101 protein-coding genes, 4 tRNA genes and 4 pseudogenes (2 of these 109 running past the window's edge) are annotated in these 112,338 nt (G+C 73.9%); 36 read left to right on the top strand and 73 right to left on the bottom strand.

The genetic code is table 11. The features are described from left to right. The 9 genes and pseudogenes from ACH01S_RS08985 to ACH01S_RS43295 all read right to left on the bottom strand — a co-directional run. Window positions 1–108 carry the beginning of an FAD-binding and (Fe-S)-binding domain-containing protein gene (locus ACH01S_RS08985; protein WP_067887699.1) on the bottom strand. 2,841 nt of this gene lie to the left of the window's left edge, so 108 of the gene's 2,949 nt are visible here — the first part of the coding sequence; it begins with the start codon at window positions 106–108; its stop codon lies off the left edge, out of view. Between the two features lie 28 nt (window positions 109–136). Then, window positions 137–388, bottom strand: a complete 252-nt coding sequence (locus tag ACH01S_RS08980; protein ID WP_083980473.1) for a hypothetical protein — start codon at window positions 386–388, stop codon at window positions 137–139. Beyond that, window positions 378–1,676 (bottom strand): hypothetical protein, encoded by a 1,299-nt coding sequence (locus ACH01S_RS45145; protein WP_067887696.1) that lies wholly within the window; start codon window positions 1,674–1,676, stop codon window positions 378–380. The genes ACH01S_RS08980 and ACH01S_RS45145 overlap by 11 nt, the downstream gene beginning before the upstream one ends. 8 nt (window positions 1,677–1,684) lie before the next feature. Further along, on the bottom strand, window positions 1,685–2,680 hold the full coding sequence (locus tag ACH01S_RS45140) for an SRPBCC family protein (protein ID WP_067887821.1): 996 nt from the start codon (window positions 2,678–2,680) through the stop codon (window positions 1,685–1,687). A gap of 179 nt (window positions 2,681–2,859) precedes the next feature. Beyond that, complete coding sequence (locus ACH01S_RS08965) at window positions 2,860–5,541, bottom strand: type 1 periplasmic-binding domain-containing protein (protein WP_067887694.1); 2,682 nt, start codon at window positions 5,539–5,541, stop codon at window positions 2,860–2,862. Between the two features lie 377 nt (window positions 5,542–5,918). Beyond that, window positions 5,919–6,125 (bottom strand): hypothetical protein, encoded by a 207-nt coding sequence (locus ACH01S_RS45770; RefSeq protein WP_246237091.1) that lies wholly within the window; start codon window positions 6,123–6,125, stop codon window positions 5,919–5,921. Between the two features lie 100 nt (window positions 6,126–6,225). Continuing rightward, window positions 6,226–6,288, bottom strand: a pseudogene (locus ACH01S_RS45765) (hypothetical protein); the annotation flags it as partial. A gap of 119 nt (window positions 6,289–6,407) precedes the next feature. After that, a pseudogene (locus ACH01S_RS45760) lies at window positions 6,408–6,998 on the bottom strand (ABC transporter permease); the annotation flags it as partial. Beyond that, complete coding sequence (locus ACH01S_RS43295) at window positions 6,908–7,561, bottom strand: hypothetical protein (RefSeq protein WP_067887692.1); 654 nt, start codon at window positions 7,559–7,561, stop codon at window positions 6,908–6,910. The gene ACH01S_RS43295 and the pseudogene ACH01S_RS45760, both read right to left, overlap by 91 nt. Window positions 7,562–8,213: 652 nt before the next feature. Between ACH01S_RS43295 and ACH01S_RS08950 the strand changes: the two genes are divergently transcribed. Further along, on the top strand, window positions 8,214–10,649 hold the full coding sequence (locus ACH01S_RS08950; RefSeq protein WP_218010189.1) for a M28 family peptidase: 2,436 nt from the start codon (window positions 8,214–8,216) through the stop codon (window positions 10,647–10,649). Window positions 10,650–10,724: 75 nt separating this feature from the next. On the opposite strand, the gene ACH01S_RS08945 is transcribed toward ACH01S_RS08950, so the two are convergent. Then, complete coding sequence (locus tag ACH01S_RS08945) at window positions 10,725–11,573, bottom strand: hypothetical protein (RefSeq protein ID WP_067887689.1); 849 nt, start codon at window positions 11,571–11,573, stop codon at window positions 10,725–10,727. Window positions 11,574–11,670: 97 nt separating this feature from the next. Then, window positions 11,671–12,447, bottom strand: coding sequence for a crotonase/enoyl-CoA hydratase family protein (locus tag ACH01S_RS08940; protein ID WP_067887687.1), 777 nt, complete (start codon window positions 12,445–12,447; stop codon window positions 11,671–11,673). A gap of 75 nt (window positions 12,448–12,522) precedes the next feature. Between ACH01S_RS08940 and ACH01S_RS08935 the strand changes: the two genes are divergently transcribed. From ACH01S_RS08935 to ACH01S_RS08905, 7 genes are all read left to right on the top strand, one after another. Continuing rightward, entirely contained in the window at window positions 12,523–13,755 is a 1,233-nt protein-coding gene (locus tag ACH01S_RS08935; RefSeq protein ID WP_067887685.1) for an acyl-CoA dehydrogenase family protein, read from the top strand. A gap of 104 nt (window positions 13,756–13,859) precedes the next feature. Next, window positions 13,860–14,639 (top strand): IclR family transcriptional regulator, encoded by a 780-nt coding sequence (locus ACH01S_RS08930; RefSeq protein WP_067887683.1) that lies wholly within the window; start codon window positions 13,860–13,862, stop codon window positions 14,637–14,639. 8 nt (window positions 14,640–14,647) lie between these two features. Continuing rightward, window positions 14,648–15,826, top strand: a complete 1,179-nt coding sequence (locus ACH01S_RS08925) for a CaiB/BaiF CoA transferase family protein (RefSeq protein ID WP_246237072.1) — start codon at window positions 14,648–14,650, stop codon at window positions 15,824–15,826. A gap of 64 nt (window positions 15,827–15,890) precedes the next feature. Beyond that, window positions 15,891–16,721, top strand: coding sequence for an enoyl-CoA hydratase/isomerase family protein (locus ACH01S_RS08920; protein WP_083980470.1), 831 nt, complete (start codon window positions 15,891–15,893; stop codon window positions 16,719–16,721). Next, window positions 16,711–17,826 (top strand): acyl-CoA dehydrogenase family protein, encoded by a 1,116-nt coding sequence (locus tag ACH01S_RS08915; protein WP_067887681.1) that lies wholly within the window; start codon window positions 16,711–16,713, stop codon window positions 17,824–17,826. The genes ACH01S_RS08920 and ACH01S_RS08915 overlap by 11 nt, the downstream gene beginning before the upstream one ends. Further along, window positions 17,823–19,280 (top strand): class I adenylate-forming enzyme family protein, encoded by a 1,458-nt coding sequence (locus ACH01S_RS08910; protein WP_067887678.1) that lies wholly within the window; start codon window positions 17,823–17,825, stop codon window positions 19,278–19,280. Before ACH01S_RS08915 ends, ACH01S_RS08910 begins: the two co-directional genes overlap by 4 nt. Beyond that, window positions 19,270–20,208, top strand: a complete 939-nt coding sequence (locus ACH01S_RS08905) for an acyl-CoA dehydrogenase family protein (protein ID WP_067887677.1) — start codon at window positions 19,270–19,272, stop codon at window positions 20,206–20,208. Before ACH01S_RS08910 ends, ACH01S_RS08905 begins: the two co-directional genes overlap by 11 nt. Window positions 20,209–20,299: 91 nt before the next feature. Here the strand turns inward: ACH01S_RS08905 and ACH01S_RS08900 are convergent, their stop codons facing one another. Both ACH01S_RS08900 and ACH01S_RS08895 read right to left on the bottom strand, forming a co-directional pair. Continuing rightward, entirely contained in the window at window positions 20,300–21,052 is a 753-nt protein-coding gene (locus ACH01S_RS08900; protein WP_067887675.1) for an SDR family oxidoreductase, read from the bottom strand. Window positions 21,053–21,107: 55 nt separating this feature from the next. Next, on the bottom strand, window positions 21,108–22,256 hold the full coding sequence (locus ACH01S_RS08895) for a thiolase family protein (protein ID WP_067887672.1): 1,149 nt from the start codon (window positions 22,254–22,256) through the stop codon (window positions 21,108–21,110). A gap of 76 nt (window positions 22,257–22,332) precedes the next feature. Here ACH01S_RS08895 and ACH01S_RS08890 point away from each other — a divergent pair, with 76 nt between their 5' ends. The 14 genes from ACH01S_RS08890 (at window position 22,333) to ACH01S_RS08825 (ending at window position 35,358) form a co-directional block, all read left to right on the top strand. Beyond that, window positions 22,333–23,484, top strand: a complete 1,152-nt coding sequence (locus ACH01S_RS08890) for an acyl-CoA dehydrogenase family protein (protein WP_067887669.1) — start codon at window positions 22,333–22,335, stop codon at window positions 23,482–23,484. Between the two features lie 252 nt (window positions 23,485–23,736). Next, window positions 23,737–24,936 carry an ABC transporter substrate-binding protein gene (locus tag ACH01S_RS08885; RefSeq protein ID WP_067887667.1) on the top strand — a complete coding sequence of 400 codons (1,200 nt, stop codon included), beginning with the start codon at window positions 23,737–23,739 and terminating at the stop codon, window positions 24,934–24,936. Continuing rightward, on the top strand, window positions 24,936–25,679 hold the full coding sequence (locus tag ACH01S_RS08880; RefSeq protein WP_067887665.1) for an SDR family NAD(P)-dependent oxidoreductase: 744 nt from the start codon (window positions 24,936–24,938) through the stop codon (window positions 25,677–25,679). Before ACH01S_RS08885 ends, ACH01S_RS08880 begins: the two co-directional genes overlap by 1 nt. An 80-nt stretch (window positions 25,680–25,759) precedes the next feature. Next, window positions 25,760–26,179: a VOC family protein gene (locus tag ACH01S_RS08875; RefSeq protein WP_067887663.1), complete on the top strand. Its 420-nt coding sequence runs from the start codon at window positions 25,760–25,762 to the stop codon at window positions 26,177–26,179. Between the two features lie 36 nt (window positions 26,180–26,215). Continuing rightward, window positions 26,216–27,088 (top strand): branched-chain amino acid ABC transporter permease, encoded by an 873-nt coding sequence (locus tag ACH01S_RS08870; RefSeq protein ID WP_067887662.1) that lies wholly within the window; start codon window positions 26,216–26,218, stop codon window positions 27,086–27,088. Next, window positions 27,085–28,083, top strand: coding sequence for a branched-chain amino acid ABC transporter permease (locus tag ACH01S_RS08865; protein ID WP_067887659.1), 999 nt, complete (start codon window positions 27,085–27,087; stop codon window positions 28,081–28,083). Before ACH01S_RS08870 ends, ACH01S_RS08865 begins: the two co-directional genes overlap by 4 nt. Beyond that, window positions 28,064–28,831, top strand: coding sequence for an ABC transporter ATP-binding protein (locus ACH01S_RS08860; protein ID WP_067887658.1), 768 nt, complete (start codon window positions 28,064–28,066; stop codon window positions 28,829–28,831). The genes ACH01S_RS08865 and ACH01S_RS08860 overlap by 20 nt, the downstream gene beginning before the upstream one ends. Beyond that, a complete protein-coding gene (locus ACH01S_RS08855; RefSeq protein ID WP_148344661.1) occupies window positions 28,818–29,594 on the top strand; it encodes an ATP-binding cassette domain-containing protein in 777 nt (258 codons plus the stop codon). Before ACH01S_RS08860 ends, ACH01S_RS08855 begins: the two co-directional genes overlap by 14 nt. A 9-nt stretch (window positions 29,595–29,603) precedes the next feature. Then, window positions 29,604–30,452, top strand: a complete 849-nt coding sequence (locus tag ACH01S_RS08850) for an NAD(P)-dependent oxidoreductase (protein ID WP_067887655.1) — start codon at window positions 29,604–29,606, stop codon at window positions 30,450–30,452. Between the two features lie 100 nt (window positions 30,453–30,552). Beyond that, window positions 30,553–30,918, top strand: a complete 366-nt coding sequence (locus ACH01S_RS08845; RefSeq protein WP_067887652.1) for a Rieske (2Fe-2S) protein — start codon at window positions 30,553–30,555, stop codon at window positions 30,916–30,918. Further along, complete coding sequence (locus ACH01S_RS08840) at window positions 30,905–31,246, top strand: hypothetical protein (protein WP_067887640.1); 342 nt, start codon at window positions 30,905–30,907, stop codon at window positions 31,244–31,246. Before ACH01S_RS08845 ends, ACH01S_RS08840 begins: the two co-directional genes overlap by 14 nt. Beyond that, entirely contained in the window at window positions 31,243–32,466 is a 1,224-nt protein-coding gene (locus ACH01S_RS08835) for an amidohydrolase family protein (protein WP_067887637.1), read from the top strand. The genes ACH01S_RS08840 and ACH01S_RS08835 overlap by 4 nt, the downstream gene beginning before the upstream one ends. Further along, a complete protein-coding gene (locus ACH01S_RS08830; RefSeq protein WP_083980469.1) occupies window positions 32,466–34,169 on the top strand; it encodes a thiamine pyrophosphate-requiring protein in 1,704 nt (567 codons plus the stop codon). The genes ACH01S_RS08835 and ACH01S_RS08830 overlap by 1 nt, the downstream gene beginning before the upstream one ends. Before the next feature lie 4 nt (window positions 34,170–34,173). After that, the gene (locus tag ACH01S_RS08825) at window positions 34,174–35,358 is read left to right on the top strand and encodes an alpha-hydroxy acid oxidase (protein ID WP_067887634.1); all 1,185 of its coding nucleotides are present in this window, start codon (window positions 34,174–34,176) and stop codon (window positions 35,356–35,358) included. On the opposite strand, the gene ACH01S_RS08820 is transcribed toward ACH01S_RS08825, so the two are convergent. The 9 genes from ACH01S_RS08820 to ACH01S_RS08780 all read right to left on the bottom strand — a co-directional run bounded on the left by ACH01S_RS08820 (window position 35,345) and on the right by ACH01S_RS08780 (window position 49,837). Then, entirely contained in the window at window positions 35,345–36,805 is a 1,461-nt protein-coding gene (locus tag ACH01S_RS08820) for an aldehyde dehydrogenase family protein (protein WP_067887632.1), read from the bottom strand. The two genes, ACH01S_RS08825 and ACH01S_RS08820, sit on opposite strands and share 14 nt — an antisense overlap. Next, window positions 36,802–38,241 (bottom strand): MmgE/PrpD family protein, encoded by a 1,440-nt coding sequence (locus ACH01S_RS08815; RefSeq protein ID WP_083980468.1) that lies wholly within the window; start codon window positions 38,239–38,241, stop codon window positions 36,802–36,804. The genes ACH01S_RS08820 and ACH01S_RS08815 overlap by 4 nt, the downstream gene beginning before the upstream one ends. Next, window positions 38,241–39,995, bottom strand: coding sequence for a thiamine pyrophosphate-binding protein (locus tag ACH01S_RS08810; RefSeq protein ID WP_246237087.1), 1,755 nt, complete (start codon window positions 39,993–39,995; stop codon window positions 38,241–38,243). Before ACH01S_RS08810 ends, ACH01S_RS08815 begins: the two co-directional genes overlap by 1 nt. 76 nt (window positions 39,996–40,071) lie before the next feature. Beyond that, window positions 40,072–41,487, bottom strand: a complete 1,416-nt coding sequence (locus ACH01S_RS08805) for an MmgE/PrpD family protein (protein ID WP_067887626.1) — start codon at window positions 41,485–41,487, stop codon at window positions 40,072–40,074. Further along, window positions 41,484–43,139 carry a hydantoinase B/oxoprolinase family protein gene (locus ACH01S_RS08800; protein ID WP_083980467.1) on the bottom strand — a complete coding sequence of 552 codons (1,656 nt, stop codon included), beginning with the start codon at window positions 43,137–43,139 and terminating at the stop codon, window positions 41,484–41,486. The genes ACH01S_RS08805 and ACH01S_RS08800 overlap by 4 nt, the downstream gene beginning before the upstream one ends. Further along, a complete protein-coding gene (locus ACH01S_RS08795; RefSeq protein ID WP_067887624.1) occupies window positions 43,136–45,271 on the bottom strand; it encodes a hydantoinase/oxoprolinase family protein in 2,136 nt (711 codons plus the stop codon). Before ACH01S_RS08795 ends, ACH01S_RS08800 begins: the two co-directional genes overlap by 4 nt. Further along, on the bottom strand, window positions 45,268–46,623 hold the full coding sequence (locus tag ACH01S_RS08790) for an MmgE/PrpD family protein (RefSeq protein WP_067887621.1): 1,356 nt from the start codon (window positions 46,621–46,623) through the stop codon (window positions 45,268–45,270). The genes ACH01S_RS08795 and ACH01S_RS08790 overlap by 4 nt, the downstream gene beginning before the upstream one ends. Continuing rightward, complete coding sequence (locus ACH01S_RS08785) at window positions 46,620–47,780, bottom strand: acyl-CoA dehydrogenase family protein (protein ID WP_067887618.1); 1,161 nt, start codon at window positions 47,778–47,780, stop codon at window positions 46,620–46,622. Before ACH01S_RS08785 ends, ACH01S_RS08790 begins: the two co-directional genes overlap by 4 nt. Further along, window positions 47,765–49,837, bottom strand: coding sequence for an acetate--CoA ligase family protein (locus ACH01S_RS08780; RefSeq protein ID WP_067887616.1), 2,073 nt, complete (start codon window positions 49,835–49,837; stop codon window positions 47,765–47,767). The genes ACH01S_RS08785 and ACH01S_RS08780 overlap by 16 nt, the downstream gene beginning before the upstream one ends. A 292-nt stretch (window positions 49,838–50,129) precedes the next feature. Between ACH01S_RS08780 and ACH01S_RS08775 the strand changes: the two genes are divergently transcribed. Continuing rightward, window positions 50,130–50,798 carry a GntR family transcriptional regulator gene (locus ACH01S_RS08775; protein ID WP_067887614.1) on the top strand — a complete coding sequence of 223 codons (669 nt, stop codon included), beginning with the start codon at window positions 50,130–50,132 and terminating at the stop codon, window positions 50,796–50,798. A gap of 99 nt (window positions 50,799–50,897) precedes the next feature. On the opposite strand, the gene ACH01S_RS08770 is transcribed toward ACH01S_RS08775, so the two are convergent. The 17 genes and pseudogenes from ACH01S_RS08770 to ACH01S_RS08700 all read right to left on the bottom strand — a co-directional run bounded on the left by ACH01S_RS08770 (window position 50,898) and on the right by ACH01S_RS08700 (window position 67,561). Beyond that, entirely contained in the window at window positions 50,898–51,986 is a 1,089-nt protein-coding gene (locus ACH01S_RS08770; RefSeq protein WP_067887612.1) for an ABC transporter substrate-binding protein, read from the bottom strand. Then, complete coding sequence (locus ACH01S_RS44345) at window positions 51,983–53,146, bottom strand: ABC transporter ATP-binding protein (RefSeq protein WP_067887609.1); 1,164 nt, start codon at window positions 53,144–53,146, stop codon at window positions 51,983–51,985. Before ACH01S_RS44345 ends, ACH01S_RS08770 begins: the two co-directional genes overlap by 4 nt. Before the next feature lie 28 nt (window positions 53,147–53,174). Then, the gene (locus ACH01S_RS08760) at window positions 53,175–54,971 is read right to left on the bottom strand and encodes an ABC transporter permease (RefSeq protein WP_067887606.1); all 1,797 of its coding nucleotides are present in this window, start codon (window positions 54,969–54,971) and stop codon (window positions 53,175–53,177) included. Then, window positions 54,968–55,942 (bottom strand): catechol 2,3-dioxygenase, encoded by a 975-nt coding sequence (locus ACH01S_RS08755; protein WP_067887604.1) that lies wholly within the window; start codon window positions 55,940–55,942, stop codon window positions 54,968–54,970. The genes ACH01S_RS08760 and ACH01S_RS08755 overlap by 4 nt, the downstream gene beginning before the upstream one ends. A 9-nt stretch (window positions 55,943–55,951) precedes the next feature. Beyond that, window positions 55,952–57,082: a 4-oxalomesaconate tautomerase gene (locus ACH01S_RS08750; protein ID WP_246237075.1), complete on the bottom strand. Its 1,131-nt coding sequence runs from the start codon at window positions 57,080–57,082 to the stop codon at window positions 55,952–55,954. Next, a complete protein-coding gene (locus ACH01S_RS08745; RefSeq protein WP_067887601.1) occupies window positions 57,079–57,345 on the bottom strand; it encodes a hypothetical protein in 267 nt (88 codons plus the stop codon). The genes ACH01S_RS08750 and ACH01S_RS08745 overlap by 4 nt, the downstream gene beginning before the upstream one ends. A 31-nt stretch (window positions 57,346–57,376) precedes the next feature. Continuing rightward, window positions 57,377–58,696: a Rieske 2Fe-2S domain-containing protein gene (locus ACH01S_RS08740; protein ID WP_067887598.1), complete on the bottom strand. Its 1,320-nt coding sequence runs from the start codon at window positions 58,694–58,696 to the stop codon at window positions 57,377–57,379. A gap of 201 nt (window positions 58,697–58,897) precedes the next feature. After that, window positions 58,898–59,542: an RraA family protein gene (locus tag ACH01S_RS08735; RefSeq protein ID WP_218010188.1), complete on the bottom strand. Its 645-nt coding sequence runs from the start codon at window positions 59,540–59,542 to the stop codon at window positions 58,898–58,900. After that, complete coding sequence (locus ACH01S_RS08730) at window positions 59,539–60,255, bottom strand: PIG-L deacetylase family protein (protein WP_067887595.1); 717 nt, start codon at window positions 60,253–60,255, stop codon at window positions 59,539–59,541. Before ACH01S_RS08730 ends, ACH01S_RS08735 begins: the two co-directional genes overlap by 4 nt. Beyond that, a complete protein-coding gene (locus tag ACH01S_RS43285) occupies window positions 60,252–60,419 on the bottom strand; it encodes a hypothetical protein (RefSeq protein WP_157406272.1) in 168 nt (55 codons plus the stop codon). The genes ACH01S_RS08730 and ACH01S_RS43285 overlap by 4 nt, the downstream gene beginning before the upstream one ends. Then, the gene (locus ACH01S_RS08725; protein WP_067887800.1) at window positions 60,416–61,228 is read right to left on the bottom strand and encodes an NAD(P)-dependent oxidoreductase; all 813 of its coding nucleotides are present in this window, start codon (window positions 61,226–61,228) and stop codon (window positions 60,416–60,418) included. Before ACH01S_RS08725 ends, ACH01S_RS43285 begins: the two co-directional genes overlap by 4 nt. Window positions 61,229–61,278: 50 nt before the next feature. After that, window positions 61,279–61,848 carry a molybdopterin cofactor-binding domain-containing protein gene (locus ACH01S_RS46630; protein ID WP_306303237.1) on the bottom strand — a complete coding sequence of 190 codons (570 nt, stop codon included), beginning with the start codon at window positions 61,846–61,848 and terminating at the stop codon, window positions 61,279–61,281. After that, window positions 61,831–63,229: pseudogene (locus tag ACH01S_RS08720) on the bottom strand (xanthine dehydrogenase family protein molybdopterin-binding subunit); the annotation flags it as partial. The pseudogene ACH01S_RS08720 and the gene ACH01S_RS46630, both read right to left, overlap by 18 nt. Before the next feature lie 140 nt (window positions 63,230–63,369). Next, entirely contained in the window at window positions 63,370–64,356 is a 987-nt protein-coding gene (locus ACH01S_RS08715) for an FAD binding domain-containing protein (RefSeq protein WP_067887592.1), read from the bottom strand. Beyond that, window positions 64,353–64,856 (bottom strand): 2Fe-2S iron-sulfur cluster-binding protein, encoded by a 504-nt coding sequence (locus ACH01S_RS08710; RefSeq protein ID WP_067887589.1) that lies wholly within the window; start codon window positions 64,854–64,856, stop codon window positions 64,353–64,355. Before ACH01S_RS08710 ends, ACH01S_RS08715 begins: the two co-directional genes overlap by 4 nt. Window positions 64,857–64,910: 54 nt before the next feature. After that, a complete protein-coding gene (gene selB, locus ACH01S_RS08705) occupies window positions 64,911–66,668 on the bottom strand; it encodes a selenocysteine-specific translation elongation factor (RefSeq protein WP_067887585.1) in 1,758 nt (585 codons plus the stop codon). A gap of 32 nt (window positions 66,669–66,700) precedes the next feature. Further along, window positions 66,701–67,561, bottom strand: a complete 861-nt coding sequence (locus tag ACH01S_RS08700; protein WP_083980465.1) for an IclR family transcriptional regulator domain-containing protein — start codon at window positions 67,559–67,561, stop codon at window positions 66,701–66,703. A gap of 190 nt (window positions 67,562–67,751) precedes the next feature. On the opposite strand from ACH01S_RS08700, the gene ACH01S_RS08695 reads away from it, so the two are divergent. The 3 genes from ACH01S_RS08695 (at window position 67,752) to ACH01S_RS08685 (ending at window position 70,778) form a co-directional block, all read left to right on the top strand. Continuing rightward, window positions 67,752–68,042 (top strand): UGSC family (seleno)protein, encoded by a 291-nt coding sequence (locus tag ACH01S_RS08695; RefSeq protein ID WP_067887583.1) that lies wholly within the window; start codon window positions 67,752–67,754, stop codon window positions 68,040–68,042. A gap of 162 nt (window positions 68,043–68,204) precedes the next feature. Further along, window positions 68,205–69,422, top strand: a complete 1,218-nt coding sequence (locus ACH01S_RS08690) for a hypothetical protein (RefSeq protein ID WP_067887580.1) — start codon at window positions 68,205–68,207, stop codon at window positions 69,420–69,422. Window positions 69,423–69,476: 54 nt separating this feature from the next. Beyond that, complete coding sequence (locus ACH01S_RS08685; RefSeq protein WP_067887575.1) at window positions 69,477–70,778, top strand: ABC transporter substrate-binding protein; 1,302 nt, start codon at window positions 69,477–69,479, stop codon at window positions 70,776–70,778. A gap of 67 nt (window positions 70,779–70,845) precedes the next feature. Here the strand turns inward: ACH01S_RS08685 and ACH01S_RS08680 are convergent. The 10 genes and pseudogenes from ACH01S_RS08680 to ACH01S_RS08635 form a co-directional block, all read right to left on the bottom strand. Next, window positions 70,846–72,168, bottom strand: a pseudogene (locus ACH01S_RS08680) (UGSC family (seleno)protein); the annotation flags it as partial. An 18-nt stretch (window positions 72,169–72,186) separates the two neighbouring features. Next, entirely contained in the window at window positions 72,187–72,471 is a 285-nt protein-coding gene (locus tag ACH01S_RS08675; RefSeq protein ID WP_067887569.1) for a UGSC family (seleno)protein, read from the bottom strand. A 13-nt stretch (window positions 72,472–72,484) separates the two neighbouring features. Beyond that, complete coding sequence (locus ACH01S_RS08670; protein WP_067887566.1) at window positions 72,485–73,438, bottom strand: NAD(P)/FAD-dependent oxidoreductase; 954 nt, start codon at window positions 73,436–73,438, stop codon at window positions 72,485–72,487. Next, the gene (locus ACH01S_RS08665) at window positions 73,435–74,577 is read right to left on the bottom strand and encodes an ABC transporter ATP-binding protein (RefSeq protein WP_067887563.1); all 1,143 of its coding nucleotides are present in this window, start codon (window positions 74,575–74,577) and stop codon (window positions 73,435–73,437) included. The genes ACH01S_RS08670 and ACH01S_RS08665 overlap by 4 nt, the downstream gene beginning before the upstream one ends. Window positions 74,578–74,579: 2 nt before the next feature. Further along, window positions 74,580–75,425 carry a carbohydrate ABC transporter permease gene (locus tag ACH01S_RS08660; protein WP_067887560.1) on the bottom strand — a complete coding sequence of 282 codons (846 nt, stop codon included), beginning with the start codon at window positions 75,423–75,425 and terminating at the stop codon, window positions 74,580–74,582. Then, window positions 75,426–76,421, bottom strand: a complete 996-nt coding sequence (locus ACH01S_RS08655) for a carbohydrate ABC transporter permease (RefSeq protein WP_067887557.1) — start codon at window positions 76,419–76,421, stop codon at window positions 75,426–75,428. It lies immediately after the preceding gene. Continuing rightward, window positions 76,418–77,695 carry an ABC transporter substrate-binding protein gene (locus tag ACH01S_RS08650; RefSeq protein WP_169809229.1) on the bottom strand — a complete coding sequence of 426 codons (1,278 nt, stop codon included), beginning with the start codon at window positions 77,693–77,695 and terminating at the stop codon, window positions 76,418–76,420. The genes ACH01S_RS08655 and ACH01S_RS08650 overlap by 4 nt, the downstream gene beginning before the upstream one ends. Before the next feature lie 41 nt (window positions 77,696–77,736). Next, a complete protein-coding gene (locus ACH01S_RS08645; RefSeq protein ID WP_067887551.1) occupies window positions 77,737–78,951 on the bottom strand; it encodes a hypothetical protein in 1,215 nt (404 codons plus the stop codon). A gap of 162 nt (window positions 78,952–79,113) precedes the next feature. Next, complete coding sequence (locus tag ACH01S_RS08640) at window positions 79,114–79,404, bottom strand: UGSC family (seleno)protein (RefSeq protein WP_067887548.1); 291 nt, start codon at window positions 79,402–79,404, stop codon at window positions 79,114–79,116. A 32-nt stretch (window positions 79,405–79,436) separates the two neighbouring features. Then, window positions 79,437–79,532: transfer RNA gene (locus tag ACH01S_RS08635), tRNA-Sec, on the bottom strand. 217 nt (window positions 79,533–79,749) lie between these two features. Here ACH01S_RS08635 and ACH01S_RS08630 point away from each other — a divergent pair. Then, the gene (locus tag ACH01S_RS08630) at window positions 79,750–81,222 is read left to right on the top strand and encodes a DHA2 family efflux MFS transporter permease subunit (protein ID WP_067887545.1); all 1,473 of its coding nucleotides are present in this window, start codon (window positions 79,750–79,752) and stop codon (window positions 81,220–81,222) included. Here the strand turns inward: ACH01S_RS08630 and ACH01S_RS08625 are convergent. The 12 genes from ACH01S_RS08625 to ACH01S_RS08570 form a co-directional block, all read right to left on the bottom strand. After that, window positions 81,219–82,256 carry a permease gene (locus ACH01S_RS08625; protein ID WP_083980463.1) on the bottom strand — a complete coding sequence of 346 codons (1,038 nt, stop codon included), beginning with the start codon at window positions 82,254–82,256 and terminating at the stop codon, window positions 81,219–81,221. The genes ACH01S_RS08630 and ACH01S_RS08625 overlap by 4 nt on opposite strands. Window positions 82,257–82,349: 93 nt before the next feature. Next, window positions 82,350–83,324: a selenide, water dikinase SelD gene (selD, locus tag ACH01S_RS08620; RefSeq protein WP_067887540.1), complete on the bottom strand. Its 975-nt coding sequence runs from the start codon at window positions 83,322–83,324 to the stop codon at window positions 82,350–82,352. A gap of 54 nt (window positions 83,325–83,378) precedes the next feature. Further along, window positions 83,379–84,905: a class I adenylate-forming enzyme family protein gene (locus ACH01S_RS08615; RefSeq protein WP_067887537.1), complete on the bottom strand. Its 1,527-nt coding sequence runs from the start codon at window positions 84,903–84,905 to the stop codon at window positions 83,379–83,381. Between the two features lie 14 nt (window positions 84,906–84,919). Then, a complete protein-coding gene (locus ACH01S_RS08610) occupies window positions 84,920–87,226 on the bottom strand; it encodes an arylsulfatase (RefSeq protein WP_067887534.1) in 2,307 nt (768 codons plus the stop codon). Further along, on the bottom strand, window positions 87,223–87,999 hold the full coding sequence (locus tag ACH01S_RS08605) for an ABC transporter ATP-binding protein (RefSeq protein ID WP_067887519.1): 777 nt from the start codon (window positions 87,997–87,999) through the stop codon (window positions 87,223–87,225). The genes ACH01S_RS08610 and ACH01S_RS08605 overlap by 4 nt, the downstream gene beginning before the upstream one ends. Before the next feature lie 31 nt (window positions 88,000–88,030). Next, a complete protein-coding gene (locus tag ACH01S_RS08600; protein ID WP_067887516.1) occupies window positions 88,031–88,804 on the bottom strand; it encodes an ABC transporter permease in 774 nt (257 codons plus the stop codon). Next, window positions 88,801–89,634, bottom strand: a complete 834-nt coding sequence (locus tag ACH01S_RS08595) for an ABC transporter permease (RefSeq protein WP_067887513.1) — start codon at window positions 89,632–89,634, stop codon at window positions 88,801–88,803. The genes ACH01S_RS08600 and ACH01S_RS08595 overlap by 4 nt, the downstream gene beginning before the upstream one ends. 4 nt (window positions 89,635–89,638) lie before the next feature. Continuing rightward, the gene (locus ACH01S_RS08590; protein ID WP_067887510.1) at window positions 89,639–90,616 is read right to left on the bottom strand and encodes an ABC transporter substrate-binding protein; all 978 of its coding nucleotides are present in this window, start codon (window positions 90,614–90,616) and stop codon (window positions 89,639–89,641) included. Beyond that, a complete protein-coding gene (locus ACH01S_RS08585; protein WP_067887507.1) occupies window positions 90,600–92,216 on the bottom strand; it encodes a bifunctional 3-(3-hydroxy-phenyl)propionate/3-hydroxycinnamic acid hydroxylase in 1,617 nt (538 codons plus the stop codon). The genes ACH01S_RS08590 and ACH01S_RS08585 overlap by 17 nt, the downstream gene beginning before the upstream one ends. Then, entirely contained in the window at window positions 92,213–93,448 is a 1,236-nt protein-coding gene (locus ACH01S_RS08580; RefSeq protein ID WP_067887504.1) for a VOC family protein, read from the bottom strand. Before ACH01S_RS08580 ends, ACH01S_RS08585 begins: the two co-directional genes overlap by 4 nt. After that, entirely contained in the window at window positions 93,441–94,316 is an 876-nt protein-coding gene (locus ACH01S_RS08575; RefSeq protein ID WP_067887501.1) for a fumarylacetoacetate hydrolase family protein, read from the bottom strand. The genes ACH01S_RS08580 and ACH01S_RS08575 overlap by 8 nt, the downstream gene beginning before the upstream one ends. Next, window positions 94,313–94,849 (bottom strand): carboxymuconolactone decarboxylase family protein, encoded by a 537-nt coding sequence (locus ACH01S_RS08570; protein ID WP_067887499.1) that lies wholly within the window; start codon window positions 94,847–94,849, stop codon window positions 94,313–94,315. Before ACH01S_RS08570 ends, ACH01S_RS08575 begins: the two co-directional genes overlap by 4 nt. 99 nt (window positions 94,850–94,948) lie before the next feature. Between ACH01S_RS08570 and ACH01S_RS08565 the strand changes: the two genes are divergently transcribed. Next, entirely contained in the window at window positions 94,949–96,409 is a 1,461-nt protein-coding gene (locus ACH01S_RS08565; protein WP_067887496.1) for a class I adenylate-forming enzyme family protein, read from the top strand. Here ACH01S_RS08565 and ACH01S_RS08560 read toward each other — a convergent pair. Continuing rightward, the gene (locus ACH01S_RS08560; RefSeq protein ID WP_067887494.1) at window positions 96,390–97,085 is read right to left on the bottom strand and encodes a GntR family transcriptional regulator; all 696 of its coding nucleotides are present in this window, start codon (window positions 97,083–97,085) and stop codon (window positions 96,390–96,392) included. The two genes, ACH01S_RS08565 and ACH01S_RS08560, sit on opposite strands and share 20 nt — an antisense overlap. A 45-nt stretch (window positions 97,086–97,130) precedes the next feature. Continuing rightward, on the bottom strand, window positions 97,131–98,480 hold the full coding sequence (locus ACH01S_RS08555; protein ID WP_067887490.1) for a cytochrome P450: 1,350 nt from the start codon (window positions 98,478–98,480) through the stop codon (window positions 97,131–97,133). Window positions 98,481–98,592: 112 nt separating this feature from the next. On the opposite strand from ACH01S_RS08555, the gene ACH01S_RS08550 reads away from it, so the two are divergent. Then, complete coding sequence (locus ACH01S_RS08550) at window positions 98,593–98,781, top strand: hypothetical protein (RefSeq protein ID WP_067887488.1); 189 nt, start codon at window positions 98,593–98,595, stop codon at window positions 98,779–98,781. 3 nt (window positions 98,782–98,784) lie between these two features. On the opposite strand, the gene ACH01S_RS08545 is transcribed toward ACH01S_RS08550, so the two are convergent. Then, on the bottom strand, window positions 98,785–98,976 hold the full coding sequence (locus ACH01S_RS08545) for a hypothetical protein (protein WP_067887485.1): 192 nt from the start codon (window positions 98,974–98,976) through the stop codon (window positions 98,785–98,787). Between the two features lie 273 nt (window positions 98,977–99,249). On the opposite strand from ACH01S_RS08545, the gene ACH01S_RS08540 reads away from it, so the two are divergent. Next, on the top strand, window positions 99,250–100,047 hold the full coding sequence (locus ACH01S_RS08540) for an SDR family oxidoreductase (protein WP_067887794.1): 798 nt from the start codon (window positions 99,250–99,252) through the stop codon (window positions 100,045–100,047). A gap of 90 nt (window positions 100,048–100,137) precedes the next feature. Here ACH01S_RS08540 and ACH01S_RS08535 read toward each other — a convergent pair whose 3' ends face one another. The 6 genes from ACH01S_RS08535 to sfnG all read right to left on the bottom strand — a co-directional run bounded on the left by ACH01S_RS08535 (window position 100,138) and on the right by sfnG (window position 106,074). Next, window positions 100,138–100,512 carry an SH3 domain-containing protein gene (locus ACH01S_RS08535; protein WP_083980461.1) on the bottom strand — a complete coding sequence of 125 codons (375 nt, stop codon included), beginning with the start codon at window positions 100,510–100,512 and terminating at the stop codon, window positions 100,138–100,140. 155 nt (window positions 100,513–100,667) lie between these two features. Next, on the bottom strand, window positions 100,668–101,822 hold the full coding sequence (locus ACH01S_RS08530) for an LLM class flavin-dependent oxidoreductase (protein WP_067887479.1): 1,155 nt from the start codon (window positions 101,820–101,822) through the stop codon (window positions 100,668–100,670). 24 nt (window positions 101,823–101,846) lie between these two features. Then, on the bottom strand, window positions 101,847–103,040 hold the full coding sequence (locus tag ACH01S_RS08525) for an SfnB family sulfur acquisition oxidoreductase (RefSeq protein WP_067887476.1): 1,194 nt from the start codon (window positions 103,038–103,040) through the stop codon (window positions 101,847–101,849). Beyond that, window positions 103,025–103,561 carry a flavin reductase family protein gene (locus tag ACH01S_RS08520; protein WP_067887791.1) on the bottom strand — a complete coding sequence of 179 codons (537 nt, stop codon included), beginning with the start codon at window positions 103,559–103,561 and terminating at the stop codon, window positions 103,025–103,027. The genes ACH01S_RS08525 and ACH01S_RS08520 overlap by 16 nt, the downstream gene beginning before the upstream one ends. Before the next feature lie 97 nt (window positions 103,562–103,658). Then, complete coding sequence (locus ACH01S_RS08515) at window positions 103,659–104,897, bottom strand: acyl-CoA dehydrogenase family protein (protein ID WP_067887472.1); 1,239 nt, start codon at window positions 104,895–104,897, stop codon at window positions 103,659–103,661. Between the two features lie 43 nt (window positions 104,898–104,940). Further along, window positions 104,941–106,074, bottom strand: coding sequence for a dimethylsulfone monooxygenase SfnG (gene sfnG / locus ACH01S_RS08510; protein WP_067887467.1), 1,134 nt, complete (start codon window positions 106,072–106,074; stop codon window positions 104,941–104,943). A gap of 69 nt (window positions 106,075–106,143) precedes the next feature. Here sfnG and ACH01S_RS08505 point away from each other — a divergent pair, with 69 nt between their 5' ends. Continuing rightward, on the top strand, window positions 106,144–107,079 hold the full coding sequence (locus tag ACH01S_RS08505; RefSeq protein ID WP_218010187.1) for a LysR family transcriptional regulator: 936 nt from the start codon (window positions 106,144–106,146) through the stop codon (window positions 107,077–107,079). Window positions 107,080–107,195: 116 nt separating this feature from the next. Here ACH01S_RS08505 and ACH01S_RS08500 read toward each other — a convergent pair. The 3 genes from ACH01S_RS08500 to ACH01S_RS08490 all read right to left on the bottom strand — a co-directional run bounded on the left by ACH01S_RS08500 (window position 107,196) and on the right by ACH01S_RS08490 (window position 107,491). Next, window positions 107,196–107,270: transfer RNA gene (locus ACH01S_RS08500), tRNA-Val, on the bottom strand. A gap of 36 nt (window positions 107,271–107,306) precedes the next feature. Next, window positions 107,307–107,377: transfer RNA gene (locus tag ACH01S_RS08495), tRNA-Cys, on the bottom strand. A 42-nt stretch (window positions 107,378–107,419) separates the two neighbouring features. Beyond that, window positions 107,420–107,491: transfer RNA gene (locus ACH01S_RS08490), tRNA-Gly, on the bottom strand. Window positions 107,492–107,607: 116 nt separating this feature from the next. Here ACH01S_RS08490 and ACH01S_RS08485 point away from each other — a divergent pair. The 5 genes from ACH01S_RS08485 to ACH01S_RS08465 all read left to right on the top strand — a co-directional run. Continuing rightward, a complete protein-coding gene (locus ACH01S_RS08485; protein WP_067887462.1) occupies window positions 107,608–108,312 on the top strand; it encodes a helix-turn-helix domain-containing protein in 705 nt (234 codons plus the stop codon). Then, on the top strand, window positions 108,309–109,307 hold the full coding sequence (locus ACH01S_RS08480; RefSeq protein WP_246237077.1) for a chorismate-binding protein: 999 nt from the start codon (window positions 108,309–108,311) through the stop codon (window positions 109,305–109,307). The genes ACH01S_RS08485 and ACH01S_RS08480 overlap by 4 nt, the downstream gene beginning before the upstream one ends. Then, the gene (locus ACH01S_RS08475) at window positions 109,279–110,115 is read left to right on the top strand and encodes an aminotransferase class IV (RefSeq protein WP_067887456.1); all 837 of its coding nucleotides are present in this window, start codon (window positions 109,279–109,281) and stop codon (window positions 110,113–110,115) included. The genes ACH01S_RS08480 and ACH01S_RS08475 overlap by 29 nt, the downstream gene beginning before the upstream one ends. A 106-nt stretch (window positions 110,116–110,221) precedes the next feature. Continuing rightward, complete coding sequence (locus ACH01S_RS08470; RefSeq protein WP_067887453.1) at window positions 110,222–111,421, top strand: CehA/McbA family metallohydrolase; 1,200 nt, start codon at window positions 110,222–110,224, stop codon at window positions 111,419–111,421. Beyond that, window positions 111,418–112,338, top strand: partial view of a glycoside hydrolase family 38 N-terminal domain-containing protein gene (locus ACH01S_RS08465; protein WP_067887788.1) — the beginning only. 1,779 nt of this gene lie beyond the right edge of the window; only the first 921 of its 2,700 coding nucleotides appear in the window; its start codon is at window positions 111,418–111,420; its stop codon lies off the right edge, out of view. The genes ACH01S_RS08470 and ACH01S_RS08465 overlap by 4 nt, the downstream gene beginning before the upstream one ends.

Raw genomic sequence — 112,338 nt, 5'->3', positions numbered from 1 at the left:
CTGCCGGTAGTTGGAGGCGTCGTGGGCGTAGGCGGCCCGCGAACCGGCGTCGAACCGCACCTCGCCGTCGACCCGGGCCGCGAGATCACGTTGCAGCGTGGCGGACATACGCGACCAACTACCCGAACGTCCGGTTCTAATCCCGCGCGAGTTTCGCCGCGATGGCGTAATCGATCCGGACGTCGCGGTAGGTGGTGTTCTCCTTCACCTCGTCCGGGAGATTGACGCGGTCGCTCCCGGACGTGGAATCGTCGTCGGCGTCGGCGGTGAACGTCACCGAGCTTTCGGGCGCCACGTCGAAGCGGATCTCGTCGGCCCGCACCGTGGCGGTGAAGAGGATGTCCGCCTGGTCGCGTCGTCCGGCGTCGGGATAGTCGTCACGAGCCACTGCCGCTCTTCTCCTTCTCCTCGTTGTGGGAAGGGGTGTACTGGGAGAGCACCCGGAGAAGGGAACGGCCGAGGTCGCGGACCGATTCCCCGGTCTCGTGAAGCGCGGTGTGAAGAGCCGTGATCTCCTCGCCGTCGTCGCCCTCCTCGGTTTCCTCGCCGTTCTGCGATCCATTATCTGATTTCGTCTTCTCGCCGTCTTCGCTGTCTTCGGTGTTTTCGTTGTCGCCTTCCTCGCCGTTCTCGTCCTTTTCGTCGCCGGTGGCTCCGGTGGCGCTTTCGGCGGTCTTCCCGGCCGCCTCTCCGGCCTTCCCGGCCGCCTCGCCCGCGCCTTCTCCAGCGCCCTTGGCCGCGTCGCCCGCGCCTTCGCCGACGTTTTCGACGGCCTCGCCCGTTCCCTTGCCGACGTCGCGGACGCCTTCGCCTGCGCCTTCGCCGACGTTCTCGACTGCGTCGCCGGTGCCCTTGCCGACGTCGCGGACGCCTTCGCCTGCGCCTTCGCCGACGTTCTCGACTGCGTCGCCGGTGCCCTTGCCGACGTCTCGGACGGCTCCGCCTGCGCCTTCGCCGACGTTCTCGACGGCTCCGCCGGTGCCTCTGCCTACGTCTCGGACGGCTCCGCCTGCGCCTTCGCCGACCTTGTCGACGGCTCCGCCCGCGCCTCTGCCTACGTCTCGGACGGCTCCGCCCGCGCCCTCGCCGACGTTCTCGACGGCCCCGCCCGCGCCCTTGCCGACGCTTTGGACGGCGCCGCCCGCGCCCCGGCCGACGTCCTCGACGGCGCCCTTCGCGCCCTTGCCGACCTCGCCCACGGCGGTGCCCGCGCCGGAGCCGAGGTCGCGCGTCGCCGCCTCGACGCCCCGTCCGATGTGCTGGAGGATCTCCGGGTTGCGGTCGAGCGTGGTCAGGACGCGGTCGACGATGACGGCCACGTTGTCGAGCCGGACCTCCAGGCGCGCCTGCGCCCCGACCCCTTTGATGTCCAGCTTGACCCTGCCGAGGCGGACGTCCGCCCCGACGTTCAGCTTGAGCAGGTCGAGGACCTGGGCCACGAGCGAGACGTGCGCCTCCAGGTCCTCCAGCTCGAAGGAGATCTCCTCCACCTTCAGCTCCGGGACATCGAGGAACACGTCCGGGCTCTCGCTGGTCCGCGGACGCTTGTCCGGGGTCAGGGTCCTGCCGGTGAGGCCCTGCGACGCGTCCGACTCATCGCGCCCAGGGCGTTCGTCCCGCTCGCCCCGCTGGTCGCGCTCGTCCCGCTCGTCTCGCTCTCGGCGCTCGTCGGCCATCGTCTCCCCTACTCGGACTCGGCTTTCTCCTGGTCCTGCTGCTCTGGCTGCTCCTGCTGGTCTTGCTGGTCCTTCTCGTCCTTCTCGTCCGGCTGGTCCTTCTCGCTCTTCTCTTCCGTCTCTTCCTTCTCTCCCTCTTCCTCCTTGAGCGCGTCCTCGTGCGACTTGACGACCTCGCCGTCGCGGATCTCGCCGCGCCAGCCCTCGACCTCGTCCTGCTGCAGGAGGGTCTGCGTCATCATGTGGCGCTTGATGTGCTTGAAGTCCGCGCGGAGGCGGCGGCCCTGGGCGCGCCAGAGGTTCGCGGTCTTCTCGAAGAAGCCGTCCGGGTGGTACTCGGCCACCAGCAGGATCCGCGTCAGGGTCGGCGCCAGTTCGTGGAAGGTCACCGAGCCGTCGACGTAGCCGTGCGGGGCCTTGGACTTCCAGGCGATCCGCTCGTCCGGGACCTGCTCGATGATCGTCGATTCCCAGGTGCGGTGGGACAGGAAGATCTGCGCCCGCCAGTTGAGCTTCTCGTCCGACTCCTGCTCGACGCTCTCCACCTTCTTCGTGAAGCTCGGGTAGTCGGTGAACCGCGTCCACTGGTCGTAGGCGACCCGCCTCGGCAGCCCGACGTCGAACTGCTCGATGATGGTGGTGACCTTCGTCTTGTCACCGCCATCGCCGTCGCCGCCTCCGGCTCCGACGACCTGCTTCGCCTTCTCCTTCACTCCGGCCATGCCCGCTCCGACCCCCGCCTTGAGCGGGGACTTGCCCTCGGCGAGCGCCTCCGCCCCGGCGGCCGCGGCCTTCGTCCCGGCGCCCGCGCCGTCCGCGGCGTCGTTCAGACGGTGGGCCAGGCCCTCGATCCGGCCGGTGGCCTTCTCCAGCGTCTGCACCATCAGCGCCTTGACGACCTCCCGGCCCGCGTCCTTCAGCTGCTGGACCGGAACGTCCAGGGCGCTCTGGGCGGTCTTCGCGGCCTGGTCGCTCGCGCGGTCCTTGGTGCCTGTCTCTGCCATGGTGACCACTTCGCTTCGTCGACGTCCCTCTTGGACGGCATAGCCGACGAGGCAGGGACGAAACGATAAAAACGCCGCTGAGCAGGACGAACAAAAGATCTACCGGCCCGTGAGACGCGGATTGGCCGCGTGCCCGCCGTCCACGGAGCCTCGCGACCCGACCGGACTGGCGCGCCGCCTCAGCGGGAGCAGGGCGGGCCCTCCTCGCGGCTCGACGCGCCCTTCCTGTACGCGCCGCATACGACGACGGCCTCCGGATGGTCCGCGAACTGGCGGAGCAGGACGAGGGTCTTGTCCGTGGGCGGGGCGTTCGTGCCCTGCCCGTACGACACCCAGCCGGTCGCGCCGTCGAACGTGACGCCCCCGCGGAGCGCGACGACGGGAGCCTGGGGGAGGACCTCTCCGTTGGGCTGCCTGGCCTGGTTGACGGCCTGCGACAGGGCGTGGAAGGCGTCGTAGGACACGGCGGAGTGACCGTCCTGGACCCAGGGGTCGGCGCCCTTCGTGGTGCGCTTCACGAACGCGGTGTAGGCGTCGACGAACTCGCGGGTCTTGTCGCTCGCCCGCGGGTCCGTCGCGGGCAGCCGGTGCGCGGAGTAGTACAGCCGGAGCCAGCCCTTGTCGTTGAAGGCGCCGGTGAGGGCGACGTTGGTGAGCTCGTTCCCGCCGAGGACGGTGATGTCGTCGGCGGTGCAGGTGCCCTGGGTGTCCATGGCGTCGATGAAGGCCGTGAAGTCGCGGGCCCGCGCCGACCAGTACACGACGGTCGCGGGCTCGGCCTTCAGCGCCCCGCACAATGCGCGTGCCAGGTCGTCCGCGCTGGACATGCTCGTCGCGTTGGTCGTCGGCCCGGGCTCGAAACGGCCCTCCTGGTTGAAGTCGAACACCTGGGTGCCGCCGGGGAACGCGGCGCGGAACTTGTCGGCGAGGCTGCGGCTGTAGAGGTCCGCCGAGCTCTCGATGATGAGGGCCCGGCGGGCGGGGGAGCAGCGGTCGCCCGAGCCGGGCGCGGCGACGATGTTGCGCCCGCTCGCGAAGTCGGCCTCGATCCGCGCCTCGGTCGAGTTGGACGGGGTGAACGGCCAGTAGCTGAGGCTCGCGTTGCCGGCGGACATCTCGTCGGCGGTCGCGGTGGTGCCGATCGTGGGGATGCCCGCCGCGCCGAGCACCTCCAGCGCGTCCCGGGTCTCGCGGCGGCTCTGCGCGTAGCCGAGGACGCCGACGATCCGGGCGTACGCGGGGATGGTCCTGTCGGCCGCCTGCCGCCGCACCTCGGTGACGAGCCGCCGCGCCTCCGGGACGGCGTTCGCGAACATCTGGCCGGTGGGCCTGACGTCGACCCGGAGCCCCACGACCCGGTCGTTGGACACCGTGGTGTCGAGCAGCTTCTTCTGCCACAGCGCGATGCCGCGCAGCTCCGGGATCGTCCCGTCGAAGCGCGTCTCGTTCTCGTCCTTCGGGACGCTGGACTCGAACGCCACCACGGTCCGGACGGTCTTGCCGTCGGCGGCGGCCTTCTCGGCGCGCCTGTTCTGCTCGCCGATCTCGCGCACCGCCGCGTCGTACCAGCCCTTGGGGTCGGTCGGCGTCGGAGCGGTCCGGGTGGACAGGGACGCGGTGCCGCCGACGCAGCTCCGGTCGCCGAGCACCTGCCGCGCGATCAGCCCCGCGGCGGTGCCTGCGACCAGGAGGGACGCGCAGGTCATGATCGCCGCGGGGACCGCCCAGCCGAACCTGAACGTCCGCGGCGCCACCTTGCGCAGGTCGAGCCCGCGCCTGCCGAGCGCCTCCGGGGAGAAGGACACGAGCACCGGCGGGCCGTCCTTCTCGGCGAGCCGGGCGGCGGCCTGGGCGAAGTTGGCCTCGGCCGGGTCGCCGAGGTCGGCGAGCAGCGCCGAGGACGGCAGCCCCACGGCCACGACCAGCGGACCGGGCGGACGGGCCGTGGCGGCCGCGGCGTGGGCCGAGCGCAGGAACCGCTCGGCCGCCCGGGAGCCGTCCCGGCCGGGCGGGGGCAGTTCCACGAGGATGACCGGGCGGGAGGTCCGGCGCCGCCGCCGGGGCAGGATCCCGCCGACGGCGGGGGTGCGCAGGTCCTCCAGCAGGGCGCGGAAGAGGAGCTGGTCGAGCTGCTGGAGCGCCTCTTCGTGCTCGGGGTCGTTGCGTAACTGCGAGCTCCACACGTCGCCCGCGGTGTCCATCACCCGGTACAGGTTCTTGCCGCCTCCGGCGATCCGCTCCGCGCCCAGCCACCGGCGCATCACCCGGCGGGACGTCCAGCGGGCCCAGACCCATTTCGGCAGCCGCTGCACGAACGAGAGCCAGCTGATCCTCATCAGGAAGCCCATGAGCCCGTCCGGGTTCGGGCCCTCCATCCTGGTGAAGGCCAGCGGGCCGCCGCGCTGGGCCCGCCGCTCGCTGGCGTGCCGCCGCAGGTTCCGCGCCTGCGGGCCGCTCCGCCACGCGTCCCGGTTCTCCCGGACGAAGTCGACGAGGTCCCGCATCACCAGGAAGTTCGGGTACCGGTCGGGCGTCATGTGCTCGGGCGCGCCCATCATCAGCCGGAACCCGGCGGTGTCGGACAGCAGCTCGGAGTCGTCCTCGGTCGACAGGTGGGCCAGCGGCACGAGCTTCCCGTTGTCGGTGAGCGCCGCGCGCAGCGCCCGGACGACGCGGTCCACGCCGTCCGGGTGCGCGGACTCGGGGACCCGCAGGACGAACAGCGGCGGGCTCGTCGCCAGGGCCGAGCGGTTCCGGTACTCCGGCGCCACCGCCGTCGGGAAGTCGAGGACGAAATCACCGGCCCGGTCGTCGGGGAAGCCCTTCGAAGACTCGCCGGTCCGGTCGTCGGGAGAACCCATCGAAGACTCCTCTGCGGAAACTCGGCCGGAGGGAGAACCGCCCGCCTCCGTGACGATCATCCGCGCGTCCATGTCCCCAATGGACACTCCGGGTCGCGGGAGATGATGCCACAGCCGAGTTCCCGCCGCGGATCGGCGGCGGGAGCCGCCGGGACCGATTCCGTTGATCATTTCTCGGAATGGTTCCGGATCGACGAATCACCCCGCCGGTGGTCGCTCGGATCGTCGATTTACCGCGTCCGGACGCCGGAAACGCCCGGCGGTCGTCCTCCGGGCCGACCGTGCGGGCGCGGCGGCCGGACCCGGCCAGGCCGGGGCCCACCGCGCCACGGGGCCCCATCTGGAAGCGGGACCGCCGCCCCCGCGCCCTTCGGCGGTCACCGCAGAATGACGTCCAGAATGGCGCGCTTGTACCCGGTGAATTCCGGCTCCGTGACCATTTCCGTGGTGCGCGGACGCGGCAGGTCGACCTCGATGACCTCCCGCACGCGGCCCGGCATGACCACAATGGTCTCGGCGAGCAGGATGGCCTCTTCGACGTCGTGGGTGAAGAAGACGATCGTCCGGTTGTGCCGCTGCCACACGTCGGTGAGGAAACGCTGGGGTGAGGGCGTCGAGGGCGCCGAAGGGCTCGTCCATCAGCAGGACGTCGGGCTCGTTGGCGAGCGCCCGCGCGATGGCCGCGCGCTGCGCCATTCCGCCGGACAGTTCGCGCGGATAGGAGGAGGCGAACTCGGCCAGGCCCATCTCGTCCAGCAGACCGGCGGAGACCTCGTGGCGGACCGCCTTCGGGACGCCGCGCGGCGCGGGCCGCGGTCGGGTCCCGGCCCCTCGACGGGCCGGTCGTTAACGAGGACGCTCCCGCTGGTCGGGCTGAGCAGCCCGGCGATGATGTTCAGCAGGGTCGACTTCCCGCAGCCGGACGCGCCGACGAGGCACGTGAACGTGCCGTCCGCGATCGCGAGGTCGATCCCTTCCAGGGCTCGCGCCGAACGGCGGCCGTGGATGAAGTCCTTCGTCACGTTCCGCACGGTGATCGCGCTCATCGCTGGGCGACCCCCGCCGATGGTCAGGACCCCGGCCATGATCTGGTCGGTCGACTGGTAGCGGCTGGCGGACAGGATCACGTACCCGACGCCCTTGCTCGCCGCGACGAGCTCGGCGCCGATCACGTACGTCCACGCCCAGCCGAACGACACGCGCATCAGGTCGACGACGCCCGGCAGCGAGGCGCGCAGGAACACCCGGACGAACGCCTGCGAGCGGGTCGCACCGAGCGTGTAGGCGATGTCGCGGAACTGCCGCGGCGTGCCCGCCGCCACGTCCGCGACGAGCAGCGCGAGCGGGCAGAACACCCCAATGACGATCACGGAGACCTTCTCGGTCTCGCCGATCCCGAACCAGATGATGAGCAGCGGGATGAACGCGGACGCGGGCATGTAGCGGACGGCGCCGATGATCGGCTCCAGCAGGGCCTGGACCCGCGGCGACGCCCCGATCGCGATGCCGACCGGACGGCCGCGCCGCACGCCAGCGCGAACCCGGCGGCGATGCGCAGGAAGCTCGCCGCGATGTCGCCGAGGAACCCCTGCTCGGTGACCATGTCGGCGAACGCGGCGGCGACCGCGCTCGGGCTGGACAGGAAGAACGGGTCGACCAGGCCGGTGTAGGTGACGAGCGCCCACAGCGCCAGCGCCGAGGCCACCGACAAGGCGCCCGCCTCGGCGAACACCTTGTACAGGTCGCCCGGCGCGGACGCGGTGCCGAAGTAGCGCTTGTTGGCGGCGAGGTCGCACAGGGTCGCGTACTCCAGCAGCCCCGCGATCTCCTTGACCGGGCGCTTGGCCGCGTCCGCCATGGCCTGGACGAACCCCTGGACGGCCGCGCGGTCGCCCTTCACCACGTCCGGGCGGAACCCGATGGTGTCGGCGAGGATCGTCGGGTACTCGCGGGTGCTGGCGAGCACGAGGCCGTCCTCGTTCTTCTTGACCGCGTTGGTGAGCCACGGCTCCCAGGTCACCGCCGCCTCGACGCGCTTGGCGGCTAACGCCGCGCCCGCCTGGTCGGCGTCATGTTGACCCGGGTGACGTCCTTCAGCGACATGCCGTTCCGCGACAGCAGGTAGGCGAGGAAGGACCCGGCCCGCATGGGTGCGCTGGTCGCCGAGCACGCCGCCGCGCTGAGCGTCCGACTGGGCCCCTCCGTCTCCGCCGACTGGGCCGTACGGACCGCCTGGCTCGGACGTCGCGGGCGACGTCACCGGGGTCGATTACGTGATCGACGGCGGCGCCGTCAAATCCAGCTGAGTCATCGGACGCACGCAGACATGGCACGCGGGCGGGGCGCCGCAATGGCGTCCCCGCCGTCGCGGAACAGGGGACGCGCAGACTCGTGAAAGCAATTTCCGATGCTCCAGATGATCACGTGGAGGTGCAGTTCACGGCTGCATAGCGCGAATTTATGACCAGATGTAATGGTCCGCGACCGTTCCAGAGATGCCAATCTCCTCCATAAGACGCGACGGCCGTTCACGCGCCGTACGGCTCCCGAGCCCGTGCGCGCGGCCACGCCCGGTCCCGCCGCCGCGTCGGCCGCCGCCCCGACCCCGCGGGGCGGCCTCACCCCCGCCCCTATGGAGGCATGCGGCTGTGAAACGCAGAAACCATCTCCTGGTGACCGTCACGGTCACCGCGCTCGCGGTCACGGGCATGGCGGCCCCCGCCATGACGTCCACCACGAGCGGTCAGAAGCCCGGCGCGGATCCGAAGGCGGCCGCGATCACGTCGGCGGACCGGCTGATCGCCGCGAACGCCGCCGACCTGCACACCGGAAAGGACGAGCAGTACATCCGGACCCAGGTGGTCGGCACGCCCTGGGACCAGTACTACGTGGCCTACGAGCGCACCTACCGCGGGCTCCCCGTGGTCGGCGGCGACTTCGTGGTCGCCACCGACGGGCAGGGCCGCGTGCGCACCCTGTCCGTGGCGCAGCGGCAGCGGATCACCGTCGCCACCACCCCGAAGATCAGCGAGACCGCGGCCGCCGGACGCGCCCGCGCCGCGCTGACCAGCCCGGACGCCGCCGCGCCCAAGCCGCGCCTGGTCGTCTACGCGCTGGGCGAGCCCAGGCTGGCGTGGGAGACGGTCGTCTCCGGACGCGACGGCAAGCAGCCCAGCCGCAAGAAGGTCTACGTCGACGCCCGGACCGGCAAGCGGTTCGGCGAGCAGGAGACCATCCACGCGGGCACCGGCACCGGCATCTGGGAAGGGTCGAACCTGACGATCGGGACGACCCAGTCCGGCGGCCAGTACTCGATGCGCGACCCGAACCGGGCCGGCATGTCGTGCGCCGACTACAGCGGCAACCGGGTCTTCACCGGCCCGGACGACGTCTGGGGCAGCACGTCCAAGACCGACAAGGAGTCGGGCTGCGTCGACGTCATGTACGCCGCCGCCGGCTTCTGGGACCTGCTGAAGACCTTCGGCCGCACCGGCCTGCGGAACAACCAGTGGGCCCCGGCGCGCGTCGGCCTCAACGCGGTCAACGCGTACTGGAACGGCACCGACGCCCAGTTCGGCCACAACAACCGCAACCAGTGGATCACCTCGACCGACGTCGTGGACCACGAGTTCGGCCACGGCCTGGACAACTTCACCCCCGGCGGCATGTCCGGCGGCGGGACCCAGGAGTTCGTCGGGGACGTGTGGGGCGCCGCCGTCGAGGCGTTCCTGAACAACCCGGCCGACACCCCCGACTACACCGTCGGCGAGCTCATCAACCTCACCGGCAGCGGCCCGATCCGCAACATGTACAACCCGTCGCAGGTCAACAACGACCCGAACTGCTGGTCCACGTCCGTCCCGCAGATGGAGGTGCACAAGGCGGCCGGGCCCGGCAACCACTGGTTCTACCTGCTCGCCGAGGGCTCCAACCCAGGCGGCGGCAAGCCGACCAGCCCGACCTGCAACAACAGCACGGTCACCGGCATCGGCGTGATGAACGCCGCGAAGATCTTCTACAACGCGATGCAGCTCAAGACGTCCGGCACCAGCTACCCCCGGTACCGCGTCCTGACCCTGACCGCGGCGAAGAACCTCGACAAGACCTGCGACCAGTTCAACAAGGTCAAGGCCGCGTGGGACGCCGTCAAGCTCGGCGCGCAGTCCGGCGAGCCGACCTGCACTCCGGGCGTCGCCGACTCCACCGCGTACACGGTGGGGGGTGGGTCCCCAAAAGTAGTGGCCGCGCCTGACATCAACGTCGAGAACGTCAAGGCGCACCTCCAGCAGTTCCAGACCATCGCCAGCAGCAACGGCGGGACCCGCCGGTCGACGGGCGCGGGCTACCTCGGTTCGGTCTCCTACATCGAGGCGAAACTGAAGGAGGCCGGGTTCACGGTGGCCCGGCAGGCGTGCTCGTCCGGATGCACCAGCGGCGCGGGGCCCAACCTCGTCGCCGACTGGCCGGGCGGCAACGACGGCAGCGTCTACATGTTCGGCGCCCATCTCGACAGCGTCGGGGCGGGTCCGGGCATCAACGACAACGGCACCGGCTCCGCCGCCCAACTGGAAGTCGCGCTGCAACTGGCCCGGACCAAGCCGACCATGCTGAACCACGTCCGGTTCGCCTGGTGGACGGACGAGGAGCAGGGCCTGCGCGGCTCGAAGTACTACGTCGGCCGCCTGTCGGCCGCCGACCGGTCGAAGATCAAGGGCTACTTCAACTTCGACATGGTCGGCTCGCCGAACCCGGGCTACTTCATCGACGACATCACCTCGCCGCTGGCGAAGAACCTCAAGGAGTACTTCGACTCCATCAACGTGCCGACGGAGGAGGTCTCCGAGTGCTGCAGTGACGACGGGTCGTTCCGCAACGCCGGAATCGCCACGACGTTCCTGTTCACCGGAGCCCCGGCGACCAAGTCCGCCGCCCAGGCGCAGAAGTGGGGCGGCACCGCGAACCAGGCGTTCGACCGGTGCTACCACCAGTCCTGCGACAGCTATCCGAACAACATCAACACGACCGCGCTCGACCGCTGCTCCGACGCGATCGCCTACGCCCTCTGGAAGGTGGCCGTAGGCGCCCAGCCGGGCATCCGGCGCGGCTAGGACGTGCCCGGTCCGGCCTTTCCCACCGGGGGAGGGCGGCCGGACCGGGCGCGGCTTCGCCCGGCACGGGACCGCTCAGCGGGCGCCCGTCCGGGCGCGCGTCCCGGAGGCCGGGGCACCGGCCTCCGGGACGTTCTCGTGCGTGCGGAGGTAGGCGTCCAGGAGGTCCGGCTCGGCCGCGTCCCGCAGGAGCCGGACGACGGCCGGGTCCGCCGGGGGCAGCGGCTCGGCGTTCAGGGAGTCGGCGATGACGCCCAGCGCCGACGCCGCCAGGTCGCACTGGCCGAGCGGCTCGACGAGGACGCCGTACCGCTGGAGCGAGGCCGGGGACATGCGGCGGCGCACCAGCTCGGCGTGCTCCTCCTGCTGCCGGACGGGCCGGGCGTGGGCGACGCGGATGAGCGGCCCCTCCGGCTCGCGGAGCTGCCGGAGCTTCTCCATGCAGTGGCGTCCGACGCCCCGCTCCCGGCTGAGCGTCTCCTCCGGGACGGCGAGCACCTCGTCCAGAGTCCTGAACCCCTGCCGGGCGAGGAGGTTGTAGACGCGGACCCCCAGGCGGGACTGGACCTCCGCCAACGGGACGGGGCTCTCCGGGGCCGGGAGATGACTCCACCCCTCGACGTCGCCGCCGTCCAGGGCGGCGCGCACCCGGTCCTGGAGATCGCCGCCGTTGAGCGTCAGCACCACGCCGTCCCGGACGCGGTACAGGAGGGTGCGCTCGTCCCGGGGCCAGTGGTCATTGAAGGCGGCGACGAAGGAAAGGGAACCGAACTCCCCTTGTTCCAGGTACTTCACGGCCCGGTTCAACGCCTCGGTCAGGTCCGGTCCGAGCGGGATTCGCCCGTCGCGCGTCCAGTAGGCGTCCGCCGGAAGCGCGATCTCGTATTCGACTTCCTTCTCCGCCGGCTGCGACTCCTCGTCCATGGGAACCTCCGGGTTCGGCCGCTCGCGGGATGCCGCACAGCGTAGCGACGGCGTCGCCCTTCGCAGCCGCCTTCGACGTATTTCGGTCCGGGTGCGGCTAGCGTCCCCGCCACACCGGAGGGCGCTTCTCCTTGAAGGCGAGCGCGCCCTCGCGGGCGTCGGCGGAGTCGAAGACCGGCGCGAGGATCTCGCCCTGGCGCCGGAACGCCTCGTCCGGCCCCCAGCCGGGCGCCTCGGTGACGATCCGCTTCGCCGCCGACACCGCCAGCGGCGCGTTCGCCGAGATCGCGCGCGCCAGCTCCCGCGCGACCCGCAGCGCCTCACCCGGCTCGGCCAGCCGGTTCACCAGCCCGTAGGCGTGCGCGTCCGCCGCGTTGATCGGCTCGCCGGTGAGCAGCAGCTCCAGGGCGCGGCCGCGCGGCAGGTGCTGGGTGAGGCGGAGCGCCCCGCCGCCCCTCGCGACCAGCCCGCGCTTGACCTCGGGCAGGCCGAGGACGGCGGTCGAGGACGCGACCAGCAGGTCGCAGCAGAGCAGGATCTCGAAGCCGCCGCCGAGCGCCCACCCCTCCACGGCCCCGATCAGGGGCTTGGCGGGCGGCCGCTCGACGATCCCGGCGAACCCCCGGGACGCCGAGCGGGCGGCCTCGCCGCGGGCGAACGCGTCGAGGTCGAGCCCGGCGCAGAACGTGCCGCCCGCGCCGGTGAGCACGCCGACCCGCAGCGCGTCGTCGTCCTCCAGCCGGTCCAGCGCGGCGGAGACCGCCTCGGCGACCGCGCGGTCGACCGCGTTGCGCTTCGCGGGACGGTTCAGCGTGATCGTGAGGACCCCGTCGCACGCGTCCAGCAGGACGACGCCACCGGCTTCCTTCTCCATGTACTCCTCCTCGGACGTCCCAAGCTGGCCGCATGATATTCTATATTCAGAACAGCGTTCAAAGAGGGAGCCGTGATGTCGACGACCGGGGTGTCCGAGGAGACGTCCGCCATCCTGAGCGGGCTGGAGGGCTTCCTCCGCGCGGAGGTCTTCCCGCTGCACGAGGAGTACGCCGGCGTGCTCAACGACCCGCGCGGCCGGTACGACGAGACCGGCCGGCACGTCGACCGCGTCGAGGAGCTGCGGCGGCGGGTCCGGACGGCGTCGGCGGAGGCCGGCTTCTTCACGATGACCGTCCCCGAGGACCTCGGCGGCGGCGGGCAGGGCGCGGTCACCACCTACGCCGCCTGGGAGCTGGTCTACCGGCTCAGCGGGCCGCACCGCTGGCTCGCCCACGACGTGCTGGCGCACTGGGCGACCGGCCCCAGTTTCGTGTTCGGGCTGGTCAGCGCGGACGTCCGCGAGCGGGTCCTGCCGAGCCTGATGTCCGGCGAGAAGTCGATGTGCTTCATGATGTCGGAGCCCGAGGCGGGCTCCGACGCGTGGTCGATGCGGACCAGGGCCGTCCCGGACCCGTCCGGCGGCTGGCGCCTGACCGGCACCAAGCAGTGGACGACGAACGGCCCCTACGCCGACTACGGCCTGGTCTTCGCGGTGACCGACCCCGACGCGCTGGCCGCGCGAACCGGCGGCGTCTCGGCCTTCCTCGTCGCCGCCGACGCGCCCGGGTTCCGGGTGGACAGCGTCATCGGCCTGTACGGCGAGCCCGGCGGCAACCACGCGATCATCTCGCTCGACGACGTCCACGTGACGCCGGAGCAGCTCGTCGGGGAGGAGGGGCAGGCCGCGGGCATCGGGCTCGGCGGGATCAGCCTGGGCCGGATGTACAACTGCGCCAAGTCCGTCGGCCTGGCGCGCTGGGCGCTCGACCAGGCCCTCGACTACGCGGCCGAGCGGCGCTCGTTCGGCAGGCTCCTCGCCGAGCACCAGGGGGTGATGTTCCCGCTGGCCGAGTGCGCGACGTACGTGCACGCCGCGCACGTCCTCGGCCTGGACACCGCCGCCCGGATCGACGCGGGCGAGCGCGCCCTCAAGGAGTCGGCGATGTGCAAGATCCTCTCCACCGAGACGGCGACCCGGACGATCGACCGGGCGATGCAGACCCTCGGCGGGATGGGGATCACCACCGAGATCGGGATGGCCGAGGCGTGGCACATGGTCCGCACGGTGCAGATCGCCGACGGGTCCGCGGAGATCCTCCGCAGGCTCGTCGCGGGCCGCCTGCTCGCCGGTGATCGCGACCTCTGATCGGGCCGAGCCGGGCGGCGCGTTCTGGAATCATCTCTCCCGGTCAGACGGAGCCGATCTCCGGAACGACAGTGACCTGCGCGGCCCGCGAAAGGACGAGACCCATGGCCGATGACAAGGACCGCGCGCCCGCGGTGACGCGCGCTTTCACGGTGCTCGACGCCCTGGCGCAGCGCGGACCGTCGGTGCTCGCCGACATCATCGAGACGACCGGCATCAACAAGAGCACGGTCTTCTACATCCTGCGCACCCTCGCCAACCTTGAGGTGGTCGACTACGACGAGCGGACGCGCACCTACCGGCTCGGCCCGACCCTGCTCGAACTGGGCGCGGCGGCGAGCGGGCAGTTCGGCGAGCTGTCGCTCGCCCGCCGCTACCTCAGCGAGCTGCTGGAGAAGCTGCAGGCCACCATCGTGATCTACCGGCGGGTGAGCGCCGAGGAGATCTCGCTGCTGGACAAGCTGGAGCGGCCGAACCGGGTCCGGATCACCCTGCAGCCGGGGGAGCGGATCCCGATCCAGGGCGGCTCGTTCGGCCGCGCCTTCCTCGCCTACGAGAGCCCCGAGTCCCTTGAGGTGATCCTGCGGCACGGGCTGCAGGCGTTCACCCCGAAGAGCCTCACCGACGTGGAGGCGTTCCGGAAGGAGCTCGGCCTCGTCCGCGAGCGCGGCTGGACGGTCGACCACGAGGGCTACGCGCTCGGCATCTCCACCGTCGCGGCCCCGATCTTCGACGCCGAGGGCCGGGTCACGCTGGTGGTGGCCGCCGTGGGCTTCTCCAACCTCATCGACGACGACACCGCCGCCGAGTACGGGGCCGAGCTGCGCCGGGTCTGCGACCGGATCGGCGAGGTCAGCGTGCAGTCGCGGCGGCTGAGCAGCTAGGAGGCGGCTTGGCCGCGACGATCCCCCCGGCCGGGGAGCGGGCGCTCGACGGCGTCCGCGTGGTGTTCCCGGCGGCGCTCGGCCCGGTGCCGTTCGCCGCGATGCTCCTCGCCGACCTCGGCGCCGACGTGGTCCGGATCGACCGCGCCGGAGCGGCCGGGGTGATCGACACCGCCCTCGCCGACGACCCGCGCACCCGCGGCCAGCGCTCGATCGGCATCGACCTGAAGCACCCGCGCGGGCGCGCGGTCGCGGTCCGGCTCGCGGCGTCCGCCGACGTCCTGCTGGAGGGGATGCGGCCGGGGGCGATGGAGCGCCTGGGCCTCGGACCGGCGGACCTGCACGCGGTCAACCCCCGGTTGATCTACGGCCGGGCGACCGGCTGGGGGCAGGACGGCCCCCTCGCGCGGACCGCCGGGCACGACATCAACTACATCGCGCGCTCCGGCGCGCTGCACCCGATCGGCGACCCGGACCGGCCGCCCGCCGTCCCGCTGAACCTCGTCGCCGACTTCGGCGGCGGCGGCGCCTACCTCGCGCTCGGCGTGCTCGCGGCGCTCGTCCAGCGCGGCCGGACGGGGCGCGGGCAGGTGGTCGACGCCGCGATGGTGGACGGCGCGGCGTCCCTGACCACGATGATCCACGGCATGCTCGGCTCGGGCGCCTGGCGGCCGGAGCGCGGCGCGAACCTGCTGGACGGGGCCGCCCCCTTCTACCGCGCCTACCGCACGGCCGACGACCGGTACGTCGCGGTCGGCGCGATCGAGCCCGCCTTCTACCGCGCTCTCCTGGACGGCCTCGAACTCGACCCGGGCGACTGGCCGCAGCACGACCGGTCCCGGTGGCCCGCGCAGCGGACCGCGCTGGCGGAGATCTTCGCCTCCCGGACCAGGGCCGAGTGGGTGGAGCGGTTCCGCGGCACCGACGCCTGCGTGACCGCCGTGTCCACGCCGGGCGAGGCGGCCGCCGACCCCGAACTCGCCGCCCGCGGCGTCTTCGTCGACTGGGACGGCCTGCGCCAGCCCGCGCCCGCGCCGCGGCTCTCCGCGAGCCCCGCGGCCGCCCGGCCCCGCTGCGGGCAGGCGGCCGACACCGCCGAGATCCTCGCGGAGCTGGGCCTCGGCGCGGACGAGGCGGCCGGGCTGAGCGCCGCCCGCGCGGTCTTCGCCGCGCCCGCCCGTCCTTGACCCTGGTGACCGGCCGCTCGTATTCTATAAAGAACTGAGTTCTTCATAGTGAATGAGTGAGTCGATGCCTGCACCTTCACCCCCCGGCCGGGGCGGTGCCGAAGAGTACCCCGGTTTCGCGGTCTCGGTCACGGGCGGCGTTCTGGTCGTCCGGCTCGACCGGCCCGAGGCCGGCAACGCCCTGAGCCGCCGGATGCGCGAGCCGATGGCGCGGATCTGGGCGCGCGCCAACGCCGACGACGACATCCGGGCCGTGGTGGTGACCGGCTCGGGCGACCGGCACTTCTGCACCGGCGCCGACGTCAAGGAGATCGCCGCGACCGGCGAGGTGCCCTCCGCCGCCGCGCGGCGGGAGCCGATCGTCTGGTCGCCGCTCGGCGGCGGCGTCCGCAAGCCGGTGATCTGCGCGGTCAACGGCGTCGCCGCCGGGGGCGGGCTGCACTTCGTCGTCGACGCGGACGTGGTGGTCGCCGCCGAGCACGCCGCGTTCATGGACACCCACGTCAGCGTCGGCCAGGTCGGGGCGGTCGAGAACATCGGCCTGGCCCACCGGCTGCCGTTCGGCACCGCGATGCGGATGACCCTCCAGGGCTCGTCCTTCCGGCTCGACGCCGCCCGGGCGCACGCGCTCGGGCTGGTCGACGAGGTCGTCCCCGCCGCCGAGCTGCGGCCGACCGCGCTGCACATCGCCTCGTGCATCGCCGCGAACTCGCCGCGCGCGGTCGAGCTGTCCCGCGCGCTGCTGTGGGAGTCGCTGGGCCGTCCGCCGCACGAAGCGGCCGAGGAGGCGTGGCGCACGGCGCAGCGGCACTGGTCGCACCCCGACTTCCTGGAGGGCGCCCGCGCCTTCGCCGAGAAGCGCCCGCCGAGGTGGACGGTGCGCGATGACCGCTGAGCCCGGGGACGTCGAGGCGTTCCGCGCCGAGGTCCGCGCGCTGCTGGACGGGATGGGCGACGCCCTCGACCCGCGCCAGTTCTTCCACGGCCGCGGCGGCGCGACCCGCGACCTCTACCGCGAGCTCGGCCGGCGCGGCTGGCTCTCGCTGGGCTGGCCCGGCGAGGACGGCGCCGTCCCCGCGACGCTCGCCCACGAGTTCGCGCTCTGGGACGAACTCGCCCACGCCCGCGCCGCGCGTCCGGACCTCGCCGCCGGGATCGTCGCGAAGACCCTCGTCGTGCACGGCACCGAGTACCAGAAGGCGCGGTTCCTGCCCGGCATCGCGCTCGGCGACGTCTCCTTCGCGCTCGGCTACTCCGAGCCGGAGGCGGGCTCGGACCTGCGCGCGGTGCGCACCCGGGCCGTCCGCGACGGGGACGTGTACCGGGTGACGGGGGAGAAGCGCTGGACGTCCGACGCCCACCACTCCGACTACCTCTGGCTGCTGTGCCGGGCCGAGGGCGTGGCCGGCGGCGACCCGCACACGCTGCTCATCCTGGACCTGCGGGCCCCCGGCGTCGACATCAGGCCGATCGAGACCATCGACGGGCACCGCCTCAACGAGGTCTTCCTCGACGGCGTCGTCGTGCCGGTGACCGACCGGGTCGGCGCGGAGGGCCAGGCGTGGAGTCTGATCCGGGAGGCGCTCGCGGTCGAGCGGCACCTGATGGTGCTGCCCGGCCGCGTCCGCCGCGACCTGGAGAGCCTGCTCGGCTGGGCGCGGGAGCACGGCTTCCTGGGCGACCCGCTGCTGCTGGACCGCGTCGAGCAGCTCACGGTCGACGTCCAGGCCGTCGAGGTGCTCGCGGCCGAGGCGCTCGCCCGCGCGCTGGACGGCGCCGACTGCACCGCCGAGGCCGCGCGCGTGAAGCTCGTCGGTTCGCGCGCCACCCAGGAGATCGCGCGGGCGGCGCTGGAACTCGGCTACCTGGAGGCCACCCGCCGCGACGACGACCTCGCCTTCCTGTGGCGCGAGTCGATGATGGAGACGCTCGCGGGCGGCTCGTCGGAGATCATGCGCGGCGTCCTCGCGCGCGCCGAGTTCGGGCTCGGTGGCCGATGACCGGATCGTTCGTGGAGGTGGTGCGCGCCCGCGCGCTGCAGACCCCGGCGGACCCCGCCGTCGCGGACCCGGCGACCGCGTGGAGCTGGGGCGACCTGTGGCGGCGCGCCCGGGAGATCGGCGCGGCGCTGGCCGACCGCGGGATCGGGCCGGGCGACCGCGTCGCGACGGCGCTCGACCCGGGCGCCGAGCACCTCGCGGCGCTGATCGGGATCATGGCGACGGGCGCGGCCGCCGCGCCGCTGAACATCAAGCTTGCCCAGTCCGAACTGGCGCTGTACCTGGACGCGGTCCGGCCGTCCGCGATCGTCGTCGGCGACGGGCATCGCCCGGCGGCGGGGGTGCCGTCCTACCCGAGCGGCGAGCTGGCCGGGGCGGCCGAGTCGTGGCGGCACCGCGCGGTGCCCGGCGACGCGCCCGCGATCGTCTTCGGGACCGGCGGGACGACCGGGACGCCGCGCGGCGCCGTCTGGACGACCGCCGGGCTCGCCGCCTACCTGCCGTGCAGCGCGCTCGCCCTCGAGACGCGCCGCACCGACGCCGAGCTGTACTTCGCGCCCTTCTTCCACGTCGCGCTCGCCACCTGCGCGTTCGCGACGCTGTACGCCGGGGGCGCGCTCGTGGTCGAGCCGCGCTTCGACGCGGGCCGGGCGGTGGACCTGCTGCTCACCGGCCGCGCGAACCGGCTGTTCGGCCCGCCGACGGCGCTCGGCCGCATCCTCGGCCATCCGGCGTTCGACCCGTCCCGGACGGGGCACGTCCGCGCCGTGCTGTTCGGCTCGACCGCGGCCGAGCCCGACCTGCCCGAGCGGCTCCGCCGCGGCTTCGCCGCCGCCACCCTGATCACCGGCTACGGCGCCACCGAGGTCGGCGCGGTGTCGCGGCTGCGCTCGTGGGAGGACGGCGGGCGGATGAGCGGGATCGGCCGCCCGGTGCCCGGCGCCGAGCTGCGCATCGTCTCCCCGGACGGCGCGCCCGTCGCGGCGGGGGAGGTCGGCGAGCTGGTGATCCGCGCGCCCTGGCAGATGGCGGGCTACCTCGTCGGCGGGGAGCTGCGGCCGGTCCCGGAGGAGGGCGTCCGCTCGGGCGACCTCGGCGCCCGCGGCCCGGACGGCGTCGTCGAACTGCGCGGACGGCTCAAGGAGCTGGTCATCACCGGCGGCGAGAACGTCTTCCCGAGCGAGGTGGAGCGGGTGCTGTGCGAGCATCCGGACGTGGCGCAGGCCGCCGTCGTCGGCGTCCCCGACCCCGAGTGGGGCGAGCGGGTCGAGGCGGTGGTGGTCCCCGCGTCCCCGCCCGCCGGCGATCTCGCCGGCGTCCTGGACCGGCACTGCCGGGAGCGGCTCGCCGGGTACAAGGTGCCGAAGCGGATCGTCGTCCGCGACGCGATGCCGCTGACCACCGCCATGAAGATCGACAAGCGTGCGCTGAAGGGGTGGCTCGATGAGCACTGACTGGCCCTACACCCAGGAGCAGCGCGATTTCCAGGAGACCTTGGCGCGCGTCCTGGCGGAGCCGCCGGAGCCGGAGTCCGAGCCGAGGTTCCCCCGCGCCAGGTGGGCCGCGATCGCTGAGGCGGGCGCGCTGGCGCTCACCGCGCCCGACCTCGGCGCCGGGGCCCTGGACGTGGTCGCGGCGGGCGACGCGCTCGGCCGGGGCGGCTGCCCCGGCCCGTGGTGGCAGACCCTCCTCGTCCTGGACGCCCTGCCCGTCGACGACGCCGAGGCGGTGATGGCCGGGGAGCTGGTCCCGACCGCGGGCACGGCGGACGCGATGCCGTGGGGCGCGAGCGCCGACCGGCTGTTCGAGCTCGGCCGCCACGACGAGGCGGGCTGGCGCGTCCGGCCGGTGACGCTCGGGGAGGTGCGCGAGCAGTGGGTCTCGCTCGGCCATGAACCCGTCGTCGCCGCGGACCTCGTGCCCGCGGGCCCCGAGGCGCTGGTCGGGACGGGCACCGCGCTGCTCGCCCGGCTCGGCCTGGCCGCCTACCTGGCGGGCGCGGGCCAGCGGGTGCTGTCCGACGTCGTCGTCTACGCCGGGCAGCGCACCCAGTTCCGGCGGCGGATCGGCGACTTCACGGCGGTCGCCCACCCGCTGGCCGAGGTCGACGCCCAGGTCCGGGCGGCGGCGCTGCTGGCGCGCCGCGCCGCGTACACGCTCGACGGCGCGGACGGCCCGCGCGCGGCCGGGTTCGACGTGCACGTGGCGCTGCGCGCGGCGGCGCGGGCGTCCCGGCAGGCCGTCTACCAGGCGCACCAGACCTACGGCGCGATCGGGTTCGCGCTCGAAGGGCCGCTGTCGTGGCTCGGGCAGCGCGTCGCGCAGGCCGCCACCGAGGCCGAGCGGCTCGCCCGCGAGGTCGGCCTGGTACCGGCCGCCTGAACCGCGCCGGACCGGACAAGGAAGAAACCGGACAAGGCAGAAGAGGCGCGGCCCGTGGCGGGCCGCGCCTCTTCTGCCGTCCCTCCGCCGGTCAGCGCGGCGCCATCCGGATCGCGCCGTCGAGCCGGATCGTCTCCCCGTTGAGGTAGCCGTTGGACAGGAGCTGGACGGCGAGCTCGGCGTACTCGCCCGGCTCGCCGAGCCGCTTCGGGTAGGGCACCGTCGCGGACAGGGAGGCGCGCGTCGCCTCCGGCAGCCGGGCGAGCATGGGCGTGTCGAAGATGCCGGGCGCGATCGCGTTGACCCGGATCCCCCGGGAGGCGAGGTCGCGGGCGGCGACCAGCACCATGCCGTGCACGCCCGCCTTGGACGCCGAGTACGACGTCTGCCCGATCTGGCCGTCGAACGCGGCCACCGAGGCGGTCAGCACGATCGCCCCGCGCTCGCCGCCCACGAGGTCGTTGCCGCTGAGGGCCTGCGCGCCGAGCCGGAGCACGTTGTAGGTGCCGACGAGGTTGGTGCGGACGACGTCGCCGAACGACTCCAGCGAGCCGGGCCGTCCGGCGCGGTCGAGGATCCTGACCCGGTCGCCGCCGCGCCCCGCGCAGTGGACGACGCCGTGGACGCCCCCGTGCAGGTCCCGCGCGGTGTCGAACACGGCGGTCATCGCGGCCTCGTCGGTGATGTCGGCCTCGACGAAGGGGATCGCGGCGGCGTCCGCCGCGCGCGGCCGCAGGTCGGTCCCGACCACGGTGGCGCCGCGGGCGAGCAGCAGCTCGGCGGTGGCCCGGCCGAGCCCGGACGCGGCCCCGGTGACGACGAAGGTGGACGACTCGATCTTCACGCTGTGTTCCTCATCGGTTCTAGGAGGGGGCGGGTGTTCCGGATGCCGGGGCCGCTCACGACCAGCGCTCGACGAGCGTGGCGTTGGCCATCCCGCCCGCCTCGCACATGGCCTGGAGGCCGAAGCGCAGGTCGTGGTCGCGCAGGTGGTGGACGAGCCGGGTCATCAGGATGGCGCCGGACCCGCCGAGCGGGTGCCCGACCGCGATGGCGCCGCCGAGCGGGTTGACCCGGGCCGGGTCGGCGCCGGTCTCGCGCTGCCAGGCCGCGACCACCGAGGCGAACGCCTCGTTCACCTCGAACGCGTCGATGTCGCCGATGCCGAGGCCGGCGCGGTCGAGGAGCTTGCGGGTGGCGGGGATCGGCGCGGTGAGCATGGTCACCGGGTCGTCGCCGACGACGACGCCGTGCCGGAACGCGGCCAGCGGGCGCAGCCCGAGCTCGGCGGCCTTCCGGTCGGTCATGATCAGCAGTGCTCCGGCGCCGTCGGAGATCTGCGAGGCGTTGCCCGCCGTGACGACGCCGTCGTCGCGGAAGGCCGGTTTGAGGGCGGCGAGCCTCTCCGCCGAGGTGTCGCGGCGGATGCCCTCGTCCACGGCGAGCGAGCCCTCGGGCAGGTCGACGACCGCGAGCTGGCCCTCGAAGGCGCCCGCGTCGGTGGCGGCGGCGGCCCGCTCGTGCGAGCGGAGGGACAGCTCGTCCAGCTCGGTCCGGCTCAGCTTCCACCGCTCGGCGATGGTCTCCGCGCCGAGGCCCTGGCTGAAGGTGTCGGTGCCGTAGCGGGCCCTGACCCGGGGCCCGTACGGGGCGCCGACCGCCCGCGCCGACCCGAGCGGGACCATCGACATCGACTCGACGCCGCCCGCGATCACGATGTCCTGCTGGCCGGAGGCGACGACGGCGGCGGCGAAGTGCAGCGCCTGCTGGCTGGAGCCGCAGGCGCGGTCGACGGTCGTGCCCGGCACCGTCTCCGGCCAGCCCGCGGCGAGCGCGCCGAGGCGGCCGACGTTGCCCGCCTGCGCGCCGATCTGCGTGACGCAGCCCCAGATGACGTCGTCCACGTGCTCCGGGCCGAGCCCGTTGCGTTCGAGGATCGCGGTCAGCACGTGCGCGGTCAGGTCCACCGGATGGACGCCCGCCAGGGCTCCGTTGCGGCGCCCGATCGGGGTGCGGACCGCGTCGACGATGACAGGTGTGGCGCTCATCCCGGGCCTCTCGACAGGTTGTTCTGTATGTTGTTCACTGTTCTTACTGGTGAACAGATTAAGGCAAGGACGGCGGATGTCAATCGCGTTGAACACCGAGGAACGGGACCTCCAGCAGGCCCTGCGCCGCTACCTCGACGCCGAGGTCGCGCCGCTGGTCGCCGACTACGAGCGGCGCCGCGAGTTCCCCTGGGACATGCTCGGGGCGCTCTACGAGTTCGGATACGTGCGCGGCGCGGTCGCCCGCGCGCACGGCGGCGACGAGGTCAGCGCGATGGTGCAGGCCGTCCTCATGGAGGAGGCCGGGCGCTGCTGGGGCTCGCTGCGGACCACGGTGAACGTCCAGGGCATGGTCGCGATGCTGCTCAGCCGGGCCGGGACGGCCGCGCAGCGCGCCCGGTTCCTCGACCCGATGCTGGCCGCGTCGCGGTTCGGCTGGTTCGCGCTGACCGAGGCGGAGGCCGGGTCGGACGCGGGCGCGCTGCGCTCCACGGCGCGCCGCGACGGCGACTCGTTCGTGCTCGGCGGCCGCAAGATCTACATCACCAACGCGCTGCACGCCGACTTCGGGATCCTGCTCGCGCGCCAGCTCGACGCGGACGGGACCGACCGCGGGGTCTCGGCGTTCCTGGTGGACGCCGCCGAGTCGCCGTACGGCGTCCACGACATCGCGCACATGCCGGTGCGCAGCACGACCAGTTGCGAGCTGGTCTTCGACGACGTCCGGATCCCCGCCGAGAACCTGCTCGGCGAGCCCGGATCCGGGTTCGGGCTCGCGATGGCCGCGGTCAACCAGGGACGGCTGAACATGGCGATGGGCGCGGTCGGGCTGTCGCAGGCGTGCCTGGAGGCGGCGGTCAGGTTCAGCCAGGAGCGCAGGCAGTTCGGCAAGAGCCTGGCGGAGTTCCAGCTCGTCCAGCAGATGGTGGTCGACATCGCGGTCGGCACGCAGACCGCGCGGCTCCTCGGGTACGACGCCGCCCGCGTGCTCGACGCGGGCGGGGACGGCCGCTACGAGTGCTCGATGGCGAAGTACTACTGCGGCGAGACCGCGGGACGCAGCGCGACGCTGGCGCTGCAGGTCCACGGCGGCGCGGGGCTGATGGAGGAGTTCCCGGTCGAGCGGTACTTCCGCGACGCCCGCGAGGCGACGATCCCCGAGGGCACCTCGCAGATCCAGGTCCTGCAGATGGGCAAGCACCTGCTCGGCCGGTCCGCGTTGCGCTGAACGGTGCGCTGAGCGGACCGCGCGGATCGCCGGGCCCGGGCCTGTGGGCTATTTTCCCAGCTCATCGCCCGTTTCGGGGGCTCGGCGCCGCGCGTCCGCGCCCCCGGTGGCCGCCGTGAAAAGGGTGACATCAGGTGGTTGACGTGCTTGTCTGACCTGGCCTACGTTATGCAGAACGCTGTTCTTGTGTGAGAACAAATCGCGAGAACATGCGCACCCACCCCACTGGAACACACACGATGGAGGCCCGCCATGGCGGTTGGAACCCGGTCTTTGGGGGTGAGCCTCGCCGCGGCCGTCCTGTGCCTCTCGGCCGGCGCGTGCGGCGGCTCGTCGGGGGACGGCGGCGACATCGTCGTCGGGATGATCGAGGACACCGCGGGCGGCACCGCCGCGACGTCCGCCGAGGCGACGCGCGGGATCGAGCTGGCGCTGTCGGAGGTCAACGACGGCGGCGGCATCGACGGCAAGAAGCTGAAGCTCGTCCGCTACAGCGACGGCGGCGAGCCCAGCCAGTCGCCCGCGCTGGTGCGCAAGCTGGTCAACGCGAAGGCCCGGATCATCCTGATGAACTCCGGCTCCGCGTCGGCGGCGCAGGTCAAGCCGATCGTCCAGCAGGAGCACGTCGCGGCGATCTCGCCGACCAACATCCTCGGCGCGATCGCGCAGCCGCCGAACAACGGCTACTCCTACATCCTCGCCAACCCGGTGACCGACGTCGGCACCGTCTACGGCGCCGCGTTCGCCAAGGCCGGGTACAAGCGGGTCGCCGTCCTCACCGACGACTCCCCGACGATGGCGGGCCTCAACGACGCGCTGCTGCCGACCCTGGAGAAGGCGGGCGTGGAACTCGTCGCCAAGGAGAAGGCGCCGCTGAACGCCACCGACGTCACCACCCAGGTCAGCAGGCTGAGCAAGTCCAGGCCGGACGCGGTCCTCGTCTCCTCGCTCGGCGGCCAGCTGGAGGTGCTGTTCCAGAACGCCCTCAAGCAGGCCCTCCCCGACAAGCCGCGCTTCTCGCTCGCCTCGATCGGCAACCAGCCCGAGACCTGGGCGCTCGCCAAGCCGGGGACGCTGGACGGCCTCGTCTACGCGAGCGCGATCTCCTCGCAGAACACCCGGTCCAACGAGCTCATCACCAAGCTGAAGGCGCGCTACGGCGACAAGTTCAAGGCGCTCACGGCGTTCTCCGCGCAGGGCTACGACAGCGTCCACCTGATCGCGAAGGTGATCGAGGACGCGGGCGCGGGCGCCGACTCGAAGGCGATCAACGAGGCGCTGCAGAAGGTCACCAAGTTCGAGGCGAGCTTCGGCGGCACCGGGTTCACGATGTCGTTCAGCGCCGGCAAGCACATGGGCTCGGACGGGCTGTGCGGGATCGTCCTGCGCACCTTCGACGCGCAGAACCGGCCCGGCGACAACTGGGCCACCTACCAGCCGAGCTGCGGCTGATGGCGGGCCGGCCGCTGGTCGTGATCACCGGGGGCGCCCGCGGGATCGGGCGCACCCTCGCCGAGGCCTGGGTCGCCGACGGCGCCCGGGTGGCGCTCGCGGACCTCGACCTCGACCAGGCGAAGGCCACCGCCGCCGAGCTCGGCGCGGGCTCCGCCCTCGGGGTGCGCTGCGACGTCGGGGACGACGAGTCCGTCCAGGCGGCGATGGAGGAGATCGCCGGCTGGGCGGGCCGGATCGACTGCCTGGTCAACAACGCGGGACTGCACCTGATGGCCTGGTCCCGTCCGGCGACCGAGATCGACAGCGCGGGCTGGATGTCGATCCTGTCGGTCAACGTCGTCGGCCTCGTCCGGTGCGCCCGGAGCGCCCGGCCGTGGCTGGCCGAGTCGCGCAACGCCAGCATCGTCAACGTCTCGTCGGTGTCCGGCATCGTGCCCCGCGACGTGTACGGCGTGACGAAGCTGGCCGTGCGCGGCGTGACCACGGCGCTCGCCGCCGAGCTCGCCGCCGACGGGATCCGGGTGAACTGCGTCGCGCCCGGCCCGATGGACACCGACTCCGCGATGGCCGACCTGCCGCCCGCGCTGCTGGCCGACTTCATCTCGTCCAAGCAGCTCATCGCGCGGCAGGGCCGGACCGCCGACCTCGTCGGACCGGTGCTCTTCCTCGCCTCGGAGGCCGCCGGGTTCGTCACCGGCGAGACCCTCGCCGTCGGCGGCGGCTTCCCGCTGCGGATCTGAACACTGCGGATCCGACCGCCGGGGATCCGACCGCCCCCTGACCTCGAACGTCCTCGAACGAAACGGGAGAACGAAGGAACATGAGCTGGAACCTGCACCACGTCAACATCCCCGCCCACGACGTCCGGGCGATGGTCCGCTTCTACAACGCCGTGTTCGGCATGAACGAGATCCAGTTCCCGTGGTCCGGCGAAGGCGAGCAGGGCCAACTGGAGACCGGGAGCGACTTCGTCGCCCTGTTCGAGGACCACAACGGCCGCCAGATCCACATCTGCAAGCCGACCCCGTCGCTGCCCTGGGACAACGACCTGCGCGTGCACCCCGTCATCAACGGCCACATCGCCATCCAGGTGGACGACATCCAGGGCGTCATGCAGCGGCTCAGGGAGCAGAACGTGCCCTTCAACGACGCCGGGACCTGGTCGTACAAGGGGTTCCACCAGGTCTACACCTACGACCCGTCGATGAACGTCGTGGAGGTCAACCAGCGGGTCGAGTGACCCCAGCGCGTCGGCAGCCCTAGAAGGAGTCCCCCAATGCCCATCGAGCTCGTTGTCCCCACGCTGGAGACCGGGTGTTTCTTCGGCCTGATCGCGCTGGCCCTGTTCATGGTCAAGGAGAGCGCCGCGCTGTTCAACTTCGCCGTCGGCGGCCTCGCGGTCGTCGGGGGGATGGCCAGCTCGGCGATCACGGTCGGCCACGGCCTGCCGCTGCCGCTCGGCGTCCTCGCGGCGGTCGCGTTCGGTGTCGCGCTCGGCCTGTGCATCGAGGTGCTGGTCGTCGCCCCGCTGGTCAAGCCGGGCGGGGGTGAGGACCACCACGTCGTGATGGCGCTGGTCGCGGGGCTCTTCGCGCTCCAGCAGATGGCCGGGGTCGCCTTCGGCAAGTCGGCGCTGCCGGGGGCGACCTGGATGAAAGGAGACGTCCTCGACGTGGGCAAGTTCGTCGTCAGCGCGCAGGCGCTGATCGAGATCGCGGTGACCCTCGGCCTGTTCGTCGCCATCGGGCTGCTGCTGCGCCGGACGAGGCTCGGGCGGCAGTTCCGCTCGATCGGCGACAACACCCAGGCCGCGACGATGCTCGGGATGCCGGTCCGGCGGATCCGGCTGCTCGCGTTCGCCTCGTCCGGCCTGCTCGCGGGGCTCGCGGGCGCGCTGTTCGCCAACCGCGCGGGCGTCGCGTTCACGAGCGCGCTCCAGTTCACCCTGTTCGGGTTCCTCGCCTTCGTGATCGGCGGCGCGGCCAACGTCTGGGGGCCGCTCGCCGGCGGGATCGGCCTGGCGTTCCTCCAGGCGCTCGCGATCTACTACTTCGGCCCGGCGGCGCTGACCTACGTGACCTTCGCCGTCGCCGCGCTGTTCTTCGCGCTGCGCCCGGAGGGCATCTTCGTCAAGCGGGTGCGCGCATGAGCCGCCTCGCCCGCTGGCGGACGCCGATCGCGTTCGCGATGCTGATCCTCGTCGTGCTGTGGGTCGGCCAGAACGGCTACCGCCAGGACCTCGCGATCCTGATGGTCACCTACGGCCTGATCAGCCTCGGCCTGTACAGCCACTACATCATGGGCAACTCGATGTCGGTCGCCTACAACGCCTACGTGGCGATCGGCGGCTACGCCCTCGGGATCCTGTGCGTGCGCACCGACCTGTCGATGTTCCTGGCGCTGCCGATCGGGATCGTGATCTCGGCGGCGGTCGCGGTGCTGCTGGGGCTGACGACGTACAAGCTGTCCGGCTTCTACCTCGCGGCGGTCACCCTCCTGTTCGGCGAGGCGTTCGCGGCCTGGCTGGTGGACAGCACCGGCATCACCGGGGGCGCGTCCGGCGTGACGCTCACCCGCGAGCTGACGGTGTTCGGGAGCGAGGTCACCCGCCAGCACCTGGTGATCGCCGCGCTCGCGACCCTGTTCCTCGCGGCGTGGGGCCTGGACCGGCTGCGCACGTCGCCGTTCGGGATCGCGCTGCGCGCCAAGGGGGACGCGCCCCGCGCGGTCGAGTCCTCGGGCGTCTCGACGCGCGCCCTGACGCTCGTGTCGCTCGGCATCGGCGCCGCGCTCGGCGCCGTCGCCGGGTGGTACTTCGCCGCGGTGAACCTGTCGATGCTGCCCGAGTCGGTGCCGCTCTCGGTCGCGTTCGTGGCGCTGTTCATCCCGTTCCTCGGCGGCTACCGGTCGCCCTGGGGCGCGGTGGTCGGCGCGGTGGTCGTCACCGAGCTGACCTTCAACCTGACCTGGTTCCAGGACACCGGCACGCTCGCGTTCGCGGTCGCCGTGCTGGTGGTGCTGATCTTCGCGCGGCGGGGACTGCTCGGCCTGCTCGGCGACGTCCTCGCGAGGGCGGCCGGGCTGGTCCGCCGGGAGGGGCCGCTGCCCAAGGAGGGGAGGGACCATGTCCAGCCCAGCGCTTAGCTGCCAGGGGCTGCACAAGGCGTACGGCGGCGTCCGCGCCGTCCACGGCGTCAGCTTCCACGTGTCCCGCGGCGAGGTGGTCGGCCTGGTCGGGCCGAACGGCGCCGGGAAGAGCACGGTCGTCGACCTGATCAGCGGCGAGCAGCCCGCCGACACCGGCACGGTGAGGGTCGCCGACCGGGTGCTGAGCGGGAGCGCGGCCCGCCGCGCCAAGCGCGCGAAGCTGGCGCGCACCTTCCAGTACCCGCAGGTCGCGCACGAGCTCACCGCGCTGGAGAACGTCCTGATCGGCGCCTACGCGACGACGTTCGGCGGACCGCTGTCGTTCGCGTCGACGATCGTCCGGGGACTGGTCGACCCGCGCGCGGAGCGGCTGCGGCGCCGCGCGGAGGAGATGGCGGGCTCGCTGAGCCTGAGCGACCTCGACCGTCCCGCGTCCGAGCTGACCCTCGGCCAGTTGCGGCTGCTGGAGGCGGCGCGGGCGCTCAGCCAGGACCCGGAGGTCGTGCTCCTCGACGAGCCGTTCGCGGGCCTGGACGGCGACGGGATCCAGGGCCTCTCCCGCGCGATCCGCACGATGGCCGACGCCGGATGCGCGGTCCTGCTGGTGGACCACAACATCGACATCGTCGTCTCCCTCGTCGACCGGGTGGTGCTCATGGCGGACGGCGAGGTGCGCTTCGACGGCGACCCCGCCGAGTGCATGGCGAGCGAGGAGATGAAGGAGGTGTACTTTGGCGACGACTGAGACGGCCCCCGAGAACGCTCCGGCCGCCCTGGAGGTGCGCGATCTCCGGGTCAGTTACGGCAAGGCCCTGGCGCTCAACCTCGCGGGGCAGGCGCTCACCGTCCCCGCCGGGGGAGTGACGCTACTGCTCGGCGCCAACGGGGCCGGGAAGTCGTCCCTCGTGAACGCGGCGTACGGGGCGGTGCGCGGCACCGGCGTGGTCCTGCTCGACGGCGCGGACGTCTCGACCGCGAGCGCGGTCGAGCGGGCCCGGCGCGGGATGGCGCTCGTCCCGCAGGGGCGGCAGCTCTTCCCCCGGATGACCGTCCGGGAGAACCTCCAGGTGATGGCGGAGCTGCTCGGCCTCCCGGACGAGGCCGTCGACCGGGGCATCGAGCGGTTCGAGCCGCTGCGGCGCGGCGTGCGAAAGTCCGCGGGCGTGCTCAGCGGCGGCGAGCAGCAGATGCTCGCGATCTCGCGGGCGCTGCTCGGCGAGCCGCGCGTCCTGCTGCTCGACGAGCTGTCCACCGGGCTGGCGCCGGTGATCGTCGGTGAGCTGCTCGACCTGCTGACCGGCCTCGCCGAGGACGGCGTCGCGGCGCTGCTCACCAGCCCGACCAGCACCCGGCTGCTCCGCCGCGTCGACCGCGGCTACGTCCTCGTGCGCGGCGGCGTCCACGCCGGGCCGCTCGCCCCGGACGACCTCGACGCCGCCTACGCCGAGGCGCTCGGCAGCGTGCGGCGCGACGTCCGGGACGGCTCCGCCGCCGGTCACCGGGCCTGAGGCGGGAGGATGCGTCCGGACGCGGAGACCGCCGGGGTCGTCGGGGTGGTCGGGCTCGGGGCGATGGGCGGACGCCTCGCCGACCGCCTGGCGGCGGAGGGCAGGCCGGTGCTCGGCTACGACCCCTTCGGGGGCACGACCGGGGCCGACCGTGTCGACGACCTGGCCGCGCTGGCGGAGGCGGCGTCCGTGCTGCTGCTCGTCCTGCCCACGGCGGCGGCGGTGCGCGGCGTCGCCGCGGACCTCGCGCCGCTCGTCGGCCCGGACCACGTCCTGGTGAACCACTCGACGGTCGCGGTGCGGGACGCGGCCGCGCTCGGCTCGCTCGCCGGGACCGGCTGCCGCGTCCTCGACGCGCCGTTCTCCGGCGGCACCGAGTCCGCGGTCGCCGGGACGCTGACGGTCTTCGCCGGAGGCGACCCGGACGCGCTGCGCGCGGCGCAGCCGGTGCTCGCCGCGTACGCGTCCCGCGTGGTGCCGTGCGGGCCGCTCGGCGCGGGCACGACCGTGAAGCTCCTGCACCAGCACCTGGTCGCGGCGCATGTCGTCGCGGCGGCCGAGACGGTCCGGCTGGCGGTGTCGGCGGGCCTCGCCGAGACCGCCGTCGCCGGGCTGCTCGCGGGGACGGCCGCCGACTCGGCGATGCTCCAGGTCCTCGTCGCGCGGCTGGCGGACGAGCCGGGGCCGGTACGCGGCAGCACCCGGATCCTGCACAAGGACGCGACCCTGGTCGCCGGGTTCGCCGAGGGCCTCGGCGTCCGGCTCGACCTGCTCCCCGCGGTCACCCGGGTCCTGGCACGCCACCTGGAGACCGCGGACGCCGACAGGGACATCGCCGCGCTGGCGCGTGACGCCTGAGAACCGGGCAATGTCCATAGGATATCTTCAATAGGAAAAGCCACTCAATCCCGTTGACACTCGGCCATCTCTATATAATATCGATGGCGAGGTGGTTCGGATGCGGGACCGGGTCGTGGTGGGACGGTCGGCGGACCTCGCCGACGGGGATCGGCTGGTGGTCGACGTCGACGGGACCGAGATCGGCGTCTTCCGGATCGGCGGGGAGCTCTACGCCTACGGCAACTACTGCGTGCACGCGGGCGGCCCCGTCTGCCAGGGGATGATCATAAACCGGGTGGTCGAGCGGCTCGACGCGGACGGGCGGAGCCTCGGGGACGCGTTCTCCGACGACGTCCACATCGTCTGCCCGTGGCACGGATACGAGTACGACCTGCGCACCGGCGCGCACCCCGGGGACCCGCGGGTCCGGCTCCGCGACTACCGCGTCTTCGAGCAGGGTGGTGAGATCGTTGTCGAGCTCTGACAAGCCCGCGCGCGAGCTGAGGCGGCTCGTCGCGGAACTGGGCGACCTCGCGGCGGCCGCGCGGGCCGCGCCGGACGGCGCCCGGCCCGCGTCCCCGGCGGACCTCGGCGCGCTCCTGACGCACGCGGTCCGCCTCTACGCCGCGTGCGCGGAGAACCCGTACACGCCCGACGCGCTCGCCGAGCTGCGGCTGTCGCCGACGGAGGCGTGCGTCGCGGCGGCGGCCCTCCTGCACTCCCAGTCGCTCACGCCGTTCGAGTTCGCGGTGTGGTTCAACGACAGCCGGGTCGACGCCGCCAACAGGCGGGACGAACGGGAGCGGACATGACGACCGACCCGAGGGTGAAGACGCTCACGCCCCAGTTCGACCGCTTCACCGACACCCGGGAGATGCTCGACCACGCGCGCCGGCAGTCCGTCGAGTACGGCCTCGACGACTACTTCGTCGTGGACGTGGACTCGCACCGCGAGCCGAACGCCCACTGGCGCGAGGTGCTGGAGTTCATGGAGAACCCGGTGATGAGGTCGAACTCGCTCGCCACGCTCGACGCGCGGGGCACGATGATGTACGTCCCGTATCCGGGGCCGGGCGCGTCGGGGGTCAGCTCGCAGTCGATGTTCGGCCGGGTGCCGCACCAGGACCCGCAGGCCGAGGCGGTCGAGGGCGTCACGCGGCACCGCGACGTCGAGCTGTCCCGGCGGGCGATGGACTCGATCGGCATCGACGTGCAGGTCATCTTCCCGACGAGTCTGCTCGGCCTCGGCATGTCGCCGCTCGCCGAGGGGGAGGCGCAGGCCGCCTACGCCTACAACCGGTGGATGGTCGAGGCGTTCTGCGCGGAGGAGCCGCGCATCAAGTTCATGCCGTACCTGCCGCTGCGCTCGCCGGAGATGTGCCTGCGGATCGTCCGGGAGTTCGCCGGGCGGCCGGGTGTCGTCGGGTTCCTGGTGACGAGCATCCGGTACTCGCCCGTCCACGACAACGCGTTCATGCGGCTCTACGCCGCGATCGAGGAGACGGGGCTGCCGATCGCGTTCCACGCCGGGCCGACCTGGGACGACGACTGGATGAAGACCATGAACAGGTTCATCTCGGTGCACGCCCTGTCGTTCGTGCACTGCAACATGGTCCACCTGACGAACTGGATCATCAACGGGCTGCCGGAGCGCTTCCCCCGGCTGAAGGTCATCTGGGTGGAGAGCGGCCTCGCGTGGGTGCCGTTCATGATGCAGCGCCTCGACCACGAGTACCTCAAGCGGACGTCGGAGGCGCCGCTGCTCACCCGGCTGCCGAGCGAGTACATGCGGGAGATGTACTACACGTCCCAGCCGATGGAGTGCGACGACCACGACCTCCTCGAAGCCACGATGACGGCGATCAACGCCGAGACGCAGCTCCTCTACGCCTCGGACTGGCCGCACTGGGACTTCGACCTCCCGGGCTCCATCCTCGGCATCCGCTTCCTGGACGCGAAGGCCAAGCGCAACATCCTCGGCCTCAACGCGGCGCGCCTGTTCAACCTCACCGAGGTCCCGGGCGCCGTCTGATGGGCAGGACGCGGCGGATCGCCGCAGAGACGGTCGCCGAGGCCTACCTCGCGCTGCTGCGCGACCGCGGGGTGGAGCGCCTCTTCGTGAACGCCGGGACGGACTTCGCCCCGATCGTCGAGGCGTACGCGCGGCGCCCCGAGTCGGGGCTCGACCTGCCCGAGGTCGTGGTCTGCGCCCACGAGAACCTCGCCGTGTCCATGGCGCACGGCGCGTACCTCGGGGACGGGCGGCCGCAGGCCGTGATGCTGCACACGAGCGTCGGGACGGCGAACGCCGTGTGCGGGGTGCTCACCGCGGCGCGCAGCCGCGTCCCGCTGCTGGTCACGGCCGGGCGGACGCCCCTGTTCGAGGACGGCCCGCCCGGCGCCCGCGAGGCGGGGATCCACTGGGCGCAGGAGATGTACGACCAGGCCGGGATGCTCCGCGAGTTCGTGAAGTGGGACTACGAACTCCGCGACGGCGCGCAGGTCGAGACGGTCGTCGACCGGGCGCTGGACGTCGCCCGCACCCGCCCCGGCGGGCCGGTCTACCTCACGCTGCCGCGCGAGGTGCTCGCCCGTCCGGTGCACGGCGTGGAGGTGCGCGACGGCCCGGCCGCCGCGCCCGTCCCCGCCGCCCCCGATCCCGAGGCGGTCGCCCGGCTCGCCGACCACCTCGCCGGGGCCCGCCTCCCCGTCGTCGTCACCGCGGCGACGGGGGCGGACCCGCGGACGGTCGCGCTCCTGGACGACCTGTGCCGCCGCTTCGCGGTCGCCGTGGTCGACCACCGGCCGCGGTACGTCAACGTCCCGGCCGGGCATCCGCTGCACCTGGGGTTCGACGTCGGCCCGGTGCTCGCGGAGGCGGACGTCCTGTGCTTCCTGGACGTCGACGTCCCCTGGACGCCCGGGACGGCGGCGCCGCGCGACGACGCGGTCGTCGTCCAGTGCGGCCCCGACCCGCACTTCGGCGCGTACCCGATCCGGGGCCACCGGTCCGACCTGTCGATCACCGCGGACCCGCGGAGCCTGCTGACCGCGCTGGCGGCGGCGCTGGAGGAGCGGCCGATCGATCCGGGCCGCGGGACGCGGATCGCGGCGGAGGCCCGGCGGCGGCGCGCCCGCCGCCTGGAGGCCATGGACGCGGCGGCCCGCGCCGGCGGGGCGATCACCAAGCCGTTCCTGAACCGGGCGCTTGCGGAGGCGCTGCCGGGCGACGCCGTCGTCGTCAACGAGTACTGGGCGCGCCCCGAGTACCTCGGCGGGATGGAGCCGGGCGGCTACTTCGGGTTCCCGCCCGCGGGCGGGCTCGGCTGGGGGCTGCCCGCCGCGCTCGGCGTCCGGCTCGCGCGCCCCGACCGGACCGTCGTCGCGACGCTCGGCGACGGCGCCTACCTGTTCGCCAACCCGGCCGCGTGCCACCACGCGATGAGCGTCCACGGCCTGCCGGTGCTGACCGTCGTCGCCGCCAACGGCCGCTGGGACGCGGTCGAGAGCGCGGCCCTCGGCATGTACCCGGACGGCCACGCCGCCAGGTCGGAGGAGGTCAGCGGGTTCTCCCGGCTCGACCCGGTCCCCGAGTTCGCGGCGTACGCGGAGGCGTCGGGCGGGTACGGCGAGCGCGTCACCGAACGCGGCGAGCTGGCCCCGGCGCTGCGGCGCGCGCTCCGCGCCGTGCGCGAGGAAGGCCGCCACGCCCTGCTCGACGTCCGCTGCGCGTGAGCCGATGCGCGCGTTCGGGTTCGACCTCCGCGCGCGGGCCCCGCGCGCCCCGCTGAACGTCGAGGACTACCGGCGCGCGGCGCGGCGGAGGCTCCCGGCGATGGTCCGCGAGTACGTCGACGGCGGCGCGGACGACCTCGCCACGCTCGCCGCGAACCGGTCGGCGTTCGCGCGCTGGGAATTCCGGCCGCGCGTCCTGACCGGCGTCCGGGCGCCCGACCTCGCGACCACCGTCGCGGGCGTCGAGCTCGACCTGCCGGTGCTGCTCGCCCCGGTCGGCCTGGCCGGGCTGGCGCACTGGCGCGGGGACGTCGCCGCCGCCCGCGCGGCCGAGCGGCGCGGGACGCGCCACGTGCTGAGCACGGCGTCGTCCTGGACGATCGAGGAGGTCGCCGCCGCCACGTCCGAGGACCACTTCTTCCAGCTCTACCCGCACTCGGGCGAGACGGCCGCCGCCCTGATGGCACGCGCCTGGGACGCCGGGAACCGCACGATGATGGTCACCGTGGACTACCCCGTCCGGGGCAACCGGGAGGGCGAGCGGCGCACCGGCATGGGCCCGCCGCCCGTCCTCACGCCGGGGAGCGTCCTGTCCCTCTGCCGCCACCCCGCCTGGACGTGCCGGACGCTCGCGCACCGCCGGATCTCCGCCCGCAACCTCGTCGCGGGCGGCGGCGTCGCGGCGGCGGTCGCGTCGGTCGAGATCCAGGAACGCCACCTCAGCCAGGCCACGCTGGACTGGGACGACCTCGCCTGGCTCCGCGACCGCTGGCCCGGCCGCCTCTACGCGAAGGGCGTCCTGACCGGCGAGGACGCGTCCCGCGCCGCCGCCCTCGGCCTGGACGGGATCGTCGTGTCCAACCACGGCGGGCGGCAGCTCGACTTCGCCCCCGCGACGCTGGACGTCCTCCCGGAGATCGCCGCCGCCGTCCGGGACCGGGGCACGGAGGTGCTGCTCGACGGCGGCGTCCGGCGGGGGAGCGACGTCGTGAAGGCGCTCGCGCTCGGCGCGCGGGCCGTGCTGGTCGGCCGCCCGTACGTGTACGGGCTGGCGGTCGGCGGCGAGGCGGGCGTCGCGGGGGTCCTCGACGTCCTGCGGGACGAGGTCGAGCGGACGCTCGTCCTGCTCGGCGCGCCGGGCGTGCGCACCCTCGACCCGACCTGGCTGCGGCCCGTCACAGCCGGATGACCGTCGTCTTGAGCTGGGAGTAGTGGTCGATGGCGGCGAGGCCCTTCTCCCGCCCCCACCCGCTCCGCTTGTAGCCGCCGAACGGCGTCTCCACGCCCCCGGCCTGGTACTCGTTGACGAACACCTGGCCCGCCTCCAGCCGCCGGGACATCCCGAGCGCCCGGCCGATGTCGCGGGTGTAGACGCCCGCCGCGAGCCCGTAGCCGGTGCCGTTGGCGATCTCGACCGCCTCGTCCTCGGTGCGGAACGGCAGCACGCACACGACCGGGCCGAAGATCTCCTCGTTGGCGATCCGCATGTCCGGGCGCACCCCGGCGAACACGGTCGGCTGGACGAAGTAGCCGCGCGCGAGGTCGCCGCCGGTGTACCGGCCGCCGCCGGTCACGGCGGTCGCGCCCTCCCGGCCGCCGAGGTCGAGGTAGCCGAGCACCCGGTCGAGCTGCGCGCGGGAGATCAGCGGCCCGAGCATCGGGTCGGTGAGGCCGGGCCCGACGGTCACCCCGGCCAGCGCGGCGGAGACCCGGTCGAGCACGTCGTCCACCGCGTCCGCGTGCACGACGAGGCGGGTCGCGGCCGAGCAGATCTGCCCGGCGTTGTGGGTCATCGTCCGCAGGACGCTCGCGGCGACGGCGTCCAGGTCGGCGTCCGGGAAGACGACGTTGGCCGACTTCCCGCCGAGCTCCAGCCCGACCGGGACGATCCGGTCGGCGGCCGTCTTCGCGACGAGCCGCCCCGTCTCGACCGACCCCGTGAACGAGATCCGGCGGACCAGCGGATGCTCCACCAGCGCCTGGCCCGCCTCCGAGCCGAGGCCGGTCACGACGTTCAGGACGCCCGGCGGCAGCCCGGCCTCCAGCGCCAGCTCCCCGAGCCGGACGGCGGTGAGGGGCGTCTCCTCCGCGGGCTTCAGCACCACCGCGTTCCCGACCGCGAGCGCGGGCGCCGCCGCCCGCGCGGCCTGGTTCAGCGGCGCGTTCCACGGGACGATCACGCCCACCACCCCGTACGGCTCCTTGGTGGTGATCGCGAGGTGCTCGGCGTCCAGCGGCAGGTGGGCGCCCTCGATCTTGTCGCAGATCCCGGCGTAGTACTCGAAGTAGCGGGCGGCGAGGGCGACGTCGCGGCGGCCCTGGCTCAGCGGCTTGCCGGAGTCGAGCGTCTCCAGCGTGCCGAGCTCGTCCTGGTTCGCGAGCAGCAGCGCGCCGAGCCGGGCCAGCGCGCGGCCCCGGTCGGGCGGCGTGAGGCGCGCCCACTCCGGCGCGCGGTACGCGGCGTGCGCCGAGGCCACGGCCGCGTCCACGTCGGCGGGCCCGCCGCGCGGCGCCTCCGCGAGCGGCTCCCCGGTGGAGGGGTCGTAGGTGGTCAGCCACGCGCCGGACGCGGCGGGCACCGCCCGCCCGCCGATGATCATGCTGGTGCGGTCGCGGACGGCGATCGGCGGACTCATCGTGCACTCCCCGGGGACGCGGCGGTCGGGACGAGGCCGGCGTCCACGGCGGCCATCGCGGCGGTGAACCCCGCGAGGGACGGCGCGGCGGCCAGCCCGCGGAGGGCGTCGAGCAGCGGTTCCGCGCCCGCGAGGCCGCGGACGCAGTCGCGGAACTTGGCCGCCACGTCCTCGGCGGACATCGGGTTGCCGGGGCTGCCCACGTTGTGGCGGAGGTGCTCCTCGTGGACGGTCCCGTCCGCCAGCTCGACGCGGACGCCGCCCGGGAACGCGGCCGGGTACTCGGCGTACTCCACGACCTCGTAGCCGACGCGGCGGGCGACGTCCAGGACGGCCGGGTCCGACAGCCGCTCGGCCCGGAAGCTGTCCAGGCCGAGGGAGCCGTCGACGACCGTGAGCGCCAGCGCGAACGGGAGGCTGAACCGCGCGTCGTAGACGGTGCGCGGCGTGAGCTTGTCCGCGCGCGGCTCGCAGACGAGGTGCAAATACGCCGACGGCACGAGCGCGGTGATCCGGCGGACGTCCTCGGCGCGCGGGCCGAGCCGGTCGCGCAGCGCGCGCCAGGCGTCCACGCAGGCGTGGACGCAGTGCCCGGCCGGGTAGGGCTTCGCGGAGACGCCCGTGCCCGTCCACGCGTCGCCGAGCCCGTCGAACGCGGCGGCGGCGCGCTCCTCGTCCACCTCCACCCCGGCGAAGGCCCTGAGCAGTCCGGACGGCCCCTCAAGGACGGTCGCCGGCCCGGTCGCGCCGTGCCGCGCCAGCTTCGCGGCGGTCACCGCGCCCCTGGCCGCCCAGCCGGGGTGCATCTGCTTGGCGTCGGTGCCGTCCGAGAAGAACTCCATCAGCCCGGACGCCATGCTGCCCGCCAGCCCCGCCGCGCTCACGGCCTCGGCCGGGGTCAGCCCGAGCAGCCGGGCCGCGACCGCCGCCGCCGGGACGATCCCGAGCACCGAGGTCGGATGGAACCCGCGCTGCTGGAGCGGCTTGCCCGGCGCGAGCGAGCCCAGCCGCGCGGCCAGCTCGTAGCCGACCGCCCCGGCCGCGAGGACGTCCCGGCCCGAGGCGCCGGTCTGCTCGCCGAGCGCCAGCGCGGTCGGGGCGATCACCACGCTCGGATGGATCATCGTTGCGGTGTGCGTGTCGTCGTAGTCCATCCCGTGCGCGAGCATCCCGTTGGCGAAGCACGCGTCGTCGGCGCGGACCAGGCGCCCGCCCGACCCCCACACCGACGCGGGGCCGGGCGCGGGCTCGGCGAGGACGAGCCGCGCGGCGGGCGCCCCGAGGCCCCGCCCGGCGCAGGCCAGGGCGACGCCGACGGTGTCGGTGAAGCGCAGGGCCGTCCAGTCGAGCAGGCCGGCGGGGACGTCGCCGGACGCGTGCCCGAGCGCGAAGCCGAGCATCCGCTCGGTCAGGCTCGGGCTCCGTCGCGCCCCCATCAGACGGGCGGGTGCGCGAGGCCGCGCTCGCCGAAGTCGGACGGGTACCGGTAGTGGACGGCCCGGTACCCCTCGCTCTCCGGGTCGATGTCGACGTCGACGACGGTCGGGACGCCGCTGCCGATCGCGTCCCGCACCGCCTCCTTGATCTTCCCCGGCTCGGTGACGCGGACGCCCGCGGCGCCCATCACCCGCGCCCAGGCGGCGAAGTCGATCTCGTGCCGCCTCCCGCCGGGCCCGACGTAGTCGGTCAGCGAATGCCGCCCGTAGATCTTCACCATCTGCTCGCGCTCGATCTGCAGCGTGCCGTTGTTCAGCACCAGCACCACGATCGGGACGCCCTGCTCCACGGCCGTGAGCAGCGCCGTCCCCGTCATCGTGAACGAGCCGTCGCCGATGACCGCGACCGTGGGACGCTCCGGACGGGCGAGCGCCGCGCCGATCGCGCCCGGCAGCGTCCAGCCCATCCGGTGGAAGAAGCCCGAATGGATGTAGTGGCGGCTGAGGGCGCGCAGGAACGGCGGGCCGAACGACAGCGAGTGCCCGGTGTCGAACAGGACGGTGGCGTCCGGCGCCAGTTCGGCGACCGCGTCGGACAGGTCGGAGAACACCCGCGCGTACCCCATCGGCGCGGCGTCGGAGGTGCGCAGCGGCGCGACCTCCGCCTCCCACTTGTCGCGCAGTCGCCCGAGGTGCTCCAGCCAGGCCGCGCGGTCGGCCTGGGGGCGCTCGGCCAGCGCGGCGGTGAGGCCGGCGAGGGCGGACCGCGCGTCCGAGACGATCGCGACGTCCGTCGGGTACACCCGGGCCAGCTCGCCGTCGTCGATGTCGATGTGGACGAGCCTCGTCCCGCCGGGGATGTCGTGCAGCGTCCAGCCGCCGGTGTCGATGTCGCCGAACCGGGTGCCGACGCCGATGAGCACGTCGCACTCCCGGGCCGCCTGGTTGGCCTGGAGGGTGCCCGCGCGCCCGACGCAGCCGAGCGAGAGCGGATGGTCCTCGGGGATGGCGCCCTTGCCCGGCGTCGCCGTCTCGACCGGGATGGAGAACCGCTCGGCCAGCTCGGCGAGCTCGCTCCACGCCCGCGCGTTGTGGATGCCGCTGCTCACCGACAGCAGCGGCCGCTCGGCGCCCGCGATCAGCTCGGCCGCCGCCGCGAGCGCGTCCGGGTCGGGGCCCGGCCGGGCGACCCGCGCCCAGCGCGCCAGGTCGGGCACGCCGCGCACCTCGACCTCGGTGTGCTGGATGTCGAACGGGATCTGCACGACCACCGGCCCGGGACGCCCGCTGATCGCGGTCTTGTAGGCGCGCAGGACCATCTCCAGCGCGTTGTCCGGACGGGTCACGCTGAACGACGCCTTGGTCATCGGCTTGAGCGTCTGCGGCCACTCCTCGGGGCCGTACCGGTAGAACTCCTCGATGCCGCCCCGCCCGTACCACTGCGTGGCCCCGCCTCCGGCGAGCACCAGCAGGGCGGACGAGTCGAAGAACGCGGACGCCACGGCGGGCGTGATGTTCGTGCTGCCCGGCCCGACCGACGTCGTGACGACCGCCATCGGGGGCTCCCGGCGGCTGCGCCAGTAGGCGTCCGCCATGTGGACCGCGTGGTCCTCGCAGCGGGCGGCGACGGTGCGGATCGCGGTCTCGTGCACCAGCGAGTCGAGCAGCTTCCAGTTGCCGTGGCCGTTGTAGCCGAAGCAGTACTCCGTGCCCGCCGACTCCAGGGTCTTCGCGATCGCCGTGGCCAGTTGCATCCGCACGCCGACGCACCTCCGTTTCGAGTGACCTCGATATTGTATAGAAAATGGAGTGATTGCGACAGGGGCGGCGCTAGCCGGACCCGCGCGGCAGGACGCCGACGAGCGCGCTGATCGACGCCAGCCCCGCGACCCCGCGGACCGTGTCGACGACCCGCTCCGCGCCGTCCCAGCCGGGGAGGGCGAACGACGCGCACGCGCGGAACTTCTCGGCCACGTCCGCGAAGTCCATCGGCGCGCTCGGGTGGCCCTTGACCACGGTCACCCGCCTGCTGACGGGCTCGCCGTCGCGCGGCCTGACCGTGACGTGCGCGGGCATCGGCAGCGCGCCCCTGTCGCTCGCGCCGTCCAGGTCGGCTCTGATGACGACGCGGTCGGCGACGTCCAGGACCCGCTCGTCGCCGAGCGCCTCCGGCACGAAGTGCTCCGGCCCGACCCGGCCGTGGACGGCGGCCACCGCCACCGCGTACGGCATGCTGAACTGCGCGGCGGCCCGCGTCGCCGGGCGGCGCTTCGCGTCCTCGGGCGCGCACGCGAGGTCGTACGCCTCCCGGTCGGTGACGCTCACCTCGATCTCCGCGATCCGGTCCGGGTCCCCGCCGAGGTCGCGCATCGCGTCGAGGGTCGCGGCGATCGACGTGTGGGTGAACTTGCAGCACGGGTACAGCGGCTTGACGCTCGTCTCCAGCACCCGCCAGCCGGCGCCGAGCCCGGCGGTGATCCCGTCCGGGTCGTACAGGCCCCGGTGGTTCGTGAAGTAGTAGCCGAACCGGCCCTCCAGGACGTCGATGTCCGGGGCGGCGCCGGTCAGGCCCCGCTCGGCCATGACCGCCGCCAGCACGCCCGCCTGCGCGGACAGCCCCTGGCCGAGGCTCACCGTGTGCGCCCCGGCGAGGAACGCCTGCTGCTTGCCGCACAGCATCGAGAGCGCGATCCCCATCGCGTGCCGCGTCCGCTCCCCGGACAGCCCGAGCAGCCGGGCGGACGCCAGGGCGGCGCCGAACGTCCCGCACTCGTAGGACCGCGACGCCCCGGTGACGCTGAACGACGCGCGAGGGGCGAGGGCCAGCCGGCACACCGCCTCCGCGCCGACCGCGACCGCCGTCAGGAACGCGCGGCCGCTCACCCGCCGCCCGGACGCCTCCACCCCCTCCGCGACGGCCAGCGCCGCCGGGACGACGCTCCCGCTGACATGGGAGAAGGCGTGTTCGAGGACGTCGTCCAGGTCCCACGCGCGGGCGCACGTCGCGTTGGCGAGCGCCGCGAGGTGCATCGGGACGCGCGCGCCCGTGGCGTAGACCGTGGCCTCCGGGCGCCCGCCCCAGTGCGTCACGAGGTCGGCGACCTGCCGCGCGCCGTCCGCGGACAGCCCGGCGGCCTGCGCGGCGAACGTGTCCAGCAGGGCGAGCCGGGTCCGCTCCACGACCCGCGGCGGAACCGCCGTCGCCGGGTCGCGCGCCCACCCGGCCAGCGTGTCGGTCGTCGTCATTCCGTGGCCACCAGGCCGTCGGCGAGGTCCTCGGCGGCGAGGCGCGGGTCGCGGTCGCGCGGGTCGCCGTAGCCGCCCCCGCCGGGCAGCTCGAAGGCGAGCACGTCCCCGGGGTTCAGCGTGACCTGGCTGCCGATGCCGATCCGCGCGCCGTTCAGCTCGACCCGCGCGGCGAAGCTGCCCTCGCCGCCGAGCGCGCCGCGCACCGGCACGCCGAGCCGTCCGCCGCGCAGCCCGGCGAGGACGGTCCCGCGCGGGCCGAGGTCTCCGGCCAGGACCTCGATCTCCACCCGCTGCCCGAGGCCGCCCCGGTACTTGCCGCGCCCGGCCGAGCCGGGCAGCAGGGACTTGCGGCGCACCAGCAGCGGCGCGTCGCTCTCGATGATCTCCACCGGGATGTTCGCGCAGTTGGCGGGGAAGGAGATGCAGCTCAGCCCGTCCTGCGTGGCCAGCGCGCCCATCCCGCCGTGCATGGTGACGATCGTGAAGAACGTGCTACCGTCCGCGCGCTCCCCGACGAGGTTGCAGTAGGCGAGGGGAGTGGCGCCGCTCGGCGCGAGGAGCGGCAGCGCGTCGCGGTCCGCGCCGGGCGGCGCCGCCGCGACGATCTCGCCCAGCAACTGCATGATCAGCTCGGGCAGCAGGTGCGCGATCATCGTCCGGCCCCAGGTCGCGGCCGGGCGGCGCGGGTTCAGCACGCTGCCCTCCGGCGCCACGATCCGGACCGGGCGCAGCGAGCCGCCGTTGTTCGGCACGAGCGGGTCCAGCAGGCATTTGAGGATGTAGAAGGAGTAGGAGCGGGTCATGTTGAGGGTGACGTTGACCGCCCTCGGCACCTGGCCGGACGTGCCGGAGTAGTCGAGGACGAGCTCGTCCCCGGCGATCGCCAGCCGCAGCTCGACCCGGACCGGCTCGTCCAGGCCGGGGATCGCGAGCGACATCCCGGCCGCCGCCTCGCCGTCGGGCAGCGCGCGGATCGCCGCGCGCATGCTGGCCTCCGAGCGCCCGGTGATCTCGGCGCCGAGCGGCTCCAGCGCGTCGACGCCGCTCTCGGCCATGAACGCGGCGACCCGCTCGGCCATCAGCGCGTTGGCGGACACCTGGGCGCGCAGGTCGCCGATCACCTTGTCCGGCTCGCGGACGTTCACCCGGATGAAGTCGAACACCATGGTCGGCTCGCCCCGCTCGTACAGCAGGGTGAGCGGGATCTTCAGGCCCTCCTCGTACATGTCGCGGCTCTCGATGGTGGCGTGCCGCCCGCCGACGTTGAGGTGGTGCGCCGAGCACGCGACGTACCCGGCGACGCGGTCGCGGTGGAAGACCGGCGCGAGCACGGTGATGTCGATGAGGTGGCCGCTGCCCGTCCACGGGTCGTTCAGCACGAGGACGTCGCCCGGCCGCAGCGTCTCCATCGGGTACTCGGCCATCGCGTTCGGCACCGCGAACGGCAGCACGCCGAGCAGGCCGGGCGTCGACCGCGCCGACTGGACGAGCATCGTCCCCTCGCTGTCGAACACGACGCACGCGTAGTCCAGGAAGTCGCGGATGACGCTGGAGAACGACGCGCGCACCAGCGCGGTCGCGGCCTCGTCGGTGATGCTCTGCAGCCGCCGCCAGGACGTCTCCACCCGGACGGGATCCGGCACCGTCATTGCCCGCTCACCCCTTCGATCTCGACGCTGATGATCCCGAGGGCGCCGATCGTCGCGGCGGAGCCCCGGTCGAGCACGGTGGTCGTCTCCCGTTCCTGGATCAGCGCGGGCCCGGCCACCGTCATGCCGGGCTCCAGCAGTGCGCGGTCGTAGACCGGGCAGCGGGCCGTCCCGTCGGGGAGGTGGACGTCGCGGTGCCCCGTCACGGCGTCGGCGGCCGCCCGCCCGGTGGACGGGGGAGTGGGCAGCCGCACGCCGTCCCCGTCCTCGGTCAGGGTCGCGCGCAGCCGGAGGTTCATGGTCTCCACCGCCACGTCGTCGTAGGAGCGGCGGTAGCGGCGCTCGTAGGCGGCCTTGAACTGCGCGGTGACCTCCGCCGCGGACAGCGCGGCCCAGTCGTCGCCGCCCGGCAGCCCGACGCTGACCTCGAAGCCCTGGCCGACGTAGCGCATGTCGGCCCAGCGGGTGTGCTCGACGCGTCCGTCCGCGTTGGGCAGGAGCTGCGCGGCGGTCTTCTCCATCTGGCGGAACAGCTCGTCCATCAAGGCGAGGTCGAGCCGGTCGGTCTTCACCTTGTAGGTCTGCGACGTCTCGAACGTGGCGGGCGCGAGGATCAGCCCGAGCGCCGACATCACCCCGGCGGCGGGCGGGACGAGCACGCGGGGGCTGCCCAGCCTGCGGGCCAGCCCCACCGCGTGCACCGGCCCCGCCCCGCCGTAGGCGACGACCGGCAGCCGGGACGGCTCCAACCCCAGCTCGGCGAGGTGGACGCGCGCCGCCGCCACCATCGACTCCTCCGCCGCCTCCCGGATCGCGTGCGCGGTCGCGACCGCGTCCAGCCCGAGCGGCGCGCCGAGCGCGGCGACCGCCGCCGCGGCGAGGTCGGCGCGCAGCGGCATCTCGCCGCCGAGGAAGCGGTCCGGGTCGAGGCAGCCGAGGACGAGGTCGGCGTCGGTCACGGTCGGCCGGTCGCCGCCCCGCCCGTAGGCCGCCGGTCCCGGCGTCGAGCCCGCCGAGCGCGGCCCGACCTTGATCAGGCCGAGGCTGTCGACGTGCGCGATGCTCCCGCCGCCGGTGCCGATCTCCAGCAGGTCCAGCACGGGCGTGCAGACCGGGATGCCGGACCCCGGCCGGAAGTGCGCGGTGCGCGCGACCTCGTAGTCGTGGGTGATCGCGGCCTGGCCGTCCACGACGGCGGCGACCTTCGCGGTGGTGCCGCCCATGTCGAAGGCCAGCAGGTCGCCGACCCCGGCGGCGGCGCCCAGCCGCGCGGCGGCGAGCACGCCGCCCGCCGGGCCCGACTCGACCACGCGCACCGGGAACGTCCGCGCGACCTCCAGCGGGACGACGCCGCCGGTCGACTGCATGACGTGGAACCCGCCCGCGAAGCCCCGCTGGTCCAGCGCCGATTCGAGCCGCCGCAGGTAGCCCGAAAGGAGCGGCCGGACGTAGGCGTTCGCGACGGTCGTGCTCGTCCGCTCGTACTCGCGCACCTCGGGCAGCACCTCGCTGGACAGCGACACCCACAGGTCGGGGCGGCACTCCCGGACGATCCGCGCCACCTGCCGCTCGTGCTCCCCGTCGGCGTAGGAGTGCAGCAGGCAGACCGCCACCGACTCGACGCCCGCGGCCGCGAACCCGGCCACGATCTCGCGCACCTGGTCCGCGTCGACGGGGACGAGCTCCCGGCCGCTCGCGTGCAGCCGCTCCCGGACGCCGAACCGCAGCCGCCTCGGCACCAGCGGCCGGGGGAACGCCAGCTCCAGGTCGTAGGCGTCGTAGCGGACCTCCCGGCGGATCTCCAGGACGTCCTCGAACCCCTCGGTGGTGAGGAGCGCCGTGGTGCCGCCGGTCCGCTCGATCAGCGCGTTGATCACCAGGGTGGTGCCGTGGGCGAGGATCTCCGTCCGCTCCAGCAGGCCGGGGCGGGCGGACGCGAGCGCGTCGACGCCGTCCACCACGGCGCGGGCCGGGTCGTCCGGCGTCGTGAGGCGCTTCTCCAGGGTGATCGCGCCCGTCTCCGGGTCGAGGACGACGAAGTCGGTGAAGGTGCCGCCGATGTCCGTCCCGACGCGGAGCGCGCGGCCGGACGGGGGCGCCGGGGTGGTCGGGGACGCGGGGGTGGTCGTCATGCCTGTCCTCCGAGGGTGGCGAGGCCGTGGGTCAGCGGGCCGAGGTCGGTGAACGCGCGCGCGGCCCGCAGCACCCGCTCGGCCCTGGACGCGCCGAGCACGGGCCCGCACAGCGCGCGGAACTTGGCGTCCAGCGCGTCGTCGTCCAGCGGGTTGCCGGGCTCGCCGTAGGGCTCGTCGACGCGCAGGCGCAGGTCGGGGCCGCCGGTCCGGCTGATCCGCACGTCGGCCGGGCGGAGCGCCGGGTAGAGCCGGTCCAGGTCCGCGTCGGCGCGGACCCGGACGGCGGGCACCAGCCGCGCGACGTCGGCGCCGCCGCGCCGTTCGGCGGAGAACTGCGCGAGCCCGAGCTCCCCGTCGCACAGCGCCGCCGCGACCGCGTACGGCATGCTCATCTGCGCGCCGAGCAGCGTCCCGGCGTCGGTGCCGTCGTAGGTGGCGGCGACCGCGTACGTCGCGACGTCCACGCCGGTGACCGTCTCGGCGCGGAGCCCGTGCTCCTCGCGCAGCCTGAGCACGGCGTCCACCGCGCCGTGGACGTGGCGGCAGCACGGGTACGGCTTGACCGACGTCCGCCGCATGGCCCACTCCTCGCCGAGGCCGCCGAGCAGGACGCCGGGGTCCCAGTCGCCCTGCGCGAACGCGGCGAAGTACCCCTGCGGCCCTTCGAGGACGGTCGGCGGCCCGTCGATCCCCTCCGCCGCGAGCAGCGCGGACAGCAGGCCGTCGCGGGCCGCCATCCCCGCGTGCAGCCGCTTGACCGGCGAGCCGTCCAGCAGGAACTCCGACAGCCCGCCCGCGTGCGACCCGGCGAGGCCGAGGGCACTCGCCGCGCCGGCCGCGGGCAGGTCCAGCAGCGCCGCGCAGCCCGCCGCCGCGCCGAACACCCCGGCCAGCGGCGTGTTGTGGAACCCGCGCCGCCAGGTCGCCGGGTGCGCGGCGGCGGCCACCCGGCACGCGACCTCGACGGCCACGGCGATCGCGGCGAGCGTCCGGTCCGGGTCGGCGCGCCGCCACTCGGCCAGCGCGAGGACCGCCGGGATCGTCGCCGAGCTGGGATGGGACGCGCCGGGCGTGTAGCCGTCGTCCAGCTCCAGCGCGTGCGCGGCCGTGCCGTTGGCCATCGCCGCGCCCGGCGCGGCGGCCGGTCCGCCGCCGACGGCGGTCGCCTGCGCCCCCGGATGGCTCGCGCGGACGTGCCGCCGCACCGCCGCCGGGACCGGTTCGGCGGCGCCCGCGACGACCGCCGCGAGGTAGTCCACGACGAGCCGCCGCGCCGCGTGCGCGACGTCCGGGGGCAGCGGATGGGCCGCGACCGCCCACCGCGCGATCTCCCGCGTGGCGCCGGTCACGGGCGCGGCTCCGCCGGGGCGGGGCGGCGCTGGCTGAAGCGCCGGTCGAAGATGCCCTCGGCGAGCTTGTTGCGCAGCATCTCGACCGTCCCGCCCGCGATCATCCAGCCGCGGATCCGGCGGACCATGTACTCCAGCGGCATCTGGGTGGAGTAGCCCGCCGCGCCGAGCATCTGCAGCGCGTCGTTCGCCACCCGGAACGCCGCCTCGTTGGCGAACAGCTTCGCCGCCGTCGCCTCCATCGGGTCGGGCGGCCCGGACGCGGCCCCGGCGGCGGCCCGGTACACCAGCATGCGGGCCGCTTCGAGCTGGACGTACATGTCCGCGAACTTCCACTGGAGCCCCTGGAACTCCGCCAGCGGGCGGCCGAACTGCTCGCGGGTCCCGGCGTGCTCGACGGCCCGCTCGAACGCCGACTGCGCCAGCGCCAGCGACCGGACCGCGTTCCCGACCCGCTCGATCCCGAACACGGTCATCAGGCGGCGCAGCGCGTCCCGGTCGGCGAGGACGTTCCGCCGCGGCACCCGGCATCCGTCCAGGTAGGACATGCAGTGCGCCTCGCCGGACATGTAGTGCTCGGGCGCGCCCCGGGTGAACCCCGGCGCGTCGGTCGGGACGACGACCGCGCCGATGTCGCGGCTGGACGGCCCGAACCGGCACCACAGCACGAGGTGGGTGACCTCGGGGCCGTGGGACGTCCAGCACTTCCGCCCGTCGAGCACGACCTCGTCGCCGTCGTAGCGGGCGGTCGTCCGCATCTCGGTGAGCGCGGAGCCCGCGTCCGGCTCGCTCATCCCGGCGGCGATCAGCGCGTCCCCGGCGAGCAGGCGGGGCAGCAGCTCCGCCTTCAGCTCCGCCGAGCCCAGCTCGGCGACCTGCCGGATCGCGCCGAAGTTGGTGGCCTGCACCGCGTCCCCGCTGTGCGGGCACACCTTGCTGACCGCCTCCATGACGAGGACGGCGTCGAGCAGCGTGCCGCCCTGGCCGCCGTCCGCCTCGTCGATCATGATCCCGGTGAACCCGGCCCGCGCGAGCTCGCGCGCGCTGTCCCAGGCGAACCCGCTGCGGTGGAACGCCTTCGCGGCGAACCGGTCCACGGCGAGCCGCCGGGCCGTGTCGCGCAGCGCCCGCTGCTCCGGCGTCAGCGTGAAGTCCACGGAACCTCCCTGAGTCTGCCCGCCGCGCGGACGACGGCGGCGAGCGCCGCCATCGTGCGGTCGGGGGCGTCCAGCACCGGAATCCCGGCGGCGGCGTAGGTCGACATCCCGGCGGGCGCCAGCGACCCGGCGCCGAAGCGGGCGACGTAGAGCGGGATCGACACCCGCTGCCGGGTCGCCACGATCACCTTCGCGGTCAGCTCGGCGGCCGGGTCGGCGTTGGTGGTGAGCTGGACGAGCGCCGCGTCGTAGCGGGACTCGTCCATCGCGCGGTCGAGCACCTCGCCGAGCAGCTCGGGCCGGGCGATGATCTGCGCGCTCATGTCCAGCGGGTTGACCGCCCGGACGAAGTCGGGCAGCACGCCCGCGATGTGCGCGCGGACGTCGTCGGCGAACGGGGGCAGCTCGATCCCGCCCGCCTCGGCGCCGTCGGCGATGATCGTGCAGGCCCCGCCGGACGCCGCGACGGCCAGCAGCCGGTTGCCGCGCGGCAGCCCGCCGGACGCGGCGAGGGTCAGCGCGTCCTCCAGCACCTGGAGGGTCGGGACGCGGACGGCCCGCGCGGCGTCCAGGACGGCGTCGCGCAGCCGGTGCGAGCCGACCAGCGCCCCGGTGTGGCTGCGGGTCGCCGCCCGCGCGCCCTCGCCGCGCACCATGTTGTAGGCGAACAGCGGCTTGCCGCTCTCGGCGAGCGCGCGGCCCGCGCGGATCAGCCCGTCCCCGTCGGTGACGCTCTCCAGCAGGACGCCGACGGCCTCCGTGCGCGGGTCGCCCGCGAGCCACTCCAGGTAGTCGGCGACGTCGAGGTCGGCCTCGTTGCCGAGGTGGATCCAGCGCGACAGCCCGACGCCCGCCTCCATCAGCCGGGACGCCACGCAGCTGCCGAGCGCCCCCGAGCTGCTGACCAGCGCGACCCCGCCCGCCCGCAGCCGGTCGGCCTCCAGCGCGCCGGACAGCGACGCCGTCATTCCCGTCCCGGGGACGACGACGCCCATCGAGTTCGGCCCGGCCAGCGGGATCCCCGCCGCGCGGAAGACCGCGGCGACCTCGCGCTGGAGCCGCTCGCCCGCCGGGCCCGCCTCGGCGAACCCGGAGCTGTGCACGATCGCGCCGCCGACGCCGCGCGCGGCGGCCTCCCGCGCGACGGCCGGCACGGCCGCCGCCGGCACCGCGATGCTGACCAGGTCGGGCACGCCGGGGACGTCGGCGAGGCTCCGGTACCGCGGCCTGCCGCCGATCTCGCCGCCGGCCGGGTGCACGGCGTCCACCCGGCCCGTGAACCCCTTCTCGGTGAGGTACCGGTAGATCCGCGCGCCCGCCTTCGACGGGTCGTCGGACACGCCGACGACCGCGATGTGCCGGGGGCGCAGGATCGCGTCCAGCCGCGCGGCCGGACCGGCCCGGGGCGGCCGCGGCGGCGGCGCCTCGATCGTGCCCATCCGCGCGTCGACCGCGACCACCCCCTCGCCGAGCGGGCCGAGCAGCACCGGGTTGAGGTCGAGTTCGCCGATGTCGGGACGCCGCTCCGCCAGCGCCGACAGCGCGAGCAGGAGGCCGACCAGCGCCGGGACGTCCAGCGCGGGCGAGCCGCGGTGCCCCTCCAGCAGCTTGTAGCGGGGGAGGCGGCGCACCAGCGCCTCGGCGGCCGCGCGGTCGAGCGGGACGAGCGCGTCCACCGCGTCGGCGACGACCTCGGTGTGGATCCCGCCCGTGCCGAGGACCACGACCGCGCCGACGCCGGGGTCGCGGCGCAGCCCGGCCAGCAGCTCGTGCCCCTCGTGCTGCCGCTGGACGATCAGCGGGCGGGCGCGCGGGCCGAGCCGGGCCAGCAGCTCGGCGGCGGCGGCGCGCACCTCCGCCGGGCCCGGGAGGCCGAGGACGACGCCGCCCTCGTCCGTCTTGTGCCGCAGCCCGCCCGCCTTCAGGACGAGCGGCCCGCCGAGCCCGGCGGCGGCCCGCGCGGCCTCGTCGGCGCTCCCGGCGAGGCGCGACACCGCCACGGGAATCTCGGCATGAGCCAGCAGCGTGAAGATCTCCGGCTCGGCGACGTCGACCATGCGAGGACCTCTCCGGTAGGCGATGCCTTCTCTAGACTATATTCTATGAAATCACTGAGGATCATGGGAGAGCGAGCCCGGCTGCGTGCTCGTCGTCACCCCGGGCGGCCGGGAAGCGGATCGTCCATTCTGAAGGGTCATCGCATGTGGGCGTGCCCTCGGGACAAGGCCGGCCGCCGTCCGGGACGAAGGGAAACGGAAGAGGCCTCCGACGTCCGCGGCGAATCAGTCAGCGCGGACAGTCAATAGAGTATTATCTAGATACCGCTGGTTTGACTCCCGGAGGAGCGACATGTCAAGCGTGACGGAACCCACGGCGAGCGGTCCGCCGTTGAGCAAGACCGCCTACGTCCTGGAGCGGCTGCGCCGGGAGATCGCGGACGGGCTCATCAAGCCCGGCACGACCCTGCGGCAGACCGACGTGGCGAAGCGCTACGGCGTCAGCCCCACGCCGGTGCGCGAGGCGTTCCGCCTGCTGGAGGCGGAGGGCGCGCTGGAGTACGAGTCCCACCGCGGCGCCACCGTCAAGGACATGACGCCGCAGGAGATCGAGGACCTCTACCTCCTGCGCTCGGAGGTCGAGGGCCTCGCCACCGCCCTCGCCGTCGAGCGGATGGAGGACGCCGCCCTCGACCGCATCCGCGCCGCCCACCAGGACCTGAACGACGCGATCGAGGCGGGCGACGAGTCGCGGCTGTCGGTGCTGAACCGCACGCTGCACTTCGCCATCTACGAGGCGGGGTCGTCGCTCGTGGCACTGCAGGCCGCCTCCCTCTGGGCGTTCATCCCGCCGCGGATGACCATCTGGAAGGACGAGAAGAACGCCCAGTCCCTGTCGGACGACCACCGCCGGATCATCGACGCCCTGGAGCGCGGCGACCCCTACGACGCCCGCCGCTCCATGGCCGAGCACATCCTGCACGCGGCGCGGCTCCGGCAGAACACCCCGCCGCCCGCCTGACACCGGGTCGCCGGCCGGGCCTTGTGGCCGGCGACCCGGTGCGTCCGCTCCGGTAGGACTCCGCGCCGGAAGCACGGTGCCCTACCGGAAGCCCGCGTCCTACCGGAAGATCGGGTTCAGTTCCTTGATGATCGCGGACTGCTGCTTGGTGTACTCCGCGGGCGGGATCTCCGGCCAGAACTCGAACCGGTCCATCGGCGGCATCCCCTCGGGCGGCGCCGCCCCCGGCAGCACGGACGCCTTGAACATCTTCTTCGCGATGACCTTCTGCACCTCGGGCGTGTACCACCACGAGTAGAAGAGCCTCGCGGCGTCCTCGTGCGGCGCGCCCTTGATGATCCCCATGCAGTTCAGGTGCTTGACGTTGCCGCCGCCGGTCGGCAGCGTCATCCCGATCGGCGCGCCCTTGGCCTTCGCCGCGAGGAACTGGTCGGTGGCCGCCGGGACGCCGATCGACGCCTGGCCCTGCGCCAGCCGGTCGACGAGCGCCCGGGTGCCGGGCACGAGCGTCGGATCCTGGGCGGCCAGCTTCCGCACCCAGTCCATGGTGAAGCCGTTCGCCAGGAGGTACTGGACGATCTGCGCCCCGTGCCCCGGCTGCAGCGGCGAGTTCAGCGCGATCTTCCCCTTCCACTTCGGGTCGAGGAGGTCGTCCCAGCTCTTCGGGGCCTCGTCCGCCTTCACCTTCTGCGTGTTGTAGCCGATGCCGAGCACCGACAGCTCGCTGCCGAGCGCGTGGCCCTCCGCGCAGACGAACTCCTTCGCCACGGCGGTCGCGGTCGGCGGCGAGTAGGCCTCGATCCGGCCCTGCGCCGAGTGCCGCTCCAGGTCGGTGACGGCGACCTCCAGCAGGTCGCCCACGTGCTGGTTCGCGGCGAACTCGTGGTCGAGCCTGCTCGCCAGCTGCGCCCCGAACCCGGCCTGGGCCTGGACGTCGATCGCCGGGTACCGCTTCTCGAACAGCTCGAGGACGGGCCGCGCGCTCCCGCCTCCGAGCGTCTCGCTGTAGATGACGAGCTTCTTGTCGCCTGCCTTCTTCGCCGCCGCGTAGAGCGCGTCGAGCTGTTTCTGGTTCGCCGTCCCGCCGAGCCCCTCCGGGCGCAGCTCCTCGGACGTGTCGCCTCCGCCGCAGGACGTGGCGACCAGCGCCGCCGCGATCAGTCCGGCCAGCAGCCGATTGCTTCTCATGGAGACCCCACCCTGTCGAGATCGATGTGCTTCCCCCCGGTGGCCGGCTCGGGCGCCTCCTCGTCGGCGTCCAGCACGACGATGCTCTCCGGAGGAATCCGCAGCCGGACCGCCTCCCCCGGACGTACCTGTTCGCCGGGCGGGACGGGATCGGCGGCGCGCACGCGCAGCACCGTCCCGGCGGCCTCGACGTAGTGCTCGACCTGCCCGCCGAGGTAGACCGAGTCGCGGACCCGGCCGTCGAGCGTGTTCGGCGGCTCCGCGGACCCGTCGCCCCGCGCGGGGACGACCTTGAGCGCGGTGCTGCGCACGCACAGCCGCACCCGCCCGGCGGTCGGCGGCCCGCCCGCGCACCGTAGCGCGATCCCGCCGTCCAGCCGCGCGACGGCCCGGTCTCCCGCGCGCTCCACGACCTCGGCGTCGAAGAAGTTCTCGTAGCCGACGAAGTCGGCGACGAACCAGGTGCGGGGCCGCTCGTAGATGTCGCGCGGCGTCCCCACCTGCTGGACGCGGCCGTCCTTCATCAGCACGATCCGGTCGGACAGCGACATCGCCTCGACCTGGTCGTGCGTCACGTAGACGGCCGTGGTGCCGAGCTCGCGCTGGAAGTCGCGGATGCCGATCCGCATCGTCGCGCGCAGCTTGGCGTCGAGGTTGGACAGCGGCTCGTCGTACAGCACGACGCGCGGGCGTCCGACCAGGGCGCGGGCGAGCGCGACCCGCTGCTGCTGCCCGCCGGACAGCCGGGTGACGGGGCGGTCCGCCAGCGCCGCGAGCCCCACCATCTCCAGCGTCCGCGTCACCCGCCGCTGGACCTCCGGGCGCTTCTCCCGGCGCCGCCGCAGCGGGTAGGCGACGTTCTGGAAGACGGTCATCTGCGGCCAGAGCGCGTAGCTCTGGAACACCATGCCGATGTCGCGCTTCTCCGGCGGCACGAACACCTGCTCCGGGACGGACGTCACCACGTCCCCGCCGATGGTGATCTCGCCCCGGTCGGGCTTCTCCAGCCCGGCGAGGCAGCGCAGCGTGGTCGTCTTCCCGCAGCCGCTCGGGCCGAGGAGGGTGAGGAACTCGCCCTCCCGCGCCGCGAGGCTCACCTCGTCCAGGGCGGCGAGCGCGCCGTAGTGCTTGCCGAGCCCAGTGATCCCTATGCCCGCCATGTGTCCCACCCCTTCGTCGCGGCGCGCGTCACGCCGTCCTCCCCGTTCCGAACCGGCCCGTTCCGAACCGGCCCGGTCCGAGCGCCAGCCGGCGCAGCAGCCTGCTCGCGGCCCAGCCGGCGGCCAGCACGACGACGAAGCTCGCCATCATCAGGCAGAAGGCGGCCCCGGCCTGTCCCGCGTCGCCGCTCTGGTACAGCGAGTACGCCTTGACCGGCAGCGTCTGGTTGTCGGGGGACGCGAGCAGGATCGGGACGTCCAGGTTCCCCGCCGACAGCACCGCCGCGACGAACCAGCCGACGAGGAAGCTCGGCAGGATCAGCCGCCCGGTGATGACGACGAGCGTCCGCGCGGGGGAGGTGCCGCAGATCCGCGCGGCCTCCTCCAGCTCGGTGCCGATCTGCGCGATCGAGCCCTCGGTCGCCCGGCTGGTGATCGGGACCGCGTGCACCGCGAGCGCGATCACCAGGATCCAGATCGTCGAGTACAGCTCGCGCAGCCCTGGCACGGCCAGGTAGCCCCAGAGGATGGCGAGGCCCACGGTGACGCCGGGCAGCGCCATCAGGATCCACACGCCCATCACCGGGACGCTCCGCAGCCGCGACCGGCTGTTCTTGCCGACGTAGGTGACGACGACGGCGACCGCCGTGCCGACGAGCCCGGCGACCCCGCTCACCGTCAGCGTCGTGACCAGCGCGGACATCGTGTCCGGGTCGTCCAGGACGGCGGCGAAGTTCTCCGTGGTCAGGTTGCTGTAGACGCCGAAGAACGGCTGCAGCGACCCGAGGATCAGCTGCCCGACCGGCAGCACCAGCGCGAGCACCGCGTACAGGACGATCAGCGCCGCGCACAGGTACTTCCACCTGCCGATGTCCCAGCGGGCGTGGTCGTCGGACTTGCCGGTCACGGTGACGAACGACCGCCCGCCGAGCAGCCTGCGCTGCACCAGCACCAGCCCGATGACGATCACCACGAGCAGCATCGACAGCGCGGACGCGCCCGCGTAGTCGGACGGCGTCTCCGCCGTGACGTGGTTCAGGATCTCGGTCGGGAACACGTTGATGTGCGCGGGCAGGCCCAGCAGCAGCGGGATGTCGAGCAGGCTGAGCCCGGCGGTGAAGCCGAGGATCGCGATCCCGGTGATCGCCGGGGCGAGCACGGGCAGCTCGACCCGCAGGACGGTCTGGAGCCGTCCCGCGCCCGACACCCGGGACGCCTCCTCAAGGCTCCGGTTGAGCCCCATGAACGAGCCGAGGAAGAGGAAGTAGACGACCGCCGTCAGCTTGAGCGCGGTGACACCGATTATCCCGTACCAGGATTCGACGTTGACGATCGCGTCGCCGGGCAGCGGCAGCTTCCGGTAGCCGACGTTGATGAGCCCGGCGGGGTCGCGGCCGAGCATCCCCCAGCCGATCGTGAAGAAGATCGTCGGGGTGGCGAAGACCAGCACCATCATCGGCGTCACGAGCCGCCGCAGCGGCGTCGTCGTCCGGGTCACCACCCAGGCGAAGAACGCGCCCATCGTCAGGCAGAGGACCTGGACGCCGCCCGAGTACAGCGCCGAGTTCTTCAGCGTCGACCAGACCTTCGGGTCCTTGTAGGCGTTGACGACGCCGTCCGCCGAGAAGTCGCCCGGCAGGCCGGGCGCGGCGGTGCGGAACGCGCCGAAGACGAGCATCGCGAACGGGTAGATGAACAGGAACCCGACCACCGCGACGAGCGCCAGCACGACCAGCGTGTCCGCGGGCAGGAACCGGCGGCGCAGCCGGACGACCCGCCCGGAGCGGGCGGCGCCCCGGCCTCGGGGCAGGGTGCGGGCGGTCACGGCGCCGTCCCGTCGGCGTCCCCGACCGGCGGGGTGCCGTGGGTGTGGAAGGACTCGATCGTCTTCAGCCCCCACGCCTGCCCCTTGGCGCGCTCGGCCTGGCTCCAGGAGATGAGCCTCCAGTCGGGCGCGAGGATGACGCGCGCGCCCGAGTTGCACAGCTCGATCCGGTTCCCGCCCGGCTCCCACAGGTAGAGGAAGAACGTCTGCTGGATGGCGTGCTTGTGCGGGCCCGTCTCGATGTGGACGCCGTTCTCCAGGGCGATGTCGGCGGCGCGGAGGATGTCCTCGCGGGTGTCGGTCGCGAACGCGATGTGGTGCAGGCGCCCCGTCGACCTCGTCCAGTCGCCGGTGTAGACGACGTCGTAGGTCTTGTTGGTGAAGGTGAACCACACTCCGGCGGGCGAGCCGTCGTCCAGGACGATCTGCTCGGTCGGCCGCGCGCCGAGCGTGTCGCGGAGGAAGTCGCGGTTCAGGGCGACGTCCTTGGCGAGGTAGTTGACGTGGTCGAGGCGGCGGACGCACACCCCGCGTCCCGGGTACGCCTGGGCCTGGTTCTTCAGCGCGGGGCGCGTCTCCTCCGGCGCCTCGAACCACTCCGTCTCCCAGTACAGCTCGATCTCGTGGCCGTCCGGGTCGGTGCACAGGTACGTCGGGCCGATGCCGCGGTCGCCGTCCACCCAGCCGATGCCGAGGCCGCGCTCCTCGACCGTCTTGACCTGGCGGTGCAGGGCGTCCTCGCTCGCCGCGCGTAGCCCCATCCGCCCTATGCCGGACGTCTTCGACGCGACCAGCTTCACCGTGTGGTGCTCGTAGTCGTCCCAGGTGCGCAGGTAGACGGCGTCGCCCTCGGACCCGTTCTCCCGCAGGCCCAGCACCTCGGTGAAGAAGCGCAGGCTCTCCTCGGGCTCGGGCGTCCGCAGCTCCACATGCCCCACGTGCGCGATGTCGCGCTGGGCGGCCTGTGCCATGTCGTCCTCCTACGGGTGCCGGTTGGTCGCCTGGACGTTCGCCCGGACGCTCGCCTGGACGTTCGCCGGGCGGGGGAAGACCGTGCCGTCGAACAGCTTGCGCGCCGAGCGGACGGCCGCCGTCCGCCGCACGCGGACCGCGCCCCCGCCCGCGTCCCCGCCCGTGTCGAGCTCGATCTCCAGGTCGAAGTGGCCGGTCGGGTGCTCAAGCCGCAGCGCCGCGCCGTCCGGCGGGAGGACGGCGAGCGCGTGCGCGACCGAGCCGGGGACGAGGCACGCCGCCGCCACGCCCGCCCCGCCGAGCACCCCGATCGAGGTGTGGCAGCGGTGCGGGACGAAGGTGCGCGTGCAGACCGTCCCGCCCGCGCGGGGCGGCGCGACCAGGGTGACCTTCGGGACCGTCGTCGCGCGGACGTCGCCGAGGCCCATCGCCGTCCCGGCGGCCAGGCGGAGCGCCTCCAGCCGCGCGCGGAACTCCGTCCGCCCCTCCAGCTCGGCGCAGTCCTCGTAGCCGGTGACGCCGAGGTCGGCCGCCGCGACGACGACGACCGGCATGCCGTTGTCGACGCAGGTGACGGGCACCCCGCCGAGGACGTCGCGGGCCCGCCCGGTCGGCAGCGGCGGCGCGTCCCCGGTGGCGAAGTCGATGACGACCGGGGCCGCGGCGCCGGGCACCCCGGCGATCACGGCGTCCCCGCCGTAGTCGACCCGGCCGCCGGGCGTCGGGAACGTGGACACCGCCAGCTCGTCCGAGTTGACCATGTGGATGCGGACCGACGTGCGCTCGTCGCCGGCCTTGACGAGCCCGCGCTCGACGGCGAACTGGCCGACCCCGGCGAGCAGGTTCCCGCAGTTCTGCCGGTCGGAGACGAGCGGCTCGTCCACCCCGACCTGGAGGAACAGGTAGTCGACGTCGGCGTCCCCGGCGGCCGCCGGGGAGACGACCGCGACCTTGCTGGTCAGCGGGTGCGCGCCGCCGATCCCGTCGATCTGCCGCGGGTCGGGGCTGCCCATGATCCGCAGCAGCAGGCCGTCGCGCTCGGCGGGGTCGGCGGGCAGGTCGGCGCGCAGGAAGTAGGCGCCCTTCGAGGTGCCGCCCCGCATGACCATGCAGGGCACCGCGTCGTGGCGGGCGCTCACGAGCCGCCCGCTTCCACCCGGCCCGCGGGCGCGCGGACCGCCGCGCGCGGCGCCGGGACCGGGCGGCCCTCCCGCACGAGCCTGCGGATGCACTCCTCGCGGAGCGCCTCAAGCCGGTCCAGGGCGTCGAACGGCGACCTGGCCTCGGCCACGCAGCCCGGCAGCTCCTCGTACTCCAGGCGGCAGACCCATTCGCCGTCCGGCCCCTGGACGGCGCCGACGTCCAGGATGTAGGGGATGGCCAGGTAATCGTCCACGTTCATCACGGGACCGCCCTCTCTCGCCGGCGCCGGGTCAGATGCCGCCGGCGACGCTGGGGTCGAGTTCGGGGTGCTCGGTCCTCGCCTTGCGCAGGTTCCGGGTGCGCTCCACCCAGTCGGCGTCCTTCGGCAGGACGATCCCGCCGGACCGCTGCTGGTACACCTCGGGGTCGTCCACCCCCGGCGGGACGGCGCCCTTCTCCGCGAGGGCCTTCGCGGCCGCGATGAGCCGCCGCCGGACCCGGATGATCATCATGTCCGAGCTGCCGAGCCGCTCCTGGGTGCGGTCGTAGACGGCGCCCATGCTCTCGGTGACGGCGACGTCCTGGGTCGAGATGTACTCGATCCCGGTGTAGCTGTCGCCGCGCCGCTGGGCCTCGCGGTCGATGAGGTAGTCGTTGTCGGCGTCCTGCTCCAGCCGGAACCGGCCGAGCCAGCCGGTCGTGTTCGGCTTCTGCGGCGGCAGTTTCCCGGTGATCCCGACGCGCTGTCCGGGCGGCGCGAGATAGGTGCGCTTCAGCCCGACGCTGAATTGCAATGTGTGGTTGTCGTCCATCGGGACCCAGGCGCGGACGCCGACCCGGAGGCCGAGTACCCCGGTCGGGGTCATCGTGTAGAAGGGGAAGAGGAAATGGCCGATGCGCCAGTAGTAATCGTCGTCGTTCCCCGCCGGGCGGTAGGCGCCGTACGTGGTGCCGAAATCGGTGTCCAGCACCTTGTAGCGGGGCGCCTGGTCCTGAAGGGCGAATTGGAGGAACGTTCCCTCCCCGACTTCGTCGGGTGAGCCGTGCCCGGTGTGCAGGAAGCCGACGTGAGAGGTGTCCAGGTCGCCTTCAAGCACCTGGAGCCAGTTGCACGCGCGGTAACTGGCGAAGACCTCGCGGTTCTCCTGGTCCTCGTCGAGCTGCTCGAAATCGGGGAGCGGCGGCGGCTCGGAGCGCGGGCCCATGTAGGCCCACACGATGCCGCCGCGTTCGACGCACGGATATCCGCGCGGCTTGATCTTGCGTTTGAAGTCGCTTTCCGGCGGCTCGCTCGGCATGTCCACGCAGGCGCCGGTGACGTCGAACTTCCAGCCGTGGTAGACGCAGCGCAGGCCGTCGTCCTCGTTGCGCCCGAAGAACAGCGAGGCGCCCCGGTGCGGGCAGTTGTTCGGCAGCAGGCCGATCCGCCCGGACGTGTCGCGGAAGGCGATCAGCTTCTCGCCGAGGAGCAGCACCCGGACCGGGTCGCCGTCCCTTTCCGGCAGTTCGCGGGAGAGCAGGGCGGGGACCCAGTACTCCCGCATCAGGTCGCCCATCGGCGTGCCCGGGCCGACGCGCGTCACCAATTCGTTGTTCTCGTGACTCAGCACCGCTGGCTCCCTCCCGCGCCGCGGATCCGGCCCGTCGCCGAACGATCCCGCGGCTCCGATCCGCCACGCTCAATGCCCTGTAGGATACAGTATATAGAGTTTACCGAACAAGACTCTTTTCCTGGTCCGGCCGCCGTTTCCGCCGCGACTTCGCCGGTCAGCGGGGCCGCCGGGCCCGATCCCGGCGGCCGGACCGCTCCCTTACCGCGCGTCCTCGGACCGCATCCCGTATATGTCGTAGCTCAGTTCGCCGGAGCGCAGCCGGGCGCGCATCGCCGCCTCGCGCTCCAGCCGGGCGCGGGCGGCGGCGAGCACCTCGCCGACCCGGTCCGCCGCGACCACGACGGCGCCGTCGTCGTCCAGCACCACCGCGTCGCCCGGACGGACCTCCGCCCCGCCCAGGGTCACCGGCGCGTCCACCCGGCCGCGCTCGGTCTTGGTCGCCCCGGTCGCCCGCACCCAGCGGGCCCACACCGGCAGGCCCAGCTCCCGCAGCTCGGCCACGTCCCGGACGGAGCCGCCCACGAGGACGGCGGCGGCCCCGTGCACCGACGCCTGGACGCCGAGCAGCTCGCCCAGCAGCGCCACGGGCGCGGGGTCGGGCATCGCCGCCACGAGGACGTCGCCCGGCGCGAGCACGGACATGACCTCGTGCACCGCGCGGTTGTCGCCCTGCCCGCACGCGGCGGTCCGGGCCGGGCCCGCCACCGCCGGGCCGCCGCCCACGCGGGTCAGCGGCAGGTCGACCAGGCCCGTCCGGCCCGCCGCCTCGTACAGCGTGGCGACGCCCATCTCGGCCAGCTCCCGGTACAGCGCCGAGGCGGGCGCCGCGGTCGCGCCGCTCACAGGGCGTCCACCACCTTCGGCGTCATGCGCTGGAACGCCTCCGCGAACCGGACGCCCTTGTCGCCGCTCACCTTGCGCGCGTGGTTGGCCCGGTGCTCGGCGCGCTGGCCGTAGTACTCGTGCAGGTACCGCTGGGCGGCCATCGCCGACATCGCCTCCCGCTTGGCGTCCATGACCGAGGTGATGTCCAGGAATGTGTCCGGGACGAAGCCGCACAGCTCCGGCTGGTGCGGCTCGAAGACGAGGAACTCCGACGGCGGCGTCGTCGCGAACGCGCTCGCCACCCCCGCGCCGCTGGACAGCAGCCGGGCCCGCGCCACCGCGGCGTGCGCCACCGGGTGGTCCGGGTTGAACGGGTCGCGCTCGGGGTGCGTCAGCACGACGTGCGGCTCGAACTCGCGCATCAGGTCCGCCAGCCGGGTGACCGCCGCGTCGTCGAGGCCGAGCGGGTAGTCGCCGAGGTCGAAGCAGTCGAAGCCCGCCCCGACCGCCTTCGCGGCCGCGGCCGCCTCATCGTGCCGGATCCGCTTCACGTTCTCCACGGTCTGCGCGGGCTCCTTCCACAGCTCGCCGGACTCGCCGCGCTCGCCGTAGCTCAGCGCCACGACCCGCGCCCGGCCGCCGCGCGCGGTGTGCGCGGCGATCGCGCCCGCCGCGCGCCACACGAAGTCGGCGCTGTGCGCGCCCACCACCAGCATCCGCCGTTCGGTCATGCGGTTCCCTCCCTCGGTCCGGCCGTGCGGCCGGTGCTCCGGCCCGGTCCGGTGAACGGCGCGCCGGGCCGCTCCGGGCCCGACCCGCCCAGCGTGTCGGCGACCTGCGCCGGGTGCGCCCGCATCGCGGCCCGCGGCCGCGCGCGCCCGTCCTCCCGCGTCACCGCGGTTCCCCCGCCAGCTCCGCCAGGCGGACGGCGACGGCGCTCGTCAGCGGGGCGGACGTGCCGAGCTCGGCCAGGAACTCCGCGACGTCGCGCATCTCATGGAGGCGGCGGGCGGCGTGCAGGCGCGTCCCGTCGACCAGCCGGTCGACCAGCGCGCCGTCGGCGGCGGTCAGCTCGGCGACGATCTGCTCGCGCAGCCAGTCCTCCTGGCCCGCCCCGGCGGCGGCCTCCAGCGACTCCAGGACGACGGCCGCGAGCCCCTTCATGAACACGCTGCGCAGCAGCTTGCGCGCGGCGGCGGCGCCCGGCTCGGCGCCCGCGTCGTCGACCGGGACGTCCAGCCCGCCGAGGAAGGCGGCGAGCCCGGCCCGGCCGGGACCGGCGGCGGCGAGCGGCGTCCGCAGCCCGTGCCGGGGGACCGGGGCGAGCACCGCCACGTCGGCGAACAGCGCGCCCGTGGGCGCGACGACGTCCGCTATCCGCTGCTTGAGGCGGGGGGAGCCGGTGTTGAGGTCGGCGTAGACCGTCCCGTCCCGGAGGCCGGGGACGGCGTCGCGCGCCACCCGCTCGGCGACGCTCGCTGAGTTGAGGCTCAGCACGACCGCGGCCGCGCGGACGGCGTCGGCGGCGGAGCCGGCGAGCCGCGGCCCGGCGGCGGACGCGCCGCCGGAGCCGGGCGGGTACGCGGGGTCGAAGCCGACGACGGGCACACCGGCGGCCAGCAGGTCGGCGGCGTAGCGCCCGCCCGCCTCGCCGAGCCCGAGCACGGCGACCGCCGTCCCGGGCGCTGGAGTCTCCGTTGACAAGATCCTCACCTAGTCTGTCGACGATTTCGGTGCCGAGAACAGGGCCCTGGTCAGCGCACGAATCTGTCCGCCGTGAGGGGCAGGTCGCGGACCCGGACGCCGGTCGCGTGGTACGCGGCGTTGGCGATCGCGGCGGCGACCCCGACGATGCCGATCTCGCCCGCGCCCTTCGCGCCGAACGCGTTGTAGTGCGGGTCGAACTGGTCGATCCAGACCGCGTCGACGTCCTGGACGTCCGCGTGCGAGGCGATGTGGTAGTCGGCCAGGTCGCGGGTGACCACCTGCCCGGGGACCGGGTCCATGACGGCGTGCTCGTGCAGCGCCGCCGACAGCCCCATGACCATCCCGCCGACGAGCTGCGAGCGGGCCGTGCGCGGGTTCACGACCCGGCCGATGGCGAACACGCCGAGCAGCCGCGGCACCCGGACCTCCCCGGTGTCGGCGTGCACGCGCACCTCGGCGAACTGGGCGCCGAACGCGTGCAGCGCGTACCTCCCCCCGCCGGGGACGGCCTCGCCCGCCGCCTCCGCCGCGGCGCCCTCGGCGGGCGCGTCCCCGTACCGGTCGCGGAGCGCGCGGGCCGCCGCGACCACGGCCGAGCCCCAGCCGCCGAGCCCCATCGACCCGGCGGCGGGCGCGGCGGCGGGCAGCCCGCCGGCGCCGAGCCGCAGGTCGACGGCCTCCAGCGGGACGCCGAGCGCGTCGGCGGCGAGCTGCGCGAGCGCGGTCCGCGCGCCGGTGCCGATGTCGGCGGCGGCGATCTCCACCCGGTACCGCCGCCCGGCGAGCGCGCGGACCGACGCCGTGGACGGCCCGATCCCCGGATACGCGGGATACGTGGCCGCCGCGACCCCCGTGCCGACCAGCCAGCCGCCGTCCCGCCGCGCGCCCGGCGCCGGGTCGCGGCCCGCCCAGCCGAACCGCCGCGCCCCCTCCCGCAGGCAGCCGACCAGGTCGCGGGTGGAGTAGGGCAGCCCGCTCTCCGGATCGCGGTCGGGCTCGTTGCGGACGCGCAGCTCGACGGGATCGACGCCGCAGGCGGCGGCCAGCTCGTCCATCGCCGACTCCAGCGCGAACATGCCGGGCGCCTCGCCGCACGGCCGGGACGGAGACGTCCAGCGCGGCCAGCCGGTGCGTGGTCCGCCGGTTCGGCGCCGCGTACATGGTGCGGGTGCCGAGCGCGGTCTGCTCGGCGAACTCCTGGATCCGCGCGGTCTGCGCGACGGCGTCGTGCGCGACGGCGGTGAGGCGTCCGTCCGCGTCCGCGCCGAGCCGCACCCGCTGGACGGTCGCGGTCCGGTACCCGGCGCCCGCGAACGACTGCCGCCGGGGCATCGCGAACTTCACCGCCCGGCCCGGCACCGCGCGGGCGGCGAGCGCCACCAGCACGTGGTGCGCCTTGGGCCGGACCTTGCTGCCGAACGCGCCTCCGACGTGCGGGGACACGACCTCCACCAGGTCGGGGGACAGGCCGAGCACGGACGCCATGACCTGCCGCGTCCGGGACGCCCCCTGCGTGGAGTCGTACAGGGTGAGGCCGCCGTCCCGGCCCCAGCGGGCGATCGTGGAGTGCGGCTCGATCGGGACGTGGTACTGCAGCGGGGTGGTGTACGTCTGATCGACCGTCACCGGCGCGGTGGCCAGCGCCGCGTCGACGTCCCCGACGGAGGTGTCGGTCGGCAGGCCGGGGTTGACCGTGGCGGGCGCGTACAGGTCGGCGCGTCCCGCGCTCAGCACCACGTCGTGCGGACGGGCCTCGTACGCCACCCGCACCAGCCCGGCCGCCTGCGCGGCGATCTCCGGGGACGCCGCCACGACCGCGCCGACGAACTGCCCCCGGAACGACACCGCCGCCGACTGGAGCACCCGCAGCTCCGGGGCCGCCCCGGCGGCCAGCCGGGGCGCGTTCTCGTGCGTGAGGACGGCGGCCACGCCGTCCAGCCGCAGCGCGGCCGCCGTGTCGATCGCGGTGATCCGGCCCCGCGCGACCGTGGACGTCACCGCCGCCAGGTGGAGCGGGCGCGCCACCGGCTGGTCGGCGGCGTAGGGCGCGGTCCCGGCGGCCTTCGCCGCTCCCTCCAGGCGCGGCACGGGCGCGCCGACCGCGGCGACGCCCGGCTCCTCGACCGGTGGCGCGCCGGTCATGGCGCGTCCGGCGCGCTCAGCTCGCGCAGCGCCGCGACCAGCGCGCCGCGCGCCATCGGCACCTTGAACTGGGTGCCGGGCAGCGGCCGGGCGAGGGCCAGCTCCTCGTCGGCCGCCGCCCGGAAGGACCGCTCGTCGGCGGGCGCGCCGACCAGCGACGCCTCGGCCCGCAGCGCCCGCCACGGCCGGTGCGCGAGCCCGCCGAACGCGATCCGCGCGGCGCGCACCGCGCCGTCCGCGACGTCCAGCACGGCCGCCACCGAGACCAGCGCGAACGCGTACGACGCCCGGTCGCGCACCTTGCGGTAGGCGGAGCGCCCGGGGGGCGGCGCGGGCAGGTCGACGGCGGTGACCAGCTCGCCGTGTTCGAGGACGGTGTCCCGGTCGGGCGCGTCGTCCGGCGGCCGGTACAGCCCGGCGACCGGGACGGCCCGCTCCCCGCCCGGCCCCCGCACGCGGACGGTCGCGTCCAGCGCCGCCAGCGCCACCGCCATGTCGGACGGATGCACGGCCACGCACCCCCGCGACGCCCCGAGGATCGCGTGATGCCGCGTGTGGCCGTGCAGCGCGGAGCAGCCGGAACCGGGCTCGCGCTTGTTGCAGGGGAGGGTCGTGTCCTGGAAGTAGGAGCAACGGGTGCGCTGCAGCAGGTTCCCGCCGACGGTCGCCATGTTGCGCACCTGCCCGGACGCCCCGGCGAGCAGCGCCCGCGCGAGCACCGGGTAGCGCCGCCGGACGTCCGGGTCGGCGGCGGCGTCGGCGTTGCGGACGGTCGCGCCGATCCGCAGCCCGGCCGGGAGCCGCTCGATCCGGTCGAGCGGCAGGCCGGTGACGTCGACCAGCAGGCCGGGGTCCGCGACGCCGAGCTTCATGAGGTCGACCAGGTTGGTGCCGCCGCCGAGGAACACCGCGTCCGGCCGTGCCGCGACGGCCGCGACCGCCGCGTCCGGCTCGGCGGGCCGCTCGTAGTCGAACGGCCTCATCGGGCCGCCTGGCGGATCGCCGCGAGGATGCCGGGGTAGGCGCCGCAGCGGCAGAGGTTCCCGCTCATCCGCTCGCGGATCTCGGCGTCGTCCAGGACGACGGGGGCCGCCAGGTCCGCGGTGGCGTGGCTCGGCGCGCCGTCCGCCGCCTCGGCGAGCATGCCCGCCGCCGAGCAGATCTGGCCGGGGGTGCAGTAGCCGCACTGGAGGCCGTCGTGGTCGACGAACGCCCGCGCCAGCGGGTGCGGGACGCCGCCGGGGGACAGCCCGGCCGCCGTGGTGATCTCCGCTCCGGCGCAGGCCACGGCGAGGGCCAGGCAGGCGAGGACGCGGCGGCCGTCCAGCAGGACGGTGCACGCCCCGCACTGGCCGTGGTCGCAGCCCTTCTTCGGCGAGGTCGCCCCGAGGCGCTCGCGCAGCGCGTCCAGGACCGTGGTCCGCGTGTCCACGACCAGCGACCGGCGCTCGCCGTCGACCGTCCAGCTCACCGACGCCTCCATAGAAAACACTCTATAGAAAGCAGAACGGCGCGTCCAGACGGCGGCGGATCAGCGCTACCCGGTGACCTCGTGCCCATCGTCGGTGGTGCGCCGGGTCAGGCCGCGGGCGGCCAGCAGCTCCAGTAGTGGGACGGCCACCCGCCGCGTCGTGCCCATCGCCCGCCGGGCCTCGCTCAGCGTGAACGGCTGCGGCAGCGCCTTCAGGACGTCCAGCGCGCGGCGGTCCACGTCGGGCAGCAGGACGATCCCCGGCGCGACCCGCACCAGGCGGCCGAGCCGCTCGGCGGCGGCGAGCTCGGCGTTGCCGAGGCCCAGCTCGGCGAGGCGGCCGGCGGTCGGCGCGGCGAACGGGGCGGCGGCGAGCTCGCGCTCCAGGGACCGCACGGCCTCGTCCAGCGCGCCCGGCAGCGCGGCCACGTGCCCGGGCGGGGCGAGCAGGCCGGAGGCGCAGTCCAGCCCGGCGTCGGCGGCGAGCGCGGGCACCAGCGCGGGGTCGGGCAGGCCGAGCCGCTGGACGGCCGCCGCCACCGGCATCCCCGGCTCCAGCGGATGGTCGGCGCGGTGCCGCCGTTCCGCCTCGGCGAGGTCGGCCGCGTACCGGGCCCAGCGCTCGTCGGACGTCCACCAGTCGCCGTGCCGGGGCGCGCCCGGCGCGGGCAGGCCCATCGCGGCGAGGTCGGCGCCGCGCAGCAGGCCGCGGGCCAGCCGGGCGGCGGCGACGTCCGCCGCCGTCCGCACCCCGGACAGCTCGGCGGCCCGCGCCCGCGCCGCGCCGCGCCGGGCGAGCGGCGGCGGGTCGACGTCGAGGACGCGCAGCCCCGCGGCGATCCGGCGGCGCCCCGGGTCGCGGAGGACGGCGCGGTCGCCGTACCGCAGCGGCAGCGGGCGGTCCAGCCGCAGCCGCCCGTGCGCCGGGCCGAGCGGGCGCAGCCGGCACGGCACGGCCGCCGTTCCGATGTGCAGGACGAGCCGCTCCGGCAACGCTGCCGACGAGGTCGGGCGCAGCTCCACGTCGACCTCGGCCGCCGTCCGCCACGCGCCGGGCGTGAGCAGCGGCAGCCCGCGCGGGACGGCGGCGCGGTCGACGCCGCGCAGGTTGAGCGCGACCCGCGCGGTGGCGGCCACCCGGTCCCGGCGCTCGCCGAGCGCCTCGATGCCCCGCACCCGGACGGCCCGCCCCTCGGTGTTGAGAAGCTCATCACCCACCCGCACCGTGCCCGCGCCGAGCGTGGCCGTGACGACCGTCCCGGCGCCGCGCACCGAGAACGACCGGTCCGCCCACAGCCGGACGGGCGCCTCGGGGTCGGGCCGGGGCAGCCCCGCGACCAGGTCCGCGAGGGCGGCGCGGAGGTCGTCGAGCCCGGCGCCGGTGGTCGCGCTGACCGCGACGGCGGGCAGGTCGCGCAGCGTCCCGTCGGCCATCCACTCGCGCGCCTCAGCGATCGCCGGGGCGGGGTCGGCGAGGTCGGAGCGGGTGACCGCCAGCACGCCGTGGGACACGCCGAGCGCGTCCAGCGCCTCCAGGTGCTCGGCGCTCTGCGGCATCCAGCCCTCGTCGGCGGCGACGACGAACAGCACGGCGGGCGCCGGGCCGACCCCGGCGAGCATGTTGGCGACGAACCGCTCGTGCCCGGGGACGTCGACGAACGCGACCTCGCCCGCGCCGGGCAGCCTCGTCCAGGCGAACCCGAGGTCGATGGTGAGGCGCCGCCTGCGCTCCTCCTCCAGCCGGTCGGGCTCCATCCCGGTCAGCGCTCTGACCAGCGTGGACTTGCCGTGGTCGACATGCCCGGCGGTGGCGATCACATGCATGGTCCGCGTCCTCCCGCGTGGGTGGCGGCCGGTCAGCTGCGCGCGGCGCGCAGGTCGGCCTCGATCCTGGCGGCGGCGTCCAGCAGCAGCGGCAGCAGCTCGCGGCGCATCCGCGCGGCGGGCACCCGGCCCGCCGTGGTGGAGACGTTGGCGGCGGCGATCACCGCGCCGGTGGCGTCGCGGATCGGCGCCGCGATCGAGCGCAGGCCGTCCTCCAGCTCCTGGTCGACCAGCGCCCAGCCCTGCTTGCGCACGCGGTTGATCTCGCGGCGCAGCGCGGCCGGGTCGGTGGTGGTCCGCTCGGTGAACGGGCGCCGCGCCGCCCGGGCGAGGCGGTCGTCCAGCTCGGCGTCGGGCAGCCCGGCGAGCAGCACCCGGCCCATCGACGTCGCGTACGCGGGGAAGCGGGTGCCGACGCTGATCGCGACCGTCATGATGCGCGAGGTCGGGATGCGCGCGACGTAGACGATGTCGTCGCCGTCCAGCACCGACACCGACGACGACTCGTGGATCATCGCGACCAGCCGTTCGAGGTGCGGTTCGGCGACGTCGGGCAGCGAGAGCGCCGACAGGTAGGCGTAGCCGAGCCGCAGCACGCGGGGCGTCAGCGAGAACATCCGCCCGTCGGTGCGGACGTAGCCGAGGTCGGCGAGCGTGAGCAGGAACCGGCGCGCGGCGGCCCTGGTGAGGCCGGTGGCGCGGGCGACCTCGCTGAGCGTCAGCCGCGGCGTGGACGCGTCGAACGCCCTGATCACGTTGAGCCCGCGCTCCAGGGACTGGACGAAGTGCGCCCCGCGGTCGCCCGTGTGGTCGCCAGGCCGGTCGCCCGTGTGGTCGTCCGTGCGGTCGTCCGCGCGCCCGGTGCCGTCCGGCGCGGTGTCGGGCACTGTCATCCGCTCATCATGGGGGAGTCGTGTTCGGATCACAAACATCCGTGCTCCCTCCGCACGTCGCCGCCGCCTCCCGATTCGCCCATTATGACTGTTGACAACCTCAACACCTGCGCACACAATCAACTATCCGAACATTCGTCCTGAACCCGAACGCCGGATCGCCACGATCGCGGCGCGGAGAGGGGCCGTCATGGCCGGAAAGATCACGGTGTTCAACCCCGAGGGCAACGCGCCGACGGTCGGCGGCAAGTCGCTGGCCCCGCGGCCGGAGAGCCTGGAAGGGCGGACCGTCTTCCTCGTCGACGCGGGCTTCGAGAACTCCGCCGACTTCATCGACCAGCTCCGCGCCTCGCTCCGCGAGCACCGGCCCGACATCACGACCGTGACCGAGCACCTGTCCACGCCGTTCGACCCGGCGCCCGACCTGTACGCGCGCATCGCGGCGGAGGGGGACGCCGCGATCCTCGGCGTCGGCCTTTGAAGCGGCTGCGCGCCGGCGGTCGCCGGCCACGCCACGCGGCTTGAGTCGCAGTACCGCGTCCCCACCGTCTCCGTCCACGCGGACGCGTTCGCGCGGCTCGTCGCCTCGACCAGCCGCCTCGCGGGCGTCCCGACATTGCGGCACGCGTTCGTCCCCTCGCCCGTGCCCGGACGCACGTCCGCCGAGCTGCGCGGATACGTCGAGGGCGACAACCCCGTCTCCGGCAACCCGTTCTCCCGGGACCTCTTCGACGGGCTGACGAGGCCGCTCGACGAGGCCGACATGGCCGGGGCGACGTTCGAGCAGGCGCGGTCCCGGCTGCTGGAGCCCGCGACCGAGGACGACCTGCACGAGCTCTTCCTGGAGAACGGCTGGACCGACAAGCTGCCGATCGTCCTGCCCACCGAGGAGCGCGTCGCGGCGATGCTCGCCGGGACGAGCCGCGCCCCCGGCGAGGTCGTCGGCAGGCTCCGGGCCGCGTCCACCCGCGACTACTGGGAGTTCACCGTCGAGCAGGCCGCCGTGAACGCGGTGATGGCCGGGGCGAGGCCCGAGTACTTCCCGGTGATCCTCGCGCTGCTCGGCAGCGGCTACTCCGCCCGGCACAGCAGCATCTCCTCGATGTCGGAGGCGGTCGTCGTCAACGGCCCGATCCGCGACGAGATCGGGATGAACTCGGGGATCGGCGCGCTCGGCCCCTACAGCCGGGCCAACGCCACGATCGGGCGCGCCTATGGCATCGGCTCGCAGAACCTGCAGGGCGGCTCGGCGCCCGGGATCAGCTACATGGGCTCGATCGGCAACCCGTTCTCGTTCACGAACCTCACGATCGCCGAGAACGAGGAGCGCAGCCCCTGGGAGCCGTACCACGTCCAGCACGGCTTCGCGCCCGGCGACAGCACCGCGACGATCTTCCGCGGCGTGCGCACCATGATCACATCGGGCGGGATCGCGGCCGACTGGCGCGAGCACGCCGCCCGGCGGATCTTCAACGCCACCCGGGCCAGCGGCGGCGTCGTGCTGCTGCTCGACCCCCTGGCCGCGCAGAACCTCGTCGAGCACCAGGGGTTCGCCCGCAAGGAAGACCTCATCGAGTTCATCTCCGACACCGGGCGGATGAGCGCGCGGAGCTGGTGGGGCCACGGCCTCCAGGAGCTGTTCTTCGGCTACCGCGCCCGCGCGGGGGAGGAGCCCTGGGCGAGCTACCTGGCGGCGGACCCCGACGAGCAGGTGCGCATCAACGTCCCCGAGGACGTCCACGTCATCGTCGTCGGCGGCCGGAGCGCCGCCGCCTGGAGCGTCCTTGAGGGCATGGCCAACGGCACGAAGCTGGACCGGTCGCTGTCCGGCCGGACCGTGTCCGTCGACGAGTGGCGCTGAGCCCGGAGGGCGTGCGCGCCCGTGACAGGCAACCGGCACGAAGGAGGACCACCCATGGACGGCAAACGGCTCGGTTTCCGCGCGGGCGGGCGGGGCCGCGCGCGGCGGCTCGCCTGGATCGCCGGGGCCTGCGCGCTGACGGCGGCGGCCGCCGGGTGCGGCGGCTCCGGCGGCGGCTCGGGGAACGCGTCGCTGCGGATGTACGCGTCCCCGGCGGTCAAGACCGGGCTCGACGCGCTCGTCAAGGAGTTCAACGACGCCAACGCGCCGCGCGTCAAGATGACGGTGCGGTACATGCCGGCGCCGAAGATCGGCCCGGCCGCGACCACCGAGATCCAGGCGGGCAACCCGCCCGACATCCTCGGTATCTCGCCCGGATCGGGCGGCGGCGCCACCGGGCTGCCGCTCTACAAGCTCGCCAAGGCCCACCGCCTGAAGGATCTCAGCGCCAAGCCGTGGACGAAGGGCCTGCCGCCGCTGCTGGCCCCGACCGTCACCTATGAGGGGAAGGTCTACGCCCTGGTCACGGGCGTGTCCACGGAGTTCATGGACTACACCGTCGACGAGCTGAAGGGGTGGGGGCTCAAGCCGCCCGCGACGTTCGGCGACCTGCTGAAACTCTGCGGGGAGATCCGCAAGCACGGCAAGTACGCGCTGGTGCCGGGAGCCGCCGACCCGGCGGGCAACCGGATGCTGATGCAGTCCTTCTCCGCCGCCAACGTCTACAGCGACGACCCGGACTGGGACAAGAAGCGCGAAGCAGGACAGGTCAAGTTCCAGACCACACCGGGCTGGCGGCAGACCTTCCAGCAGGTCGTGGACATGATCAACGCGGACTGCTACTACCCCGGCGGCGCGGGCCGCACCACCGAGGAGGGCAAGAACCTCCAGATCAAGGGGGACAAGGCCACGATGGGGATCGGGCCGTCGACCGCGTCCACCTACGTCACCGCGCGCAACCCCAAGCGCAAGTGGGCCGCGATCCCGGTGCCGGGGCGGCGCAGCAGCACGCTCCCCCTGGAGGTGGGCGCGATGTCGGTGGCCGCCCACGGCAAGCACGTCAAGGAGTCGATCAAGTTCCTCGACTTCGTGGCGCAGCGGCTCGACCAGTTCGCCACCGCGACCGGCTCCTTCTCGCCCGCCCAGATGGCGCGCGGCGAGCTGCCCGGCTTCCTCAAGCCGCTGGAGCCGCTGGCCAAGCAGGGCAAGTACAGCCTCGGCGCGGGCACCATGTGGCCCTCGGACGCCCCGGCGCTCGCCGCCTACAAGATGATGGCGGGCCTCTACAACAAGACCCGGACCGTCGACGACATCCTCAAGGCCATGGACGAGTCCTGGGACGCCGCCCCGCGCTGACCGGAGGCGGCCGAGACCGCCGGGACGCCGCGCGGACGGCGTCCCGGCGGTCATCGGCCGTCCTCCCTCAGCGCCAGGGGTCGACCGCGACGGTCGTCTCGTACCGCGCCGCGATCAGCTTGGACGCGCTCGCGGTGCCGCCGCCGATGACCGCGACGTTGATGTCGCCCGCCGCGTAGATCTCGACGGGCTCGGCGCCGGCGGCCTTGAGCTTCGTGGCGAGCGGCTCCTCCCCGGCGAGGGCCCGCGGCCGCAGCACGGCCCGCACCACGCCGTTCGACCAGTACTCGTCGGCGGACATCCGGCCGTTGCGGGCGAGCCACCCGCGCAGGTCGTCCTTCCCGGCGAACCCGGCCTCCACGAAGTCCCTCGCCGCGGACGGGTCGATCACCACGAGCGGCGCGAACGCCGGGTCGCAGGCCCGCAGCGCGCCGCGCAGGATCTCCTCCCAGTGGCGGCGGCGCGGGCTCGCGCCCGAGATCGTGTACCAGCCGCCGAGGAACAGGCTCACGGCGCTCTCGTCCGGGCGGAAGCCGTGCTGGACGTGCAGCGGCTCCCACGGCGAGTCCTCCTCGTTCTCCGGGAAGGTCGCCGTGTAGGCGTAGTTGTTGCCGAGCGTGCCCATGTACGTCTCGCCGGGCACCGACCCGCCCTGCAGGTTCTGCGACAGCAGCCCGTAGGCGCGCCCGATGACCGCGTTGGCCCTGTTGTAGGGGCCCATCGCGCCCATGCCGGCGTTCATCCCCGCCTCCAGCCTGACCGGGCCGTTGACGATGGCGATGGCGGCCATCGACGTCAGGCTGCTCATCCGCGCCGTGACCCCGCTGGACGCCAGCGCCAGCACGATCGGGAAGTGCTCCGGCCCCGCACCGGCCATCACCGCGTTGACGGCGACCTTCTCGACGGTGAACTCCCACCGCTCCCGCGACCTGGCGGGCGCGAGCCGCCCGACGACCTCGTCCGGACGGCGGGACGTGCCGGTCAGCATCTCCCGCACCCGCTCCGCCGTCGGCAGGACGATCGGGAGGCCGTCCGTCCACCGGTTCGCGGCGAACAGCGCGTGCGCCGCCGCCTCGTCCGCGGCCTCGACGAACTGCCGCGCCGTCCGCACGTACGCGCTGCCCCGGGCGTCCTCCTCGTCCAGCCGCCCGGTCAGCGCGTCGAGCAGCTCGGTCGTGAACGGGCGGCCGGTGACGGCGTCCGTCGCCTCGATGAACCCGGTGAGCTCGGCGGCGGACCGCCCGGAGATCGCGCCGTGGAGGTAGGCCTGCCGCATGCGCGGCATGCCCTTCGTCCTCGCGACGTTGGAGGCGATCCTGCGGAACTGCTTGGAGTGCACGCCCACCGTGGGCACTCCGGCGCGTTCGAGTTCCGCGGCTATCCCGACGACCGTCGGGGCGCAGGTGCTTCAAAGGCCGAGGCCGACGACGGCCGCGTCGCCGGACGCCTCGATCTCCGCCCGCAGCGCGGGGGAGTCCTGCCCGAACGCCTCGGTGGCGACGATCCGCGTCTCGACCTCCGGGCGGTGCTCGGCGAACCAGCCCGCGAGCCGCTCCATGAACGCGTCGGTGTTGTCGAACGGCGCGATCACCAGGTAGAGGACCTTGCCGTCGAGGGTGTCCAGCCGGGGCGCGAGGGACCGTCCCTCCACCTTGGGCGGGTAGCCGCGCGGGTCGTGCACGCTGATGGCCATGTGCGTACTCCTTCTAAGAGGCGGCGGGGACCGGCCACGGACGGTCCGGGTCGGCGAGGTGCCGGTGCGCGGCGAGCGCGGCGGTCGCGCCGTCGCCCGCCGCCGCGACCGCCTGCGCGGCCGAGTCGGACCTGATGTCGCCCGCGGCGAACAGGCCGGGCAGGGCGGTGCGCATGGCGCCGTCGGTGGGGACGCGCCCGTCGCCGTCGAGCGGGAGCAGGCCGCGCAGCACGTCGGTCCGCGGGCGCAGTCCGACATAGACGAACACGCCGGTGACCTGCTCGTCCGCCGTCTCGCCCGTGCCGGTGTGCCGGACCCGGACGCCCGCCACGACCGCGTCCCCGAGGATCTCCTCGACCTCGGTCGAGCCGCGCACCTCGATCGACGCGTGCTCCAGGACGCGGCTCGCGTACGTGCGCTGCCCGGCGAGGCCCTCGCCGCGGTGCAGCAGCACGACCCGCTCCACGTGGTTGGTCAGCTCCAGCGCCTCCAGCAGCGCCGAGTCGCCGCCGCCGACGACGGCGACGGCCTTCCCGCGGTGCAGCGGCCCGTCGCACGTCGCGCAGGTCGAGACGCCGTGCCCGCGCAGCCTCGCCTCGCCCGGCACGCCGAGCTCGCGCAGGGCCGACCCGGTCGCGACGACGACGGCTCCGGCGCGGACCTCGCCGTCGCCGGTGGTGGCCGTCCAGCCGCCGCCCGCCGGGGCGAGGCCCTTGAGGGCGCTCGCCACGAACTCGACGCCCGCGTCCTGCGCCTGCTCCTGGATCATCGGGCACAGGTCGTAGCCGGGGACGCCCTCCGGGAAGCCGGGGAAGTCCTCGATGCGGCCGACGCTGATCAGGTGCCCGCCGCCGATGTCGTCGCCGAGCAGCAGCCCGGTCCGCCGCCCGGCGCGGGCCGCGAACAGCCCGGCGGTCAGCCCGGCCACGCCGCCGCCCGCGACGAGGATCTCGAAGTCGTCGCTCATCTGATCGCCTCACCGGTCTCGGGGTCGAAGAAGTGCAGGTCGGCCGGGTTCACCGGGATGTCGACGGTCTCCAGCGGCTTCACCGCGGACGCGGGGGAGAACCGCGCGTACACGGTGACCCCGTCCGTCGCCCCGGGGTCGGCGACCACCGGCCGTCCGGGCAGCTCCACCTGGACGAGCCGCTCGTGCCCGAGCATCTCCACGACGGTCACCTCGCCGCGCAGCCGCGCGGCGGCGTCCCCGGGCGCGGCGCGCGGCGCGTCGGTGAGCTTCTCCGGACGGACGCCGACGACGATCTCCGACCCGGCGAAGCGCCGCAGCGCCCCGTGCAGCTCGCGCGGCGCCGGTATCCGCTCGTCGCCGACGACGCAGCGCAGGTCGTCCGGGCCGTCGGCGACCAGCGGGCAGCTCAGCAGGTTCATGCCGGGCGAGCCGATGAACGTCGCCACGAACATGTTGCTGGGACGCTCATACACCAGTTCGGGCGTGCCCTCCTGCTGGAGCAGCCCGTTGCGCATGACGGCGATCCGCGTGCCCATCGTCATGGCCTCGACCTGGTCGTGGGTGACGTAGACGGTGGTGACGCCGAGCGTCCGCTGGACGGTGGACAGCTCGGCCCGCATCTGCATGCGCAGCTTCGCGTCCAGGTTGGAGAGCGGCTCGTCCAGCAGGAACGCCTGCGGCTTGCGGACGATCGCCCGCCCCATCGCGACCCGCTGCCGCTGCCCGCCCGACAGCGCGCGGGGCTTGCGTTTCAGTAGCTCGCCGAGGCCGAGGAGCCGGGCGGCCTCTTCCACCCGCTCCTTGATCTCCTGCTTGCGCCTGCCCTCGCACTGCAGGGGGAAGGCGATGTTGTCGTAGACGCTCATGTGCGGATAAAGGGCGTAGTTCTGGAACACCATGGCGACGTCGCGCTTGCGGGGCTCCACCCGGTTCACGACGGTGCCGCCGATGCTGATCTCGCCCTCCTCGATCGTCTCCAGCCCGGCGATCATGCGGAGCGCGGTCGTCTTGCCGCAGCCGGACGGCCCGACGAAGATCATGAACTCGCCGTCCGCGATCTCCAGGTTCAGGTCGCGCAGCGCCCGCGTCCCGCCCGGGTACACCTTGCCCAGCCCGCGAATGTCGATCGTTCCCATATTCAGCCTCGGATTCCGCCGGCCAAGCCCCGGACGAACTGCCGCTGCGCGACGATGAAGACGCCGAGCACGGGGAGAATGGCGATTGTCGCCCCCGCGAACACAAGGTTCCACTGGGTGTAGTTCTCGTTGACGAAGGAGTTCAGCGCGATCGGCAAGGTCCCGATCGAGCTGCCGCTCATGAAGATGAGCGCGAGGAAGAAGTCGTTCCATACGATCAGCCCGGACAGCATCGCCACGGTCGTGGTGATCGGCCGCAGCAGCGGGATCACGACCCTGAAGAAGGTGCGGAGCATTCCCGCGCCGTCCACCTGCGCGGCCTCTTCGTATTCCGCGGGCAGCGCGCGGATGAAACCCACGTAGAGGAACACCGCGAATGGCAGGATTCCCGCCGTGTGCAGGATGATGATCCCGTGGTAGGTGGCGAGCAGGCCCGCGCTGCGCATGACCACGTAGACCGGCACCAGGCCGAGCGTCGCGGGCATGATGAACCCGATCACGAACAGCACGTAGAGCCCGTTGCTCAGCTTCGACGTCCGCCTCGCGATCACGTACGCCGTCAGCGACGACACCAATACCAGGCAGACCACGCTGCCCACCGTGATGATCACCGTGTTGAGGAAGGCGCGGCCCATTCCGCCGGTCGTGCCGCCGCTGGACCAGGCGTCCGCGTAGTTGCCCCAGTTCGGGTCGGCCAGCGGCGGCTTGAGCGGTTCGAGCGTGAGCTGCTGGTCGCTCTTCAGCGAGATGGCGATCAGGAAGTAGAACGGCAGCGCGAACAGCATCGCCGCCAGGATCATCACCAGCTCGCGGACGAAAGACCGTGAGGTGTACCGGAAGGCACCCATTTACAACCGCCTTTCCCGGCGTCGCTGATACATCATGTTGGCGATTCCCAGAATGGAGATCAGCACGGTCATCACCATCGCGATGGACGCGCCGAACCCGAACCTGCCCTCGACGAACGTCTGCTGGTAGACCTGCGTCGCGAGGGTCTCGGTCGAGTACACGGGGCCGCCCCCCGTGAGCGCGTACACCTGGTCGAAGACCCGCAGCCCGGAGATCAGCATCAGCGTGGACACGATGGTGAACGCGGGCGCGAGCAGCGGCAGCGTGACGCGCCGCAGCCGCATCCACGTCCGCGCGCCGTCGATGACGGCCGCCTCCTCCAGCTCGTCGGCGACGCCCTGCAGCCCCGCGAGATAGATGATCATCGCCTGGCCGGAGTGCTGCCAGACCATGACGACGAGCACGCACCAGATCGCCGTCGACGGGTCGCCGAGCCATTCGTGGCGCAGCGAGTCCAGGCCGACCCCGCCGAGCATCCGGTTGATCGCGCCGTCGTAGGTGAACATGTACTGCCAGATGTAGGAGACGGCGAGCGGGCTGAGGACGGCGGGCGCGAAGAACAGGGTCCGCAGGACGTTGCGCGACTTCAGCGTCCGGTTCAGCGCGAGGGCCAGCACCAGGCCCACGACGTTGACCAGCACCAGGTAGCACGCGGCGAGCACGAACGTGTGGAGCAGCGCGTTGCGCTGCACCTGCGAGTCCATGATCTCGCGGAAGTTGTCCCAGCCGACGAAGTTCGCGGAGTTGAAGCCGTCCCAGTCGGTGAACGCGTAGACGCCGCCCGACAGCGGGGCGATGAAGTGCATCCCGATCAGCAGGACGACGCCGACGAAGGCGAGCGCCCAGGGCGGCTTCCGCGCGCCGCCCGCGGGCCCGTCCCCGCGGCGCCGCCGCCACCGGCCGCCGGGGGCGGCGCGGTCGCCGGGCGCCTCGGCCGCCGCCGGGGGCGGCGGGGCCGAGGCGTCCGGCGTCTTCCGGGTGGTCCGCTCGGTCATTTGCCGTTGTCCCAAGCCTGGTCCATGGCCTTCAAGATGTCGTCGACCGTCCGGGTGTTGTTGTGCAGCCCGGTCATGTACTTGTAGGCGACCTGGGCGGGGGCCTCACGCGGCCACATGGTGCTGGCGGCGAGGGTGAAGCGGCCCTGCTTGGCCAGCGGTTCGAGCGGCTTGAGGAAGTCGGGCAGCTCGCCCCTCGCCATCATCGCGGGGGAGAAGGCGCCGCTCTCCTGGGAATAGACGTCCCGGTGCGCGGCGAGGTAGTCGAGGAACTGGATCGCCTCTTTCACGTGCTTTCCGCGCTTGGCGGCCGAGATCCCGGAGACCTCCAGCGGGAGGTTCGGCGTGGACGTCGTTCCGGCGGGGATCGCGGCGGCCGCCCATTTGCGGTCGGGGTTCGCCACGGTCAGATACTTCGCCGCGATCGACGGGCCGATCCCCATGACGGTCTTGTCCGTCGCGCCGAGCTTGCGCGCCTCCTCCGTGGTGCGCCCGGCCGACCCGGGGTAGTAGCAGTCGTGCGTCACCATGTCCTTGACCTGCTGGAAGGTCTGCCGCCACCCCGGAGTCGTCTGGAACTTCACCTGGCCCGCGATCCGCTTCCTGTCCCAGTCGGGGTCGGTCGCGTAGACGTTGGCGGCGGCGAACACCTGCATCCGCATCCGGTTGCCCGCCATGTCGGCGGCGCCGGACGCCATCATGTACTTGCCCTTCGACTTGATGAAGGCGCACATATCGAGCAGTTCCTTGAACGTCTTCGGCGGCTGGACGTGCCATTTCTCAAGATCGGTGACCGTGTAGTTCAGGAACTGCGTGGAGACGCCGAGGATCAGGCTGTAGGTCTTCCCCTCGTATTGAGCCGTCGGCTTCAGCAGCGCGGGGAGGTCGTTCGCCCAGGGCCGCTTGCTCAGGTCGGCCAGCCGGTTCGCCTCGGCCAGCCGGTACACCGACAGGCCGTTGGAGCCGCCGCCCGAGCCGGGGCTCGCGGGGATCACGTCCGGCGGGTTGCCCGCCTGCATCATCGTGGTGGTGACCTGGCCGACCTTCGCGGACGGGATGAACTCCGCCCTGACCCTGATCTTCGACTGGCTCTGGTGGAAGCCGTCGATGAGCTTCCTGAAGGCGGGCTCGGTCGTCGTCGTCGAGTACATCCGCAGGGTCACCGTCCCGTCGGACGAGCCGCCGCCGCTCCCGCAGGCGGTCGCGGCCAGGAGCAGCGCGCCGGCGGCCGCGCCGAGCGCCATGCCGAGATCTCTTCGTCGGTGGTCTCTCATCCTTGTCGTCCTCACCTTCCGTCCGGGGGCGGGAGCCGGGGTCATCGCCAGGGGTCGATCGCGAGGGTGCGGCCGGAGAGCGCGCTGCCGAAGCGGCGGTTGGCCCACCCTTCGAGGACGCTCCACACCGCCACGGTCCGGCCCCCGGCCACGACGACGTGGACGTCGTCGGGCTCGTTGACCGGGATCAGCTCGTCGGGTCCGGCCCTGAGGTAGGTCGCCCAGGGCTCGACCCCGTCACGGGCGCGGTTGCCGTAGAAGATGTCCTGCAGGGCCTGCCCCCACCACCGCCGCGCCGGGATGCGCGCGTTGGCGGAGATCCACTCGATCAGCGCCCTCTTCTCGGTGAAGCCCTCGCGCTCGGCGAGGTTCCGCGCGGCCAGCGGGTCGGCGAGCAGGACCGCGCCGCCGCCCGCGCGCAGGGCGCCGAACAGCACCGACGCCCGCTCCCGCCAGTCCTCCCTGACCCCGCTCGGCGCGGTGATCAGCGAGCGCACCGGGGCGAAGACCGTCACGGCGCTGGCGTCCGGCGCGAAGCCGTACTGGACGTGGTAAGGCTCCCATGGGCTGTGCTCCTCGTCCTCGGCGAAGGCCATGCTGGTCAGGGAGAAGGGGCTGCCGATCGTCCCGACGTAGCTGACCCCGGGCACCGAGCCGCCCTGGAGGTTCTGCGAGCCGAGGCCGAACGACCTGCCGATGGTCGAGTTGGCGTGGTTGTAGGGGCCGATCGCGCCGATCCCGGAGTTCATCCCGATCTCGTGCCGGATCGGGCCGTTCACCATGACCATCTGGCCGATGGACGAGATGCTGCTGTGCCGCGCCGTGTACCCGCTGGCCAGCAGGGCGAGGATCACCGGGAAGTACTCCGGCCTGGCCCCCGCCATGACGGCGTTGACCGCGGCCTGCTCGACGTCGAAGGACCAGAACTCGCGCGACGTCGCCGCCCGGATCTTGCCCACCGGCTCGTCCGCCGCGTGGCTCGTGCCCGCGAGCATCGCCGCGACGCGCTCCTCGGTCGGCAGCACGACCGGGAGCGAGTCGGTCCAGCCGTTCTCCTGGAAGAGCCGCTGCAGGTTCTCCTCGGTGTCGGGCCCGACCAGCCGGTCGCGCGTCCGCTCGAACGCGACGCCCGCCATGTCCTCCTCGCTGAGCGGCCGGGTCAGGCCGTCGAGCAGCGAGCCGAGGACCTGCTCGCCGGAGAGGGGGTCCGGGCCCTCGATGTAGCCGCGCAGCTCGGCCGGGGTGCGGCCGGGCACCGGCGCCGGGACGAACGCGTGCCGCAGCCCGGGGACGCCCGCCAGCCTGCTGGTCGAGGCGACCAGCCGGGCGAACGACTCGGCGTGGACGGAGACGGTGGGGACGCGGTACTGCGACTCAAGCCGCGTCGCGTGGCCGGCGACCGCCGGCGCGCACGTGCTTCAAAGGCCGACGCCGAGGACGGCGGCGTCGCCCTCCGCCCTGATCCGCTCGTACAGGTCGGGGACGGGGTCGAACGGCGTCCGCAGGTGCGCGACCGCCGTCCTGATCCCCGGCCTCGCCTCCCGCAGCGCCGCCTGGAGCTGGTCCATGAAGTCGCCGGAGTTCTCGAAGCCGACGTCGATGAGGAACACGGTCCGGCCGTCGAGCCCGGCGGGACGGGGGGCGAGCGCCTTCCCGTCCGCCTTCGGCGCGCTGCCCTCGGGACTGAGCACTGTGATCCTGCGGCTCATCTGAGCTCCTCTGTCCGGTGGCTGCTCTCACGTGGCGGAGGCGGACGGGAATCGAACCCGCCAGGCCCGGTGGTCCGGGCCTCTGCGGTTTTGAAGACCGAGCCGGTCACCAGACCAGATTCGCCTCCCCGGCCCCGCGTGCTGACCTGGGCCCAGGATCATATACGAAATCGGGTATGTCAATAGAAAATAGAGTATGACAGGTATTGACGGTGCCGACCGGATGCGCCTAGGTTCAGGTCGAGCACAGACGTTCGTATGCCGAACGTCCTGTGACCCCCAAGTGACCTCCTACGACATCCCTCCGGGACGGCTCACATGCACACCATCCGCGGGTCCTGAGCGTTGAGGGCGAGCGCCGCCGACCGCCGCTATCCGTGGATCGTCACCGGCGTCGTCCTCTTCGGGACCTACGCGGTGGCGATGAACCTCACCGTCCTCGGCATCGCGCTGCCGCCGATCGCCGCCGACCTCGGCGCGGGCGCCGCGCTCAGCCCGGACTGGGTGATCGGCGCCTACTTCGTCGCGATCGTCGTCGTCCAGCCCGCGGTCGGCGCGCTCGGCGACCGGTGGGGGCGGCGCCGCCTCTACAACCTGTCCATCGGCCTGTTCGCGGTCGGCTCCGTCGCCTGCACGGCCGCGCCGACGATGACCGCGCTGGTCGCCGGGCGCGTCGTGCAGGGGCTCGGCGGCGGCGCGCTGATGCCGCTCGCCACCGCCATGGTCTACGAGATGTTCCCGCCGCACCGGCGCGGCCTCGCGCTCGGCGTGTGGGGGATCGCGACGATGGTGGCGCCCGCGCTCGGCCCGCCGGTCGGCGGCTGGGTGGCGACCGCGGCGAGCTGGCGGTGGATCTTCCTGCTGCTGACCGCCGTCTCGGTCGCGGGCCTGCTGCTCGGCCTGGCCCTGCTGCGCGACACCGGCGGCCGGGAGCGCCGTCCGCTCGACTGGGGCGGCTGGGCGCTCGCCGCCGCCGGGGTGATCACGCTGGTGCTGGTGTCGCGGCACGTGCCCGAGCACGGCCTCACCCCGGGCGGCCTGGCCCTCGCTGCGGCCGGGGCGGCGGCCCTCGCGGTGCTGGTCCGCCGCTCGCTCCGCCGCGCCGACCCGCTGATCGACTTCCGGATGTTCACCTTCCCCGTCTTCACCGCGGCGATGGTCGTGATCTTCATCAACGCGCTCGCGCAGTACGCCCGGCTGACCTACCTCCCGGTCGAGTTCTCCGTCGTCCGGGACATGTCGGCGCGGGACGTGGGCCTGCTGCTGTCGCCCGCCGCCGTCGCGGTCGCGGTGACGATGCCGCTCGGCGGCTGGCTCGCCGACCGGATCGGCTCCCGCGTCCCGGTGCTCGCCGGGATGGTCGCCATGGCCGTGCCCACGCTGGCGCTGGCCCGGCTGGCGCCCGACACGCCCGTCTCCTGGATCCTGCTGGTGCTGATCGTCCAGGGGCTCGGGATGGGCGTGTCGATGATGCCGACGACGGTGGCGGCGATGAACGTCCTGCCGGGCCGGTTCGTCGCGCAGGCGTCGTCGGTGGTGGCCCTCAACCGGCAGATCTCCGGCGCCGTCGGGACCGCGTTCCTCGCCGCCCTGCTCGTCGCCGCGCTCGGCTCGGTGTCGCCCGAGGGGCTGCGCACGGCCACCGATATCGCCCGCGCGCAGGACGCCTACAACCACGTCTTCCTCACCACGACCTGCGCGCTGGCGGCGGCGGTCGTGCCCGCGCTGTTCCTGCCCGGCCGCCGCCGCATGCGCCGCCTCCAGCTCCAGCGGGCCGCCGAGAGCGACCCGTCCGGCGCGGACGCCCCGCCGGGCTAGGTGATCGCCCAGAGCAGCGCCCCCGCGAGCAGCGCGCAGCCGGCGACGGCCGCCGCCATCGCGAACGTGACCCGCCAACTGAGCGCGCGTCCGACCATGACGATCGACACGAGGCTCAGCGCGGGCAGCGCGATCAGCAGCGCCCCGGCGGCGCCCGCTCCGACGCCGAGCAGCGTGAGCCCCTGCACGATCGGGATCTCCCCGGCGGTCGGGATCACCACCAGCGTCCCCACCACCGCCGCGAGGACGACGGCGAGCACGCCCCACTCGGCGGCCGACCCGTCCAGCGGGAACAGCCAGCCCCGGAACGCTCCAATCGCGAAGACCACGACGAGGTACTCCGGCACGAGCGTGACCGACATCCGCAGCAGCGCGCGCCCGAACCGGCGCGGCGCGGCGCGCGCCGCGAGGTCGTCGTCGGCCTCGGGGACGGCGGCCGCCGGCGCGTCGGCGCCGTCCGGCGCGAGCCTGCCGACCAGCGCGGTCACCACGAACACCAGCAGCGCGCCGACGGCCAGGCGGGTGACCGTCCACTGCCAGGGGGCCACGAACGCCAGGAACACCAGCACGGCCGGGTTGAGCGTCGGGTTGCCGACCCAGTAGGCCAGCGCGGCGGGCGTGGACGCCCCGCGCCGCCGCAGCGTGGTGACCACGGGCGCGGTGCAGCACGTGCACATCATGCTCGGCAGCGACAGCAGCCCGCCGACGAGCGAGTCGCGGTAGCGGCCGCGCCCGCCGCCGAGGAGCCGCAGCAGCCAGCGCCGCGACACCAGCGCCTCCACCGCCGCCGCGACGGCCAGCCCGACGACCATCGCCTTCCACACCGAGGTGAAGTAGGCGCGGGTGAACTCCCAGCCGCCGGACAGCGTGGGACCCGCGCCCGGGTCACCCGCCTTGTCGAGGACGGACCCGCCCGGCCACTCGGGGACGTCCAGCAGCCCTCCGACCTTCTCCGTGTACGGCCACCACTTCGCCCAGAGCAGCCCCGCGGACGCGACCGCGCCGAAGAGCGCGAGCGCCGCCCAGGGGTTCAACCGTCCCGGAACCTCTTCCGCCCGCCGACCGACCAACTGGCACCTCCCGGAGGATTTGTTCGCATGCCGAACCCCCGATCGAATGCTGTTCCGTTACCGCACGAGCAGGCTGTGGTCGCGGGCCTCGACCAGCTCGCCCACGACCGGCGCGCCCGGCACCTCCCCGGCGACGAGCAGGCCGCCGGAGGTCTGCGCGTCCGCGAGGAGCAGCCGGGTCTCCTCGTCGGCCGAGCCGAAGTCGGTGTGCGGGGCGACCCAGTCGAGGTTCCGCCTGGTCCCGCCGCTGACGTAGCCGTCGCGCACGGCCTCGCGCGCGCCGTCGGCGTAGGGGACGGCGGCGGCCTCGACCACGGCGGACACGCCCGAGGCGCGGGCCAGCTTGTGCAGGTGCCCGAGCAGCCCGAACCCCGTCACGTCGGTCGCGCAGACGGCCCCGGCCTTCAGCGCGGCCGCGGCGGCGTCGCGGTTGAGCTCGGTCATGATGGCGACGGCCTGCTCGAACACCTCGCCGGTGGCCTTGTGCCGGTTGTTCAGCACGCCGAGCCCGAGCGGCTTGGTGAGCGACAGCGGCGTGCCCGGACGGCCCCGGTCGTTGCGCAGCAGGCGGTCGGCGTCCGCGACGCCGGTCACCGCCATCCCGTACTTGGGCTCGGGGTCGTCCACGCTGTGCCCGCCGCCGACGTGGCACTCGGCGAGGACGGCGACGTCGAGCCCGCCGCGCAGCACCTCGCGGGCCACGTCGAACGGCAGCACGTCCCGCGGCCAGGCCAGCAGGTTCACCGCGACCAGCGGGCGGCCGCCCATCGCGTAGACGTCCGAGAGCGCGTTGGCGGCGGCGATCCGGCCCCAGTCGTAGGGGTCGTCCACGACGGGGGTGAAGAAGTCGGCCGTGGCCACCACCGCCGTGCCGCCGGAGATCCGCACGACGGCGGCGTCGTCGCCGGAGTCGAGCCCGACGAGCAGGTCGGCGTCCGGCCGCCCGCCCAGGCCCGCCACCACCTCCTCCAGCTCACCCGGAGGGATCTTGCAGGCGCATCCGCCACCGTGCGCGTACTGGGTCAGCCGCATCGTCGCCCCACATCTTATGCAGGAGATAGTCTATATCGGGCAGGGTAGCAAGCCTCAGCGCCTCGGCCTGAGTTCCTGCTTGAGTACCTTGCCCGCCGCGTTGCGGGGCAACGCGTCGACGAAGCGGACGATGCGCGGCTTCTTGTAGGACGCCAGCTCCGCGCGGGCGTGCGCGACGACGGCGTCCTCGTCCAGCGACGACCCCGGGCGGCGGACGACGACCGCGCACACCGCCTCGCCCAGCACCGGGTCGGGCACGCCGACCACGGCGGCCTCGCGCACGTCCGGATGGGCCAGCAGCGCGTTCTCCACCTCCACGCTCGACACGTTCTCGCCGCCGGAGATGATCAGGTCCTTCTTGCGGTCGACGAGCCGCAGCACCCCCGACTCGTGCAGGACGCCCACGTCGCCGGTGCGCAGCCAGCCGTCGGGCGACAGCGCCGCGCGGGTGGACTCCGGGTCGTCCCAGTAGCGCGACATGACCTGGTCCGCGCGGAGCAGCACCTCGCCGGGCACGCCGGACGGCACGTCGCGGCCCGACTCGTCCACGAGCCGCATCCCGACCAGCGGGCCGGGGCGCCCGGCGCAGCCGAGCAGCCATTCCTCGCCGTCCGCGCCGCGCCGGTGCGCCTCGGCGTCCAGCCACACCGCCGCCCCGGTCGACTCGGTCTGCCCGTACGCCTGGACGAGGCTCACCCCCGGGAACGCGCGCATGGTGGCGCGGATCAGGTCGGGATTGATCGGCGAAGAGCCGTAGAACAGCACGTCGAGCCTCGCCAGGTCCGCCCGTTCCAGCTCGGGTTCGGCGAGGAGCATGGCCAGCATGGCGGGCGCGACGGCGGCGATCGTGACGCGGTGCTCCCCGATCGCCCGCAGGTAGTCGGCCGGGCGGAAGCGCCGCTGGAGCACCAGCGTCCCCCCGGCCGCGAAGACGGCGACGGCGGCGTGCGCGGTGACGTGGCTGAGGGAGAACGGCATCAGCATCCGCATCCCGCCGCGCGGCCGCAGTGCCAGCAGGAACCCGGCCGCCGCGGCGGACACGGCCCGGTGGGACAGCACCACGCCTTTGGAGCGGCCCGTCGTCCCGGACGTGTAAATCAGCCAGGCGTCCGAGGCGTCGTCGAGCACCGGCCAGGCGTCGACCGGGTCGGCGTCCAGCCAGCGGGCCCAGTCCGGGTCGGCCGAGCCGTCCGGGGCGGCGTCCATCCAGACCACCTCGCGCAGCGGCACGCTGCCGCGCCACGCCGCGAGGCCGTCCGCGAAGGCGGGCTCGGTCACGAGGACGCGGGCCCCCGACCGGCGGACCGCGTCGGCCAGCTCGGCCGGGCCGGACCGCGGGTTGAGCAGGACGAGCGTCCGCCCGGCCCCCGGCACGGCGAACAGGAGCTGGACGAACTCCGCCCGGTTGTCCGACAGCACGGCGATCCGGTCGCCCGGCTCCGTCGTCGCGGCCAGGACCGCGCGGATCCGCCGCGCCGCCGCGTCCAGCTCGGCGTAGGTGGTGGCGCGGCCGCCGCACACCAGCGCCGGGTCGGCGGGACGGCGGCGCGCCCCGTTCTCGATGTGCTCGTACAGCAGCACTGTCGTCGGGCTCCTCAGTCCTCGAAGCGCGCGGCGCTGACCGTCAGGTCGAACAGCGCCGCCGGGTCGTAGTCGGCGCGCTCGCCGGGCAGGTAGGTGACCGCCCGGAGCGCGCCGGTGTACGGGAAGGTCCGGTGCCGCTCGTACAGGCCCCAGTGGACCGGGCCGCCCCGGCAGATCCCGACGTCGATGCCCGAGAACGGCGCCAGCACGAGGAGCATGGGCAGCGGGTCCGTCGCGGCGAGCATCGGCACGGAACCCGTCCCGGCCGTGCTGTCCACCGCGAACGACCACCCGAACTCCGGCGCGGCCTCCGCCCGCAGGACGAGCGTGACCGGCCCGGTCGGCATCCGCCCGGCGTCGAACTCGTGCAGGCGGCCGAACGCGTTGTAGGCGAGGGCGAGCCGGCCGTCCTCGACGTGGAGCTGGTAGCCGCCGCCCTGGTCGCCGTGGGCGAGCAGCACCCCCGCGTCGTCCGGGCCGTGGTGGCCGATCTCGATCCGGACCTCGAACGAGCGCAGCGCGATCAGCCGCGCGGACCGGTAGCGCTCCAGCGTGAACGTCCCCGGCAGGATCCGGGTCGGGCGCGCCATCGCCTCGTCGGACGGGCGGCGCGCCACGCCCCGGTAGCCCTCCCCGGCGTCGAGCGGGAACACCTGGTTGCGCCCGGCCGCGTCCTCCCAGGCCGCCGCCATCTCGGCGCGCAGCTCCGGGTACTGCGCGGAGACGTCGCGGGACTCCGTGGGGTCCTTGTCGACGTGGTACAGCTCCCATTCGGCGTCGTCGTAGGGCGTGCCGGGGTCGTGGGTGGTGAGGATCTTCCAGCCGTCGCGATAGAAGCCGCGCTCCCCGCCGTACTCGGAGTACTGCTCGCGCCGGGTCGCGGGCGCCTTCGGGTCGGTCAGCACCGGGACGAAGCTCACCCCGTCCGGCTCCTGGACGGGACGTCCCGCCCGCTCGGTGGTACGGCCGACCCCCGCCAGCTCCAGCAGGGTCGGGGCGACGTCGGTGACGTACTGGAACTGGCCGCGCAGCCCGCGCCGCGCCTCGGACGCCCCCGGCCACGCGATGATGAACGGCACCCGGACGCCGCCCGCGAAGGTGTGCGCCTTGTACAGCCGGAACGGGGTGTTGGACACCCGTCCCCAGCCGCGCGGGTAGTGCGGCATCACGCGCGGGCCGCCGATCAGGTCGAGGTCGCGGGCGACGTCCCGGTCCCACGCGGCGGGCAGGCCGGGCATGCGCAGGAACTGGCTGAAGTAGCTGCGGGTGCCGTCCGGCCCGGCCTCCATGGTGCCGCCGTTGTCCGAGGTGAACACGATGATCGTGTCGTCCAGCTCGCCGAGCGCCTCGATGGTGGCGATCAGCCGGCCGAGGCTCTGGTCGATGCTGTCCACCATGGCGGCGTAGACCTCCATGTAGCGGGCGTAGCGCTCTTGCTCGTCCGGGCCGAGGTCGGCCCAGGGGAGCACCGAGTGCCGGGCCCGCCGCTCGTCCGGCGGCAGCTCCGTGCCCGGCGGGAACAGGCCCAGTTCGAGCTGCCGCGCGAACCGGCGGCGGCGGGTCTCGTCCCATCCGGCGGCGTAGCGGCCGCGGTACTTCGCGAGGTCGGCGGGCTTGGCGCCGAGCGGCCCGTGCATCGCCTGGTGGCAGAAGTAGAGGAAGAACGGCTTCGTGCCGCTCGCCCGCACGCTCTTGATCATCGAGATGGCCTGGTCGGTGAGGTCGTCGGTCAGGTAGTAGCCGTCGCCCCGGTCGTCCACCTCCACCACCGAGTTGTCGCGGATCAGGCGGTTGGGATGGAAGAAGCTGTTCAGGCCCTCCATGGTCCCGTAGTAGCGGTCGAACCCCTTCGCCAGGGGGTAGGAGTGCCGGGACGCCGCGTCGTTCATCAGCCCGCCCCTGGTCAGGTGCCATTTGCCGACGGCGAGGGTGGCGTAGCCGTGCGCGCGGAGCTCCTCGGGCAGCGTGACGACGTCGTCGGCGATCTCCACGGCCGTGTTGGGGAAGCCGAGGTCGTGGTCGGCGACGGACGCGTACCCGGCCCGGTGCGGGTTGATCCCGGTGAGCAGCGCGGCCCGCGCGGGCGAGCAGACCGGCGCGCTGTGGTAGTTCGTCATGGTGACGCCCCGCCCGGCCAACCAGTCCAGGTGCGGGGTGTCCACCTCCGAGCCGTAGGGCCCGACGTCGCTGTAGCCGAGGTCGTCGACGAGGACGACCACGATGTTCGGCGCTCCCGGCGGCGCCTCGGGCTCCCGTGGCCAGGACGGGCGGGACTCGCGGGTGGTGCGGCCGATCCGGCCCGCGAACCCGGCGGTCACGCGGTCACCTCCGCGGACTCGGCGCGCAGCAGCGGGAAGATGCGCGAGCGCAGCTCGGCGAAGGCGGGCAGCGACTTCGTCGCCACCTGGTCGCGCGGGCGCGGCAGGTCGACCTCCAGCACCGCGCGGACGGTCGACGGCCGGTGCGACACGACGACGATGCGGTCCGCGAGGTAGGCCGCCTCGTCGATGTCGTGGGTGACGAACAGCGCCGTCATGCGCAGGTGCGCGCACACGTTCAGGACGAGGTCCTCCAGGTCGGCGCGGGTCTGCGCGTCCACGGACGCGAACGGCTCGTCGAACAGGAGCAGCTTCGGCCGGTAGGCGAGGCCGCGGGCCAGCGCGACGCGCTGCTGCATCCCGCCGGACAGCTGCCAGGGGTAGCGGTCGGCGGCGTCGGCGAGGCCGACCTCGGCGAGCGCCGCGTCGACGCGGGCGTCCCGCTCCGCCCGCGACCGCACCTTCTTGCGGATCGGCAGCAGCACGTTCTGCCGGACGGTCGCCCACGGCATCAGCGACCGCGTGTAGTCCTGGAAGACCAGCGCCATGTCCGGGTGCGGCGACCGGACGACGTCGCCGCCGAGCCGCACCTCGCCGCGCGAGTAGGGGAGCAGCCCGGCGAGGCTGCGCAGCAGGGTCGTCTTGCCCGCGCCGGACGGTCCGACGAGCGTGACGATCTCCCCTTCGGCCACCGTGAGGTCGACCTGCCGGACGGCCTCCACCTCTCCCGAGGCCGTCCGGTAGACGTGGCCGAGTCCTTCGACTTCGAGCATTGCGGGTTCTTTCCTCTCGGCTCTTGGCGGCTCAGCTCCTGGCGGCGGCCCTGGCCCCGGCGTACCAGCGCAGGGCCCGCCGCTGCGCGAGCGCGACGAGGACGTTGACGGCGATCCCGAGCAGGCCGAGCAGCAGCATCCCCGACCACATGTCCGGGATCGCGAAGCCCGAGGCCGAGTCGCGGGTGAAGTAGCCGACCCCGTCGGAGCCGCCGAAGTACTCGCTGACGATCATCACGATGAAGGCCAGCGCCACGCTGGTGCGCACGCCTACGCTGATCCGCGGAAGCGCGCCGGGCAGCACGATGCGGGTGACGCGCTCCCACCGGCTCAGCCGGTAGGACGCGGCGACGTCCAGCAGGACGGGCTCGGCCGCGCGGACGCCGTCGATGGTGTTCAGCAGCACCGGGAACACCGACACGAACGCGATCATCAGTACCTTGCCGGCCGAGCCCGTCCCGAACAGGACGAGGAACGTCACCACCACGACCGGGCCCGGGACGGAGCGCAGCAGGGTCAGCCACGGCTTGGCGGCGCGGTGCGCGAGGTCGCTCATGCCGAGCGCCACGCCCAGCGCGACCCCGACCGCGACGCTGAGCAGCAGCCCGGAGAACATGCGGGCGAGGCTCGGCACCACGTGCTCGGGGACGAGCGCGAACAGCCAGTTCTCCCTGAACCGCGCGAAGACCGCGCCGGGCGGCGGGAAGTACAGCGACTCGCCGCCCCGCGTCAGGTACCACCAGGCCGCGAGGACGGCCAGCGGCAGGGCCGCGTAGGCGGCCGTCCGTGCGAGCAGGCGCGTCATCGGGCTCCCTCCCGGTGGGCGGCGTGCCAGTGCAGGGCGCGCTTCTCCAGCAGGCCGAGCGCCTGGTCGATCAGGACGCCGAGCACCGCCGCGGCGAGGCCGGTGCCGAACAGGACGACGTAGCTCCCCGTCTGGTAGGCCGTGGACATCACCCCGCCGAGCCCCTTGCCGGTGCCGACCAGCTCCGTGGTGACCACGACGACGAGCGAGATGGTGGCGCTGATCCGCACGCCGGTGGCGATGAACGGCGCCGCGCTCGGCAGGACGCACCACCGCATCCGCTCGCGGCGGGTGAAGGCGTAGGCGCGGGTCATGTCGCGCAGGACGGGGTCGGTGTCGTGCACCCCGGCCACCGTCTGCAGCAGCACCGGCCACACGGCGCCCCCGGCGACGAGGACCACGACGGAGAGCCGTCCGGTGCCCGCCACGAGGATCACCAGCGGCAGGTACACGATCGACGGGATCGGGCGGAAGAACTCGACGACCGGGAACAGCAGCCGGTCGACCGCGCCGTTCAGCCCGGCGAGCATGCCGAGCGCGCACCCGACGAGGACGGAGACGGCGAACCCCGCCGTCCACGACAGCATCGTCGACCCGGCGGCGCTCCAGAACCCCGGCTTGAGGACCGACTCCCCGAGGTAGGCCGCGAGGTCGGCGGGGGAGGGCAGCGAGCCGGGCGTCGCCCCGGCCGCCGCCGCGAGCTGCCACCCGCCGAACAGCGCGGCCCCGAGCAGGGCCGGGGCGAGGACGGCGCGTCCGCGGCCGGGCCGCCGCGCGGCCCCGCCCCCGGCCCGGGCGGACCGGGCCGGGGCGAGCGTCGTGCCGGTCACCGGCTCAGCCCGCGTTCGGCGGGGCCGCGACGAGCTCCGCGTAGCCGATCGAGCCCTTGAGGTAGCCCGCCGCGCGCATGTCGTCGATGTTGCCGGTGACGGCCTTCTCGTCGAACGCCGCCTGCCACTTCATCTTCGGCTGCGCCTGCGCCGCCTTCAGCGGGATGTTCGCGGTCTTCGCGAACTCGGCGAGCGCCTCGTCGCGGTTCTCGTTGGCCCAGGCGTAGGCGCGGTCCAGCACCTTCATGAACGCGTCCGCCTTCGCGGCCTGCTTCTGCCGGAAGTCCTTCTTCGCGAAGTAGACCGGCACCGGCGTGCCCGCCCGCGACACCTTGCTGATGTAGGCGCCCCCGGCCGCGAGGAGCTGGTCGGTGAACGGCGCGACCGACACGGCGGCGTCGACGTCGCCCCGCTTCATGGCCTCGACCATCCCCGGGAACGGGACGGCGACCCAGGTGATGGCGTCGCCCTTGCCGCCCGCCTCGTTCGTCCGGCGGACGACCTGCGCCGCAGACGGGCCCTTCAGCTCGTTGCTCGCGACCTTGCGTCCGGCCAGGTCGGACACGCCGCGGATGCCGCTGCCCTTGCGCGCGACGACCGAGGCGAGCTGCTGGTCGCGCTGCTCGCCCTCGACGAGCTGGCCCGCCACGGCCTTGATCGGGACGCCCTTCGCGGCGTGCGTGATCACCGTGCCGAGGCCGGTCACCCCCACGTCGGCCTGCCCGTTCAGCACCAGCGGGATGGACGACTCGGGCCCGTACTCGACGGCCTTCACGTCGAATCCGGCCTCCTTGAACCAGCCCTTGGCGATCGCGATCCGCATCGGCGTCTCCCAGTAGGAGGGCCCGACCTCGACGCGGATGGTCGTGTCCTTCCCGGATCCGGAAGCGGAGCCGGAGTCGGACGAGCCGCACGCGGCGAGCGGCGCCGCGGCGAGGGCGGCGGCCGCGCAGACGGCCCAGGCGTTACGAATTGACGGCATCTTGCTGCTCCCGAGGATCCGGAGGGAGGGGCGGCACGGCAGTGTCCGTCCCGGTGGCGGCGAGGAAGTCGCCGAGGAGTCGCGGCACGTCCGCGAGGCGTGCGCCGGACCCGAAGACGTAGAAGTCGGGACGGACCAGGACCGCCGCCGCGCCCAGGCGGGCGAACCACCGCCCGTAGTCGCCGTCGACGTCGGCGAACAGGTGCGGCGCCCCGTCGGCGGGGCCGAGCCTGGCGACGGTCCCGCCGACGGCGGCCCAGCGCGCCCGCAGCGCGGCGGGCAGGTCCGGGGACGGCAGGCCCGGCGCGATGAGCAGGACGGGCCCGCGCGGGTCGGTCGCGGCGTCGAGGAGCGCCGTCCGCCCGGCGTGCCGGACGCGGGCCTGGAGGCCCAGCGTCCCGGCCGCCGGATCGCCGGATCGGAGCGTTCCACACCGCAGCGGCCAGCCGGCCTTGCCGGGCCTGACCTCGGCGCCGCGGCGCCGCATCCGCTCGTCCCGGCGGCGTGCCAGATCCGGGTCGGTCTCGCAGATGAGCCGTCCGGCGGCGACCGTCTCGGTGAGGATCTCGCGGACCTGCCCGTGCCGTTCGACCGTGTAGCCGGCGAGCAGGTCGGCGGTCGCGCCCCGGGCCAGCAGCGCCAGCCGCCACGCGAGGCCGGCGGCGTCGCGGATGCCGGAGTTGAAGCCCTGCCCGAGGAACGGCGGCATCTGGTGCGCGGCGTCGCCCGCGAGCACGCCGCGCCCCCGGTGCCAGCGCGGGGCGACGCGGGCGGCGAAGGAGTAGAGGGCGTGCCGCACCAGGTCCGCGTTGCCCGGGTGGACGCCCCACGGCTCCAGCAGCCGCCACGCGGTCTCGTCGGTGTCCATGGCGTCGGCGTCGTCGCCGGGCATCACCATGAACTCGAAGCGGCGGCGGCCGGGGCCGCCCGCGATGAGCGTGGTGGGCCGGGACGGGTCCAGGTGCTGCGCCGCGTAGGGCCTGACCACCGTGCCCGGACGCGGGTCCACGTCGACGACGAACCAGCGGCGCTGGAAGTCGTCGGCGTCGAGCGGCAGGCCGAGCAGGTCCCGGACCGTGCTGTTGGCGCCGTCGCAGCCGACGGCGTACGCGGCGTCGATCGCGAGCTCCCGGCCGTCCGGGACGAAGTCCATGCCGTCGTGCTCGCGGGCCGTCAGGCGCACGCCGTCCGGCCCCTGCTCGATGCCGCAGACCGAGTAGCCGCGCCGCACCTCGATGCCGGGCGTGCGGGACACGAGGTCCGCCAGCTCCGCTTCGAGCAGCGGCTGCGAGAACGCGTACATCTGCGCGTGCCCGGACTCGGACTCCTGCGCGAACGACGTCCGCAGCAGGACCTCCCCGGCGGCGTCCTGGAAGACGAACTCCTGCCCGTCCAGGCCCCACGGCTCCAGCAGGTCGGGGCGGTCGAACCCGGCGAGCCGCAGCGTCCGCAGCGACTCGTGGGCGAGGGCGACGGCGCGGGGCAGCGGATACGGCGCGCCCCACCGCTCGACCAGCACGCTCCCGACGCCGTACCGGGCGAGCAGCAGCGCCAGCGTCTGGCCGACCGGGCCGGCGCCGACGATCGCGACGGCGCTCATCCGAGCGGGCCCATGAAGGTCTGGTCGGCGTAGGTGTCGCTGAGCGGTTCCAGCGTCTCCGGCCACGGGCCGCAGACGTCCCGCCGCTGGTCGCGCGGGCGCGGGCGGCCGTCCCACCCGACGGTCTCCATGTAGTAGTAGAGCTGCACCAGGTGCCCGTCGGGCGCGGTGAAGTAGGCCGCGAGGTCGATGCCGCGGTGCAGGTCCGCCGGGAGGTCGTCGCGGCGCTCGAAGCCCCGCTCGGTGAGGAAGGCGACGGCGTCGCGGAGCTGCCGGTACGTCCCGACCTCCATGCCCATGGCCAGGTTCGACGTGTGCGGGCTGAGCCGCAGCCGCTCGCGCAGCGCCTTGTCCGCGAGCACCAGGCTGTGGTGCTCGGCGCCGTGGCGCAGGAACGCGACCCGGCGGCCGTCCACGGCGGCCGTCTCGGTGACGGCGAAGCCCATGACGCCGGTGTAGAAGGCGAGCATCCCGTCGAGGTCGGAGGTGAACATCGAGACCGGGCCGAGCTTCGTCACCTTGAACGGACGGGGCAGCAGCACGCCCTCGACGTCGTAGCGCTCGTCGAGGTGCGCCTCGTCCGGGCGCCATCCGGAGTCGACGTCGACGCCGCGCTCCCGCGCCTCGCGGACCTCGGCCGCCTCCGACATCTGCGGCAGCTCCGGTGCCCGGTCGAACGCGCGGTCGTGCATCGCCCGCGGCTTGGAGTTGCGGCCCCAGCCGATCTGCTCCATGCCGTAGTAGAGCTCCAGCGTGTTGCCGTCCGGGTCCAGGAAGTAGACGTGCCAGTTGCTGCCCGGCATGTCGCGGCCGACCCGCCCGATGCGGACGCCGCGCTCGCGCAGGTACCCGACCGCCTCCGCGACCTCCCGGAGCCCGCCGACCTGCCAGGTGATCTGGCTCAGCGTGTTGTCGGGGGCGTAGCGGTCGTTGCGGTTGAACGTCCCGAAGGTGCGGTGCGCGAGGAGCAGGGCGTGGTGGTCGGAGCCGTGCGTGGTGAAGTACATCCGCGGGTCGGTGACGACGGCCTCCGCCTTCGCCCGCGCCCCGGGCGGCACCGACTCGAACAGGTCGGCCTCGTCGGTGACCCGGAACCCGAGGACGTCGGTGAAGAAGCGCAGGGACTCGTCGAGCCGGTCGGTGTTGTAGCCGAAGTGGCCGAACCGGCGGATCTTGAACGGCCGGGGGAGCAGGATCCCGCCGACGTCGTACAGCCCGGACGGGTCAGGCATGGCGCGCCTCCTCGCGTGCCACGTAGGTCGGGCCCGCGGTGATCGCGTTGCGCATCACGCCCACGCCCTCCACCCAGGTCGTCAGCGTCTCGCCGGGCCCGAGGAACCGGCGGGGCCTGCGGAACGCGCCCACCCCGGCGGGCGTCCCCGTGAAGATCAGGTCGCCCGGCAGCAGCGGGCAGATGCCGGACAGGTAGGCGATCAGGTCCGGGACGGAGAAGATCAGGTTCTCCGTCCGGCCCTTCTGCATCACCACGCCGTCGATGGCGCAGCCGAGTTCCAGGTTGTCCGGGTCGGCGAACTCGTCGACGCTGACCACGGACGGCCCGACCGGACCGAAGCCGGGGAACGACTTGCCCATCGAGAACTGCGGGTGGTCGCCGGTGAGCTGGACGACCCGCTCCGAGATGTCCTGCCCGGCGGTCAGCCCGGCGACGTGGGACCAGGCGTCCGCGGCCGCGACGCGTTCGGCGCGGCGTCCCATCACCACCACCAGCTCGACCTCCCAGTCGACCTTGCGGCTGGGCAGCGGGACGTCCTCGAACGGCCCCGCGAGGCAGCTCGGGAACTTGGTGAAGATCAGCGGGACGGCGGTCGGGGACGCCCCCGCCTCCTCGACGTGGTCGCGGTAGTTCGCGCCGACGCCGAACACCTGCGTCGGCGCCGGGACGGGGTTGGTGAGCTCGCGCGGTTCGCAGTCCGCTGCCGCGCCCAGCTCGGCGTCGGCCGCCCAGGCGCGGAACTCGTCCCAGTTCCGGTAGGCGTCCATGGGGTCGGGGCCGAACCGTCCCGCGCTGGCCTCGGCGACGTCCACCGTGCCCGCGCCCGACATCAGGACCAGCCGCCCCCGCAGCGCCGCGACCCTCACGCGTCCTCCTTCTCGTCCAACGGGACCTCCAGGCCGTTCAGCAGCATCGCGAGGAGCGCGTAGTGGCCGACGAGCATCGGCAGCTCGACGAGCTGGGCCGTGTCGTAGTGCGCCCGCAGCCCCGACCAGGTCCCGGCGGTGAACCGGTCCGCGTCGAGCAGCTCGTCGACCGCGCGCAGCAGGGTCAGCTCCCGCTCGGCGAAGCCCGCGTCGCCGCCGTCCCGGGCCGCGGCGATCTCCGCGGCGGTGAGCCCGGCGCGGGCGCCGATGCGCTCGTGGTGCGCCAGCTCGTAGGGGACGCGGCGGCGGCCCGCCGTCCGCAGGATGACCAGCTCGCGCTCCCGGCGGGGGAGCGCGGACCGCCGCAGCAGCTTCATGCAGAACGGCAGCCAGGCCTCGAACAGCTCCTCGTTGCGCACGACCGTGCTGAAGAGGTTGGCCGCCGCCGGGCCGAGCACGGGTTCCAGCAGCTCGCGCTGGCGTGCCGTGCGCGCGTGGGGCGGTAGCGGCCCGACCCTCGCCACGTCGGTCATGTGCGCTCCTCGCTATGGTGACATGATCGATGATCCAGATATCATCGATTATTATTGGAATCACCGATCGCCCGCAAGAGCTGTGACGGGAGTTTCTCGATGGACCTGACATGCCCGGCCGAGTGGCTTCCACGCTGGACGCGGCTGCGGCCCGCGGCTCCCGCGCTCACCTGGGACGGCGGCTCCTGGACGTGGGCCGACCTGGCCGAACGCGTCGACCGCGCCTGCCGCGCGCTCGAATCCCGCGGCGTCGGGCGCGGCCGGCGCGTCGGCGTCTCGGTGTCGAACCGGCCGGAGATGGTCGTCGCCTTCCTCGCGGTCACCCGGCTCGGCGGGGTGTTCGTCCCGCTCAACCCCCGGCTGAGCGCCGCCGAGGTGGCCGTCGTCGTGGACGACTGCGCGCCGTGCCTGCTCGTCGGCGAGGCGGGCGGCCTCGACGCGCTGCCGTCCGGCGTGCCGGTCGCGGCGGTCGAGGACCTCCTCGCCGGCGGCCCGGCCGCGCCGATCTCCGCCGTCCTACCGGGACCGGAGGACACGATCGCCCTGCTCTACACGTCCGGCACCACCGGGCGGCCCAAGGGCGCGGTGCTGACCCACCGCGCGTTCGCCGCGACCGCGGAGAACTCCCGCCGCGCGCTGGACCTCACGCCGGACGACCGGCACCTGATCGTGTCGCCGCTGAGCTTCACCGGCGGCGTCCTCACGAGCCTGCAGCCCGCGCTGGCCACCGGCGGGCAGGTGCTCGTCGAGCGCGGCTTCGACGCGGGGCGGGTGCTGCATGTCCTGCGGACGGAGCGGCCCACGGTCTTCATGGCGGTCCCGGCGATGCTGGCCCTGCTCGCCCGGCACCCCGGCTTCTCCCCGGACGCGCTGAGCAGCCTCCGCTACCTCGGCTCGGGGTCGGCGCCCGTCCCGCCCGCGCTCTTCGAGACCTACCGGCGCGCGGGCGTCGAGATCGGCCACGCCTACGGGCTGACGGAGGGCGGGGGCCTCGGCGCGGTGCTCCGCCCGGCCGAGGCGGCGGCGCACCCGGGGTCGGCGGGACGGCCGTGCGCCCTGGTCGAGCTGCGGATCGCGGACGAGCGCGGCGTCCCACGCCCCGCCGGGACCGTCGGCGAGATCCAGCAGCGGGGCCCGAGCGTCATGACCGAGTACTGGGGACGCCCGGACGACACGCGCGAGGCGCTGCTCCCCGGCGGCTGGCTCCGCACCGGCGACCTCGGGCGGATCGACGGGGACGGCTACCTCACCGTCGTCGGCCGTTCCAAGGACGTCATCCTGAGCGGCGGCATCAACGTCTACCCGGCCGAGGTGGAGGCGGTCATCGCGCGGCATCCCGACGTGGTCGAGGCGGCCGTGGCGGGCGTCCCCCACGAGGTGTTCGGCGAGACCGTGGCCGCGTTCGTGGTGGCGCGCCCGGGCCGCGCCCCGTTCCCGGACGAGCTCCGCGACTTCTGCTCCGGCGCGCTCGCCGACTACAAGATCCCGAAGGTGTTCCACTGGCCGGACGTGCTGCCGCGGACGGCGTCCGGCAAGATCGTCAGGACCGCTCTGCGCTGACCTCGCCGTCGCCCGCGCGCCCGCCGAGCAGCGCCTGGCGGGTGTGGTCGATATGGCGGGCGAGCAGGTCGGCGCACGCCTCGACGTCCCGCTCCAGCGCCAGCCGGGTCAGCTCGCGGTGCTCCCAGGCGATGTCCCGGCCGCTCTGGTCGACGACCGGGCTCCACATCCGGTACAGCTCGGCGTTGTCGCGCAGCTCCCGGGCGATCATCAGCAGGCGCCCGTTGCGGCAGCCCGCCAGGAGGGCGTGGTGGAACGCCGCGTGCACCGGGATGAACTCGCGGTTCACCCCGCGTCCGGAGGGCGCGCGGATCGGGGTGCGCTCCAGGACGTGGTGCGCGGCGAGCAGGTCGGCCTCCCACTGCGTCCCGCCGTTGGCGAGCGACTCCCGCAGCACGAGCACCTCGATGTGGATGCGCGCGTCGGTGAGGTCCTGCAGGTCGTCGCCCGACAGCTCGCGGACGCGGAACCCGCGCAGCGCGACCGACTCCAGCAGCCCCTCGGCCGCCAGCCGCGAGAACGCCTCCCGGACGACCGAGAGGCTGACCTGGAACTCCTGCTGGAAGGGGGCGAGCCGGAGCCATTGCCCGGGCCGGTAGTGCGCGGCGAGGAGATCCTGCCTGACCCGGGCGTAGACGTCATGGACCCGCGTCGACTTTCCGGTCTGCTCACCCACGCGACGAGCATAGCCAGCCGATCGGCCGAAACCGCATCCGGAGCGTCACCGGGGGCGGGCGTCGAAGCCCAGCCGGAACGGGCTCAGCGTGCGCGGCAGCGGCCGGTCGCGGGAAAGGCGCAGCCCGGCGTCCTGCCGCAGGTCGAAGTCGCGGAGCGGGACGGCGAGGAAATGACTCGCCGAGAGCAGCGCCAGGTGCCGTCCAGGGCATTTCCCCGGGCCATCGCTGAACGGCACGACCGCCCGGTCGCGCTCGGCCGTCCCGTCCAGCCAGACGCCGGGCTCGAAGAAGTCGGCATAGGGGAGGTTCTCCTCGTCCCGCTGGAGGAACGGCGTGTGGATCAGGAAGCCGGTCCCGGTGGGCAGCGTCCGGCCCGCCCATTCGGTCGGACGGGTGCTGTCGCGCAGGATCGTCATCGTCGTGGGCCACAGGCGCAGCGATTCCAGGACGCACGCCCGCAGGAACGGCATGTCGGCCTCGCCCGCCTCGGCCTCGCGCCTGGCCCGCTCGGCGTGCTCGGGGTGGGCCGCCAGCAGCGCGAGCGTCCGGAAGGCCGCCAGGGCGGTGGACTCGTAGGCGAACAGCCACTGCGGCACCTGGTCCGCCGGTTCGGTGGCCTCGGACGCGGGGACGCCCGCCATCAGCCCGGCCAGGCTCCCCGGCTCGGGGTCGTCGAGGTAGCGGCTCAGGCGCCGGAAGAACTCCCGCCGCGTCCGCCTGCGCCTCGGATGCGCGAAGGCCCAGTTCGCGTCCATCCGCAGCGTGGTGAGCAGGTCGCTCACCTCGGAGTCGTCGCGGGCGGCGTCGCCGAGGACGACCCGCCGCGCCATCCGCCACCACGCCATCCGGAAGTCCGCCCAGTCCAGGCGCCCGGCCAGCGCGACGGCGCCGGCCAGCCCGGCGGCCTCCTCGCGGATCTTGGGGACGAGCGCGCCCGCGTGCGGGTGCACCGGCTCGCCGGTGCCGAGCACCTCCTCGTTGAACCGGCGGCGGTCGGCGCGCTCCGCGCCGCGGGAGACCAGCACGCCGTGCGGCTGGAAGTGGCCGAGGGCGGCGCGCTTCTCCTTCGTCGCGAGCGCGAACGGCTCCGGCGACCCGGTGAGCAGCCGCTCGACGTCGCGCGGCGACAGGACCAGGGCGAACGAGCGTCCCGGCAGAGCCAGCAGCAGCGGCCCGGGCCCGTACCGCCCGCGCAGGCGCCGCAGCAGCCGTCCGGCCCGGCGGTCGGCCCGCAGCGCCTCGGCCAGCGCCACGACCCGCGGGCGCCGCGCGAGGACGCCCCGCGCGACGGCCGGGACGAGGACCGTCCCGGCGATCCGGAGCGTGTCGGAGACCGTCGCCCGGTTCGGCGGCGCCTCGTCGGCCCGCGGTTTCGTCTGGACGGTCGGCACCATCGGCTCCCTTCGCGTCAGCGGTGTTGCTAACCGTCCACCGCCGCCGCAAACCAACCGCCGCGCACTGCGCGGCCGCGCGTTATGCCCGTGATCTGCCGGGTAGTGCCCGGCCATGGCCGACCGCAAGAACGACCAGGACAAGCCGCTCGCCGACCGGCGGGCCGAGCAGGGCGCGCCGCAGGAGACCGACGCGGACTTCGCCGACGAGCACACGCCGAGCCCCACCGACCCGGCGGTCGCCGAGGCGGACGCGCCGGGCGGCGAGGACGACGGCTACAGCCCGCAGACCGAGGTCCCCTGACCGCTAGTCGGGGTGCGGCGGACGCTGGTCGGGCGGCGTCCCGCCGCCTTCGCCGCCTCCCTTGCCCCCCTTGTCGGTGCCGTGCGCGTGGCCCTTGGAGCGGGTCGACTTCGGATCGGTGGCCTCCGGCGCGGGCTCGTCGGTGACGGAGGTCCGCTCCGAGCGCCGGATCTCGGGCTGCTGCGGGTTCGGCATGCTGCTCGCCTCCTGGTTCTCCCGTCGGATGAGGCACGGACACTGCGAGCCCTTCCCCGCGTGTCGATGTGAAACGGACGCGCGGCCCCGCATTTCTTTTCGTTCCGGAGTTACGGCTCCCCGGAGAAGGGAAGGGCCGGACGGACCACCCGCGAGGCCGGAACGGGAACGCTCCCGTCCGGCGGGGGCGGAACGGGAACGGACCAAGCGAGGTGACGAATCGTGGGCAGCCCTCCGGGCCAGAGCCAGTCCTATCCGGGCGAGACGGGGAAGATGGACCCGCGTCCGCGCGACGAGATGCGCGGCTACGAGGGCCGGGGCCTGCTGGCGGGGCGGCGGGCGCTGATCACCGGCGGCGACTCCGGCATCGGCCGCGCGGTGGCGGTCGCCTTCGCCAAGGAGGGCGCCGACGTCGCGATCACCTACCTGGAGGAGGACGCCGACGCGCGGCACACCGCCGGACTGGTCGAGAAGGAGGGCCGCCGCTGCCTGACGTTCGGCGGCGACCTCGCCGACGAGCGCCACACCCGCGAGGTCGTCGGACGCGCGGCCGAGGGGCTCGGCGGCCTGGACGTGCTGGTCCTGCACCACGGCACCCAGGAGCCCGTCGACGACGTCCGCGAGATCGGCACCGAGCAGCTCGACCGCACGTTCCGGGTGAACGTCCACAGCCTCTTCTGGACGGTCCAGGAGGCCCTCGGGCACCTCCCGGACGACGGGGCGATCGTCATCACCGGGTCGATCAACGGGCTGCGCGGCAACAAGACCCTGATCGACTACTCGGCCAGCAAGGCGGCCGCGATGACGTTCGCGCAGTGCCTGGCCCAGTCCCTGATGGAGCGCGGGATCCGGGTCAACACCGTGTCGCCGGGCCCGGTGTGGACGCCGCTCATCCCGGCGACGTTCGACGAGGACCGCGTCGAGGGCTTCGGCGAGCAGGCCCCCATGGGGCGCCCGGCGGACCCGGACGAGATCGCGCCGTCCTACGTCTTCTTCGCCAGCGGGCGGCTGTCGTCCTACTACACCGGGCAGAACCTCGTCCCGGCCGGAGGAGAGATCCATCCCGGCTGAGCGGTCCGTGCGGCCGCGGGGCGCGGTCGGACCCCGCGGCCGTCGGCGACGGCGATCCGGGCCCGCGGCGGGCGCCGGATCACGGCCGGGTCAGCAGTGCGGGACGTGGCCCTTGATGATCTTGATGTAGCGGCCCGAGACCCACTCGGGCGTGCTGATGCCGAGCCGGTACCAGGTGCGCGTGTTGCCGACCTTCTGGCCGCGCGTCCAGCACTTGATGTCCACGACCTGGCCCGGCCTCAGGTGGCCGAGGACAGCCGAGTGCGTGGTCGGCTTCGCCCGGATCGCCAGGCGGTGGCGGCTGATCACCCGGCCCTTCGCGTAGGCGTCGACGGCCCCGCCGACCGGGCCGGCCGCCAGACCGGACGGGGCCGGCGGAGGCGACGCGAGCGCGACGGGCGCGGTGACGCCCGCCCCGACGACACCGGCCAGCAGGACGGTGGCGATCTTGTACTGCGGTTGCATGAGATCTCTCCCCGAGTGCATTCCGACGTTACGACTCCCCACCTGCCCCTCTGCGGCGAGAGATAACTCTAAGTAGCGAACCGATCACACTCCATTGAAGGTCGGCGGCCGCCGGAACCGCGGGGATCGAAGGGCCGCCCCCTCGGCTGAGTCGCTCAGGAGGCGAAGGGGACGGCCGCCGGGGCCGTCCCGGACGGGTCGCCGGCGGGGTGCGTCCAGAGTCCGCGGTCGCGCAGGACCGGCAGGACGCCCTCGCCGAACCAGTACGCCTCCTCCAGGTGCGGGTAGCCGGAGAGGACGAACTCGTCCAGTCCGAGCGCGGCGTACTCGGCGACGCGGTCGGCGACCTCCTCGTGGCTGCCGACCAGGGCCGTCCCGGCGCCGCCGCGGACGAGGCCGACGCCCGCCCACAGGTTCGGCGCGACCTCCAGCTCGCGCAGTCCCTTCGCGGAGCCGCCGTGCAGGTCGAGCATCCGGCGCTGGCCCTCCGACTCGCTGCGGCGCAGGCCCGCCTGGACCTGCTCGATCGCCTCGTCCGATATCCCGGACAGCAGCCGCCCGGCCTGCGCCCACGCCTCGTCGGCGGTGTCGCGGGCGATGACGTGCAGGCGGACGCCGAACCGGATCCGGCGGCCCCGCTCGGCGGCGAGTCCCCGGATCCAGGCGATCTTGTCGGCGACGGCGGCGGGCGGCTCGCCCCAGGTGAGGTAGACGTCGGCGTGCCGGGCCGCGACCCGCCCGGCCTCGGGGGAGGAGCCGCCGAAGTAGACCGGCGGGACGGGGTCGGGGACGCGGCCGAGCCGGGCGCCCTCGACCCGGACGTGCGTCCCGTGGAAGTCGACCTTCTCGCCCCGCCACAGCGACCGGACGACGTGCAGGAACTCGTCCGTGCGCGCGTACCGCGCGGCCTTGTCGAGGAAGTCGCCGTAGGCGCGCTGCTCGTGCGACTCGCCGCCGGTGACCACGTTCAGCAGCAGCCGCCCGCCCGAGTGCCACTGGTAGGTGGCGGCCATCTGCGCGGCCAGCGTCGGGCTGAGCAGCCCGGGCCGGAACGCCACGAGGAACTTCAGCCGCTCCGACGCCTCCACCAGCGGCGCGGTGGTCAGCCAGGCGTCCTCGCACCACGCCCCGGTCGGGGTCAGCGCGCCGACGAAGCCGACCTCCTCGGCCGCGCGCGCCACCTGCCCGAGATAGCCGAGGGTCGCCGGGCGCTCGCCCCGCGCGGCGCCCGCCCGCGCGCCGGATCCCCCGCCGGCGATGTAGCGGCCGTCGCCGTAGGTGGGCAGGAACCAGTGGAAGGTCAGGGTCACTGGGGATCTCCCTCGTCGTGATTCTCAGATGACGCCGTGGCGGGGCGGGGGCGTGCCGTTGAGGACGTGCCGGCCGATGTGCTGGACCTTCCAGCGGACGGGATCGTGCAGCGTGTGCGTGCGGGCGTTGCGCCAGTGCCGGTGGAGGTTGAGCTCGTCCAGGGCGGAGCGGGTGCCGGACACCTCGAACAGCGCGTTGGTCAGCTCGACCGCGGCGCGGTCCGCGTACGCCTTGGCGGCGGCGACCGCGATGGAGGCCCCCGCCGCGTTCGCGTCGGTGAGGTCGTGCCTGGCGTGCTCGACCGCGCGTCCGGCCTCGGCGAGCAGCGCGCGGGCGGCGCGTTCGGTGACGGCCAGCTCCCCGAACCGCTGGACGAGCAGGGGGTCGCCGCCGGGCGTGTCGGCGCCGCTCTCGAACCAGGGACGGCTCTCGGCGTTCACGAACTCCACCGCCTCGCGCAGCGCGCCCGAGGCGATGCCCACGTCGATCGCCGCGTGCAGCAGCTGCGCCGTGGACCCGTGCACCTGCGGACCGGTGAACGTCAGGTGGTGCGGCACCACGTGGTCGGCGGGGACGCGCACGTCCCGGAGGCGCACGGTGCCGCTGGCGGTGGTGCGCTGGCCCATGCCGTTCCAGTCGTCCACCACCTCCAGGCCGTCGGCGGTCCGGGGGACGTAGGCGACGTGCAGGCGGTCCTCGCCGTCCACGTCGAGCTGCGCCAGGACGGGGACCCAGTGCGCGAACAGGGCCCCGGTGCTGTAGTACTTGGTGCCGGTCAGCACGAACTCGCCGGGCCCGGCCGGGACGAGCCGGGTCGTGTACTCCTGGACGTGCCTGGTCCCCCGCTCGGACTGCGCGTTGCCGAACCGCTTGCCCGCCAGCGCCTCGGCGAAGAAGAACTTCTGCTGCTCGGGCGTCCCCTGCTGCGCCAGGACGCGCAGGTACACGACATGGCTCTGGGGGATCTGCGCGATGTTGGGGTCGCCCGCGGCCAGCGTCCGGAACACCTCGGCCAGCGTGTCGGCCCGCACGTCCGCCCCGCCGTACGGGGCCGGGACGGTGATCGCCAGGAGCCCGCTCGCCGACAGCCGCTCCAGCTCGGCCTCCGGGAGGACGCGGTGCGCGTCGCGCTCGGCCGCGCGCTCGGCGAACTCCGCCGCCAGTCCGGCCGCCGTCTCCAGCGCCTCCTCGTCGTCGCGGATCACTGCGGCGTCCACGGTCGCCCCCTCCCGTCGGTCCGCTCGCGGCGCGTACGCGCCGGGACGGCGGCCAGGTCGCGGAACGCGCCACCGTGGTAGACCAGCGGCGGCACGCCGGCTTGGGCGTCGAGGGCGTGGACGCGGAAGACGACGATGTCGTGGTCGCCGGAGCGGAACTGCCGCTCGATGGAGCAGTCGTACCAGGCGGCCGCGCCGTCGATGTGCACGCATCCGTCCGGGGTGGAACGCCAGTCGATCCCGGCGAACCGGTCCGCCGCGCGGGAGCCGAGCCGCCGTCCGACGCCTCCCTGGTGGGAGGCCAGCACGCTGATCCCGATCCGGGGGAGCGCGCGCAGCAGCGGCCAGGTCGTCGAGGTGTGCGCGACGCACACCGACACCAGCGGGGGATCGAGGGACACCGGGACGAACGAGCTCGCGGCGAGGCCGGCGGGGCTGCCGCCGACGAGGCCCGCGACCACCGTCACGCCGGTGGGGTACGCGCCGTAGACACGGCGCAGGTCGACGCCGACCGCCGTCATGTCGATCACTCCTTCGACCGGAGAGGACGGGCAGGGAAGGGGAGGGCGAGGGAAGGTCCGGCCGCGGGGACGGCGGCCGGACCGGCCGGTGCGGGGGTCAGCGGTAGAGCGAGAACTCGGGCGCGCGCCGGTTCAGGGTCCAGTCGCCGACCTCGCGCGCCTTGTAGGCGACGGGGTCGTGGACGGTGTGGGTGCGGAGGTTGCGCCAGTGCCGGTCGAAGCCGTAGGCGGCGGTGGTGGCGCGGGCGCCCTGGATCTCGAACAGCCGGGAGGCCGCCGACAGCGCGACCTTGGTGGACAGGTACTTGGCCTCGTAGACGGCGACGGCCGCCTCGGCGCGCTGCTCCTCGGTGAGCTCGGGGCCGGTGTCCAGGCCCGCCTGCAGGGCGTCGCCCGCGCGGTCGGCGAGCAGGGCGGCGGCGCGGACCTCGCTGCGGACCTCCCCGACGGTCTGCAGGATGTAGGGGTCGTCGGTGGCGCTGTCCACGCCCGAGGTCTCCCATGGGGCGGCGTGCAGGCGGGTCCAGTCGAGCGCCTCGTCGAGGGCGCCCTCGGCCGTCCCGACGTAGAAGTTGACGAAGGCGAGCTGCCAGTGCGGCGTCACCAGCGTCTGGTAGGGGGTGATGGTCCGGCCGGTGAGCGGGTCGGGGCCGAGGACCTCCGAGCGCTCGACGCGCGCGTCCTCGAACACGACGCCGCCGGAGTCGGTGAGGCGCTGGCCGATGTTGTCCCAGTCGCCGAGGGCCCGGAAGCCCTCGCGCCCGGCGGGCAGGGCGAGGAAGACGAGCTCTCCCCGGTAGGCGGCGGTGACCGACAGGTAGTCGCCGAGGCTCGCGCCGGAGGCGAACGAGCGGCGCCCGTTCAGCCGGAACCCGTCGCCGTCGTCGGTCAGGACGAGGTCCGAGCCGCCGCGCGGGTTCTGCACCCCGCCCCAGAACAGCTTCTGCTCGGCGTTGCGCCGCGACAGCTCGGCGGCCTGCTCGGGAGTGCCGAACAGGGGCGCGACCCGGGTCTGCGCGAAGTGGTAGCCGATGAGGTGGGCGATGGAGGTGTCGCCGCGCGCGACGCGGCGGGTGATCTGGACGGTCTGCGCGTAGTTCAGGCCGTCGCCGCCGTACTCGACGGGCTCCTGCACCTGGAGCAGGTCGTGGCGGCGCAGCAGCTCGACCTCCGCGCGCGGGGTCCGGCCCGCGCGGTCCCGCTCGGCGGCGGTGGCGCGCAGTTCGGCGGCGGCGGTGTCGGCGCGCCGCAGCGCGGCGGCGAACCGCTCGTCACCGGCGGCCCCCTGCTGGGTCTCGGTCCGCTGGGTCTCGGTCTGCTGGGTTTCGACGGACATGCCGAGGATCTCCTTCGGGATGGACGGACGAGGATCACGCGGCTCAGGAACCCGCCCGCGCCGCCGGGACGCCGGGCTCGTCGGCCTCCAGCTCCCGGACGAGGGGCAGCACCCGCTTGCCGAAGTACTCGACCTCCTCCAGGTAGTGCAGGAAGCCGAGCAGGAACAGGTCGACGCCGAGCCGCTTGTAGGCGACGATCCGCTCGGCGATCTGCTCGGGCGTCCCGATCAGCCCGGTGCGGAAGCCGTCGTTGTACTGGACGAGGTCGGTGAACTCCGAGTCCTGCCACATGCCCTTGCCGTCGGCGGTGGACCGCCCGGCCTGCGTGACCGCGGCCCCGAAGCCCGCGACGGCCTCCCGGTCGGCCTTGGCGACGATCTCGCGCAGCACCTCGCGGGCCTCGGCCTCGGAGTCGCGGGCGATCAGGAAGGCGTTGAGGCCGAACCGGACGCCCCGGTCGTGCCGGGCGGCCTCCCCGCGCACGTCGCGGATCTGCTCGGTGACGCCGGCGAAGTCGTTGCCGTTGCTGAAGTACCAGTCGGACACGCGACCGGCCATCCGGCGGGCGGCGGTGGAGTTGCCGCCCTGGAAGATCTCCGGGTGCGGGCGGCCGGGTCCGGCGAGCGGCTTGGGCCGCAGGTCGAAGTCGTGCAGCCGGTAGAAGTCGCCGCGGAACTCGGCGTGCTCGGACGTCCAGATCTCGCGCAGCACGCGGATGAACTCCTCGCTGCGCCGGTACCGCTCGTCGTGCTCCAGCCACGGCTCGCCGAGCTTGGTGAACTCGTCCTTGAACCAGCCGCTGACGACGTTGACGGCGGCGCGCCCGCCCGACAGCTGGTCCGCGGTGGCGACGAACTTGGCGAGCACGCCGGGATGCCACAGCCCGGGGTGGATCGCGGCGATCACCTTCAGCCGCCGCGTGGCGAGCAGCAGGGCCAGGCTGAACCCGGTGGACTCGTGCTGGTAGGCGGCGCCGTAGGAGGCGATGTAGCGGACCTGGCTGAGCGCGTAGTCGAACCCGTTGTCCTCGGCGAGGACGGCCAGCTCGCGGTTGTAGTCGTAGCTCCAGTCGGTGCGCTGCTCGATCTTGCTCACCACCAGGCCGCCGCTGACGTTCGGCACCCAGTAGGCGAACCTCACCGGCTCCGGACGTTTCTCGATATTTCCTACAGGCATAGTTAGGATTGTGAATGTCGGCCCGTCCCAGGTCAATGTGGTGTTCCTGACGGGGTGATAGGCAGGACCTTGCAGGCGCTCGGGGGGGACATGCGGATCGAGCAGTTGGAATGCGTCGCGGCCGTCACCCGCCTGGGCTCGATGCGCCGCGCCAGCGAGGCGCTGCACATGTCGCAGCCGGCGCTCAGCCAGACCATCGGCAACCTGGAGCGCGAGCTCGGCGTCACGCTGCTCGAACGGCACCGCTCGGGCGCCCGGCTCAGCTCGGGCGGGCGCGAGCTGCTGCCCGGGATCATGGAGGTCCTGGACGCCGTGCACCGGCTGCGCGCGGCGGCCGACGACAGGCACCGGTCCCGGCGCAGCATCCGCATCGGCACCGTGCACGCCGCCACCGTCCCGCTCGTGCTGCCCGTGATCAGCGGCTTCCGCGCGGGGCGTCCCGAGACGCAGGTCGAGCTGATCACCGCCCGGCAGGCCGACATCCAGGAGGCGCTGCGCGGGGGCGGGCTGGACCTCGGCCTGATCAACGTCATCGACGGCGACGACCCGCCCCCGGACCTCGCCACGGTCGAGCTGCTGCGCGGCCGCGCCGCGGTCTGCTGCCGCGCCGACAGCCCGCTGGCCCGGCTGCGCGAGGTCCCGCTGGCGCGGTTCCTCGCCGAGCCGTTCGTCGCGATGCGCGCGGGCTATCTGATGCACCGCTACGTGCACCGCATCCTGGACGGCCGCGAACCGGCCATCGCCTACTCCGTGGACGGCGCCGAAATGGGCAAGGTGATGGTCGCCCAGGGCCTGGGCGTCACCCTGCTGCCCGATTACAGCGTCTCCGGGGACCCCCTCGAACGGAGCGGCGTCATCACGCACCGCCCGCTGGCGGCCGAGGGCCCGGACGTCCTCCTCGTCGCCCAGTACTCCCGCACCCGCCAGCCGCCCGCCCAGGTCGGCCGCCTCCTCCGCCTGCTCAAGGCCCAGGCGGCGCGCCTCCCGCACGACACGGAGAATTAGTGTGCGTCACAGGATGAACCCACTCGGTGAAATCCCCAGGCGAGTCGCCGGTAATCATCCAGGCGATACCCGCCGGGACCGACGACGCGAACAGGCCATCGGCCTGCGCTGATGTGTGGTGGGCGATACTGGGATTGAACCAGTGGCCTCTACCGTGTCAAGGTAGCGCTCTCCCACTGAGCTAATCGCCCGGGTCCGTGCCTCCGGGGGGGGAGGCGACGGGGTCGAGGTGGAGACGGGATTTGAACCCGTGTACACGGCTTTGCAGGCCGTTGCCTCGCCTCTCGGCCACTCCACCAGAAGGAGACCTTCTGGGTCATAGCCTGAAAGGGCCCCTCAGAGCGGAAGACGGGATTTGAACCCGCGACCCTCACCTTGGCAAGGTGATGCTCTACCCCTGAGCCACTTCCGCTTGCGCCTCTCGGCGACGGGGAAAACCTTAGCGCGTCCCGGGCGGTTCCCCAAACCGGATATCGCCGCGGGACGCTTCGACGGCGGTCAAAGCATGGGTCGCCTAGGGTCGGAGGCATGGGTACGGACCATGCCGTGAGCGCCGACTTCGCGCCGGTCGCGGCGCTGCTGGCGGACCGGGCGCGGGCCGCGATGCTGACCGCGCTCCTCGACGAGCGCCCGCTCGCGGCGGGCGAACTCGCGCGGGCGGCGGGGGTCAGCGCGCAGACGGCGAGCGCGCATCTGGCGAAGCTGCTCGACGGGGGGCTCGTCACGGTCGTCCCGCAGGGGCGGCACCGCTACTACCGGCTGAGCGGCGCCGAGGTCGCGCGGGTGATCGAGGCGCTGTCGCACATCAGCCCGCGGGTCGAGGTGCGGAGCCTGCGGCAGTCGCGCGACGCCCGCCGGCTGCACGAGGCGCGCACCTGCTACGACCACCTGGCCGGCGAGGCGGGCGTGGCGCTGTTCGCGGCGCTGCGCGACGGCGGGCTCCTCGAGCCCGGCGACGGGGAGACGTTCGAGGTGACCGGGAAGGGCGAGGAGCGCTTCGGGGCGCTCGGCCTGGACCTCGCGGCCGTGCGGCGCGCGCGCCGCCGGTTCGCCTGGCAGTGCCTCGACTGGACCGAGCGCCGCCCGCACCTCAACGGCGCGCTCGGCGCCGCGCTCACCGGGCGGATGATCGAGCTCGGCTGGTTCGAGCGCGGCACGACGCCCCGCGCGCTGACGGTCACCGACACGGGCCTGAACGGCCTCGCCGACTCGTTCGGGTGCGTGCTGGCGTGAACTTCGCCTACGCGGACGGCGTGCTGGCGACGGGCCTGCGCGACGTGACCAGCGACCTGTCCGCGCTGGACTCGCGGGGCTGGTGGGCGGTCGTCGTGACGTATGAGGGCAAGGTCACGTGCGCCCGCTTCGACGACGTCCGGCGGGCCGAGCACCCGGACGGCGCGTGGACGGCCCCGGGCGAGTGGACCAGCTCCCTGGACGAGCCCCGGTACCTCGCGGGCGTCGAGAAGATCCGGGACGCCATCGCGGACGGCGTCGTCTACCAGGCCAACCTGTGCCGCGTCATGTCCGCGGAGATGGCGCCGGACGCGGACATGGCGGGCCTAGGCGCGAGGCTCGCGCGGGGGAATCCGGCGCCCTACGCGATGACGCTCAGGACGCCCGGTCTGGAGATCGCCTGCGCGTCGCCCGAGCTGTACCTGTCGAAGAACGGGCGAACGGTCGAGTCGCGTCCGATCAAGGGGACCGGGAAGACGGCCGGCGACCTGCTGCCGAAGGACCGCGCCGAGAACGTCATGATCGTCGACCTCGTCCGGAACGACCTCGGACGGGTCGCCGAGGTCGGCACGGTCGAGGTCCCCGACCTGTGCGCGGTGGAGGAGCATCCGGGGCTCGTGCACCTGGTGTCGACCGTCCGGGCGCGGCAGGCGGCGGGGACGGGCTGGCCCGAGCTGATCGCGGCGACGTTCCCGCCGGGGTCGGTGACGGGGGCCCCGAAGTCGAGCGCGCTGAAGCTGCTGGAAGAGCTCGAACCCGTTCCGCGAGGGCCGTACTGTGGGGCCGTCGGCTGGGTGGACGCGGACTCCCGGCGCGGCGCCCTCGCGGTGGGGATCCGCAGCTTCTGGGCGGAGGGCGGGCTGCTCCGGTTCGGCACCGGCGCGGGGATCACGTGGGAGTCCGATCCGCGACGCGAGTGGCGCGAGACCGAGCTGAAGGCGGCTCGGCTATTGGAGGTGGCTTCCGGTGACGGAGCGGGCCAGGATCTGGCTTAACGGGGAACTCGTCGACCCTGACCGCGCGGTGGTGTCGGTGTTCGACCACGGCGTGCTGGTCGGCGACGGGGTCTTCGAGACGGTGAAGGCGGCGGACGGCGCGCCGTTCGCGCTGACCCGGCACCTCCGGCGGCTGGCCCGGTCCGCGGCGGGCCTCGGCCTGCCCGAGCCCGACCAGGACGCCCTCGCCCACGGCGTGCTTGAGGTCCTCGCCGCCGCGCCGAAGTGGCCGCTGGCGCGGGTCCGCATCACCTACACGAGCGGGCCCGGCCCGCTCGGCTCCGCGCGCGGCGACGCGGGCCCGACGGCGTCGATCATCGTCGGCCCGCAGGACCCGTTCCCCGCGACGGCGGACGTGACGGTCGTGCCGTGGCCGCGCAACGAGCGGGGCGCGCTCGCCGGGCTGAAGACGACGTCCTACGCGGAGAACGCGCTGGCGCTCGCCTACGCCAAGGAGCGCGGCGGCGGCGAGGCGATCTTCGGCAACACGGCCGGGAACCTCTGCGAGGGGACGGGCAGCAACATCTTCGTGGTGCTCGGCGGGCGGCTCGTCACGCCGCCGCCGGCGTCCGGGTGCCTGGCCGGGGTGACGCGGGCGCTGACGCTGGAATGGTGCGGCGGCGAGGAGGAGGACGTCGCGCTCGACGACCTGTACCGCGCGGAGGAGGCGTTCCTGACGTCCACGACGCGGGACGTCCAGCCGATCCGGGCCGTGGACGGAGCGGTCCTCCCGGCCGCGCCCGGCCCGGTGACGGCGAAGGCGATGGAGGCGTTCGCCGCCCGCTCCGCCGAACTGATGGACCCCTGACCGGGGCCGGGAACTCGACTCCGCCCCGCCGTCCCCGGAGGCTTTACGTGATCGGATTCTTCGGTCACGTTATGTGGTGACGCTCGGAGAAGGACGGGGGACGTGAATGACGACGGTGCACCGAGGACGCTGGACCGTGGAGGACCGCCTGGAGCGCGGGCTCCGCGAACTGCCGTTCGACGTCCCGGCCGGGACGGCGTCCATCACGGTCGAGCTCTCCTTCGAGGGAGGCGTCATCGACCTGGGCTGCGGCGGACCGGACGGGTTCCGCGGCTGGTCCGGTGGAGCGCGCACCCGGTTCACGATCGGCCCGGAATGGGCGACGCCCGGATACCTGCCGGGTGAACCGGAGCCCGGCACGTGGCACGTCTGGCTCGGCCTCCACCGGATCTTGCCGGACGGCGTCCCCTACGAGGTCACGGTCACCACGTCGACGTCCCCCGAGCGGCGGCCCGAGGAGACCCCGCCGCCCGCGCCGGAACGTCCGCCCGGCCGCGACCTGCCCGCCCCGAGCGGCATGCGCTGGCTCGCGGGCGACCTGCACTCGCACACCGTCCACAGCGACGGGACGCTGACCGTCCACGAGCTGGCGTGCCTCGCCGCGTCGCGCGGGCTGGACTTCCTCGCCGTGACCGACCACAACACCGTCAGCCACCACCCCGTGCTGCCCGCCGCCGGGTCCCACGCCGGGATCCACCTGGTGCCCGGCCAGGAGGTCACGACCGACCTCGGGCACGCCAACGTGTTCGGCGACACCGGCTGGGTCGACTTCCGGCGGCCGAGCGCCGACTGGGCGGCGTTCGCCGAGGCGCGCGGCGGGGTGATGTCGATCAACCACCCGCTGTCCGGGGACTGCGCGTGGCGGCGCCCGCTGCCCGCCGCCGCCCGGCCCCGGTTCGCCGAGATCTGGCACTCGTCCTGGTGGGACCGCCGCTGGGGCGCGCCGCTCGCCTGGGCGCAGGTGTGGCGGCCGGACGGGATCGTCCCGCTCGGCGGCAGCGACTTCCACGACCCGGCGCAGCACAAGACGCTCGGCGACCCGCTCACCTGGGTCCTCGCCGAGGACGGGGACGTGCTCGGCGCGCTCGCCGCCGGCCGCACGTCGGTGTCGGCCGGGCCGGACGCGCCCGTCCTGCTCCGCGTCGACGACGAGCTGATCGCGGTCGGCGCGGACGGCACCGTCCTGGTCCGGCCGGACGGGCGGCGCGTCGCGGTGCGCGGCGACCGCGTCCGGGTCGCGGCGGACGGACCGGGCATGCACCGCCTGGAGACCTACGAGAACGAGGTGATCGCGCTGTGCGGATGACCCCCGGCGCGGAGATCGTCGTCGTCCCGCACACGCACTGGGACCGCGAGTGGTACCTGCCGTTCCAGCGGTTCCGGCTGCGGCTCGTGTCGCTGCTCGACGGCGTCCTCGACCGGATGGAGGCCGACCCGCGCTGGCGCTTCACCCTCGACGGGCAGACGGCCGCCGTGGACGACTACCTGGAGATCCGGCCCGAGCGGCGGGAGCGGGTGGCGGCGCTGGTGCGGGAGGGGCGGCTCGCCGTCGGGCCGTGGCGGATCCTGCACGACGAGTTCCTCTGCTCGGGGGAGAACATCGTCCGGAACCTGGAGGCCGGCACGCGCCGCGCCGAGGAGCTGGGCGGCGCGATGATGGTCGGCTACCTGCCCGACCAGTTCGGGCACTGCGCGCAGACGCCGCAGATCCTGCGGCTGGCGGGGATCGAGCACGCGTGCGTGTGGCGCGGCGTCCCGGACCGGGTCCGCTCGCACGCGTTCGCCTGGGAGGCCCCGGACGGGACGGCCGTCCGCACCCAGTACCTCCCCGAAGGCGGCTACGGCAACGCCGCGTCCATGTTCGAGGAGGCGGGCGGCGGCGCGTCGCTGCTGCCGGGGCGCGCCGCCGGGTTCGCGGCGGCGATGGGCCGCTGGTACCCGCGCGGCGGCCCGCTGCTCGCCATGTACGGCGCCGACCACACCGCCCCCGCCGCCGACCTCGCCGACCGCGTCGCGGACGCCGGGACGGGCATGCGCCTCGACACGCTCGCCGGGTACTTCGCGGGGGCGGACCCGTCCGTCGACGGGCTGCTCCGCGTCCGGGGCGAGCTGCGCTCGCACGCCCGCGCGAACATCCTGCCCGGCGTCCTGTCCGCCAGGATCCGGCTGAAGCAGCTGATGGGACGGGCGGAGCGGCGCGTCGAGCGGTACGCCGAGCCGCTG

Origin of the sequence: Actinomadura chibensis NBRC 106107, from assembly GCF_001552135.1 — a bacterium.
Taxonomy (GTDB): domain Bacteria; phylum Actinomycetota; class Actinomycetes; order Streptosporangiales; family Streptosporangiaceae; genus Spirillospora; species Spirillospora chibensis.
Note: the sequence above shows the minus strand (reverse complement) of the source record. Positions and strands in the feature narration are given on the sequence as shown.

What these genes read in the sequence shown, in the direction of transcription:
- ACH01S_RS08660 (WP_067887560.1), bottom strand. Translation starts at nt 75,425, where the DNA reads ATGGGTGCCTTCCGGTACACCTCACGGTCTTTCGTCCGCGAGCTGGTG.
- ACH01S_RS45140 (WP_067887821.1), bottom strand. Translation starts at nt 2,680, where the DNA reads ATGGCAGAGACAGGCACCAAGGACCGCGCGAGCGACCAGGCCGCGAAG.
- ACH01S_RS08670 (WP_067887566.1), bottom strand. Translation starts at nt 73,438, where the DNA reads ATGAGCGACGACTTCGAGATCCTCGTCGCGGGCGGCGGCGTGGCCGGG.
- ACH01S_RS08805 (WP_067887626.1), bottom strand. Translation starts at nt 41,487, where the DNA reads ATGACGACGACCGACACGCTGGCCGGGTGGGCGCGCGACCCGGCGACG.
- ACH01S_RS08685 (WP_067887575.1), top strand. Translation starts at nt 69,477, where the DNA reads ATGGACGGCAAACGGCTCGGTTTCCGCGCGGGCGGGCGGGGCCGCGCG.
- ACH01S_RS08485 (WP_067887462.1), top strand. Translation starts at nt 107,608, where the DNA reads ATGGGTACGGACCATGCCGTGAGCGCCGACTTCGCGCCGGTCGCGGCG.
- ACH01S_RS08545 (WP_067887485.1), bottom strand. Translation starts at nt 98,976, where the DNA reads ATGCCGAACCCGCAGCAGCCCGAGATCCGGCGCTCGGAGCGGACCTCC.
- ACH01S_RS08570 (WP_067887499.1), bottom strand. Translation starts at nt 94,849, where the DNA reads ATGACCGACGTGGCGAGGGTCGGGCCGCTACCGCCCCACGCGCGCACG.
- ACH01S_RS08890 (WP_067887669.1), top strand. Translation starts at nt 22,333, where the DNA reads ATGTCAATCGCGTTGAACACCGAGGAACGGGACCTCCAGCAGGCCCTG.
- ACH01S_RS08535 (WP_083980461.1), bottom strand. Translation starts at nt 100,512, where the DNA reads ATGCAACCGCAGTACAAGATCGCCACCGTCCTGCTGGCCGGTGTCGTC.
- ACH01S_RS08770 (WP_067887612.1), bottom strand. Translation starts at nt 51,986, where the DNA reads ATGAGAAGCAATCGGCTGCTGGCCGGACTGATCGCGGCGGCGCTGGTC.
- ACH01S_RS08665 (WP_067887563.1), bottom strand. Translation starts at nt 74,577, where the DNA reads ATGGGAACGATCGACATTCGCGGGCTGGGCAAGGTGTACCCGGGCGGG.
- ACH01S_RS08555 (WP_067887490.1), bottom strand. Translation starts at nt 98,480, where the DNA reads ATGGTGCCGACCGTCCAGACGAAACCGCGGGCCGACGAGGCGCCGCCG.
- ACH01S_RS08845 (WP_067887652.1), top strand. Translation starts at nt 30,553, where the DNA reads ATGCGGGACCGGGTCGTGGTGGGACGGTCGGCGGACCTCGCCGACGGG.
- ACH01S_RS08940 (WP_067887687.1), bottom strand. Translation starts at nt 12,447, where the DNA reads ATGGAGAAGGAAGCCGGTGGCGTCGTCCTGCTGGACGCGTGCGACGGG.
- ACH01S_RS08885 (WP_067887667.1), top strand. Translation starts at nt 23,737, where the DNA reads ATGGCGGTTGGAACCCGGTCTTTGGGGGTGAGCCTCGCCGCGGCCGTC.
- selB (WP_067887585.1), bottom strand. Translation starts at nt 66,668, where the DNA reads ATGCATGTGATCGCCACCGCCGGGCATGTCGACCACGGCAAGTCCACG.
- ACH01S_RS08695 (WP_067887583.1), top strand. Translation starts at nt 67,752, where the DNA reads ATGGCCGGAAAGATCACGGTGTTCAACCCCGAGGGCAACGCGCCGACG.
- ACH01S_RS08515 (WP_067887472.1), bottom strand. Translation starts at nt 104,897, where the DNA reads ATGTCCGTCGAAACCCAGCAGACCGAGACCCAGCGGACCGAGACCCAG.
- ACH01S_RS08935 (WP_067887685.1), top strand. Translation starts at nt 12,523, where the DNA reads ATGTCGACGACCGGGGTGTCCGAGGAGACGTCCGCCATCCTGAGCGGG.
- ACH01S_RS08755 (WP_067887604.1), bottom strand. Translation starts at nt 55,942, where the DNA reads ATGGCACAGGCCGCCCAGCGCGACATCGCGCACGTGGGGCATGTGGAG.
- ACH01S_RS08745 (WP_067887601.1), bottom strand. Translation starts at nt 57,345, where the DNA reads ATGAACGTGGACGATTACCTGGCCATCCCCTACATCCTGGACGTCGGC.
- ACH01S_RS08835 (WP_067887637.1), top strand. Translation starts at nt 31,243, where the DNA reads ATGACGACCGACCCGAGGGTGAAGACGCTCACGCCCCAGTTCGACCGC.
- ACH01S_RS08540 (WP_067887794.1), top strand. Translation starts at nt 99,250, where the DNA reads ATGGACCCGCGTCCGCGCGACGAGATGCGCGGCTACGAGGGCCGGGGC.
- ACH01S_RS08585 (WP_067887507.1), bottom strand. Translation starts at nt 92,216, where the DNA reads ATGAGCGCCGTCGCGATCGTCGGCGCCGGCCCGGTCGGCCAGACGCTG.
- ACH01S_RS08520 (WP_067887791.1), bottom strand. Translation starts at nt 103,561, where the DNA reads ATGACGGCGGTCGGCGTCGACCTGCGCCGTGTCTACGGCGCGTACCCC.
- ACH01S_RS08965 (WP_067887694.1), bottom strand. Translation starts at nt 5,541, where the DNA reads ATGGGTTCTCCCGACGACCGGACCGGCGAGTCTTCGAAGGGCTTCCCC.
- ACH01S_RS08715 (WP_067887592.1), bottom strand. Translation starts at nt 64,356, where the DNA reads ATGAGGCCGTTCGACTACGAGCGGCCCGCCGAGCCGGACGCGGCGGTC.
- ACH01S_RS08600 (WP_067887516.1), bottom strand. Translation starts at nt 88,804, where the DNA reads ATGACGCGCCTGCTCGCACGGACGGCCGCCTACGCGGCCCTGCCGCTG.
- ACH01S_RS08580 (WP_067887504.1), bottom strand. Translation starts at nt 93,448, where the DNA reads ATGCCTGACCCGTCCGGGCTGTACGACGTCGGCGGGATCCTGCTCCCC.
- ACH01S_RS08590 (WP_067887510.1), bottom strand. Translation starts at nt 90,616, where the DNA reads ATGCCGTCAATTCGTAACGCCTGGGCCGTCTGCGCGGCCGCCGCCCTC.
- selD (WP_067887540.1), bottom strand. Translation starts at nt 83,324, where the DNA reads ATGCGGCTGACCCAGTACGCGCACGGTGGCGGATGCGCCTGCAAGATC.
- ACH01S_RS08810 (WP_246237087.1), bottom strand. Translation starts at nt 39,995, where the DNA reads ATGCAACTGGCCACGGCGATCGCGAAGACCCTGGAGTCGGCGGGCACG.
- ACH01S_RS08700 (WP_083980465.1), bottom strand. Translation starts at nt 67,561, where the DNA reads ATGACAGTGCCCGACACCGCGCCGGACGGCACCGGGCGCGCGGACGAC.
- ACH01S_RS08825 (WP_067887634.1), top strand. Translation starts at nt 34,174, where the DNA reads ATGCGCGCGTTCGGGTTCGACCTCCGCGCGCGGGCCCCGCGCGCCCCG.
- ACH01S_RS08775 (WP_067887614.1), top strand. Translation starts at nt 50,130, where the DNA reads ATGTCAAGCGTGACGGAACCCACGGCGAGCGGTCCGCCGTTGAGCAAG.
- ACH01S_RS08655 (WP_067887557.1), bottom strand. Translation starts at nt 76,421, where the DNA reads ATGACCGAGCGGACCACCCGGAAGACGCCGGACGCCTCGGCCCCGCCG.
- ACH01S_RS08930 (WP_067887683.1), top strand. Translation starts at nt 13,860, where the DNA reads ATGGCCGATGACAAGGACCGCGCGCCCGCGGTGACGCGCGCTTTCACG.
- ACH01S_RS08895 (WP_067887672.1), bottom strand. Translation starts at nt 22,256, where the DNA reads ATGAGCGCCACACCTGTCATCGTCGACGCGGTCCGCACCCCGATCGGG.
- ACH01S_RS08710 (WP_067887589.1), bottom strand. Translation starts at nt 64,856, where the DNA reads ATGGAGGCGTCGGTGAGCTGGACGGTCGACGGCGAGCGCCGGTCGCTG.
- ACH01S_RS08880 (WP_067887665.1), top strand. Translation starts at nt 24,936, where the DNA reads ATGGCGGGCCGGCCGCTGGTCGTGATCACCGGGGGCGCCCGCGGGATC.
- ACH01S_RS08650 (WP_169809229.1), bottom strand. Translation starts at nt 77,695, where the DNA reads ATGAGAGACCACCGACGAAGAGATCTCGGCATGGCGCTCGGCGCGGCC.
- ACH01S_RS08820 (WP_067887632.1), bottom strand. Translation starts at nt 36,805, where the DNA reads ATGAGTCCGCCGATCGCCGTCCGCGACCGCACCAGCATGATCATCGGC.
- ACH01S_RS08675 (WP_067887569.1), bottom strand. Translation starts at nt 72,471, where the DNA reads ATGGCCATCAGCGTGCACGACCCGCGCGGCTACCCGCCCAAGGTGGAG.
- ACH01S_RS08780 (WP_067887616.1), bottom strand. Translation starts at nt 49,837, where the DNA reads ATGGTCGACGTCGCCGAGCCGGAGATCTTCACGCTGCTGGCTCATGCC.
- ACH01S_RS08565 (WP_067887496.1), top strand. Translation starts at nt 94,949, where the DNA reads ATGGACCTGACATGCCCGGCCGAGTGGCTTCCACGCTGGACGCGGCTG.
- ACH01S_RS08915 (WP_067887681.1), top strand. Translation starts at nt 16,711, where the DNA reads ATGACCGCTGAGCCCGGGGACGTCGAGGCGTTCCGCGCCGAGGTCCGC.
- ACH01S_RS08795 (WP_067887624.1), bottom strand. Translation starts at nt 45,271, where the DNA reads ATGACGACCACCCCCGCGTCCCCGACCACCCCGGCGCCCCCGTCCGGC.
- ACH01S_RS08815 (WP_083980468.1), bottom strand. Translation starts at nt 38,241, where the DNA reads ATGGGGGCGCGACGGAGCCCGAGCCTGACCGAGCGGATGCTCGGCTTC.
- ACH01S_RS08470 (WP_067887453.1), top strand. Translation starts at nt 110,222, where the DNA reads ATGACGACGGTGCACCGAGGACGCTGGACCGTGGAGGACCGCCTGGAG.
- ACH01S_RS08605 (WP_067887519.1), bottom strand. Translation starts at nt 87,999, where the DNA reads ATGCTCGAAGTCGAAGGACTCGGCCACGTCTACCGGACGGCCTCGGGA.
- ACH01S_RS08865 (WP_067887659.1), top strand. Translation starts at nt 27,085, where the DNA reads ATGAGCCGCCTCGCCCGCTGGCGGACGCCGATCGCGTTCGCGATGCTG.
- ACH01S_RS45145 (WP_067887696.1), bottom strand. Translation starts at nt 1,676, where the DNA reads ATGGCCGACGAGCGCCGAGAGCGAGACGAGCGGGACGAGCGCGACCAG.
- ACH01S_RS08860 (WP_067887658.1), top strand. Translation starts at nt 28,064, where the DNA reads ATGTCCAGCCCAGCGCTTAGCTGCCAGGGGCTGCACAAGGCGTACGGC.
- ACH01S_RS08870 (WP_067887662.1), top strand. Translation starts at nt 26,216, where the DNA reads ATGCCCATCGAGCTCGTTGTCCCCACGCTGGAGACCGGGTGTTTCTTC.
- ACH01S_RS08905 (WP_067887677.1), top strand. Translation starts at nt 19,270, where the DNA reads ATGAGCACTGACTGGCCCTACACCCAGGAGCAGCGCGATTTCCAGGAG.
- ACH01S_RS08730 (WP_067887595.1), bottom strand. Translation starts at nt 60,255, where the DNA reads ATGACCGAACGGCGGATGCTGGTGGTGGGCGCGCACAGCGCCGACTTC.
- ACH01S_RS08800 (WP_083980467.1), bottom strand. Translation starts at nt 43,139, where the DNA reads ATGACGGTGCCGGATCCCGTCCGGGTGGAGACGTCCTGGCGGCGGCTG.
- ACH01S_RS46630 (WP_306303237.1), bottom strand. Translation starts at nt 61,848, where the DNA reads ATGGGGCTCGGCGGCTGGGGCTCGGCCGTGGTCGCGGCGGCCCGCGCG.
- ACH01S_RS08850 (WP_067887655.1), top strand. Translation starts at nt 29,604, where the DNA reads ATGCGTCCGGACGCGGAGACCGCCGGGGTCGTCGGGGTGGTCGGGCTC.
- ACH01S_RS08945 (WP_067887689.1), bottom strand. Translation starts at nt 11,573, where the DNA reads ATGGACGAGGAGTCGCAGCCGGCGGAGAAGGAAGTCGAATACGAGATC.
- ACH01S_RS08640 (WP_067887548.1), bottom strand. Translation starts at nt 79,404, where the DNA reads ATGAGCCGCAGGATCACAGTGCTCAGTCCCGAGGGCAGCGCGCCGAAG.
- ACH01S_RS08910 (WP_067887678.1), top strand. Translation starts at nt 17,823, where the DNA reads ATGACCGGATCGTTCGTGGAGGTGGTGCGCGCCCGCGCGCTGCAGACC.
- ACH01S_RS08830 (WP_083980469.1), top strand. Translation starts at nt 32,466, where the DNA reads ATGGGCAGGACGCGGCGGATCGCCGCAGAGACGGTCGCCGAGGCCTAC.
- ACH01S_RS08875 (WP_067887663.1), top strand. Translation starts at nt 25,760, where the DNA reads ATGAGCTGGAACCTGCACCACGTCAACATCCCCGCCCACGACGTCCGG.
- ACH01S_RS08920 (WP_083980470.1), top strand. Translation starts at nt 15,891, where the DNA reads ATGCCTGCACCTTCACCCCCCGGCCGGGGCGGTGCCGAAGAGTACCCC.
- ACH01S_RS44345 (WP_067887609.1), bottom strand. Translation starts at nt 53,146, where the DNA reads ATGGCGGGCATAGGGATCACTGGGCTCGGCAAGCACTACGGCGCGCTC.
- ACH01S_RS08550 (WP_067887488.1), top strand. Translation starts at nt 98,593, where the DNA reads ATGGCCGACCGCAAGAACGACCAGGACAAGCCGCTCGCCGACCGGCGG.
- sfnG (WP_067887467.1), bottom strand. Translation starts at nt 106,074, where the DNA reads ATGCCTGTAGGAAATATCGAGAAACGTCCGGAGCCGGTGAGGTTCGCC.